At 43.8% G+C, this 115,343-nt stretch carries 118 protein-coding genes and 5 pseudogenes (2 of these 123 running past the window's edge); 118 read left to right on the top strand and 5 right to left on the bottom strand.

Annotated elements, in window-relative coordinates:
* A protein-coding gene (locus tag HNQ34_RS04035; protein ID WP_183251779.1) for a LysE/ArgO family amino acid transporter crosses the window boundary here: on the bottom strand, positions 1 to 147 show its 5' end (the start). The gene continues 471 nt to the left of window position 1, outside the view; only the first 147 of its 618 coding nucleotides appear in the window; the start codon lies at positions 145 to 147; its stop codon lies off the left edge, out of view.
* Positions 148 to 173: 26 nt separating this feature from the next.
* Positions 174 to 731 (bottom strand): annotated as a pseudogene (locus HNQ34_RS04030) (fatty acid desaturase); the annotation flags it as partial.
* Here HNQ34_RS04030 and HNQ34_RS17915 point away from each other — a divergent pair.
* From HNQ34_RS17915 to HNQ34_RS04005, 5 genes and pseudogenes are all read left to right on the top strand, one after another.
* Positions 724 to 1,124 (top strand): annotated as a pseudogene (locus HNQ34_RS17915) (ISL3 family transposase); the annotation flags it as partial. The pseudogenes HNQ34_RS04030 and HNQ34_RS17915 sit on opposite strands and share 8 nt — an antisense overlap.
* A gap of 512 nt (positions 1,125 to 1,636) precedes the next feature.
* A complete protein-coding gene (locus tag HNQ34_RS04020; protein WP_183252215.1) occupies positions 1,637 to 2,539 on the top strand; it encodes a glycine betaine ABC transporter substrate-binding protein in 903 nt (300 codons plus the stop codon).
* A 16-nt stretch (positions 2,540 to 2,555) separates the two neighbouring features.
* Positions 2,556 to 3,683 (top strand): betaine/proline/choline family ABC transporter ATP-binding protein, encoded by a 1,128-nt coding sequence (locus HNQ34_RS04015; protein ID WP_183251774.1) that lies wholly within the window; start codon positions 2,556 to 2,558, stop codon positions 3,681 to 3,683.
* Positions 3,684 to 3,904: 221 nt separating this feature from the next.
* Positions 3,905 to 4,534 (top strand): ABC transporter permease, encoded by a 630-nt coding sequence (locus HNQ34_RS04010; RefSeq protein WP_183251772.1) that lies wholly within the window; start codon positions 3,905 to 3,907, stop codon positions 4,532 to 4,534.
* Positions 4,535 to 4,930: 396 nt separating this feature from the next.
* Positions 4,931 to 5,577, top strand: a pseudogene (locus HNQ34_RS04005) (IS982 family transposase); the annotation flags it as partial.
* On the opposite strand, the gene HNQ34_RS04000 reads toward HNQ34_RS04005, so the two are convergent.
* Together HNQ34_RS04000 and HNQ34_RS03995 are read right to left on the bottom strand one after the other, a co-directional pair.
* On the bottom strand, positions 5,577 to 5,795 hold the full coding sequence (locus HNQ34_RS04000) for a hypothetical protein (protein ID WP_183251770.1): 219 nt from the start codon (positions 5,793 to 5,795) through the stop codon (positions 5,577 to 5,579). The pseudogene HNQ34_RS04005 and the gene HNQ34_RS04000 overlap by 1 nt on opposite strands.
* 199 nt (positions 5,796 to 5,994) lie before the next feature.
* On the bottom strand, positions 5,995 to 7,707 hold the full coding sequence (locus tag HNQ34_RS03995) for an Rqc2 family fibronectin-binding protein (RefSeq protein WP_183251768.1): 1,713 nt from the start codon (positions 7,705 to 7,707) through the stop codon (positions 5,995 to 5,997).
* A gap of 100 nt (positions 7,708 to 7,807) precedes the next feature.
* Here HNQ34_RS03995 and HNQ34_RS03990 point away from each other — a divergent pair, with 100 nt between their 5' ends.
* The 17 genes from HNQ34_RS03990 to spoVM all read left to right on the top strand — a co-directional run bounded on the left by HNQ34_RS03990 (position 7,808) and on the right by spoVM (position 25,322).
* Positions 7,808 to 10,498 (top strand): calcium-translocating P-type ATPase, SERCA-type, encoded by a 2,691-nt coding sequence (locus tag HNQ34_RS03990; RefSeq protein WP_183251766.1) that lies wholly within the window; start codon positions 7,808 to 7,810, stop codon positions 10,496 to 10,498.
* Positions 10,499 to 10,634: 136 nt separating this feature from the next.
* On the top strand, positions 10,635 to 11,510 hold the full coding sequence (locus HNQ34_RS03985) for a YicC/YloC family endoribonuclease (protein ID WP_183251764.1): 876 nt from the start codon (positions 10,635 to 10,637) through the stop codon (positions 11,508 to 11,510).
* Positions 11,511 to 11,566: 56 nt separating this feature from the next.
* Positions 11,567 to 11,830 carry an extracellular matrix/biofilm regulator RemA gene (gene remA / locus HNQ34_RS03980; protein WP_027408190.1) on the top strand — a complete coding sequence of 88 codons (264 nt, stop codon included), beginning with the start codon at positions 11,567 to 11,569 and terminating at the stop codon, positions 11,828 to 11,830.
* A 14-nt stretch (positions 11,831 to 11,844) separates the two neighbouring features.
* Positions 11,845 to 12,459, top strand: coding sequence for a guanylate kinase (gene gmk / locus HNQ34_RS03975; protein WP_183251762.1), 615 nt, complete (start codon positions 11,845 to 11,847; stop codon positions 12,457 to 12,459).
* Between the two features lie 2 nt (positions 12,460 to 12,461).
* Complete coding sequence (gene rpoZ / locus HNQ34_RS03970) at positions 12,462 to 12,668, top strand: DNA-directed RNA polymerase subunit omega (RefSeq protein ID WP_183251760.1); 207 nt, start codon at positions 12,462 to 12,464, stop codon at positions 12,666 to 12,668.
* A gap of 56 nt (positions 12,669 to 12,724) precedes the next feature.
* On the top strand, positions 12,725 to 13,921 hold the full coding sequence (coaBC, locus tag HNQ34_RS03965) for a bifunctional phosphopantothenoylcysteine decarboxylase/phosphopantothenate--cysteine ligase CoaBC (RefSeq protein WP_183251758.1): 1,197 nt from the start codon (positions 12,725 to 12,727) through the stop codon (positions 13,919 to 13,921).
* Positions 13,918 to 16,332 carry a primosomal protein N' gene (gene priA, locus HNQ34_RS03960; protein WP_183251756.1) on the top strand — a complete coding sequence of 805 codons (2,415 nt, stop codon included), beginning with the start codon at positions 13,918 to 13,920 and terminating at the stop codon, positions 16,330 to 16,332. The genes coaBC and priA overlap by 4 nt, the downstream gene beginning before the upstream one ends.
* A gap of 15 nt (positions 16,333 to 16,347) precedes the next feature.
* Positions 16,348 to 16,821 carry a peptide deformylase gene (gene def, locus HNQ34_RS03955; RefSeq protein WP_183251754.1) on the top strand — a complete coding sequence of 158 codons (474 nt, stop codon included), beginning with the start codon at positions 16,348 to 16,350 and terminating at the stop codon, positions 16,819 to 16,821.
* Positions 16,822 to 16,832: 11 nt separating this feature from the next.
* The gene (gene fmt, locus HNQ34_RS03950) at positions 16,833 to 17,783 is read left to right on the top strand and encodes a methionyl-tRNA formyltransferase (protein ID WP_183251752.1); all 951 of its coding nucleotides are present in this window, start codon (positions 16,833 to 16,835) and stop codon (positions 17,781 to 17,783) included.
* Positions 17,773 to 19,116, top strand: a complete 1,344-nt coding sequence (rsmB, locus tag HNQ34_RS03945) for a 16S rRNA (cytosine(967)-C(5))-methyltransferase RsmB (RefSeq protein WP_183251750.1) — start codon at positions 17,773 to 17,775, stop codon at positions 19,114 to 19,116. Before fmt ends, rsmB begins: the two co-directional genes overlap by 11 nt.
* Positions 19,117 to 19,121: 5 nt before the next feature.
* Positions 19,122 to 20,210, top strand: a complete 1,089-nt coding sequence (gene rlmN, locus HNQ34_RS03940; RefSeq protein WP_183251748.1) for a 23S rRNA (adenine(2503)-C(2))-methyltransferase RlmN — start codon at positions 19,122 to 19,124, stop codon at positions 20,208 to 20,210.
* A gap of 4 nt (positions 20,211 to 20,214) precedes the next feature.
* Positions 20,215 to 20,964 carry a Stp1/IreP family PP2C-type Ser/Thr phosphatase gene (locus HNQ34_RS03935; protein ID WP_183251746.1) on the top strand — a complete coding sequence of 250 codons (750 nt, stop codon included), beginning with the start codon at positions 20,215 to 20,217 and terminating at the stop codon, positions 20,962 to 20,964.
* A gap of 6 nt (positions 20,965 to 20,970) precedes the next feature.
* Complete coding sequence (gene pknB / locus HNQ34_RS03930; RefSeq protein WP_183251744.1) at positions 20,971 to 22,944, top strand: Stk1 family PASTA domain-containing Ser/Thr kinase; 1,974 nt, start codon at positions 20,971 to 20,973, stop codon at positions 22,942 to 22,944.
* On the top strand, positions 22,914 to 23,795 hold the full coding sequence (gene rsgA, locus HNQ34_RS03925; protein ID WP_183251742.1) for a ribosome small subunit-dependent GTPase A: 882 nt from the start codon (positions 22,914 to 22,916) through the stop codon (positions 23,793 to 23,795). Before pknB ends, rsgA begins: the two co-directional genes overlap by 31 nt.
* A 1-nt stretch (position 23,796) precedes the next feature.
* Positions 23,797 to 24,447: a ribulose-phosphate 3-epimerase gene (gene rpe, locus HNQ34_RS03920; protein ID WP_183251740.1), complete on the top strand. Its 651-nt coding sequence runs from the start codon at positions 23,797 to 23,799 to the stop codon at positions 24,445 to 24,447.
* 62 nt (positions 24,448 to 24,509) lie between these two features.
* On the top strand, positions 24,510 to 25,166 hold the full coding sequence (locus HNQ34_RS03915) for a thiamine diphosphokinase (RefSeq protein ID WP_183251738.1): 657 nt from the start codon (positions 24,510 to 24,512) through the stop codon (positions 25,164 to 25,166).
* Between the two features lie 75 nt (positions 25,167 to 25,241).
* The gene (gene spoVM, locus HNQ34_RS03910; protein WP_062048621.1) at positions 25,242 to 25,322 is read left to right on the top strand and encodes a stage V sporulation protein SpoVM; all 81 of its coding nucleotides are present in this window, start codon (positions 25,242 to 25,244) and stop codon (positions 25,320 to 25,322) included.
* 43 nt (positions 25,323 to 25,365) lie between these two features.
* On the opposite strand, the gene rpmB is transcribed toward spoVM, so the two are convergent.
* A complete protein-coding gene (gene rpmB / locus HNQ34_RS03905) occupies positions 25,366 to 25,551 on the bottom strand; it encodes a 50S ribosomal protein L28 (protein WP_181554970.1) in 186 nt (61 codons plus the stop codon).
* Positions 25,552 to 25,798: 247 nt separating this feature from the next.
* Between rpmB and HNQ34_RS03900 the strand changes: the two genes are divergently transcribed.
* From HNQ34_RS03900 to HNQ34_RS03425, 96 genes and pseudogenes are all read left to right on the top strand, one after another.
* Positions 25,799 to 26,161 carry an Asp23/Gls24 family envelope stress response protein gene (locus HNQ34_RS03900; protein ID WP_183251736.1) on the top strand — a complete coding sequence of 121 codons (363 nt, stop codon included), beginning with the start codon at positions 25,799 to 25,801 and terminating at the stop codon, positions 26,159 to 26,161.
* A gap of 22 nt (positions 26,162 to 26,183) precedes the next feature.
* Positions 26,184 to 27,854 carry a DAK2 domain-containing protein gene (locus HNQ34_RS03895; RefSeq protein WP_183251734.1) on the top strand — a complete coding sequence of 557 codons (1,671 nt, stop codon included), beginning with the start codon at positions 26,184 to 26,186 and terminating at the stop codon, positions 27,852 to 27,854.
* A 67-nt stretch (positions 27,855 to 27,921) separates the two neighbouring features.
* A pseudogene (locus HNQ34_RS03890) lies at positions 27,922 to 28,083 on the top strand (L-serine ammonia-lyase, iron-sulfur-dependent subunit beta); the annotation flags it as partial.
* A pseudogene (locus HNQ34_RS03885) lies at positions 28,084 to 28,332 on the top strand (L-serine ammonia-lyase, iron-sulfur-dependent, subunit alpha); the annotation flags it as partial.
* Positions 28,325 to 30,373 (top strand): ATP-dependent DNA helicase RecG, encoded by a 2,049-nt coding sequence (gene recG, locus HNQ34_RS03880; protein ID WP_183251731.1) that lies wholly within the window; start codon positions 28,325 to 28,327, stop codon positions 30,371 to 30,373. The pseudogene HNQ34_RS03885 and the gene recG, both read left to right, overlap by 8 nt.
* Before the next feature lie 94 nt (positions 30,374 to 30,467).
* Positions 30,468 to 31,064, top strand: coding sequence for a transcription factor FapR (gene fapR / locus HNQ34_RS03875; protein ID WP_183251729.1), 597 nt, complete (start codon positions 30,468 to 30,470; stop codon positions 31,062 to 31,064).
* Complete coding sequence (plsX, locus tag HNQ34_RS03870; protein WP_183251727.1) at positions 31,048 to 32,037, top strand: phosphate acyltransferase PlsX; 990 nt, start codon at positions 31,048 to 31,050, stop codon at positions 32,035 to 32,037. Before fapR ends, plsX begins: the two co-directional genes overlap by 17 nt.
* Before the next feature lie 13 nt (positions 32,038 to 32,050).
* A complete protein-coding gene (fabD, locus tag HNQ34_RS03865) occupies positions 32,051 to 32,992 on the top strand; it encodes an ACP S-malonyltransferase (RefSeq protein WP_183251726.1) in 942 nt (313 codons plus the stop codon).
* 2 nt (positions 32,993 to 32,994) lie between these two features.
* Complete coding sequence (fabG, locus tag HNQ34_RS03860; protein ID WP_183251724.1) at positions 32,995 to 33,735, top strand: 3-oxoacyl-[acyl-carrier-protein] reductase; 741 nt, start codon at positions 32,995 to 32,997, stop codon at positions 33,733 to 33,735.
* 60 nt (positions 33,736 to 33,795) lie between these two features.
* The gene (acpP, locus tag HNQ34_RS03855) at positions 33,796 to 34,029 is read left to right on the top strand and encodes an acyl carrier protein (protein WP_027408166.1); all 234 of its coding nucleotides are present in this window, start codon (positions 33,796 to 33,798) and stop codon (positions 34,027 to 34,029) included.
* Positions 34,030 to 34,151: 122 nt separating this feature from the next.
* Positions 34,152 to 34,895 carry a ribonuclease III gene (rnc, locus tag HNQ34_RS03850; RefSeq protein ID WP_183251722.1) on the top strand — a complete coding sequence of 248 codons (744 nt, stop codon included), beginning with the start codon at positions 34,152 to 34,154 and terminating at the stop codon, positions 34,893 to 34,895.
* Between the two features lie 136 nt (positions 34,896 to 35,031).
* Positions 35,032 to 38,580, top strand: coding sequence for a chromosome segregation protein SMC (smc, locus tag HNQ34_RS03845; RefSeq protein ID WP_183252213.1), 3,549 nt, complete (start codon positions 35,032 to 35,034; stop codon positions 38,578 to 38,580).
* A 37-nt stretch (positions 38,581 to 38,617) separates the two neighbouring features.
* Entirely contained in the window at positions 38,618 to 39,598 is a 981-nt protein-coding gene (ftsY, locus tag HNQ34_RS03840) for a signal recognition particle-docking protein FtsY (RefSeq protein WP_183251719.1), read from the top strand.
* Between the two features lie 51 nt (positions 39,599 to 39,649).
* On the top strand, positions 39,650 to 39,874 hold the full coding sequence (locus HNQ34_RS03835; RefSeq protein ID WP_183251717.1) for a hypothetical protein: 225 nt from the start codon (positions 39,650 to 39,652) through the stop codon (positions 39,872 to 39,874).
* Positions 39,875 to 40,034: 160 nt separating this feature from the next.
* On the top strand, positions 40,035 to 40,265 hold the full coding sequence (locus tag HNQ34_RS03830) for a hypothetical protein (protein ID WP_183251715.1): 231 nt from the start codon (positions 40,035 to 40,037) through the stop codon (positions 40,263 to 40,265).
* Between the two features lie 622 nt (positions 40,266 to 40,887).
* The gene (locus tag HNQ34_RS03825) at positions 40,888 to 41,220 is read left to right on the top strand and encodes a putative DNA-binding protein (RefSeq protein ID WP_183251713.1); all 333 of its coding nucleotides are present in this window, start codon (positions 40,888 to 40,890) and stop codon (positions 41,218 to 41,220) included.
* A gap of 13 nt (positions 41,221 to 41,233) precedes the next feature.
* On the top strand, positions 41,234 to 42,574 hold the full coding sequence (gene ffh, locus HNQ34_RS03820) for a signal recognition particle protein (protein WP_183251711.1): 1,341 nt from the start codon (positions 41,234 to 41,236) through the stop codon (positions 42,572 to 42,574).
* A gap of 93 nt (positions 42,575 to 42,667) precedes the next feature.
* Positions 42,668 to 42,940 carry a 30S ribosomal protein S16 gene (gene rpsP / locus HNQ34_RS03815; protein WP_183251709.1) on the top strand — a complete coding sequence of 91 codons (273 nt, stop codon included), beginning with the start codon at positions 42,668 to 42,670 and terminating at the stop codon, positions 42,938 to 42,940.
* A gap of 10 nt (positions 42,941 to 42,950) precedes the next feature.
* Entirely contained in the window at positions 42,951 to 43,187 is a 237-nt protein-coding gene (locus HNQ34_RS03810; protein ID WP_183251707.1) for a KH domain-containing protein, read from the top strand.
* Between the two features lie 43 nt (positions 43,188 to 43,230).
* Positions 43,231 to 43,617: a YlqD family protein gene (locus tag HNQ34_RS03805; protein WP_183251705.1), complete on the top strand. Its 387-nt coding sequence runs from the start codon at positions 43,231 to 43,233 to the stop codon at positions 43,615 to 43,617.
* A 16-nt stretch (positions 43,618 to 43,633) separates the two neighbouring features.
* Positions 43,634 to 44,149 carry a ribosome maturation factor RimM gene (gene rimM / locus HNQ34_RS03800; protein WP_183251703.1) on the top strand — a complete coding sequence of 172 codons (516 nt, stop codon included), beginning with the start codon at positions 43,634 to 43,636 and terminating at the stop codon, positions 44,147 to 44,149.
* On the top strand, positions 44,149 to 44,883 hold the full coding sequence (gene trmD / locus HNQ34_RS03795) for a tRNA (guanosine(37)-N1)-methyltransferase TrmD (RefSeq protein WP_183251701.1): 735 nt from the start codon (positions 44,149 to 44,151) through the stop codon (positions 44,881 to 44,883). Before rimM ends, trmD begins: the two co-directional genes overlap by 1 nt.
* A 127-nt stretch (positions 44,884 to 45,010) precedes the next feature.
* Positions 45,011 to 45,355 carry a 50S ribosomal protein L19 gene (rplS, locus tag HNQ34_RS03790; RefSeq protein WP_183251698.1) on the top strand — a complete coding sequence of 115 codons (345 nt, stop codon included), beginning with the start codon at positions 45,011 to 45,013 and terminating at the stop codon, positions 45,353 to 45,355.
* 126 nt (positions 45,356 to 45,481) lie between these two features.
* Positions 45,482 to 46,033 (top strand): signal peptidase I, encoded by a 552-nt coding sequence (gene lepB / locus HNQ34_RS03785; protein WP_183251696.1) that lies wholly within the window; start codon positions 45,482 to 45,484, stop codon positions 46,031 to 46,033.
* A gap of 4 nt (positions 46,034 to 46,037) precedes the next feature.
* The gene (ylqF, locus tag HNQ34_RS03780) at positions 46,038 to 46,892 is read left to right on the top strand and encodes a ribosome biogenesis GTPase YlqF (protein ID WP_183251693.1); all 855 of its coding nucleotides are present in this window, start codon (positions 46,038 to 46,040) and stop codon (positions 46,890 to 46,892) included.
* Between the two features lie 72 nt (positions 46,893 to 46,964).
* A complete protein-coding gene (locus HNQ34_RS03775; protein WP_183251691.1) occupies positions 46,965 to 47,738 on the top strand; it encodes a ribonuclease HII in 774 nt (257 codons plus the stop codon).
* Between the two features lie 40 nt (positions 47,739 to 47,778).
* Positions 47,779 to 49,452: a hypothetical protein gene (locus HNQ34_RS03770; RefSeq protein ID WP_183251690.1), complete on the top strand. Its 1,674-nt coding sequence runs from the start codon at positions 47,779 to 47,781 to the stop codon at positions 49,450 to 49,452.
* On the top strand, positions 49,449 to 49,724 hold the full coding sequence (locus HNQ34_RS03765) for an EscU/YscU/HrcU family type III secretion system export apparatus switch protein (RefSeq protein ID WP_183251688.1): 276 nt from the start codon (positions 49,449 to 49,451) through the stop codon (positions 49,722 to 49,724). The genes HNQ34_RS03770 and HNQ34_RS03765 overlap by 4 nt, the downstream gene beginning before the upstream one ends.
* Before the next feature lie 147 nt (positions 49,725 to 49,871).
* Positions 49,872 to 51,032 (top strand): ADP-forming succinate--CoA ligase subunit beta, encoded by a 1,161-nt coding sequence (gene sucC / locus HNQ34_RS03760; protein ID WP_183251686.1) that lies wholly within the window; start codon positions 49,872 to 49,874, stop codon positions 51,030 to 51,032.
* A 17-nt stretch (positions 51,033 to 51,049) separates the two neighbouring features.
* A complete protein-coding gene (gene sucD / locus HNQ34_RS03755; protein WP_183251684.1) occupies positions 51,050 to 51,952 on the top strand; it encodes a succinate--CoA ligase subunit alpha in 903 nt (300 codons plus the stop codon).
* Between the two features lie 71 nt (positions 51,953 to 52,023).
* Positions 52,024 to 52,917 carry a DNA-processing protein DprA gene (dprA, locus tag HNQ34_RS03750; protein ID WP_183251682.1) on the top strand — a complete coding sequence of 298 codons (894 nt, stop codon included), beginning with the start codon at positions 52,024 to 52,026 and terminating at the stop codon, positions 52,915 to 52,917.
* 88 nt (positions 52,918 to 53,005) lie between these two features.
* Positions 53,006 to 55,081 carry a type I DNA topoisomerase gene (gene topA, locus HNQ34_RS03745; protein ID WP_183251680.1) on the top strand — a complete coding sequence of 692 codons (2,076 nt, stop codon included), beginning with the start codon at positions 53,006 to 53,008 and terminating at the stop codon, positions 55,079 to 55,081.
* Positions 55,082 to 55,129: 48 nt separating this feature from the next.
* Positions 55,130 to 56,431: an FADH(2)-oxidizing methylenetetrahydrofolate--tRNA-(uracil(54)-C(5))-methyltransferase TrmFO gene (trmFO, locus tag HNQ34_RS03740; RefSeq protein WP_183252211.1), complete on the top strand. Its 1,302-nt coding sequence runs from the start codon at positions 55,130 to 55,132 to the stop codon at positions 56,429 to 56,431.
* Between the two features lie 20 nt (positions 56,432 to 56,451).
* Positions 56,452 to 57,390, top strand: coding sequence for a tyrosine recombinase XerC (gene xerC, locus HNQ34_RS03735; RefSeq protein WP_221277267.1), 939 nt, complete (start codon positions 56,452 to 56,454; stop codon positions 57,388 to 57,390).
* Positions 57,391 to 57,413: 23 nt separating this feature from the next.
* Positions 57,414 to 57,956: an ATP-dependent protease subunit HslV gene (gene hslV / locus HNQ34_RS03730; RefSeq protein ID WP_183251676.1), complete on the top strand. Its 543-nt coding sequence runs from the start codon at positions 57,414 to 57,416 to the stop codon at positions 57,954 to 57,956.
* A 14-nt stretch (positions 57,957 to 57,970) separates the two neighbouring features.
* On the top strand, positions 57,971 to 59,362 hold the full coding sequence (gene hslU / locus HNQ34_RS03725; protein WP_183251674.1) for an HslU--HslV peptidase ATPase subunit: 1,392 nt from the start codon (positions 57,971 to 57,973) through the stop codon (positions 59,360 to 59,362).
* Positions 59,363 to 59,389: 27 nt separating this feature from the next.
* On the top strand, positions 59,390 to 60,169 hold the full coding sequence (gene codY, locus HNQ34_RS03720) for a GTP-sensing pleiotropic transcriptional regulator CodY (protein WP_183251672.1): 780 nt from the start codon (positions 59,390 to 59,392) through the stop codon (positions 60,167 to 60,169).
* Between the two features lie 155 nt (positions 60,170 to 60,324).
* Positions 60,325 to 60,717: a flagellar basal body rod protein FlgB gene (flgB, locus tag HNQ34_RS03715; RefSeq protein ID WP_183251670.1), complete on the top strand. Its 393-nt coding sequence runs from the start codon at positions 60,325 to 60,327 to the stop codon at positions 60,715 to 60,717.
* Between the two features lie 3 nt (positions 60,718 to 60,720).
* Positions 60,721 to 61,173, top strand: coding sequence for a flagellar basal body rod protein FlgC (gene flgC / locus HNQ34_RS03710; RefSeq protein ID WP_183251668.1), 453 nt, complete (start codon positions 60,721 to 60,723; stop codon positions 61,171 to 61,173).
* 15 nt (positions 61,174 to 61,188) lie between these two features.
* Positions 61,189 to 61,485: a flagellar hook-basal body complex protein FliE gene (gene fliE / locus HNQ34_RS03705; RefSeq protein WP_183251665.1), complete on the top strand. Its 297-nt coding sequence runs from the start codon at positions 61,189 to 61,191 to the stop codon at positions 61,483 to 61,485.
* 190 nt (positions 61,486 to 61,675) lie between these two features.
* On the top strand, positions 61,676 to 63,259 hold the full coding sequence (gene fliF, locus HNQ34_RS03700; RefSeq protein ID WP_183251663.1) for a flagellar basal-body MS-ring/collar protein FliF: 1,584 nt from the start codon (positions 61,676 to 61,678) through the stop codon (positions 63,257 to 63,259).
* 11 nt (positions 63,260 to 63,270) lie between these two features.
* Positions 63,271 to 64,290, top strand: a complete 1,020-nt coding sequence (gene fliG / locus HNQ34_RS03695; protein ID WP_183251662.1) for a flagellar motor switch protein FliG — start codon at positions 63,271 to 63,273, stop codon at positions 64,288 to 64,290.
* On the top strand, positions 64,274 to 65,044 hold the full coding sequence (gene fliH / locus HNQ34_RS03690) for a flagellar assembly protein FliH (RefSeq protein WP_183251660.1): 771 nt from the start codon (positions 64,274 to 64,276) through the stop codon (positions 65,042 to 65,044). Before fliG ends, fliH begins: the two co-directional genes overlap by 17 nt.
* Before the next feature lie 4 nt (positions 65,045 to 65,048).
* The gene (fliI, locus tag HNQ34_RS03685; protein ID WP_183251658.1) at positions 65,049 to 66,365 is read left to right on the top strand and encodes a flagellar protein export ATPase FliI; all 1,317 of its coding nucleotides are present in this window, start codon (positions 65,049 to 65,051) and stop codon (positions 66,363 to 66,365) included.
* 7 nt (positions 66,366 to 66,372) lie between these two features.
* Positions 66,373 to 66,825, top strand: coding sequence for a flagellar export protein FliJ (fliJ, locus tag HNQ34_RS03680; protein ID WP_183251656.1), 453 nt, complete (start codon positions 66,373 to 66,375; stop codon positions 66,823 to 66,825).
* Positions 66,825 to 67,460 carry a MotE family protein gene (locus tag HNQ34_RS03675; protein ID WP_183251654.1) on the top strand — a complete coding sequence of 212 codons (636 nt, stop codon included), beginning with the start codon at positions 66,825 to 66,827 and terminating at the stop codon, positions 67,458 to 67,460. The genes fliJ and HNQ34_RS03675 overlap by 1 nt, the downstream gene beginning before the upstream one ends.
* A 14-nt stretch (positions 67,461 to 67,474) precedes the next feature.
* A complete protein-coding gene (locus HNQ34_RS17770; RefSeq protein ID WP_183251653.1) occupies positions 67,475 to 68,893 on the top strand; it encodes a flagellar hook-length control protein FliK in 1,419 nt (472 codons plus the stop codon).
* A gap of 11 nt (positions 68,894 to 68,904) precedes the next feature.
* Positions 68,905 to 69,396, top strand: a complete 492-nt coding sequence (locus HNQ34_RS03665; RefSeq protein WP_183251650.1) for a FlgD family protein — start codon at positions 68,905 to 68,907, stop codon at positions 69,394 to 69,396.
* An 11-nt stretch (positions 69,397 to 69,407) separates the two neighbouring features.
* A complete protein-coding gene (locus HNQ34_RS03660; RefSeq protein WP_183251649.1) occupies positions 69,408 to 69,776 on the top strand; it encodes a TIGR02530 family flagellar biosynthesis protein in 369 nt (122 codons plus the stop codon).
* A gap of 82 nt (positions 69,777 to 69,858) precedes the next feature.
* Positions 69,859 to 71,247: a flagellar hook-basal body complex protein gene (locus HNQ34_RS03655; RefSeq protein ID WP_183251647.1), complete on the top strand. Its 1,389-nt coding sequence runs from the start codon at positions 69,859 to 69,861 to the stop codon at positions 71,245 to 71,247.
* 44 nt (positions 71,248 to 71,291) lie between these two features.
* A complete protein-coding gene (locus tag HNQ34_RS03650) occupies positions 71,292 to 71,513 on the top strand; it encodes a flagellar FlbD family protein (RefSeq protein WP_183251645.1) in 222 nt (73 codons plus the stop codon).
* Positions 71,514 to 71,526: 13 nt separating this feature from the next.
* Positions 71,527 to 71,928 (top strand): flagellar basal body-associated protein FliL, encoded by a 402-nt coding sequence (gene fliL / locus HNQ34_RS03645; protein ID WP_246363795.1) that lies wholly within the window; start codon positions 71,527 to 71,529, stop codon positions 71,926 to 71,928.
* 21 nt (positions 71,929 to 71,949) lie between these two features.
* Positions 71,950 to 72,951: a flagellar motor switch protein FliM gene (gene fliM, locus HNQ34_RS03640; RefSeq protein ID WP_183251643.1), complete on the top strand. Its 1,002-nt coding sequence runs from the start codon at positions 71,950 to 71,952 to the stop codon at positions 72,949 to 72,951.
* A complete protein-coding gene (gene fliY / locus HNQ34_RS03635; RefSeq protein WP_183251641.1) occupies positions 72,941 to 74,176 on the top strand; it encodes a flagellar motor switch phosphatase FliY in 1,236 nt (411 codons plus the stop codon). Before fliM ends, fliY begins: the two co-directional genes overlap by 11 nt.
* Positions 74,177 to 74,196: 20 nt before the next feature.
* Entirely contained in the window at positions 74,197 to 74,556 is a 360-nt protein-coding gene (locus HNQ34_RS03630) for a response regulator (protein WP_183251639.1), read from the top strand.
* A gap of 19 nt (positions 74,557 to 74,575) precedes the next feature.
* Complete coding sequence (fliZ, locus tag HNQ34_RS03625) at positions 74,576 to 75,247, top strand: flagella biosynthesis regulatory protein FliZ (protein WP_183251637.1); 672 nt, start codon at positions 74,576 to 74,578, stop codon at positions 75,245 to 75,247.
* Positions 75,240 to 75,905, top strand: a complete 666-nt coding sequence (fliP, locus tag HNQ34_RS03620) for a flagellar type III secretion system pore protein FliP (RefSeq protein ID WP_183251634.1) — start codon at positions 75,240 to 75,242, stop codon at positions 75,903 to 75,905. Before fliZ ends, fliP begins: the two co-directional genes overlap by 8 nt.
* Before the next feature lie 20 nt (positions 75,906 to 75,925).
* Positions 75,926 to 76,195, top strand: coding sequence for a flagellar biosynthesis protein FliQ (gene fliQ / locus HNQ34_RS03615; RefSeq protein ID WP_183251632.1), 270 nt, complete (start codon positions 75,926 to 75,928; stop codon positions 76,193 to 76,195).
* Positions 76,196 to 76,199: 4 nt separating this feature from the next.
* Positions 76,200 to 76,973 carry a flagellar biosynthetic protein FliR gene (gene fliR, locus HNQ34_RS03610; RefSeq protein ID WP_183251630.1) on the top strand — a complete coding sequence of 258 codons (774 nt, stop codon included), beginning with the start codon at positions 76,200 to 76,202 and terminating at the stop codon, positions 76,971 to 76,973.
* Positions 76,974 to 78,056, top strand: coding sequence for a flagellar biosynthesis protein FlhB (gene flhB, locus HNQ34_RS03605; protein ID WP_183251627.1), 1,083 nt, complete (start codon positions 76,974 to 76,976; stop codon positions 78,054 to 78,056).
* A gap of 28 nt (positions 78,057 to 78,084) precedes the next feature.
* Positions 78,085 to 80,124, top strand: coding sequence for a flagellar biosynthesis protein FlhA (gene flhA, locus HNQ34_RS03600; protein ID WP_246363776.1), 2,040 nt, complete (start codon positions 78,085 to 78,087; stop codon positions 80,122 to 80,124).
* A complete protein-coding gene (flhF, locus tag HNQ34_RS03595) occupies positions 80,121 to 81,254 on the top strand; it encodes a flagellar biosynthesis protein FlhF (protein WP_183251623.1) in 1,134 nt (377 codons plus the stop codon). The genes flhA and flhF overlap by 4 nt, the downstream gene beginning before the upstream one ends.
* Before the next feature lie 2 nt (positions 81,255 to 81,256).
* Positions 81,257 to 82,126 (top strand): MinD/ParA family protein, encoded by an 870-nt coding sequence (locus HNQ34_RS03590; RefSeq protein WP_183251621.1) that lies wholly within the window; start codon positions 81,257 to 81,259, stop codon positions 82,124 to 82,126.
* A gap of 7 nt (positions 82,127 to 82,133) precedes the next feature.
* A complete protein-coding gene (locus HNQ34_RS03585; protein WP_183251619.1) occupies positions 82,134 to 83,219 on the top strand; it encodes a protein-glutamate methylesterase/protein-glutamine glutaminase in 1,086 nt (361 codons plus the stop codon).
* Positions 83,220 to 83,223: 4 nt separating this feature from the next.
* Positions 83,224 to 85,239: a chemotaxis protein CheA gene (locus tag HNQ34_RS03580; RefSeq protein WP_183251617.1), complete on the top strand. Its 2,016-nt coding sequence runs from the start codon at positions 83,224 to 83,226 to the stop codon at positions 85,237 to 85,239.
* Between the two features lie 26 nt (positions 85,240 to 85,265).
* Entirely contained in the window at positions 85,266 to 85,718 is a 453-nt protein-coding gene (locus HNQ34_RS03575) for a chemotaxis protein CheW (protein WP_183251615.1), read from the top strand.
* Positions 85,719 to 85,746: 28 nt separating this feature from the next.
* Positions 85,747 to 86,379 carry a chemotaxis protein CheC gene (locus HNQ34_RS03570; protein ID WP_183251613.1) on the top strand — a complete coding sequence of 211 codons (633 nt, stop codon included), beginning with the start codon at positions 85,747 to 85,749 and terminating at the stop codon, positions 86,377 to 86,379.
* Positions 86,376 to 86,876: a chemotaxis protein CheD gene (locus HNQ34_RS03565; RefSeq protein ID WP_183251611.1), complete on the top strand. Its 501-nt coding sequence runs from the start codon at positions 86,376 to 86,378 to the stop codon at positions 86,874 to 86,876. Before HNQ34_RS03570 ends, HNQ34_RS03565 begins: the two co-directional genes overlap by 4 nt.
* Complete coding sequence (locus HNQ34_RS03560; protein ID WP_183251609.1) at positions 86,876 to 87,196, top strand: hypothetical protein; 321 nt, start codon at positions 86,876 to 86,878, stop codon at positions 87,194 to 87,196. The genes HNQ34_RS03565 and HNQ34_RS03560 overlap by 1 nt, the downstream gene beginning before the upstream one ends.
* A gap of 48 nt (positions 87,197 to 87,244) precedes the next feature.
* Positions 87,245 to 88,009: a FliA/WhiG family RNA polymerase sigma factor gene (locus tag HNQ34_RS03555; RefSeq protein ID WP_183251607.1), complete on the top strand. Its 765-nt coding sequence runs from the start codon at positions 87,245 to 87,247 to the stop codon at positions 88,007 to 88,009.
* 98 nt (positions 88,010 to 88,107) lie between these two features.
* Positions 88,108 to 88,368 (top strand): hypothetical protein, encoded by a 261-nt coding sequence (locus HNQ34_RS03550; RefSeq protein ID WP_183251605.1) that lies wholly within the window; start codon positions 88,108 to 88,110, stop codon positions 88,366 to 88,368.
* Positions 88,369 to 88,377: 9 nt separating this feature from the next.
* Positions 88,378 to 88,863 carry a hypothetical protein gene (locus HNQ34_RS03545; protein ID WP_183251603.1) on the top strand — a complete coding sequence of 162 codons (486 nt, stop codon included), beginning with the start codon at positions 88,378 to 88,380 and terminating at the stop codon, positions 88,861 to 88,863.
* A gap of 157 nt (positions 88,864 to 89,020) precedes the next feature.
* The gene (gene rpsB / locus HNQ34_RS03540) at positions 89,021 to 89,728 is read left to right on the top strand and encodes a 30S ribosomal protein S2 (RefSeq protein WP_183251601.1); all 708 of its coding nucleotides are present in this window, start codon (positions 89,021 to 89,023) and stop codon (positions 89,726 to 89,728) included.
* Positions 89,729 to 89,898: 170 nt separating this feature from the next.
* Complete coding sequence (tsf, locus tag HNQ34_RS03535; RefSeq protein ID WP_183251599.1) at positions 89,899 to 90,780, top strand: translation elongation factor Ts; 882 nt, start codon at positions 89,899 to 89,901, stop codon at positions 90,778 to 90,780.
* A gap of 69 nt (positions 90,781 to 90,849) precedes the next feature.
* Complete coding sequence (gene pyrH / locus HNQ34_RS03530) at positions 90,850 to 91,572, top strand: UMP kinase (protein ID WP_183251597.1); 723 nt, start codon at positions 90,850 to 90,852, stop codon at positions 91,570 to 91,572.
* A 2-nt stretch (positions 91,573 to 91,574) separates the two neighbouring features.
* The gene (frr, locus tag HNQ34_RS03525; protein ID WP_183251595.1) at positions 91,575 to 92,132 is read left to right on the top strand and encodes a ribosome recycling factor; all 558 of its coding nucleotides are present in this window, start codon (positions 91,575 to 91,577) and stop codon (positions 92,130 to 92,132) included.
* A gap of 160 nt (positions 92,133 to 92,292) precedes the next feature.
* Entirely contained in the window at positions 92,293 to 93,066 is a 774-nt protein-coding gene (locus tag HNQ34_RS03520) for an isoprenyl transferase (protein ID WP_183251593.1), read from the top strand.
* A gap of 5 nt (positions 93,067 to 93,071) precedes the next feature.
* A complete protein-coding gene (locus tag HNQ34_RS03515) occupies positions 93,072 to 93,857 on the top strand; it encodes a phosphatidate cytidylyltransferase (RefSeq protein WP_183251591.1) in 786 nt (261 codons plus the stop codon).
* 11 nt (positions 93,858 to 93,868) lie between these two features.
* On the top strand, positions 93,869 to 95,026 hold the full coding sequence (gene dxr, locus HNQ34_RS03510; protein WP_183251589.1) for a 1-deoxy-D-xylulose-5-phosphate reductoisomerase: 1,158 nt from the start codon (positions 93,869 to 93,871) through the stop codon (positions 95,024 to 95,026).
* Between the two features lie 15 nt (positions 95,027 to 95,041).
* The gene (gene rseP / locus HNQ34_RS03505; protein ID WP_183251587.1) at positions 95,042 to 96,310 is read left to right on the top strand and encodes an RIP metalloprotease RseP; all 1,269 of its coding nucleotides are present in this window, start codon (positions 95,042 to 95,044) and stop codon (positions 96,308 to 96,310) included.
* Between the two features lie 13 nt (positions 96,311 to 96,323).
* Entirely contained in the window at positions 96,324 to 98,027 is a 1,704-nt protein-coding gene (locus HNQ34_RS03500; RefSeq protein ID WP_183251585.1) for a proline--tRNA ligase, read from the top strand.
* Between the two features lie 79 nt (positions 98,028 to 98,106).
* Positions 98,107 to 102,411: a PolC-type DNA polymerase III gene (locus HNQ34_RS03495; protein WP_183251583.1), complete on the top strand. Its 4,305-nt coding sequence runs from the start codon at positions 98,107 to 98,109 to the stop codon at positions 102,409 to 102,411.
* Between the two features lie 182 nt (positions 102,412 to 102,593).
* On the top strand, positions 102,594 to 103,067 hold the full coding sequence (gene rimP / locus HNQ34_RS03490; RefSeq protein ID WP_183251581.1) for a ribosome maturation factor RimP: 474 nt from the start codon (positions 102,594 to 102,596) through the stop codon (positions 103,065 to 103,067).
* A gap of 34 nt (positions 103,068 to 103,101) precedes the next feature.
* Entirely contained in the window at positions 103,102 to 104,247 is a 1,146-nt protein-coding gene (nusA, locus tag HNQ34_RS03485) for a transcription termination factor NusA (protein ID WP_183251579.1), read from the top strand.
* Positions 104,248 to 104,250: 3 nt separating this feature from the next.
* A complete protein-coding gene (gene rnpM, locus HNQ34_RS03480) occupies positions 104,251 to 104,541 on the top strand; it encodes an RNase P modulator RnpM (RefSeq protein ID WP_183251577.1) in 291 nt (96 codons plus the stop codon).
* Entirely contained in the window at positions 104,531 to 104,848 is a 318-nt protein-coding gene (locus HNQ34_RS03475; protein WP_183251574.1) for a YlxQ family RNA-binding protein, read from the top strand. The genes rnpM and HNQ34_RS03475 overlap by 11 nt, the downstream gene beginning before the upstream one ends.
* 4 nt (positions 104,849 to 104,852) lie before the next feature.
* A complete protein-coding gene (gene infB / locus HNQ34_RS03470) occupies positions 104,853 to 107,015 on the top strand; it encodes a translation initiation factor IF-2 (protein WP_183251572.1) in 2,163 nt (720 codons plus the stop codon).
* On the top strand, positions 107,012 to 107,290 hold the full coding sequence (locus HNQ34_RS03465; protein WP_183251570.1) for a DUF503 domain-containing protein: 279 nt from the start codon (positions 107,012 to 107,014) through the stop codon (positions 107,288 to 107,290). The genes infB and HNQ34_RS03465 overlap by 4 nt, the downstream gene beginning before the upstream one ends.
* Positions 107,291 to 107,304: 14 nt before the next feature.
* Positions 107,305 to 107,661 (top strand): 30S ribosome-binding factor RbfA, encoded by a 357-nt coding sequence (gene rbfA / locus HNQ34_RS03460; RefSeq protein WP_183251568.1) that lies wholly within the window; start codon positions 107,305 to 107,307, stop codon positions 107,659 to 107,661.
* A gap of 399 nt (positions 107,662 to 108,060) precedes the next feature.
* Positions 108,061 to 108,969 (top strand): tRNA pseudouridine(55) synthase TruB, encoded by a 909-nt coding sequence (gene truB / locus HNQ34_RS03455; RefSeq protein WP_183251566.1) that lies wholly within the window; start codon positions 108,061 to 108,063, stop codon positions 108,967 to 108,969.
* A 35-nt stretch (positions 108,970 to 109,004) separates the two neighbouring features.
* Positions 109,005 to 109,988: a bifunctional riboflavin kinase/FAD synthetase gene (ribF, locus tag HNQ34_RS03450; protein WP_183251564.1), complete on the top strand. Its 984-nt coding sequence runs from the start codon at positions 109,005 to 109,007 to the stop codon at positions 109,986 to 109,988.
* 90 nt (positions 109,989 to 110,078) lie between these two features.
* Positions 110,079 to 110,348 (top strand): 30S ribosomal protein S15, encoded by a 270-nt coding sequence (gene rpsO / locus HNQ34_RS03445; RefSeq protein ID WP_183251562.1) that lies wholly within the window; start codon positions 110,079 to 110,081, stop codon positions 110,346 to 110,348.
* Between the two features lie 309 nt (positions 110,349 to 110,657).
* The gene (gene pnp, locus HNQ34_RS03440) at positions 110,658 to 112,769 is read left to right on the top strand and encodes a polyribonucleotide nucleotidyltransferase (RefSeq protein WP_183251559.1); all 2,112 of its coding nucleotides are present in this window, start codon (positions 110,658 to 110,660) and stop codon (positions 112,767 to 112,769) included.
* A 166-nt stretch (positions 112,770 to 112,935) separates the two neighbouring features.
* Complete coding sequence (locus HNQ34_RS03435; protein ID WP_409978353.1) at positions 112,936 to 113,817, top strand: polysaccharide deacetylase family protein; 882 nt, start codon at positions 112,936 to 112,938, stop codon at positions 113,815 to 113,817.
* A gap of 13 nt (positions 113,818 to 113,830) precedes the next feature.
* The gene (locus tag HNQ34_RS03430) at positions 113,831 to 115,069 is read left to right on the top strand and encodes a M16 family metallopeptidase (RefSeq protein ID WP_183251556.1); all 1,239 of its coding nucleotides are present in this window, start codon (positions 113,831 to 113,833) and stop codon (positions 115,067 to 115,069) included.
* Between the two features lie 95 nt (positions 115,070 to 115,164).
* On the top strand, positions 115,165 to 115,343 hold the 5' portion of the coding sequence (locus HNQ34_RS03425) for a YlmC/YmxH family sporulation protein (RefSeq protein WP_183251555.1). It continues 58 nt past the right edge of the window; the window shows 179 of its 237 coding nt (coding positions 1-179); the start codon lies at positions 115,165 to 115,167; its stop codon lies off the right edge, out of view.

The raw sequence follows: 115,343 nt of genomic DNA, 5'->3' as shown, positions 1-115,343 counted from the left end.
ACAAAGCGAAGCCGTAATGATTACTGGAACTGCCCCTCTGAACTTTGGTTGTGAAGCCCCTTGGTTGAAGACAAAGACATTCTGCGCACCAAGGGGTAGAATTAATCCAAAAGCTAATGCAATCCCATGAAGTAATGCTGTCAACATGATGTTCCCACCTTTTCATGAACCCATTAACTAATTTTACCTTTACCTCTATCAAAAGAGATGCCACATATATCCTCAATGATACTATAAAACCCTAGTAAGAATGATTTAAAAAATCCCGTACAATGATGAGCCTCTCTGTATGCAGCGTCCTCCATTAGGATTAAATGTGCCTTCTTTAAGTTATAGTGAGGAATCGCAGGAAACAAATGATGTACAAGATGATAATTGTCATGATGTGGATGTAAAAAGAACCTTCCTATTGGGTTACAAAAAGTATTTCTGCTAGCATATAATTCATTAACGTTTTTTAAGCCGGAATGCTCCGCCATTTCTGCCCAATATCTTATAACTTGAAATGTAGTAAGAAGAGGAACGAACCAAAACAAAATTAACTCTTTCCAAAAGTTAAACTCGATACTTGCTGTGATAATCGATAGCCAAAACAAAATTTTTACCACTCGCTCTGACCAAGGCTCTTCTTTTGAAAAAATATTTACTTTAATTGTCCCGTATATATACTTCGGAACATGTATCAACGTAAGCGGCTTTATAATATGCTGGATTATAAATTGACGTGCATTAGCGCATGTGTCTGATTCTGCTCGGTATGTCGTAAGCGATTTGGCTCCAGCGATGAAAAAAGCCATTCAAGGAGCGTGTCCAGAAGCCATACATGTGGTCGATTATTTTCATGTCATTCAGCTGTTTACGGAAGCTTTAGATCGTTGTCGCAAATAGTTAGACATTGGATTCACCGATATATGTTTTGCACCTGTTCCGTTGTGCGCTCCATCGCAAAAGCACTCGTCAAACGAACAGAAGAAATCATTTCGTGCATTTTGTCGCCTTATTCAAATGGGAAAATGGAGGGAACGAATAACAAGATCAAATTGATCAAGCGCCGAGGATATGGATACAGAAATATCCAACGATTTGCATTGCGAGTACGGCTAGAAACAGCTACCATACTTTAGTGGCAGGTGCACGTACATCTTTTGGTGATGAACCCTTTTTATACAAAAAATGAAAGTTAACGCTATGCGAACACTTTTGGGACATCCTCTGCTTTCCTTTTTCTTTTCTTTTTCTTTTCGATCTGCTCATCCTAGGGACTGGAAATCGTTATCTGAAAGAATGTGAAAATGTTCCGAAATAATTCGCAAAAATTTTGCACATTATTCAGAATCCATCTGAAGTAATTTGAAAAAGGATTGTGAATAATGTGCTAATTTACAACATGGCATCAGCCCGAACATCACGAATTCGGAGTATTCAGGAGGATTCCAAAGTATTCCCGAGCATTTTTCAGCATAGGGGAGGAGAGGGCGTTCATCGACGCGAGAATAGGCGATAGGTGAGGATATCACTGGATACCAAATTTGCCAACAGAAACCAAACCGCGATATCCTATTTTTGCGACGCTTTTTCATCCCCTCTGCGTCCTTTTTGCCCCTTTTTTATGATAGTAGCCAAACAAGGAGGAATGATAGTGCGTAAATGGTTCACTTCATTGATCGCTGTCGGGCTTTTGTTGTCATTGGCGGCCTGCAGTGGAACAAGCGATACAAAAGGGAAAATCGTTATTTCGGGAAAGAAGTTTACCGAGCAAGTCATTTTGACGCATTTGCTGGCGGAGTATGTGAAAGCGAACACCGATTTGGGTGTGGATGTGAAAGATAGCCTCGGCGGCGCGTTTATGCTCCAACAAGCCATTGAAAATGGGGATGTCGACATGTATGTCGAGTACACGGGGACCGGGTATTTGAACATTTTAAAACAGCCATATGATCCAGCGAAAACGCCAGAACAAATCTACAACGAAACGAAAAAATTGTATAAGGAAAAGTACAACATCGCTTGGCTCAAACCACTCGGATTTAATAACACATACGCATTGGCAATGCGAAGAGACCTTGCGGAAAAACTCGGGGTGAAAACGTACTCCGATTTAGTGAAGCATTCGTCCTCCCTCACGTTCGGGTCAGACGCCGAGTTTTTTGAGCGAAGCGACGGCTATGACGGGCTTGTCGATACGTACGGATTCCACTTCAAAAAAACAGTCAACATTGATCCAGACTTACAATACGAAGCGGCGAAAAACGGCGAGATTGACATCATCACCGCCTATACGACCGATGCCCGCATTAAAAAATACGATCTCGTCGTGTTAGAAGATGACAAACATTACTTCCCTCCGTACCACGCCGTGCCGATTATCCGCCAAGAAGTGCTCAATGCCAACCGAGGGCTGGAAGAAAAGCTGAACAAGCTGGCCAGTGTGTTGACCGATGAAAAAATGATGGAATTAAACGGCGAAGTAAACTTGGAAGGAAAACATCCGCGCGAGGTGGCGATTGATTTCTTAAAAGCGGAAGGACTGATCGACTAGAAAGCGAGGAATGCCCATGATTCGGTTTGAAAACGTGACGAAACAGTATGAGGACGGGTTTGTCGCCTTGAAAAATATGAATCTCGAAATTCGCAGAGGGGAGCTCGTCGCCCTCATCGGGCCGAGCGGATGCGGGAAAACGACGACGATGCGGATGATCAATCGCTTGATCGAGCCGACATCAGGAAAAGTATACATCGATGGGCAAGACATTTCCGAGCTCGACCCGGTCGAACTGCGGCGCAACATCGGCTACGTCATCCAGCAAATCGGTTTGTTTCCGCATATGACGATCGCGGAAAACATCGCGCTCGTGCCGAAGTTGAAAAAATGGGAAAAACACGCCTATGAAAAACGGGTTGATGAGCTACTTGAGCTCGTCGGGTTGGACCCTTCGACGTTCAAGCACCGCTATCCGTCGGAGCTCAGCGGCGGGCAGCAGCAGCGTGTCGGCGTCGTCCGCGCCTTGGCCGCCGAGCCGGACATCATTTTAATGGATGAGCCGTTCAGCGCCTTGGACCCGATCAGCCGCGAACAGCTGCAAGATGACATCGTTCGTCTGCAAGAAGAAATCCACAAAACGATCGTCTTTGTCACTCACGATATGGATGAGGCGATTAAAATCGCCGATCGGATCGCGCTCATGAAAGATGGGAAAATTGTCCAGTTTGCCAATCCGGACCAAATGCTCCGGCGGCCTGCGAACACGTTTGTCCGCGAGTTTATCGGTGAAAACCGGCTACTAACCCGTCAGACGGCCGTGCCGACAGCGGAAGACTTAATGTCTGATACCGTCGCGACGATCTCGCCAAGGCGCGGCTTGGCCGAAGCGTTCCGGCTGATGAAAGCGAAAAAAGTCGACAGCCTAGTTGTTGTCGATAAGAAGCAATCGTTTCTTGGCATCGTAACGTTGAAACAAATCGAACAGAGATACAACGAAGAACATTTGTTGATCGCCGACATCGCCGATTACGATGTAACGACATTGGCGAAAGAAGCGGACGTCACGAACGTCGCCGCTTTGTTCCAAGATCCGGACGTGCGCATCATCCCGGTGCTTGACGGCGAACGGCTGATCGGCGGGATTACACGCTCGAGCATGATGCGTGCCCTCGCGGAGTGGACGTTCCAGCAGCAAGCTTAAAGAAACGAACGGAGCACGGACAGATGGCAGCTTGGAAAAGCCATGCTATCCCGTTCGTAGCCAATCCTATCAGCCGCTTGCCTTAGGTTGCCGCTTTGCCTAAATGTACAGAAAAAGGTTGGGCCGCTTGCTCCAAAACGGCGGCGAGAGCCTTACACAAGGGCTCAGTCCATGACCGTGCGGCGACCATCCACTGCGGTTTTCCGTCAAGGAGGGATACAATGAAATTGTTACAGACATTTATCGAACGAAAAGAAGAAATTTGGCTCGCCTTTCAAGAACATGTGCTGTTATCGGCCATTGCCATGGGCATTGCGATCGCCGTCGCCGTGCCGCTCGGCGTCTTCTTAACGCGCTACCGGAAGCTCGCCGAGCCGATCATTGGCGTTGCCGCCATCATTCAAACGATTCCGAGCTTGGCGCTGCTTGGGTTTATGCTGCCGATTTTCGGCATCGGCAAACTGCCGGCGATCATTGCCTTGACGCTGTATGCCCTGTTGCCGATTTTGCGCAATACGTACACCGGTATTCTCGGCGTCGATCCGGCGCTCGTTGACGCTGGGAAAGGGATGGGTATGACGTCGCGGCAAATTTTATGGATGGTCGAGTTGCCGCTTTCGCTTCCGGTTATCATGGCCGGCGTACGCACAGCGACCGTGCTGACGATCGGCGTCGCTGCTTTAGCGACGTTTATCGGCGCCGGCGGGCTTGGCGACTTGATTGACCGTGGCTTGCGCATCGCCGACAAAAACTTGATTTTAGCCGGCGCCATCCCAGCCGCGATTTTAGCGATTTTGTTTGACTGGCTACTGCGGAAGGTGGAAAAGAAAGTGACGCCGAAGGGATTGTAACCTATCCTCGCACCGTTTCCCCGCCCGCAAGTGGGCTGTGCTATGACCTGTTATTTTTCGATGAATGGAATCCCGATTTTCGACAGCGACTAGATAAGCAAAATACCTCTAAATCCTTTTGTATCAAAGGACTAGAGGCATTAGACATACTTCAGGCATGTATCTAGAAGGATGGTGAAATTCAGCTCTGTTCGATCATTATCGCGAATGCCTCATGGGGGAGTTGTGTGAAATAATTTTAACCAGTCTTGAAAATCGCCTTCATAAAGGACCATACCATTGTGTGGAAAAATTAAATGCGAGTCAATAATTAAGATAAACTCAAGCAAGCATAAAAATAACCCTTGCCTGCGGATCTCCTTAAAATGAAAGTGCGACCAAACATTGAGAAGGAGAATCCCTAGGCAAGAGCCTTTCATTTTACTACAGGCGAATATTCAAAAACAATATGCAGCCACTTTCTTCTTTGTTTGTGCCCAACTTTCATAAATTCAGATCTATCTTCAACGTCGCAATCGCCATTTGGTGAAACAAGAAGACGCTGTCATCATTGCCATTCATAATTTTATTTTAGGGAAGTTGTTTGTTTTTTTTCCGAACGTGCATGGCATCGCTTTGTCAGCGGAAACTTGTTTACAAAGGGATAGTTTCTCGAACGTTCCCGATATAACCGCCGTTGTCGAGCGTTGCGTTTTGCGATCAAATAGATTTGTCATGAACTGGCCGCGGCCACGTCATGCCTATGCCGTGGTCGACAGCTTGCCGGTTGGAGTGTGCCATGTCGCGAGAATACACTGTGCAAAACGATTTCAAGGGATCGCACACATCGGGTACTGCGCTTCAAAAAAGCAATGGTACTGCGGGTTGAAACGGCACCTTCAAGTGACCGATTAAGGTTTGCCAATGGATATGTAGTGACGGAAGCATCCTGCCACGATCGAATCGCAGCCGAAACCGTGATGACTCAAATTCCCCATCCCTATAACCTCGAGGACAAAGGGTTCATTAGCCGTGACCTACCAAAAAGGCTGTACGATGAATACTAAGTGGCATTTTGGACTTCGTCTCGAAAAAGCCAGAGACACCGTCCATCCGATTGGGCGATTCGTTTGTTCACGGCAACGATATCGTCTTTCGCTGCCATTGTTTGTTCGATGTGGTTCACGCGGCCTTCTAGAGCTCGGATATCGTCTTTTAGCGCAGCAACATCCTCTTTCGTCGCCATCGTTTGCTCGATATGGATAATGCATTTGTCGAGCACGGCAATATCGTCCTTTGTCGCGATATTTGTGCGTAAAAATGATAATCGAAAATGCGTTGTAATGCCGCTTCCACTTTTTCACCTTCTTTTATACTACGTCAATTATTATAGCGTCTTTCCTAAGTGATTGCCATCGAAAAAACTGGACAAAAATGGGTGTAAACTGACTGAACGATTGATAATGAAAAAAACCGCCTATTCAGACGGATTTTTTCATTTGAACGACCAATTCTTCATCCGGGGTGACGTAAATCGTCTGTTGGTTTTCGTAAATGACAAAGCCTGGTTTGGCGCCGTTCGGTTTTTTGACGTAGCGGATGCGCGTATAGTCCACCGGAACGGAGCTGGAGTGGCGCGCTTTGCTGAAGTAAGCAGCTAAATTCGCAGCTTCGATGATCGTTTGTTCCGATGGATGTTTGCTGCGAATGACGACGTGCGAGCCTGGAATGTCTTTCGTATGGAGCCAAATATCGTCTTTACCTGCCAGCTTGTTTGTTAAATAATCGTTTTGCTTATTGTTTTTGCCGACGAAAATTTCCGTGCCGTCGCTTGATACGTAGCGCTCGAGTTCAATCGAGCGCATCTTTTGTTTTTTCTGTTTTGTCGCTCGCGCCCGCAAATATCCTTGTTCAATTAATTCTTCGCGAATTTCTTCGATATCTTTCGGTGCGGCTGTTTCGAGCTGTTGCAAAAGCGTTTCGAAGTACACGATTTCTTCTTTCGTTCGCTCGATTTGTTGCTGCACGATGGAAAGTGAATTTTTCGCTTTTTGGTATTTTTGAAAATAGCTTTGCGCGTTTTCCGACGGCGATTTTTGTTTATCAAGCGGAATGGTAATTGTTGCGCCATTTTCGTCATAGTAGTTTATCACTTCAATTTCTTTCATTCCCCGCTGAACCGCATAAAGGTTAGCGGTTAACAATTCCCCATATAGCCGATATTGTTCCGCTTGTTTTGCTTCTTCTAACGTTTGTTCCAACTTTAACAGCTTTTTCTCATTTTTTGCTTTTTCATTGGCGACAAATCGTTCTAAATCGTGCGCTTGCTGTTTGACACGGTCGCGTTCGGCCTTGCCGAAATAAAAGCGGTCAAGCATTTCGCTTAGCGTACGAAACGTTTTCGCCTCTGCCTGCAAATGCGTAAGCGGCAGCACGTAAAACCATTCTTTTTGCCCGTTTGTATAAATAGAAGGAGTAAACTGCCCGTTTCGCACTTCTTCGATTAAGGCGATAAAACTTTTCGGCAACGTCGTCCGATTGGCGAGCCCTGCGCGAAAGACGGCTTCCTTTGCAAAGAGCGGTGAAACGCCAGCAAAAGTAGCGACGAGCTGATCGGTCAGTTTTCCTGCATGAAAATCGAGTTTTTTCATCACCGTTTCTTCCGTCGCCAAGAGCGGATTGATTTTTTCATGGGACGGCGGAGCGATGTATTCGTGGCCGGGCAATACTGTTCGGTAACGGTTCACCGCCGGGGAAAGATGTTTAATGCTGTCAATGATTGTATTCGTTTCTTTGTCGATTAAGATCATGTTGCTGTGGCGACCCATGATTTCAATGATTAATTGCTTTGACGATACATCGCCAATTTCATTCCGCCCTTTTGTTTCAATAACGATGATCCGGTCAAAATCGACTTGTTGAATCGATTCAATGATGCTTCCTTCCAAATGTTTGCGCAAAAGCATGCAAAACATCGGCGGCTCGGCTGGATTGTCGTACGCTTCGCTCGTCAAATGAATACGCGCATAGCTCGGGTGCGCCGACAGCAGCAACTTATGATTTTGCCCGTACGAGCGAATATACAGCACAAGTTCGTGCGGAAACGGCTGATAAATTTTCGTAATGCGCCCACCTTCGAGCGCCTCTTTTAGCTCTTTTGCCATTGCATATGTAAATACTCCGTCAAACGACATAAAAAACACCTTTCTACCTTTTTATTTCATTATACCATATCATTTTTTCGGACATGTCTGAATAAGCTTTCATAGAAAAGCGAAGAGGAGGGAGAAACGGATGCAGTGGCATACGCTCGCACCAAACGATGTGGCGAAAGAAACGAACACGAATTTAGTGACGGGGCTGACGACAGAAGAAGCAAAAAAACGGTTGAAGCGATTCGGTGATAATAAGCTAAAAGAAACGAAAAAGCAGTCGGCGCTTTTATTGTTTTTCCATCAATTTCAAGATTTTATGGTGCTTGTATTGCTTGTAGCAACGGTTATTTCTGGCTTTCTTGGCGAATATGTCGATGCGATCGCTATTATCGTCATTGTTATCATGAACGCATGCTTAGGTTTTTTTCAAGAAAGGCGCGCTGAAAAATCGCTTGAAGCACTGAAGCAATTGTCCGCCCCGCAAGCGATCGTGTTGCGCGACGGGGAATGGGTGAAAGTGCGTTCCCAAGAACTCGTCGTCGGCGATGTCATTAAATTTTCAAGCGGCGACCGCATCGGGGCAGACGTCCGGCTCATCGACGCAAAAGGGCTGGAAATCGAAGAATCGGCGCTCACAGGAGAGTCTGTTCCGACCATAAAAATAGCCGCCCCACTTACGAATGAACATGCGACGATTGGCGACTTACATAACATGGCGTTTATGGGGACATTAGTAACACGTGGAAGCGGCGTCGGTATTATCATTGCGACCGGAATGAAAACAGCGATGGGGCAAATCGCCAACCTTCTTCAAGAAGCAGAAACGGTAGCGACACCATTGCAGCGGAAACTAGAGCAGCTCGGAAAAATTTTAATCGTCGTGGCGCTTTTGCTTACCGTTCTTGTCGTTGTCGTCGGCGTGATTCAAGGCCACCAATTGTACGAAATGTTTTTGGCAGGCGTGTCGCTCGCGGTTGCCGCCATTCCGGAAGGATTGCCGGCTATTGTTACGATCGCGTTGGCGCTTGGCGTACAGCGCATGATTAAGAAAAATGCGATCGTCCGTAAACTCCCAGCCGTGGAAACGTTAGGCTGCGCCTCCGTCATTTGTTCCGATAAAACGGGAACGATGACAGAAAATATGATGACCGTGACGCATATATGGGCGAGCGGAAAAACGTGGACGGTCAGCGGAACAGGGCTGGAAACGAATGGACAGTTTTATGAACACGATCGTCCTGTTGATGTCCAAAAAGACGCGTCTTTACAGAAGCTTCTTACATTTGGTGTACTTTGCAACAACGCGCAACTAAAAGAAAAAAACCATCGCCGCTATATCGATGGCGATCCGACCGAGGGAGCGCTGCTTGTCGCGGCGCTGAAAGCCGGTTTAACAAAAGAACGGCTTAATGCGGAATTTGTAATGGAGCACGAATTTCCGTTTGACTCGGAACGAAAAATGATGACCGTCATCGTTAAAGATAGCAGCGGGCGGCGCTGGATTGTAACGAAGGGAGCACCGGATGTACTATTAGAAATAAGCGATCGCATCACATGGAACGGACGCGAACAACAAATGGCGTCCGCTTGGCGAAAAACGGTGCAAGAAGTCATTCAGACGATGGCGAATAAAGCGTTGCGCACAATTGCCATCGCTTATCGTCCGTTAGCAGCTCATGAACGAATCATAACGGAAAAAGACGCAGAAAAAGCGCTTATTTTTGTCGGCATTCAAGGGATGATCGACCCGCCGCGTCCAGAAGTGAAAAAAGCGATTTACCAATGCAAAGAAGCAGGCATTAAAACGGTAATGATTACCGGTGACCATGTGTTAACGGCCAAAGCAATTGCCAAGCAGTTAGGGATTTTGCCGAACAACGGGAAAGTGATGGACGGTCAAACGTTGTCCCGGCTTTCGGTTGATGAATTAGAACAAGTGGTTGATGATATTTATGTATTTGCCCGTGTGTCACCAGAACATAAATTGAAAATTGTCAAAGCGTTGCAAAGAAGAGGACATATTGTCGCGATGACCGGCGACGGCGTTAACGATGCGCCGGCGATTAAAGCAGCAGATATCGGGGTGGCGATGGGGAAATCTGGAACCGATGTCGCGAAAGAAGCGGCGGCGCTCGTATTGTTAGATGATAATTTTGCGACGATTCAAGCAGCGATTCATGAAGGAAGAAACATTTACGAAAACATCCGCAAATTTATCCGCTACTTGCTTGCTTCGAACGTCGGCGAAATTTTAGTGATGTTATTTGCGATGCTGTTAGCGTTACCGCTGCCGCTCGTGCCGATTCAAATTTTATGGGTCAATCTCGTGACCGACGGATTGCCAGCAATGGCGCTCGGACTTGACCAAGCAGAAGAAAACGTCATGAAACGAAAACCGCGCCATCCGAAAGAAGGAGTATTTGCCCGCGGACTTGGCTGGAAAATCGTTAGCCGCGGCTTCATCATCGGTCTAGTAACGCTTGCTGCGTTTATGACCGTTTACGAACGAAGCGAGCAAAACCTTGTATACGCGCAGACGGCGGCGTTTGCGACATTAGTGATGGCCCAGCTCATTCATGTATTTGATTGCCGCTGCGAACGTTCGGTTTTTGATCGCAATCCGTTTGGAAATTTATATCTTGTCGGTGCGGTGCTTTTATCTGTTTTGCTGTTGCTTGTTGTCATTTATTATCCGCCGTTGCAAAGTGTATTCCATACTGTTCCGCTCGCTTTATTCGACTGGTTGTTAATCGTTGGACTCGCCGCATTGCCGACATTTTTATTTGCCGGTTCGTTTTTCACAAGAAAATCGCGGACAAATATGTTATAATATGCAAGGTGATAGGAGATTTCCTATGACCTTTTCTTTTTGATCACGGCTCGTTGCTGCGTTTTGTAGGTAAGAGAGTAACCATTTTGCTGCTTTAGTCATAGGAGTTTTAAGATGACGCAATGGATGTGATAACATGGTATGCAGTATGACCGGCTTCGGCCGAAGCAAACAAACAAATGGACGCATCAGCATGACGGTAGAAATGAAGTCTGTCAACCACCGTTTTCGCGAAATTTCTGTCCGCCTCCCTAGACAACTGTTAATATTTGAGGATAAAATAAAAAAAGTAATTTCGCAATATGTAAAAAGAGGCAGAGTAGAAGTATTTATTACGATTGAAGGAGAAGGATGGACGAAACGAAAGCTGCAAGTTGATTGGCAGCTGATGAGCGATTACTATGAACGTTTACAGGAAGCAACTGCGCATTTTTCGCTTCAAGACCGCATTACATTAGGGCAATTGTTCCAGCTTGAAGGAGTAACAGAGGTTATGGAGGAAGAAGCGGAAAATGAAAAAGTCGAACAGCTTCTCCTATCGGCAACTGAAGAAGCTGCACAACAGTTAAAAGCGATGCGCGAAAAAGAGGGGCAAGCGCTGCTTTACGATATACGGGAGCAGCTGGCGGTCATTACACAATGTGTTCATCATGTTCAACAGCTCGCTCCTGAAGTCGCTAAGCGGTATCATGAGCGGTTGATGAAGCGAATAAATGAGCTTGTGCAAGGAGCGGTCGATGAAACGCGCCTCGCCATGGAAGTAGCAATTTTTGCTGAGAAAGCCGATATTAATGAAGAATTAAAACGGATTCGTAGCCATATTGAACAATTGCAGATTACGTTGTACCAATCGGAGCCGATCGGACGCAAGCTCGATTTTTTAGTACAAGAGTTGAATCGCGAAGTGAACACAATCGGTTCGAAAGCAAATGACAGTCGTATTGCCTTGCAAGTCGTCGAAATGAAAAGTGCGCTTGAAAAGGTGAAAGAGCAAGTGCAAAATATTGAGTAATCGTTTATAACAACGAGATTGCGGCAACAATAATTTTTATGGCAGGTGGAATTTCTGTGGGGATTAAATTAGTCAATATTGGCTACGGAAATATGGTTTCAGCCTCTCGGATTATCTCGATTGTCAATCCGGATTCCGCACCGATTAAACGGATTGTCCAAGATGCGCGAGAAAGTGGCAAACTGATTGATGCAACCCACGGCAGAAGAACGCGTGCGGTCATTATTATGGATAGCGATCATGTCATTTTATCTTCGGTGCAGCCGGAAACGGTGGCGCATCGGCTATATGAACGTGACGATTTATCAGAGGAAGGGTAGGTTTCCAAACGTTTATGAGTGAGAGAGGGCTATTAATTGTATTATCAGGGCCGTCTGGTGTCGGAAAGGGGACGGTACGGAAAGCGTTATTTTCCCAACCAGATATTAACTTGCATTATTCGATTTCTGTGACGACAAGAAAACCGCGCGAAGGAGAAGTAGACGGCGTCGATTACTTCTTTAAAACGCGCGAAGAATTTGAACAAATGATTCGCGAAAACAAGTTGCTTGAATGGGCGGAATATGTCGGCAACTATTATGGTACGCCGATCGACTATGTGGAAAAAACACTTCAAGAAGGAAAAGACGTGTTTTTGGAAATCGAAGTGCAAGGAGCTTTGCAAGTGCGCAAGGCATTTCCAGAAGGGCTGTTTATTTTCCTAGCGCCACCGAGCTTGAGCGAGCTGAAAAACCGCATTGTGACAAGAGGAACCGAATCGGAAGAATTGATTAACGACCGCATGAAAGCGGCAAGAGAAGAACTTGAAATGATGGATGCGTACGATTATGTCGTCGAAAATGACCAAGTCGAGCTAGCGTGCGAGCGCATTAAAGCGATTGTGACAGCCGAACATTGCAAACGCGAGCGCGTGGCACAACGCTATAAAAAAATGTTGGAGGTAGAATAAGCATGTTGTATCCTTCCATCGACTTATTAATGGAAAAACTAGATTCCAAATATACGCTTGTGAGCGTTGCGGCGAAACGAGCGCGCCAGCTGCAAGAAAACGAGAATGATTTGATGATTGAAAAGCCGGTATCGAAAAAATTCGTCGGGAAAGCGTTAGAGGAAATTGCCGCAGGTCATATCGAACTAGTAAGAGAAGAGGAGAAATAACAACCTAGGTTTTAGGTTGTTATTTTTTTACAAAAATGAAAGGGGAGCGTCGCAAAATGATCTATGGAAAAAACATTTTATTATGTGTCACAGGCGGAATTGCCGTATATAAAGCCGCGGCTTTAACGAGCCAATTAACGCAGCGCGGTGCCAATGTGAAAGTCATCATGAGTGAGGCCGCCTGCAAGTTCGTTACGCCGTTAACGTTTCAAACTCTATCGCGAAATGACGTATACATTGATACGTTTGAAGAAAAACAGTCTGCCGTCATCGCTCATATCGATTTGGCTGATTGGGCGGATCTTGTAGTTGTTGCGCCGGCGACAGCCAATACGATTGGGAAACTGGCACACGGAATTGCCGACAATATGGTCACGACAACATTGCTTGCCACAACTGCGCCGGTATGGGTCGCGCCGGCGATGAACGTTCATATGTACGAGCATCCGGCTGTTCGCGAAAATATCGAAAAGCTCGTTCGTTTCGGCTATCGGTTCATCGAGCCTAGTGAAGGACATTTGGCGTGTGGCTATGTTGGAAAAGGAAGATTAGAAGAGCCGGAGAATATTATCGTTGCCATCGAACAATATTTTTCGTCGCCATCGCCGCTTTTAAAAGGAAAAAAAGTGCTCGTGACTGCAGGACCGACGCGCGAAAAAATCGATCCCGTTCGTTTTTTTACGAACCGGTCGACGGGTAAAATGGGCTATGCGATTGCAGAAACAGCGGCTGAATTTGGTGCGGAAGTGACGCTCGTTTCCGGCCCGACGAATTTGCCGTCTCCGCCGAACGTCGAAACGATTCACATTGAATCGGCTCAAGAAATGTACGAAGAAGTGATCAAACGGTTTCCGCACGTCGATATTGTTATTAAATCAGCCGCTGTCGCCGATTATCGTCCAAAGCATGTGTTTCATGAAAAAATGAAAAAACAGCCGGGCGACTTAATCATTGAAATGGAACGAACGATCGATATTTTAAAAACGCTGGGCGAACAAAAAACGACTCAGTTTTTAGTCGGGTTTGCTGCTGAAACCGAACATGTCGAAGAATATGCCCGTAAAAAACTGCAAAGCAAAAACTTAGATATGATTGTTGCGAATAACGTATCCCAAGAAGGAGCAGGATTTGCCGGCGACACGAACATTGTTACCATTTTTAAGCGCAATGGCTCGGTGATGACTCTCCCGCTTTTACCGAAGAAAAAAGTGGCAGAAGAAATTTTAAAAGAGATTGTCGGGGCGATGAAATGAAAGTAGCAGAGGTCATTGTTGATGTTCCAGCACGGCAAACAGACCGGCCGTTTGATTACGAAATACCGGAAAAGTGGGCAGAGGTGTTGCAAGTCGGCATGCGTGTGGCAGTGCCGTTTGGCGCCCGGCGATTGCAAGGTTTTGTCGTTAGCATTAAATCCCATTCTGATTTAAAGACGTTAAAACCGATTGAAGCTATTTTAGATGTCGTGCCGGTATTAAACGAAGAATTATTGCGCTTAGGGCAATATTTAACGGAAACGACGCTTTGCTTTGCGATTTCTGCTTACCAGGCGATGTTGCCGGCCGCACTGAAAGCGAAATATGAAAAAGAAATCCGGCTTGTCAGTGAGACATATCGCATGCATCTGCATCCGAGCGTTCAACCGTTTTTTGCTGAGCGATCGGCCATTTCATGGAAAGAAATCGAGCATACAAACGTGTTATCCCGCTTGCAAAAAGACATTCAAAACGGTTATTTGGAAGTAGTATACCACGTCAAAGAAAAGGGAACGAAAAAGACGGTGAAATATATTGTCTGCTCTTTGCCGGAAGAACGAAGAAAAGAAGCGCTTGAGTCGATTCCGGCGAACGCTACGAAGCAAAAGCATTTGCTTACCCTTCTTTTTTCAGCAGCAGACGGAATGCCGTTAAAAGAAGCGCTCGAACAAAGCGGTGCTTCTTATGCTACCGTAAAAACGCTAATTCAAAAAGGAATGATCTGCGAATACGAAATCGAAACATACCGCGATCCATATGGGCAACGTCACTTCGAAAAGACAGCGCCGCTCTCGCTAACTGATGAACAACAGCAAGCGCTCGCCCCGATTGTCGAAAGCGTGCGCACCAATAAACATCACGTTTTTTTGCTGTATGGCGTCACAGGCAGCGGAAAAACGGAAGTGTATATGCAAGCGATTGAAGAAGTGCTAAAACAAGGGAAAGAGGCGATTGTTCTTGTTCCCGAAATTTCGCTTACTCCGCAAATGGTCGAGCGTTTTAAAGGGAGATTCGGTTCACAAGTGGCCGTGCTTCACAGCGGACTATCAATCGGTGAAAAGTACGATGAGTGGCGAAAAATTCACCGGAAAGAAGTCAAGCTCGTTGTCGGGGCTCGTTCTGCCATTTTTGCTCCGTTTGAAAATCTCGGCATGATCATTATCGATGAAGAACATGAAGCGAGCTATAAACAAGAAGAAACGCCGCGTTATCACGCCCGTGATGTGGCGATTTACCGCGCGCGCTTTCATCAATGTCCGGTCGTGCTTGGCAGCGCCACTCCGTCGCTTGAATCGTTTGCTCGCGCCAAAAAAGGAGTGTACCGGCTGCTTACGCTAAAAAAGCGCATGAACGAAAACGGACTACCGGCCGTCAACATTGTCGACATGCGCGAAGAGTTAAGAAGCGGCAACCGTTCGATGTTTTCGCGAACATTATTTAAAAAATTACAAGACCGCCTTTATAAAGGAGAACAAGCAGTGCTCTTTTTAAACCGGCGCGGCTATTCTACGTTTGTGATGTGCCGCGACTGCGGGTACGTCATTCGCTGTCCGCACTGCGATATTTCGCTTACGTATCATCGGGTGCAACAACGGTTAAAATGCCACTACTGCGGCTATGAAGAACCGGTTGCGCATCGTTGTCCATCGTGTGAGAGCGAACATATCCGCTTTTTTGGCACGGGAACGCAAAAAGTGGAAGAAGAATTAACGAAACTTCTTCCACAAGCGCGGGTTATTCGGATGGATGTTGATACGACGAGCCGAAAAGGGGCGCATGAGCGGTTGCTTTCGGCGTTTGGCGAAGGAAAAGCCGACATTTTGCTCGGCACGCAAATGATTGCAAAAGGATTAGATTTTCCGAAAGTGACGTTAGTAGGCGTCTTAACAGCTGATACGATGCTCCATCTTCCGGATTTCCGTGCCTGTGAAAAAACGTTTCAGCTGTTAACGCAAGTAAGCGGGCGCGCAGGGCGCCATGAACTGCCGGGGGAAGTCGTCATTCAAACATATACGCCGGAACATTACAGCATTGAACTAGCCGCCCAGCACGACTATGAAACGTTTTATCAAAAAGAAATGGCGATTCGCAAGCTTCAAGGTTATCCACCGTTTTATTACTTAACGCTCATTACCGTTTCGCATCCGGAGTTAACAAAAGCGGTTTCGGTAACGGAAAAAATCGCCGCGTATTTGCACGCTCATTTATCGAAAGAAGCGCTTATTCTTGGACCAGTAGCGTCGCCGATTGCGCGTCTCCATGATAGATATCGCTACCAATGCATGATAAAATACAAGCGGGAGGCCAATTTTACTCAAGTGTTAAAAACAGTGGTCGACCGCTATCAACAAGACATGTCCCAAGGGGATTTATTGATTACGATTGATACAAATCCATATATGATGATGTAAATTGGAGGAATCATTTTGGCTAAACTAAACATCGTAACATATCCAGCAGAAGTGTTAGAAACGGTTTGCGAAAAAGTAACCGAATTTGACCGTAAACTTGTTAAACTATTAAATGACATGTACGATACGATGATCGAGGCGGACGGCGTTGGTTTAGCCGCTCCGCAAGTCGGCATCGCCAAACAAATCGCGATTGTCGATATTGGTGATCAACATGGCCGAATTGAACTGATCAATCCGGTTATTTTGGAGTCGCGCGGAGAGCAAATCGGTCCTGAAGGATGTTTAAGCTTTCCGGGATTGTTTGGCGAAGTAAAACGGGCAGAGTACGTGAAAGTGCGGGCGCAAAACCGGCGCGGCCGCTCCTTTATGATCGAAGCGACCGGCTTTTTGGCGCGCGCGTTGCAACATGAGATCGATCATTTAAACGGCATTTTGTTTACAGCGAAAGTCATTCGTTATTATGAAGCAGAAGAGTTAGAAGGGTAGATGATGCATACATGGTAAGAATCGTCTTTATGGGAACGCCTGACTTTTCGGTTCCAGTGCTAAAGCAGCTAATCTGTGACGGATACGAGGTGGTCGGTGTCGTCACGCAGCCAGACAAGCCGAAAGGGCGCAAAAAAGAACTTACGCCTCCTCCGGTCAAAGTCGAGGCTGAAAAACACGGGATTCCTGTATTTCAGCCGGTGAAAATTCGCGAAAAGGAGCAGTATGAACAAGTACTCGCGCTAAAGCCGGACTTAATTGTGACGGCAGCGTTTGGCCAAATTTTGCCGAAAGAATTGTTAGAAGCACCGAAGTATGGCTGCATTAACGTTCATGCCTCTCTTCTTCCGGAGTTGCGCGGCGGTGCTCCGATTCATTATGCAATTTTGCAAGGAAAAACAAAAACAGGCATCACGATTATGTACATGGTAGAGAAGCTTGATGCAGGCGATATTTTAACGCAAGTCGAAGTGCCGATTGCGGAAACAGATACGGTCGGCACGCTCCATGATAAATTAAGCATTGCCGGGGCTAAACTGCTATCAGAAACGATTCCGCTATTGCTGGAAGGAAAAATTACACCGGTGAAGCAAGAGGAAGAAAAAGCGACATTTGCCTATAACATTAAACGCGAGCAAGAAAAAATTGATTGGACGAAAACCGGCGAAGATATCTATAACCATATTCGTGGCTTGAATCCTTGGCCTGTGGCATACACGACATATAAAGGACAAGTGTGGAAAATTTGGTGGGGAGAAAAAGTTCCGGCACAACGACAGGCTGCGCCAAGCACGGTCATTGAAGCGACCCGTGACGGCATTGTTGTAGCGACTGGAAACGAAACAGCGATTAAAATTACGGAATTGCAGCCGGCAGGCAAAAAACGAATGAGCGCTGAGCAATTTTTGCGCGGCGCTGGCGTGACAATCGGAACAAAGCTAGGAGATGACAATGAGAACTAAAAACGCACGAGAAGTAGCATTAGAGACGCTGTTAGCGATCGAAGAAAAAGAAGCTTACAGCAATTTATTGCTCAATCAAATGATTCGCACACACCGCTTATCGGAAAAAGATACCGGGTTATTGACAGAAATCGTCTACGGCACCCTCCAACGCCGTGATACGTTGGACTATTATTTGCGCCCGTTTGTCAAAAAAGCGCATAAACTGCAAACATGGGTAAAAGTATTGCTTCGTTTATCGCTCTATCAAATGCTATATCTTGACCGCATTCCTGATCGCGCCGTTATTTTTGAGGCGGTGGAAATGGCGAAAAAGCGCGGCCATCGCGGCATTGCTTCGATGGTTAACGGAGTTCTGCGCGCTATTCAGCGCGAAGGTGTTCCGTCGTTTGACGCCATCAATGATGAGATCGAACGGCTGGCGGTTGAAACGAGCCATCCGCATTGGCTTGTGAAGCGATGGGTTGCGCAATATGGCATGGAAGAAACGAAAAAAATGTGTTTCGCCAACTTAATTGCCCCAAAGCAAACGGCGCGAGTCAATACAGCAAGAACAACGGTAGACGAAGTGATCGAAAAGCTGTCTGAAGAAGGCGTCGAGGTCATGCATGGAGACATTGCAGACGAAGCCATTAAAGTAAAAAAAGGAAGTTTAGCGCATACGAAAACGTTTCAAGACGGATATATCACAATTCAAGATGAAAGTTCGATGCTTGTCGCGCGGGCGCTTCAACCTTGTGAACATGAACGAGTGCTTGACAGCTGCGCTGCGCCCGGCGGCAAATCGACGCATATCGCAGAGCTGATGAATGGCACGGGACAAGTTGTTTCACTCGATATTCATGAACATAAAGTAAAATTGATTGAGGAACAAGCGAAGCGGCTTCAGCTTTCAAACATCACTGCTAAAGTGCTCGATAGCCGCCAAGCTTCCGCTTATTTTGCCGATGAATCGTTTGATAAAATTTTAGTAGATGCGCCTTGTTCGGGATTTGGAGTGATCCGCCGCAAGCCGGATATTAAATACGCTAAAACCGAAGCTGATCTGCCGGCGTTAGCAGCTTTACAGCTCAACATTTTAATAGAAGCCGCACCGTTGCTAAAAGCAGGCGGCACGCTCGTTTACAGCACGTGTACCGTCGATCGTGACGAAAACGAAGCGGTAGTAGCCGAATTTTTGCGGCAGCATCCGGAATTTGAACTCGACGATACGCTGAAAGAGCGGATGCCGCAAGCGGTGCATCCATATGTGAAAGACGGACAGCTATGTTTATTGCCACACTATTTCGATTCAGACGGATTTTTTATCGCATCATTACGAAAGAAGGTGTAACTTCATTGGAAAAAACAATAGAGCATACTTCACAACAAGCAGAAATCTATTTGCCGTCGATTTATTCGCTCACATTAGAACAATTGCAGGCGTGGATGGCCGAACAAGGGGAAAAGCCGTTTCGCGCGGTGCAAGTATACGAATGGTTATATGAAAAGCGGGTAACTTCATTTGCTGAAATGACTAATCTTCCAAAAAGCTTGCGTGAAAAGCTGGCAACGCAGTTTACGATCACCACGTTAAAAACGCTCGTTCAGCAAACATCGAAAGACGGCACGATGAAATTTTTATTTGAGCTTCATGACGGCTATTCGATCGAAACGGTTTTAATGCGGCATGATTACGGCAATTCCATTTGTGTCACGACGCAAGTAGGCTGCCGCATCGGCTGCACATTTTGCGCTTCTACTCTCGGCGGGTTAAAACGACATTTGGAAGCGGGAGAGATCGTGGCTCAAGTCGTTAAAGTGCAAAAAGTGTTAGACGAACAGGGCGAGCGCGTCGATAGTATCGTCGTGATGGGAATTGGCGAACCGTTTGACAATTACGACGAGCTGATCAAATTTTTAAAAATTGTCAACCATCCAAAAGGATTGCATATCGGGGCGCGCCATATTACCGTATCAACAAGCGGCATCATTCCGAAAATTTATCAATTTGCCGATGAAGGAACGCAAATTAATTTCGCGATTTCATTGCACGCACCGACGACGGAATTGCGCACAAAACTAATGCCGATTAACAAAGCGTACCCGCTGCCAAAATTGATGGAAGCGGTGCGCTATTACGTTGAAAAAACGGGGCGCAGAGTGACGTTTGAGTACGGACTATTCGGCGGAGTGAACGATCAAATCGAGCATGCAGAACAATTGGTGGAACTGTTGAAAGGGTTAAAATGCCACGTTAATTTAATTCCTGTCAACTACGTACCGGAACGAAATTACGTCCGAACACCGCGTGAGCAAATTTTTGCTTTTGAGCGAACACTCAAAAAACATGGAATCAATGTGACGATTCGCCGTGAGCAAGGACACGATATCGATGCAGCATGCGGGCAGCTTCGCGCGAAGGAGCGAAAAGAAGAGACGAGGTGAAAAAATGAAAGCTGTTTTCCAAACAGACATCGGGAAAATCCGATCTCATAACGAAGACTGCGGCGGTATTTTTCAAAATAAAGACGGCGATTATTTGGCGGTTGTCGCTGATGGCATGGGCGGCCATCGCGCGGGGGATGTAGCGAGTGAAATGACGATTACGTATTTAAAAAATGAGTGGGAAGAGACGGAAAACATCTCTTCCCCTGAAAAAGCGGAACAATGGCTGAAAGAGCATATTGCGAACATCAACCGAATCTTATTTGACCATTCGTTACATTATGAGGAATGCCAAGGAATGGGAACAACGATTGTAAGCGCCATTTGTACCGATCAATTTGCGACGATCGGTCATATCGGTGATAGCCGTTGTTATTTGTTTAATCAACATGGATTCCAACAAATTACAGAAGACCATTCCCTTGTCAATGAATTAGTGAAAACGGGGCAAATTTCGAAGGAAGATGCTGAGCATCATCCACGCAAAAACGTGTTATTGCGCGCGCTCGGAACGGAAAAAGACGTGAAGCTAGATATTAAGACGATCAGCGTCGATGAACATGATCAACTGCTTTTATGTTCGGACGGATTATCGAATAAACTATCAGAGCAAGCAATGTTGGATATTTTAACGTCGGATCGGTCGCTGGAAGAAAAAGCGCAAACATTAATCCATTTAGCTAATGAGCATGGCGGCGAAGACAACATTACGTTAGCCATCGTTGAATTTTCATCGGAATGTGAAAGCGGGTGATGACGCATGCTCATAGGCAAACGATTAAGCGGGCGCTATAAAGTAATAAGTTTGCTCGGCGGCGGAGGCATGGCAAACGTCTATTTGGCAAGAGATATGATTTTAGAGCGCGATGTGGCCATTAAAGTGTTGCGCTTTGATTTTGCGAACGATGAACAATTTATTAAGCGATTTCGCCGCGAAGCGCAAGCAGCGACGAGCTTAAACCATGAAAATATCGTCAGCATTTATGATGTCGGTGAAGATGAAGGCATTTATTATATTGTTATGGAGTATGTGCGCGGATCTACGTTAAAACAATATATTCAACAACATGCCCCACTGAGTGTCCATAAAGCATTGGATATTATGGAACAGCTCACATCCGCCATTTCTCATGCGCACGCGAACGGCATCATCCATCGCGATATTAAGCCACAAAACATTTTGATCGATGAACACGGAAAGGTGAAAATTACGGACTTTGGCATCGCTGTCGCATTAAGCTCGACAACGATTACGCAAACGAATTCTGTGCTCGGTTCGGTTCATTATTTATCCCCTGAACAGGCGCGCGGCGGTGTAGCGACCGAAAAATCGGATATTTATTCGCTTGGCATTGTCATGTTCGAATTGTTAACAGGACGTCTTCCTTTTTCTGGGGAATCTGCAGTTTCGATTGTATTGAAGCATTTGCAAACGGAAACTCCTTCTCCGAAAGCGTGGAACCCTACGATCCCACAAAGCGTGGAAAACGTTATTTTAAAGGCGACAGCGAAAGACCCGTTTTATCGGTATCAATCGGCGCGAGAAATGAACGAAGACATTCGCACAGCGCTTCATCCAAACCGGGTGAATGAAAAAAAATTTACGCTCCCTGACGACGATGAACCGACAAAAGCGATCCCGATTATAAAAAACAAGGAATTGGCAGAACAAACGATCATACGTGAAGAAAAGAATGAACAAGCACCTCACGAACCAAAAAGGAAAAGGAAATGGATTGGCTGGCTTATAGCGTTGTTTTTGTTGATGGTTGCTGTTGGCGTGAGCGCCATAACATGGATACCGGCATTTTTCTTTCCGAAAGACGTGACTGTCCCGGATGTAACGAATCAAGATTACGATCAAGCGGTGGCGAAATTATCTTCGCTAGGTTTTGAGATTAAAGATACAATTGAAGTAGAAGATAACGAAATTGCAGAAGGAAATGTTATTCGTACGAAACCGAAAGCAGGAGAAGTCGTTAAACAAGGAACAGCGATTACGATTTATAAAAGCATCGGGAAAAAGAAAGTGGAATTTGGAAATTTTATCGGAGAAGATATTCATTTGGTCGAAGAACAATTGAAAAATGAAAACTATTTAATCGTCAGACGCATCGAACGCTATAGTGAAGAACCGGCTGGAACGATTCTTGAACAATTTCCTTCTCCAGGTGAAAAAGTCGTTCCTGAAGAAACGGAAGTAGAGTTTACGGTGAGTGCTGGAACACCGAAAGTGATGTTAAAAGATTTAACCGGTTATACGGAAAAAAGTGTGCGCGATTATGCAGAAGAACAGCAATTGAACGTCATTGTGAAACAAGAATATTCCGATCAAGTGCCGGAAGGAATTGTCATTTCACAAACACCGAGCGCCAATACCGAATTGCAAAAAGGAGATACGATTACAGTCGTCATTTCACGTGGAAAAGAGCCGCTCCCGAACAAAACGGTTGTGAAAGAAATTGAAATTCCGTACGAACCTGAACAGGAAGGGGAAGTGGTCGAGGCGCAGTTGTATATTCAGGATGCTAACCATGATATGACAAAACCGTATAAAACATATCGACTTACTGCACCAATCAAAGAAACGGTCGAGTTTGTCATTCCATACGAAGGACAAGGGTACTACCGCATTATCGTGAATAACATCGTAAAACAAGAAGGAACGATTCCGTATCCATATTCAAAAAAAGAGGTGAAGCTATGGCAGAAGGGAAAATCATCAAAGCGTTAAGCGGATTTTACTATGTGTTAAGTGAAGGGAAAGTGATTCAATGCCGGGGAAGAGGAGTATTTCGCAAACAAAAAATTACTCCTCTTGTCGGGGACTATGTTTTGTTTGAAGCAAGCAGCCAAACGGACGGATACATTATGGAAGTGCGTGAACGGAAAAATGAACTTGTGCGCCCGCCGATCGCAAATGTCAATCAAGCGATTCTCGTCTTTTCTGCGGTAGAGCCGGATTTTAGTTCCATTCTTCTTGATCGGTTTCTCGTTTTGGTTGAATCTAAAAAAATTCGGCCAATTATTGTCATCAATAAAATGGATTTGCTCAGCGGAAAGACGAAGCCGATCGTCGAGGGATACATTCGTGATTACCGCCATATCGGCTATGACGTCATCGCAACATCGACGGTGACCAAATCGGGAGTGGAGCAGTTGCTTCCATATTTAGAAGGGCGCATTTCGGTGTTTGCTGGCCAATCGGGAGTAGGAAAATCATCGCTTTTAAACGCACTTCGACCAGGTTTGAATTTAAAAACAAACGATATTTCGACGCATTTAGGGCGCGGAAAACATACGACTCGCCACGTCGAACTAATCGAAATCGGCGGCGGACTTGTTGCCGATACGCCAGGTTTTAGCGCCCTAGAATTCAACGACTTAGAAGAAGGACAATTGCCGCTTTGCTTTCCAGAATTTCTCGAGCGCAGCCATGAATGTAAATTTCGTGGATGCACACATATGTCTGAACCGAAATGCGCCGTCAAAAAAGCGCTTGAAGCTGGAGACATTCCTGCTTATCGCTACAATCATTACGTAAGTTTTATGGAAGAAATTAAAGAAAGAAAGACGAGGTATTAATATGGTCAAAGTTGCACCTTCGATTTTATCCGCGAATTTTGCGAAACTTGGCGAAGAAATTCGCGACGTTGAACAAGGGGGAGCAGACTACATTCATATCGATGTCATGGACGGCCATTTCGTGCCGAACATGACGATCGGCCCGCTTGTTATAGAAGCTATTCGACCGATTACGAAATTGCCGCTCGATGTTCATTTAATGATTGAGCATCCAGATCATTATATTTCAGCTTTTGCAAAAGCCGGAGCGGACTATTTGTCTGTTCATGTCGAAGCATGTCCGCATTTACATCGAACCGTTCATTTCATTAAAGAATGCGGCGTGAAAGCGGGGGTTGTTTTAAATCCGCATACACCTATTTCCATGATTGAACATATCATTGACGATGTCGATTTAGTGTTATTAATGACCGTCAATCCGGGTTTTGGGGGTCAAAAGTTTATCCATTCCGTGCTGCCGAAAATTCAGCGCGTCGCACAGCTAGCGAAAGAGCGAAACTTATCGATTGAAATTGAAGTGGACGGAGGCGTTAACGCGGAAACGGCCCGCCTTTGCATTGAGGCCGGCGCGAACGTGCTCGTTGCCGGATCCGCGATTTATGGCGAAATAGATCGGGCGGCGGCGATTCGCGCGATTCGCGGTAAAAAATGAGCGGAAGGTATATGGCCTTCCGTTTTTCTTCGAATACGATAAAAGGGAAGGAGAGAAAAGCGATGATTCTTCATATTGTTGGGGGCGGACCAGACGAGTTCATTCCTTCTCTTCATCATTATCATGGCGACAACGTTCAATGGATTGGTGTTGATCGGGGGGTTATGGCTTTATTGCGAACAGGCATTCGACCGATCAAAGCGTTCGGGGATTTCGATTCGATAAGTGGCCAAGAACTAGAATATGTGCAATCTGTGCTCGATGATTTAGACGTATGGCCATCTGAAAAAGACAAAACCGATATGGAAATTGCATTGGAGTGGGCCGTCGAGCAAGAAGAGGCTGATCTCATTCGCCTTTTTGGTGCAACTGGTGGACGGATCGATCATTTATTTGGAAACGTTCAGCTTTTAGCGAAATATATGAACAAGCGAATCGAAATCATTGATAAGCAAAACGTCGTAACGGTTCATTCACCTAGCACATATAGCGTTTTGAGGGATGAGCATCGTTACATTTCCTTCATTCCGCTTTCCTATGAAGTGAAAGGAATTACTTTAAAAGGATTTAAATATCCGTTAACAAATTGTCATATTCAGCTCGGTTCTACACTATGTATTAGTAATGAACTCATCCAATCTTCCGGTACTTTTTCATTTTCGGAAGGCATATTAATGATGGTAAGAAGCAAAGACAAAGATTTAGGCGGGGACTTCTAGGTACTATTTTTTGTCAGGCGAATATACTTATAAGGAGAGGTAAAGCTCGTCATGATAGCTGGGGGAGGGATTGCAATGAAGTTTTATACAATTAAGTTGCCAAAATTTCTTGGCGGAATTGTACGGGCGGTGTTGAATTCATTTAAAAAAGGATAATCAAGAAAAAAGCACCAATAATTTGGTGCTTTTTTTGGTGATATTACACGCGCTCTACTTTGCCGGATTTAAGCGCACGAGCAGAAACCCATACACGTTTTGGCTTTCCGTCTACTAAAATGCGCACTTTTTGCAGGTTTGCTTTCCATGTACGTTTATTAGCGTTCATTGCGTGTGAACGAGAGTTACCGAAAGATTTCTTCTTTCCAGTTACAAAGCATTTCGCCATTTTTTTCCCTCCTTACTTACAAAACAGATTGGGTCATCGATTGCGCATGCTAAAAACACTTTTATAATTTATCATACAAAATGGCAGATTGCAATAGTACAATCCCAACCTTTCAAGAAAATCTCCTTGACATACCATTTGATTTTAGGATAAATAATACTAGTGGGCGAAGGGATACTTTTAAAAAGGTAGCTGTTATAGTAAAATGGCTGTAGCTATGCGAACATTTCCGAAGGAGGAAACCAATATGTCCATTGAATTGCAAACGAAGTATGGACGAATTGAAATATCAAACGATGTCATTGCCACGATTGCAGGTGGAGCTGCTGTAGATTGTTATGGAATTGTTGGGATGGTGTCAAAAAATCAAATTAAAGATGGAATTTCAGAAATTTTGCGTAGAGAAAACTTTGCAAAAGGCGTGATTGTGCGGGAAGAAAACGGCGAAGTGCAAATCGATATGTACATTATCGTCAGCTACGGAGTGAAAATTTCTGAAGTCGCCCATAACGTACAAACAAAAGTAAAATACACGTTAGATCAGACGTTAGGACTTTCTGTGCAATCGATTAACATCTATGTTCAAGGGGTTCGTGTTACGAACCTATAGTACAGTAAGGAGGAATACATCGGTGACAATTCGGACGTTAGACGGAAGACGTTTTGCAAACATGGTATTAAAAGGGGCGCAGCATTTATCAAACAATGCCAAAGCAGTAGATGCGCTGAACGTCTTTCCGGTCCCAGATGGAGATACAGGAACGAACATGAATTTATCCATGACTTCCGGAGCAAAAGAAGTCAAAAACCATATTTCTGACCATATCGGAAAAGTGGCGAGCGCCCTTGCAAAAGGTTTGCTGATGGGCGCTCGCGGAAACTCGGGTGTCATTTTATCGCAGCTATTCCGCGGATTTGCTAAAGCCGTTGAAGGAAAGCAAACGATTACAAGCGTTGAGTTTGCGGCTGCGTTGGAAGCGGGGGTTGCTACTGCTTATAAAGCGGTAATGAAGCCGGTTGAGGGAACCATTTTAACAGTTGCAAAAGATGCTGCGAAACGTGCTGTTGTTATAGCAAAAAAACAGCCGGATCTTGCGGCTGTGATGGAAGAAGTCGTGAAAGAAGCAAAAGCATCTTTGCAGCGCACGCCGGACCTTCTTCCGGTATTAAAAGAAGTAGGCGTGGTCGATAGCGGTGGACAAGGGTTGGTTTATGTATATGAAGGATTTTTAGCGGAATTAAAAGGCGAAGCGGTTGAAGACTTGAAAAACGCAACCGTTTCCATGCAGGAACTTGTCAATGCAGAACATCATAAAAGCGCCCAAAGCCATATCCATACGGATGAAATCGAGTTTGGCTATTGCACGGAATTTATGGTTCGCTTTGAAGAAGAAAAGCTTCGCGAGCATCCGTTTTCCGAAGAGAAGTTCCGCGAAGATTTAAGTCAATTTGGCGATTCGTTATTAGTGATTGCGGACGAGGAACTTGTGAAAGTGCATATTCATGCGGAACATCCTGGTGAAGTGTTAACATACGGACAACGCTATGGCAGTTTATTCAATATTAAAATTGAAAACATGCGCGAACAGCACGCTAACATCGTGAACGAAACTCCTCAAGCAATGCCTAATGTGCCAAAACAGCAGCAACCGTACGGGATTGTTACAATTGCGATGGGAGACGGAATTGCCAAGTTGTTCGAGAGTATCGGGGCACATGCGGTCATTGAGGGCGGCCAAACGATGAATCCAAGTACGGAAGATATCGTCAAAGCGATTGAAAGCGTTCATGCCGAAACGGTTTTCGTGCTGCCAAATAATAAAAATATTATTATGGCTGCAGAACAAGCGGCTTCGGTAGTAGACAACCGTGTCATTGTCGTTCCATCGAAAACGGTTCCTCAAGGAATGTCTGCGATTTTGGCGTTTAATCCGTCCGTTTCGGTTGAACAAAATGAGAAAGCGATGGTAGCCGCTTTATCGCAAGTGAAAACAGGACAGGTGACATTTGCCGTGCGCGATACGATGATCGATGGAGTAGAGATCGCGAAAGACGACTACATGGGCATTGCCGATGGAAAAATTGTTGTATCAGAAAAAGATAAGCTCAATGTTACGAAAAAGTTGCTCAATGAACTAATTGATGACGAATCTGAAATTGTGACGATTTTATACGGTGCAGAAACAACGGAAGCAGAAGTAAAAACGATTATCAATTATATCGAAGATGCATATCCGGATGTAGAAGTAGAAGCACATAATGGGGCGCAACCGCTATATCCGTTTATCTTTTCTGTTGAATGATATGTTAGAATAGTAGAAGGGGAATTCTCCCTTCTATTTTATTGGGGACTAAAGGAAGAGAGACATCATGAAGTATAAAAGTGCATTCGATATTATCGGACCAATTATGATAGGATTATTGAGCTCTCATACAGCAGGAGCTGCGAGGATTGGCAGAGAGTCGTGCAGCTTATTTGGAAGAAAGCCGAAATGGGCGCACATATCCTTTTACGGTTCTTTTGCGCAAACGGGTTTAGTGGAAGTGCCGTGCGTCAAGCGAAACGTGACGGGTGCGGCCAAATGCGATGGTGACGGCTGATATGGTGCTTGCCGGTATGAAAAGCAGCATTCCATGCGGTGAAGTATCGAAGCGATGTACCGCATCGGCGAAACGATGCCGACAGCTTAAAAAACTGCACAAGGAGGGTTAGCGGCAACGCCGATAAGTCGCGCATTAGCTGCGAAAGTTTCCGGCGTGTCTAACAATAACCGTGGTTAACGTATGGCAACAACCAGTTACACAAATAAAAGGAATCGGAGAAGAAACGAGCGAAGCGTTCCGGGATATGGGCATTGAGACGATCGGGGATTTGCTTACTTATTTCCCGTTTCGCTATGAAGATTATGAGATCCGCGATTTAGCGGACGTGAAGCATGACGAAAAAGTGACGGTGGAAGGGAAAGTTCACAGCGAGCCTTCGCTTACGTATTATGCCCGTAAAAAATCGCGCCTAACGTTTCGCTTGCTTGTCGACCATTATTTAATTACGGTCGTTTGCTTTAATCGGCCGTATTTAAAAAACAAGCTGTCTATCAACGAAACGGTGACGGTAATCGGAAAATGGGATCAGCATCGTCAGACGATTACGGCGATGGAACTGAAGATTGGATCTTTCTCCCAAAGCCACGAATTAGAGCCGGTCTATTCGACAAGAGGCGCATTGACGGTCAAAGGAATGCGGCGGTTTATGAAATTGGCGCTCGAACAATTTAGTGATGCAATCGAGGAGCCGCTTCCTGCTTCGATCATTCAGACATATCGCCTTTGGACGAAAAAGGAAGCGATTCGCGCCATTCATTTTCCGCGCTCTTATGAAGAGTTAAAACAAGCACGGCGACGGCTCGTCTATGAGGAGTTTTTATTGTTTCAATTGAAAATTCATGCGTTACGTAAAATACAACGTGAACATTCACAAGGAATCGCTCACGATTTTTCCGTGGAGAAATTGCAACAGTTCATCCAACAGCTCCCGTTTCCGCTAACAGGGGCACAAAAGCGGGTCGTTCAAGAGATTGTAAAAGACATGCGGTCACCATACCGAATGAACCGGCTTCTGCAAGGGGACGTCGGTTCAGGGAAAACGGTCGTCGCCGCGATCGCTTTATATGCGACCGTCTTGTCCGGCTATCAAGGGGCGCTTATGGTGCCGACGGAGATTTTAGCAGAACAGCATGCCCACTCGCTAAAGCAGCTATTAGCGAGGGCAAACGTATCGGTCGAACTTTTGACAAGCTCGGTCAAAGGCAAGCGGCGAAAAGAGATGCTAGAAAAACTCGCTGTAGGACAGATTGATATCGTCATCGGTACACACGCTCTTATTCAAGAGGAAGTGAATTTTCGCCAGCTCGGCTTAGTCATTACCGATGAACAGCATCGTTTTGGTGTCGAACAACGGCGCATTTTGCGTGAAAAAGGAGAATCGCCGGATGTTTTATTTATGACGGCAACTCCGATTCCGCGAACGCTGGCGATTACGTCATTTGGTGAAATGGACGTTTCGATCATTGATGAAATGCCGGCAGGCCGGAAAAAAATCGAAACATATTGGGTCAAGCACTATATGCTTGAGCGAGTCCTCGATTTTATTGAAAAAGAGGTGCAAAAAGGGAGACAAGCATATGTCATTTGCCCGCTCATTGAGGAATCAGAAAAATTAGATGTACAAAATGCCATCGATGTTCATAGTATGCTTGTGCATCATTATCGGGGTAAATATCGAATCGGGCTCATGCATGGCCGGCTTTCTTCAGAGGAAAAAGATGCGGTGATGAAAGCATTCAGTCAAAATGAAGTGCAAATTTTAGTGTCGACAACGGTCGTCGAAGTAGGCGTCAACGTGCCGAATGCGACGGTGATGGTCATTTACGATGCGGAGCGGTTCGGCTTAGCGCAGCTCCATCAGCTAAGGGGGCGTGTCGGCCGCGGCAGCGAGCAATCGTATTGCATTCTTGTAGCGGACCCGAAATCGGAAACGGGAAAAGAGCGCATGCGTATTATGACAGAAACGAATGACGGCTTTTTATTATCGGAAAAAGATTTACAGCTGCGTGGTCCGGGAGATTTCTTCGGCACGAAACAAAGCGGCATGCCAGACTTTAAATTAGGAGATGTTGTGCACGACTACCGCATTCTTGAAGTGGCGCGAAACGATGCGGCCAAATTGATTAATTCACGCGCGTTTTGGCACGATGATGCATATCAATGGCTGCGCCTTTATTTGCACGAATCAGGTGTGTTAAGCGGAGAAAAATTGGATTAATCAATACGGATTGCAAACTTAGTCTTGCAATCTGTTTTTTGTGATTATATACTACTATTAGTACCTAGTCATAGAAGCGGACGGTGTATACAACATGCGAAGAACGAAGCGAGAACGGCAAAGAATGCTGAAAGCAACGATTGAAGAAAATCCGTTTATTACAGATGAAGAATTGGCCGAAAAATTTTCTGTCAGCATTCAAACGATTCGTCTCGATCGGTTAGAATTATCAATTCCAGAATTGCGCGAACGCATTAAGCACGTAGCGGAAAAATCGTTTGTCGATAAAGTCAAATCGCTACCAATTGAAGAAGTGATCGGTGAAATTATCGATATTGAACCGGATCAAAGCGCGATTTCGATTTTTGATGTGAAAAAAGAGCATGTGTTTAAACGAAACCAAATCGCGCGCGGACACCATTTATTTGCGCAAGCGAATTCGCTCGCCGTTGCCGTCATCAATGATGAACTGGCGCTGACAGCAAAAGCGAACATTCGTTTTACACGACAAGTAAAAGAAAATGAACGTGTCGTGGCCAAAGCGAAGGTAAAAGGTGTCAATGAAAATGGAAGAACGATTGTTGAAGTGAACAGCTACGTGGGGCAAGAGCTCGTGTTTTCCGGAGAATTTGAAATGTATCGATCAAACATCGCAAAAAAGGATGGAGTAGAAAATGAGAATAGCAATTGATGCCATGGGCGGGGATTACGCTCCGAAAGAAATTGTCTTCGGAGCACAGAAAGCGGTTCAACATTTTCAAGATGTCGAAATTACGCTTTTTGGTGATGAGCAACAAATTCGTTCGCATCTTTCCGTTGACGAACGGATCCAAATCGTACATGCAGACGAAACGATCGAAGCAACGGACGAACCGGTGCGCGCAGTCAGAAGAAAAAAGCAGTCCTCGATGGTATTGATGGCGGAAGAAGTCAGACAAGGCCGTGCGGATGCATGCATCTCCGCAGGAAATACGGGCGCCTTAATGGCAGCAGGGCTGTTTATTGTCGGACGGATTGAAGGGATTGAACGTCCGGCTTTGGCACCGACGTTGCCAACAATCGGCGGGGAAGGGTTTGTCTTTTTAGATGTCGGCGCGAACGTCGATGCCCGTCCGGAGCATTTAGTGCAGTATGCATTAATGGGAGCAGTATATGCGAAAAAAGCGCGAGGAATTGCTCATCCGCGCGTCGGATTATTAAACGTTGGAACGGAAGATCAAAAAGGAAACGATTTGGCGAAGCGCGCATTTCAACTCATTCAAGAGGCGAATGTAAATTTTATCGGTAACGTCGAGGCGCGCGATTTGCTGCAGGGGGTCGCCGATGTAGTCGTAACCGACGGTTTTACGGGGAATGTTGCGTTGAAGACGATCGAAGGAACCGCCATTTCGATGTTTTCGATGTTAAAAGAGACGTTGACAAGCAGCTTTTCTAGCAAGCTAGCGGCTGCCGTACTTAAACCAAAGTTGCTCGAAATTAAAAAGAAAATGGACTACTCGGAATACGGGGGCGCGGCTTTGTTCGGATTAAATGCTCCGGTGATTAAAGCGCACGGTTCTTCCGATGCGACCGCCATTTTCCACGCGGTGCGCCAAGCGAGGGAAATGGTAACGAACGATATGGTCGGAACGATTAAGCAAGAGCTTGAACACATTTATTCATAAGGAAGGGAATCGTATGGGGAAAATGGCATTTATTTTTCCAGGTCAAGGTTCGCAAACAGTTGGCATGGGAAAAGAACTGGCAGAAAAAGATGAAAAAGCAGCGGCGATTTTTCAAGCGTCCGACGAGCGGCTCGGCTTTTCGCTTTCTTCGATTATTTTCGAAGGACCGCAACAGACGCTTACACTTACATATAATGCGCAGCCGGCTTTGTTAACGACGAGCGTTGCATTGCTTGAAAAAGTAAAGGAAGCTGGAATCCGTCCGGATTATGTTGCCGGCCACAGCTTAGGCGAATATACAGCGCTTGTAGCCGCGGGTGCGATTTCGTTTGCGGATGCTGTCTATGCGGTTCGCAAACGCGGGGAGTTTATGGAAGAAGCGGTGCCTGCCGGCGAAGGAACGATGGCGGCAGTGCTTGGCATGGCAGCGGAGGAACTTAAAGCGATTGCGGAACAAGTTTCCAACGAAGGTGCTCCTGTTCAGCTTGCCAATTTGAACTGCCCCGGTCAAATCGTCATTTCCGGTTCAAAAGAAGGGGTAGAACGTGCATCGCAGCTTGCAAAAGAAAAAGGAGCGAAGCGCGTCATTCCGCTTGACGTCAGCGGCCCGTTCCATTCCTCGCTCATGAAACCTGCCGCCGCGAAATTGGCGGATGTGTTAAGCACGATAGCGATTGCAAATGCTGAAATTCCGGTGATCGCCAATGTGACGGCGGAACCGATGACGGAAAAAGAAACGATTCAGCAGTTGTTAATTGAGCAGCTTTACTCACCTGTCCGTTGGGAGCAGTCGGTCGAAAAAATGATCGAATTAGGCGTAAATACGTTTGTTGAAATCGGACCTGGAAAAGTGTTATCCGGTCTTGTAAAAAAAATTAACCGCAATGTGCACGTATATGCGGTCAACGACCTTGCTTCCCTCGAAGCAACCATTGCGGCATTGAAAGGGGAATGAACATGTTACAAGGAAAAGTAGCGCTCGTTACAGGAGCGTCGCGCGGAATCGGGCGCGCCATCGCTTTAGAGCTCGCTCGTCAAGGAGCGAAAGTAGCCGTCAACTATGCCGGAAGTGAATTAAAGGCGAAGGAAGTCGTTGAAGAAATTCAACATATGGGCGGCGAAGCGTTTGCCATTCAAGCGGACGTATCGAATGTTGAAGCGGTTGAGCGGATGGTAAAAGAAGTCATAGATCGCTTTGAGCGCATCGATATTTTAGTCAACAATGCCGGCATTACGCGCGATAATTTACTTATGCGTATGAAAGAGGAAGAGTGGGATGAAGTGATCAATATTAACTTAAAAGGTGTGTTCCATTGCACGAAGGCGGTCACTCGCCCGATGATGAAACAGCGGTACGGGCGCATCGTCAATATCACTTCGATTGTTGGCGTGAGCGGAAACCCCGGACAAGCCAACTATGTAGCCGCTAAAGCAGGAGTCATCGGCTTTACGAAAACAGCCGCACGAGAGCTTGCGAGCCGCAATATTACGGTGAATGCGATTGCGCCGGGATTTATTACGACCGATATGACCGATCGTCTCAGCGAAGACATTCGGACGGAAATGTTGAAGCAAATTCCGCTCGCCCGCTTTGGAGAGCCGGAAGATATCGCAAAAGTTGTCGTATTTTTAGTATCGGACGCAGCCAACTACATTACCGGTCAAACGATTCATGTCAATGGCGGAATGGTCATGTAAATTCAAGCTAGTATTTTGGCAAGAAATTGACTATAATCATGAGAGGAGGTGAATGCAATAATGGCAGACGTATTAGAGCGTGTAACGAAAATCATCGTGGATCGTCTAGGTGTAGAGGAATCACAAGTGACGCTAGAAGCTTCTTTCAAAGATGATTTAGGCGCTGATTCATTAGACGTAGTAGAACTTGTAATGGAATTAGAAGATGAGTTTGACATGGAAATTTCCGATGAGGAAGCAGAGAAAATTGTCACAGTCGGAGATGCTGTGAACTACATAAAAAGCCGCATGTAATGATATAATTGAGAAAAGTCCCGTTGTTTTAAACGGGGCTTTCTATGCTTTTTTTATTGATCCAATTGGGCGATCGGTCTTACCGAGTATATTGATGGAATGAAGTCCGGAGGTCCTTATTTATGTCGAAACAGAAAGACAAAGAACAGCGTATGAACGAAAAAAGGAGATTAATGTTTAAGCAGTTGCAACAAAAAATCGGCATATTTTTCACGAATGAGAAGCTTTTGATTCAGGCCTTTACCCATTCATCGTATGTGAATGAGCATCGCAAGCGACCGCATGAAGATAACGAACGGCTCGAATTTTTGGGAGATGCTGTGTTAGAGCTTACCATTTCGCAATATTTATTTCAACATTTCCCTCATATGAGTGAAGGGGAATTAACAAAATTGCGTGCTGCCATTGTATGTGAGCCGTCTCTTGTGAAGTTTGCTAATGATCTTGTATTTGGCCAGCTCGTTTTGCTTGGAAAAGGTGAAGAAATGACGGGCGGACGGATGCGGCCATCGCTTCTAGCAGACGTGTTTGAAGCGTTTATTGGCGCTCTTTATTTAGATCAAGGAATGGATGCGGTCATTCGATTTTTGGAACAAACGATCTTTCCAAAAATCAATGAAGGTGCTTTTTCTCATGTGATGGATTATAAAAGCCAATTGCAGGAACTAGTTCAGCGCGACGGCAACGGCGTTATCGAGTATACAATTTTACAGGAAAAAGGACCTGCGCACAATAAAGAGTTTGTTTCCCGCGTTTCGTTAAACGGAAAAGAGTTTGGCGTTGGCGTCGGGAAATCCAAAAAAGAAGCGGAGCAAAAAGCGGCACAGATGGCACTGCAAAAGTTAAAAAAGTTGGCGAACGAATAAGAAAAACGCATTTTTCGCAAAAAAGGGGCTGGCTCAGCGAAACATAGTCAGCCCTTTTTTCCTCTCTATGTTTGAATTAGTAGTTATGGTACAATATTGAGGATTTTATATGAAAGATAGCGAGGCGGGGGTACGAATGTTCCTCAAACGATTAGATATTATCGGATTTAAATCGTTTGCTGATCGTGTATCGATCGAGTTTGTTCCGGGTGTGACTGCTGTTGTTGGCCCGAATGGTAGCGGAAAAAGCAATATTACCGATGCCATCCGTTGGGTGTTAGGCGAGCAGTCGGCGAAATCACTTCGCGGGGCGAAAATGGAAGACATTATTTTCGCGGGGAGCGATTCACGCAAACCGTTAAACATTGCCGAGGTGACGTTAACGCTTGATAACGAAGATCAATTTTTGCCGCTTGATTATCAAGAAATTAGCGTGACAAGACGTGTTTATCGTTCGGGAGAAAGCGAGTTTTTGATTAACCAGCAACCTTGTCGTTTGAAAGATATCGTTGATTTGTTTATGGACTCCGGCTTAGGAAAAGAAGCGTTTTCAATTATCGGCCAAGGCCGCATCGAAGAAATTTTAAGCAGCAAACCGGAAGAACGGCGCACTATTTTCGAAGAAGCAGCCGGAGTGCTCAAATATAAAATCCGCAAGAAAAAAGCGGAGCATAAACTCATTGAAACACAAGAAAACTTGCAGCGCGTCAACGATATTTTACATGAGTTAGAGAGTCAGCTTGAGCCGTTGAAAATGCAAGCTTCGATTGCCAAAGACTATCTTGAAAAGCGCGACGAACTAGAAAAGTTTGAAGTGGCGCTGATCGCTCATGAAATTGAAACGCTTCACCAGCAATGGACCGCAATGCGCGAACAAGTGACGGCCCATCAGCAAGAAGAAATGTCGTTATCGGCAACGATGCAAAAAGAAGAAGCGTCCGTCGAACAGCTTCGCGATCAAATGACCGCACTTGATGAGTCGATTGACGGCTTGCAACAAGTATTGCTCGTTGTAAGCGAAGAGCTCGAAAAACTGGAAGGGCGAAAAGAAGTATTAAGAGAACGAAAGAAAAATGCTGCTCAATATAAAAAGCAGTTAGAGGAAGCGATCACTGCTTTTTCTGAGAAAAAGGAACGATTAGCAGAAATGTTTGAGAAAGAGCAGGAGCAGCTTGTTCAAGTGCGTCAACAAATTGCGGCCATTCAAGCGGAATTGAAAGAAAAACAGCAAGCTCTTTCACTACACGATGTGAGTGTCGAAGAACAAATGGAGAAATTAAAAAGCGATTACATCGAGCTTGTTCACGAGCAAGCGTCGTTAAAGAACGAGCGTTCGCATTTGCAGACGCAGCTGGAAAAGTTAACAACGAAACAGGCGGCGCTTGCAAAAGAGAACGAAAAATATTTGCTTGAGCGCAATCGTGTGCAAGAGCAACATGCGCGTTTGAAAGCACAATATGAAAAAACGGAGCGGATGATCGCTGAGCGCGAACAAGCGCTGCAAGAAAAGCTCGAGCAGCTGTCGCATATCAAGCAGGAAATTGAGAAAAAAGAAGCGATGCTCTATCAAGCATACCAATATTTGCAGCAAACGAAATCGCGAAAAGAAATGTTAGAAGAAATGCAGCATGATTATGCGGGCTTTTTTCAAGGAGTGAAAGAAATTTTAAAAGCGCGCCATCAGCTTTCCGGCATTCACGGGGCAGTCGTCGAGCTCATTCACGTCCCAAACGAATACGAAACGGCGCTCGAAATTGCGCTTGGCGGAGCGATGCAACATATTGTGGTTGCAAACGAGGAAGCTGCTCGGGCAGCGATCCACTATTTGAAAACAAATGCGTATGGACGGGCGACGTTTTTGCCGCTGAATGTGATTCAAGCAAAGCACATTCCGGCTGAACAGCTTGCGCTTGTGCAACATCATCCGGCGTTTATCGGCATCGCAAGCCAACTTATTTCATATGATCCGATGTATCGTACGGTCATGGCCCATTTGCTTGGCAATGTAATTGTGACAATGGATTTAAAAGGAGCGAACGAACTGGCTCGTCTGCTTCATTACCGCTATCGCCTTGTGACGCTTGATGGGGACGTCGTCAGCCCAGGTGGTGCGATGACAGGCGGCGGAGTGGCGAAAAAGACGAACTCGTTGTTGAGCCGAAACCGCGAACTTGAAACTATTACCGGCAAACTTCGCGAAATGGAAGAAAAAACGGCACAATTGGAGCGGTACGTGCAAGCGAAAAAGAAAGAAGCAGGCGAGCGGGAAGCAGAGATTGCCGAGCTTCGTAAACAAGCAGAACAATGGCGCTTTGCTTTGCAAGAAGTGAAAAGCGAATGGCGCGAGGTCGAATGGCAAGAAAAAAATATGAATGACCGCCTTACTTTATACGATCATGAAAAAATGCACGATGAGCAAGAAATGAAACAAATCAAAGGAAAAATTGCGACCGTTGAGCAAAAGCTGCGTGACATACAACAAGCGCTTGCTGAAATCGATGAACAAATGGAGCGGTTAGCCGTTCAAAAACAAGACGAGCAAAATTCAAAAGAAGCGTTGCAAATAGCGATGACGGAACAAAAAATCGCCCTCGCCGAAAAACAGCAGCTATTAAAGCATCTGCAAGAAAAAATTGAACGGATGAAACTTGAACAAACAGAAACGGAAACGCAGCTGAAAACGGCAAAAGACGATTTGTCGGCGCTGATTGCCGAAATGGAGTCGAACGATTCCGGCGAAGAGCAACTCGAGCGGTTGCGGCAACAAAAACTACAAGATAAAAACGAAACGGTCGAACTCATTGCCAGCCGCCGCGAACAGCGCCTACACTATCAACAAACGCTTGAAAACCTTGAACGCGAATTAAAAGAGAAAAAACGCAAGTATAAACAGCTAACTGATATTATCAAAGACGAAGAAGTGAAATTGAATCGCCTCGATGTTGAGCTCGAAAACTTGTTAGCGCGCTTGCGTGAAGAGTATATGTTAACGTTTGAAGCGGCAAAAGAAAAATATCCGCTCGAAATTGAGGCAAATGAGGCGCGCAAAAAAGTGAAGCTCATCAAGCGGGCGATCGAAGAACTCGGAACGGTGAATTTAGGAGCGATTGACGAATATGAACGCGTATCGGAGCGGTATGAGTTTTTAACAGCGCAAAAAAGCGATTTGCAGCAAGCAAAAGAAACGTTATATCAAGTCATTGACGAGATGGATCAAGAAATGAAAAAACGGTTTCTGTCGACGTTTCAACAAATTCGTTCACATTTTAGCGATGTATTTCAGCAACTGTTTGGCGGAGGCCGCGCCGATTTGCAGCTCACCGATCCGATCGATTTGTTGAATACGGGCATTGACATTGTCGCGCAGCCGCCGGGGAAAAAGCTGCAAAACTTAAGCTTGCTGTCTGGCGGTGAACGGGCGCTGACGGCGATTGCGTTATTGTTTTCCATTTTAAAAGTGCGGCCGGTGCCGTTTTGTATTTTGGACGAAGTGGAAGCGGCGCTTGATGAAGCGAACGTGCATCGCTACGCTCAATATTTAAAGCAGTTTAGCAGCCAAACGCAATTTATCGTCATCACGCATCGGAAAGGAACGATGGAAGAAGCAGACGTGCTGTACGGTGTGACGATGCAAGAGTCAGGGGTGTCGAAGTTAGTATCGGTTCGTTTGGAAGGTTCGAAATAGCTTGTAAAGTCGTAATGTGGAAAGGATGGCATGAACGATGAATTTTTTTAAAAAGTTCAAAGAGAAAATTACACAACAAACGGATGCGGTCACGGAAAAATTTAAACAAGGTCTTGCGAAAACGCGCGATTCGTTTGCAGGGCGGGTAAACGACTTAATCGCCCGTTACCGGAAAGTCGATGAAGAGTTTTTTGAAGAGCTCGAAGAAATTTTAATCGCCGCCGATGTCGGTGTGACAACGGTGATGGATTTAATTGACGAATTAAAGATGGAAGTAAAGCGCCGCAACATTCAAGAGACGAAAGAAATGCAGGCGGTCATTTCGGAGAAGCTTGTCGACATTTATAAAGGCGGCGATGACGCGCCGGCTACGTTAAATATGCAAGAAAACGGCTTGACGGTCATTTTATTTGTCGGCGTCAACGGGGTCGGGAAAACGACAACGATCGGAAAATTAGCACACAAGTTCAAATCGGAAGGGAAAACAGTCATGCTCGCAGCGGGCGATACGTTCCGCGCCGGAGCAATTGAGCAGCTTGAGGTATGGGGCGAGCGCGTCGGGGTGGAAGTGATTAAGCAGTCGGCCGGTTCCGATCCAGCTGCTGTCATGTATGACGCGATCCAAGCAGCGAAAGCGCGCAACGTCGATGTCTTGCTATGCGATACAGCTGGCCGTTTACAAAATAAAGTAAACTTAATGAAAGAGTTAGAGAAAGTTAAGCGTGTCATTGAGCGCGAAATTCCGGGAGCGCCGCACGAAGTGTTGCTCGTACTCGATGCAACGACGGGTCAAAATGCGATGAGCCAAGCGAAAATGTTTAAAGAAGCGACGAACGTGACTGGCATCGTGCTCACGAAACTTGACGGCACTGCCAAAGGCGGCATCGTCTTAGCGATCCGTAATGAACTGAACATTCCGGTCAAATTCGTCGGCCTCGGCGAAAAAATGGACGACTTGCAAGCCTTCGATCCAGAACAATACGTATACGGACTGTTTGCGGATTTATTGGAAGAATAAAGAAACGTTCATTAAAAGACAAAACAACGGGCAAATGGAGATCAAAATGCGATGAGGCCATTTTTGCTTGTTTTAGCGGTTCTATTGGGAGTGTGGTCTGGTATTTCGGGGTGCCAAGCAAAATTGGACACGATTAAAGGTGAAGTCACTAGGGCGACCGAGAAGGAAATATGGGTCGATTGGTCTCAGTTATCTAAATTAGAAAAACAAAAAATAGACGTCGGTTATTTTTACAAACTACAATCGGAGAAAACCTATGCAGGGTGTAGCCTGTAGACATGGGATGAACCGATTGCTTTGACGTAGTCAAAGATGGTATACTATTTTTATAGAGAAGAAAAGTCCAACGTCTTGAATCGGGCGTACAGGGCGCTAAGCACCACAGAGGTGTTTGCCCATGAAAGTCTTGCGGAACAAGGGTGAGTTCTGCACGCAGGTGTACGAGAAGCCCTTTTGTACGCAAGAACCCTGCGACTTTAGTCGTCGGGAGATTCAGAAAATATCGATTGATTCCCATACGGTTATTCGCAGTTCCACTGGCAAACAGCTGAAACCGGAGGAGATTGCGGCGGGCGTTTCGGTGACGGTGAAAACGAGAAAGCCATTGTCGGCGTACAAAAGCGGTGCAGTAGTGGAGGCGGATGAGATTGTAGTGGAACGACAATGAGCGGGAAACATATCTGGACGGCTGGAGCTTTGTTGTTGAGCCTGTCGAATGAATTTCTTAGCGCAATATAAGAAAAATGGCTCAAAAAAATAATGTGGCAGCATCCTAATATAAATACAACTAGGAAGTTTAACTTAATTTTTTCGACTGTCGAGGCAAGCCCATGGCTTGCCTTCGTCACGCCAAAGCGTGACAGGGAACCGAACAACACCGCTCCCAGACAAATTTATTTGTCTGGGAAGCGGCTGGTTGTTCGGTCGCCCGACAGTCGAAAAATAACGACGTAAACAGTAAAAATGTTAAAGCTTCAAAGTGCACCTATATAGAGGGGTGCTGTTTTTCTATTTGGTGAAGATGACGAAGCTTCTGCAAGACGACCGTTACCAATACACATGGGACGGAGAAGGACGGCTGCTTTTAAACGACCACACCATTTTTGTCATTTTTTCCTCGATTCATCGAGAAGGAAATTACGTGCATTCGCCTTTCCGGCCATGCTTGATACGATCAGGATGATGAAGAAAATAAGAAGGATTAAGTCCCAACCCTTGACACTTTGCGGAAAAGACGGTACACTAAATGTTTGTAAAGGTATTTTACTTAACAAGCGGGAGGGAGTTCGATGCTTGAGAAAACAACGCGAATGAACTATTTGTACGATTTTTATCAGTCGTTGTTAACCCCGAAGCAACGAAGCTATATGTCCCTTTATTATTTAGACGATTACTCCCTCGGCGAAATTGCAGAAGAATACGAAGTAAGCCGGCAAGCCGTTTACGATAATATTAAACGAACAGAAGCGATGCTCGAGGAATATGAAGAAAAGTTGTCATTGTTCCAAAAGTTTCAAGAACGGCAAAAGCTGATTAAGCGGCTGAAGGAATTCGCTTTGCAAAAATATGCCGATGACCGGGAATTATGGCAAACGATTGAAGCGTTGGAGAAACTAGAGTAGGAGGCGGTAATAGATGGCATTTGAAGGGTTAGCCGACCGTCTGCAAAGCGTGATGAACAAAATTCGCGGCAAAGGAAAAGTAACGGAAGCCGATGTAAAAGAAATGATGCGCGAAGTCCGGCTTGCGCTTTTAGAAGCGGACGTAAACTTTAAAGTCGTTAAAGACTTTATCAAACGCGTGAGCGAGCGCGCTGTTGGCCAAGAAGTGCTAAAAAGCTTAACGCCAGGCCAACAAGTCATTAAAGTCGTTAAAGAAGAACTAACGGCGCTCATGGGCGGAGAACAAAGCAAAATCGCCGTTGCCACTCGTCCGCCAACCGTCATTATGATGGTCGGTTTGCAAGGAGCCGGAAAAACGACGACGACCGGGAAATTAGCGAACTTATTGCGCAAAAAATATAACCGGAAACCGCTGTTAGTCGCTGCCGACATTTACCGTCCGGCCGCCATCAAACAGCTTGAAACGCTCGGCAAACAGCTGAACATTCCAGTATTTTCCCTCGGCGATCAAGTCAGCCCAGTCGAAATCGCGAAACAAGCGATTGCGAAAGCGAAAGAAGACCATCACGACTACGTCATCATCGACACAGCCGGGCGGCTTCATATTGATGAAGCGTTAATGGATGAATTGAAACAAATTAAACAACTCACCAAACCAGACGAAATTTTCCTCGTCGTCGATGCGATGACCGGACAAGACGCTGTCAACGTGGCGCAAAGCTTTAACGAACAGCTCGGTTTAACCGGCGTCATTTTAACGAAACTTGACGGGGATACGCGCGGCGGGGCAGCGCTATCGATTAAAGCGGTCACGAACACGCCAATTAAATTCGTTGGGATGGGCGAAAAAATGGATGCCCTTGAGCCGTTTCATCCAGAGCGAATGGCTTCGCGCATTTTAGGGATGGGTGATGTACTTACCCTCATCGAAAAGGCACAAGCGGCGGTCGATGAAGAAAAAGCGAAAGAGCTTGAACAAAAAATGCGCACGATGTCGTTTACGTTCGATGACTTCCTCGAACAGCTCGGACAAGTGCGGAAAATGGGACCGTTGGATGAAATTTTAAAAATGCTTCCGGGCGCCAATAAAATTAAAGGCTTAAACAACATCCAAATCGATGAGAAACAAATTGCCCACGTCGAAGCAATCATTCGCTCGATGACAAAAGAGGAAAAGGCGAATCCAGAAATTATTAACGCCAGCCGCAAAAAGCGAATCGCCAAAGGAAGCGGCACATCTGTCCAAGAAGTCAACCGCCTGTTAAAACAATTTGAAGAAATGAAAAAAATGATGAAAATGATGACGACGATGACAAAAGGAAAGAAAAAAGGGTTTAAATTCCCGTTTATGTAGGGGATAATGTGTTAAGAAAAAACACTTTACAAACTACACGATTATTGCTAATATACTATCTTGTGTGAACTATTTACGGAGGTGCTAGAAAAAATGGCAGTAAAAATTCGTTTAAAACGCATGGGTGCGAAAAAATCGCCTTTCTATCGTATTGTTGTAGCGGACTCTCGTTCTCCACGCGATGGCCGCTTTATCGAAACAATCGGTACGTACAACCCGGTTACGGAGCCAGCAGAAGTGAAAATCAACGAAGAATTAGCATTAAAATGGCTGCAAAACGGGGCAAAACCGTCGGATACGGTTCGCAACTTGCTTTCAAAACAAGGAATTTTAGAAAAATTCCACAACTTAAAATACGGCAAATAATGTGATGTAAATGAAGCCGCTAATTGAAACGATTGTACGGGCGCTTGTCGATTATCCGGACGAGGTTGTTGTTACGGAAACTGCGGACGAACAGACGATTACCTATACGTTATCCGTTCATGAAGAAGACATCGGAAAGGTAATCGGAAAGCAAGGGCGCACGATTCACGCGATTCGAACGGTTGTGTACGCAGCGGCATCCGATCAGCCGAAGCGCGTCATCGTGCAAATTAACGACAAAGGGTGAGGAGAATCCTCCCCTTTTTTATTACCGTTTTAGAGGTGTCGCTATGAAAATGATCCAAACCGTTGAAGTGAAGCAAATTTTAACCGAAAAAAGCCGGGCGGAACTGCACGAAAAATTTTCCGCACGCAAACGAAAATTACAACAAGAATGCGACCAACTTCGTTTTGAGCAAAAACGCCTCGAAAAAAACGCCAAATACTCTCCAACCGTATTAAAACAATATTTTACGAAAGAAATCGACGATCGGCTCGAAAAAATCAAACTATTGGATTTTCAGCTCGAACAATTACACATCCTACCGTTAGGCAGCGAATTAAAAGAGCGAGAAGTGCAGGCGTTAATTGAGGTGAATGTCGGCGACCGTTGGGACGACATCACCAAGATGCGTGCAATTGTGATTGAAGATGGCATTGTGAAAGAAATTCGCTGAAAAAGAGGTGAGAACGATGAAATGGTTTCATGTCGGAACGATTGTCAACACGCACGGCATTCGCGGCGAAGTGCGCGTCATTTCAAAAACGGATTTTGCCGACGAACGGTATAAAATTGGTAACAAGCTTTACATTTTTATGGACAACGCGCCACAGCCAATCGAAGTAAAAGTGAAAAGCCATCGCGTTCATAAATCGTTTGATTTATTGGCATTTGAAGGATACGACAACATCAATCTCGTTGAAAAATTTAAAGGAGCGGTTTTGAAAGTGCCGGAAAGCCAGCTTGGCGAACTGGGAGAAGGAGAATATTACTTTCACGAAATTATCGGCTGTACGGTCGTAACCGAAGACGGCGAAACGGTTGGAACCGTCAAAGAAATATTGACACCGGGGGCGAACGATGTGTGGGTAGTGCAGCGGAAAGGCGGAAAAGATGCACTCATTCCATACATTGCCGATGTTGTGATCGATGTCAATGTCAACGACAAACTCATTACGATTCGCCCGATGGAAGGACTGCTCGACTAATGAAAATCGACATTCTCACATTGTTTCCAAATATGTTTACCGGCGTGTTCAGCGAATCGATTTTAAAAAAAGCACAAGAAAAAAAAGCTGTTTCGATCAATGTCATTAATTTTCGCGAATTTGCTGACAACAAACACCAAACGGTAGACGACTATCCGTACGGCGGCGGTGCAGGCATGGTATTAAAACCGCAGCCCATTTTTGACGCGGTTGCACACTTGGCCAAACATGCAAACAATGCGCGCATCATTTTGCTTTGTCCGCAAGGGGAGCGATACACGCAAAAAAAAGCGGAAGAGCTTGCAAAAGAATCGCATTTAATTCTCATTTGCGGACATTATGAGGGATATGATGAACGCATTCGCGAACATTTAGTCACCGATGAAATTTCGATTGGCGATTATGTGTTAACAGGGGGAGAATTAGGGGCGATGGTTATTGTCGATAGCGTCGTCCGCTTATTGCCGGGGGTTCTTGGAAATGAAACTTCTTCAGTGCACGATTCGTTTAGCTCTGGGTTGTTAGAGCATCCGCAGTACACACGTCCTGCGGATTTCCGCGGGCTCAAAGTACCGGATGTTCTTTTGTCCGGCAATCATCGCTTAATTGAAGAATGGCGCCAAAAAGAGTCATTGCGCCGAACGTTTTTGCGCCGCCCGGATCTTCTAGAGCAATACGAATTAACGGAACAGCAAAAAAAATGGCTGGAAGAATTTCAAAAAAACGAACGGTAACTATTGCATCCAATACCCCTTTATGCTAGTATAATCTTTGTGACTTAGGCTTAAGTCGTTAAAACGATGTTCCGCTGCAATGATGAAAAGCATTGGTATGAGCATCTGTTGGAAGGAGTTGAATACGATGCATCATTTAATTCAAGAAATCACAAAAGAACAATTGCGAACAGACTTGCCTGAATTCCGTCCTGGCGATACAGTGCGCGTTCACGTAAAAGTCGTTGAAGGAAACCGCGAACGGATTCAGGTGTTTGAAGGCGTTGTGATTAAGCGTCGTGGAGCGGGTGTAAGCGAAACATTTACAGTTCGTAAAGTTTCTTACGGCGTAGGTGTAGAACGTACATTCCCGGTGCACACGCCAAAAATCGCGAAACTAGAAGTTGTTCGCCGCGGTAAAGTGCGTCGCGCGAAACTTTACTACTTGCGTCAACTTCGCGGTAAAGCTGCACGCATTAAAGAAATTCGCTAATTCATCAACACCATTCGTCTCACAAAACTGCGAATGGAAATGGAAAACATGGAATGGTAAAGTGAAACAAGGAGCTTGGTGTTCAAGCTCCTTTTTTCTAATCAAATACTGCTAGGTGGGAGAAGGATGACAAAGAAAAAAAGCGAAACATGGGAATGGCTGAAAGCGATCGTGATTGCAGTGCTCTTGGCGGGCGGCATCCGCTATTTTGTTTTTGCGCCGATTATTGTTGATGGGCTGTCGATGATGCCGACTCTTCATGACCGTGATCGGATGATTGTCAACAAGCTTTCTTATAAAATCGGTGAACCGCATCGCTTTGATATTATTGTGTTTCATGCGGAAGAAGGGAAAGATTATATTAAGCGGGTCATCGGTTTGCCAGGCGACCATATCGAATATAAAAACGACACATTATACGTCAACGGAAAGCCTTATAAAGAGCCATATTTAGACAAATATAAAAAACAGCTCGTGGACGGACCGTTAACAGAACCGTTTACATTAGAGGAAATAACAGGTGAAAAAACCGTACCTAAAGGTTATCTGTTTGTCATGGGAGATAACCGCCGCTTCAGCAAAGATAGCCGTCATATCGGATTTATTCCGATGGAGAAAGTCGTTGGGAAAGCGAACATCGTATATTGGCCGCTTTCCGATGCTCGCATTATTAAATAAGTAGGTGGAAACAATGACAATCCAATGGTTTCCAGGTCATATGGCGAAAGCAAAACGTGAACTGCAAGAAAAATTAAAACTCATCGATGTCGTATTTGAATTGTTAGACGCACGTATTCCAATGTCTTCGAGAAATCCGATGATCGATGAAATTTTAGCAAACAAGCCGCGTATCGTTTTATTAAATAAAGCGGATATGGCTGATGAAGAAATTACTAAACAATGGATTTCTTTTTTTGCGCAACAACAATTACAGGCATTAGCGATCGATTCACAGGCAGGAGCAGGCGTCAAACAAATCGTAGTTGCAGCTAAAGAAATGTTGAAAGACAAGTTTGCGAAAATGGCGGCAAAGGGAATTAAAAATCCGCGGCCGCTGCGCGCGTTAATTGTTGGGATTCCGAACGTCGGCAAATCAACGTTAATCAACCGTCTCGCCGGCAAACATATCGCAAAAACTGGCGATAAACCGGGTGTGACAAAGGCGCAACAATGGATTAAAGTCGGCAAAGAAATGGAACTGTTAGACACACCGGGGATTTTATGGCCAAAATTTGAAGATGAAGAAGTTGGGTTGAAACTTGCAACAACGGGAGCGATTAAAGATACCATTTTAAACTTGCAAGACGTGGCGGTATATGCGCTCCGGTTTTTAACGCAACAATATCCGGATCGCTTAAAAGAACGATATTCGTTACATGTTATTCCTGATGACATCGCCGAGCTGTTTGATGCGATCGGCAAACGTCGTGGCTGTCTTGCGGGCGGCGGGACGGTCGATTATGATAAAGTAGCAGAACTTGTCCTTCGCGATATCCGCACGGAAAAACTAGGCCGCCTCAGCTTTGAGAAACCGTAAAGCCCGAAAATAAAATGGGCTTTATTTTTTTATGAATGTGCCGATATAAAAAATAGAAAGGAACGATCATCAATGAAACGTACGGTGAAAGAAATTGAACAACTATTACTAACGTTAGACGAGCAGCATCCGCTTTTTCAAGAAATCGCTTGCGATGAGCGAAAAAGTGTACAAACATTGCTCGCGCGCTGGTATAAACAAAAAGAACGGGCGCAAAAAGAGCGACAACAATGGAAACAAATGTCGCGCTATGAGCAGTCACTTTATGCAAAAGGCGTTTCCTGCATTGCTGGCATTGACGAAGCGGGGCGGGGACCGCTTGCTGGTCCAGTTGTGGCTGCTGCTGTTATTTTGCCAAAAGATGCTTATGTTCCAGGTTTAAATGATTCAAAAAAGCTATCAGAAGCAAAACGCGAGGCGTTGTTTGAACAAATTCAAGCGGTGGCGATTTCGATCGGAATCGGCATTGTTTCCGCCAAAGAAATCGATGAACTCAACATTTACCAAGCAACAAAAAAGGCGATGGTGCAAGCGGTCGAACAGCTTTTTCCAAAACCGTCTTATTTGCTCATTGACGCGATGGAACTGCCGATCGACATTCCGCAGCAAAGCTTAATTAAAGGCGATGCCAACAGCATTTCCATTGCCGCGAGTTCAATCGTGGCGAAAGTGACACGCGACCGCATGATGAAACAACTCGGGGCAAAGTATCCGCAATACGGATTTGAAAAACATATGGGTTACGGAACAGAATATCATTTACAGGCCATTCGCACATACGGAATCACCGAACAACATCGCCGTTCGTTTGCGCCTGTGAGAGAGGCACTGCAAGGCATCTTATAATGCCCGTTGACGTTATATTGACGAAAAAAGGGGGAAGAAAATGACATCGATTCGACATGTAGAGGGATGGATGGAACGCCACTTGTCAGCACCGACAAAACCCGTTTCGCTCCGCAATGGCCAAATCGTATATGGAAAAATCGAAAAAGTCGAGACAAACGGGATGGCGTTTGTGAAAATCGGCAATGAAATGATCCAAGCCGAGCTGCAAACGCCACTTCGCGCAGGAAATTATTATTGGTTTCAAGTGGCGAAGGCGGATGATAACATTCGTTTGCAAATCATTGAATCGCCCCAGGCAGATAACACCGAGGCTACCGTTGAACAAACTGCTGCACTGTTAGCGAAGAAATGGGGACTTTCGCGCGAGGTACAGCCGCTTCTTCGTTTTTTGTTACAAAAACAGCTTCCGATTGTCAAAGAGGAAGTCATTCAAGCGGCGAAATGGCTTTTGGCAACACCGGAAAAAGACATCAATTTGCGCGCGCTGCAAATGATGTACACAAACCGATTGCCGTTTACTGAGCCCGTTTTTTTGGCACTGAAAGCTGTGCAGTTGCCTACGCCATTCACTAAGCAGTTGGCCGATTTACAAATGTCCTTATCGTCGCTTCCGGCGGCGCAAACATCGGAAGCAACGCAAATGTTGACCGCTCATTTGCAGCGGATGACAAACGGAATGGTCGATGCACATAAAGCGTTGCTCGTGCTACTGTACGACTGGGTGCAACACGGTGACGAAAACGCCTATCGTCTTTTGCAAAAACTAGGAATATGGCCGGACGAATCTGGTCAACAGCCGTGGGATTGGCTTGCAAAACAAATAATGACTCACCGTGAACTGGCGGCTTCCCTTTTTTCTAGCGAATCTTTAACTGAATCAAACGTAAAACAGCAATTAGGCGACTGGATTGTCCGTATGCAACATGAAATTGGGAATAACCGCGAACAGGCGCTAGAGCAAATTCGCACGTTGCTAACTATGTTAAGCGACGGCAAACCGCCCAATGAGCTCTCTTTCCTTTATGAAGCATATCAAAAAGGGCAGCTTCCCGACGGTGTTCAATCGCTTTTGCTCTCGGATGAAAACATCATTCCCGAAGCGTTAACGCAACATATAAAAGCGCTTGTGCAGGCGCTCGGCCTCGAACATGAAGCGGCGGTTGAGAAGAATTTGAAATCGGACGTTCCTTTTGTTGCCGTTGGTTTAAAATCGCTTCTGTTACGCGCACAGCAAGAAATAAAAGATGAAGCATTAAAAAAACAGATCGAAACGCTTATTCATCGCCTTACCGGTTATCAACTCCTCTCACAAGAACAAGGCCCGATCCAGCCGCTGTTTATGCAATTGCCGCTTTATCTTGGAAATGAGCAAACGGATGTCACGATCCACTGGCAAGGAAGAAAGAAAGAAGACGGGGAGATCGATCCGCATTACTGTCGGATTTTATTTTATTTACAGCTCAAAACTTTAAAAGAAATGGTAGTCGATGTGCGCATTCAAAACAGCATCGTCCACGTTTCATTATTTAATGACACGCCGCAACTCGAGACGATTGTATCGCTCATGCAGCCCATGTTAAAAGAACGGCTTGCTGCATGCGGCTATACGTTGTCGACTGTCAAGGTGGCGACACCGCCAGAACAACAGCAAAGCGATGTATTATTTTTACGAGTTTTGAATAACTATTCGGAGGTAGACTATCGAATATGAAAGAAAAAAGGAAATACGCCGTTGCCTTGGCGTACAACCCGCACGAGCACGCAGCCCCTGTTGTCGTCGCCAAAGGAAAAGGAAAAGTAGCTGAAAACTTAATTGCGATTGCCAAAGAGTACGATATCCCAATTCAAGAAGATCCGTCGCTTGTGGAATTGTTAAGTGAGTTAGAGATTAACGAAGCCATTCCCGAACAATTATATAAAGTTGTTGCAGAGCTGTTCGCTTTTATTTATCGAATGGAACGAAAACTAGCCAATGTGGATTAGGTGTCTGTTTTCGACAAAAAGAAGCGAAACAGCTTTCCTTTTTGCGAGAATTTTTTTGATTTTATGTTGAAATGGTAGACAATATGGAAAGTCACATTATACAATGAAAGCGCTAGTACTTTTATTTTATACATAGGAGGATGGGATATGAATATTCATGAGTATCAAGGTAAAGAGATCCTCAGAAGCTACGGGGTCAGCGTGCCAAATGGGCGCGTGGCGTTTACCGTTGAAGAGGCGGTCGAAGCAGCGAAAGAATTAGGAGGTTCCGTTTGTGTCGTAAAGGCGCAAATTCATGCTGGTGGTCGTGGAAAAGCTGGAGGGGTAAAAGTAGCGAAGAGCTTAGAGGAAGTTCGTACATACGCCAGCGAACTGTTAGGAAAAGTGCTTGTCACTCATCAAACAGGTCCTGAAGGAAAAGAAGTGAAGCGCCTACTTATTGAAGAAGGCTGCGATATTAAAAAAGAATATTACATCGGTCTAGTAGTCGATCGTGCAACTTCTCGCGTCGTCTTGATGGGTTCTGAAGAAGGCGGAACGGAAATTGAAGAAGTAGCGGCGAAAACACCGGAGAAAATTTTCAAAGAATACATTGACCCGGCGGTCGGATTACAAGCGTTCCAAGCGCGCCGTATGGCGTTTAACATCAATATCCCGAAAGAGCTTGTCAACCAAGCGGTCAAATTTATGATGGGCTTATACCAAGTGTTTGTTGACAAAGATTGCTCCATCGCAGAAATCAACCCACTCGTTGTGACAGGCGACGGCAAAGTGATGGCGCTTGATGCGAAATTAAACTTTGATTCCAACGCTTTATATCGTCATAAAGATGTGCTCGAATACCGCGATTTAGACGAAGAAGATCCAAAAGAAGTCGAAGCATCGAAGTACGACTTAAACTACATCGCATTAGACGGAAATATCGGCTGCATGGTCAACGGAGCCGGTCTTGCGATGGCGACGATGGACATTATTAAATATTACGGCGGCGAACCGGCCAACTTCTTAGATGTCGGCGGCGGCGCAACGACAGAAAAAGTAACGGAAGCGTTCAAAATTATTCTTTCTGACCCGAAAGTCAAAGGCATTTTCGTTAACATTTTCGGCGGTATTATGAAATGTGATGTCATTGCGACAGGTATTGTCGAAGCGACGAAACAAGTTGGTCTGGAACTTCCGCTTGTCGTTCGTTTAGAAGGTACGAACGTCGAATTAGGGAAAAAGATTTTAGAAGAATCTGAATTAAACATTGTAGCGGCCGAATCAATGGCGGACGGCGCCCAAAAAATTGTTGAGTTAGTACGTTAAGAAGGCGAGGGAGAAGAATGAGCGTTTTTATTAATAAAGACACAAAAGTCATCGTTCAAGGCATTACGGGATCACAAGGGTTGTTCCATACAAAGCAAATGCTTGAATACGGTACAAAAATCGTCGGCGGTGTCACGCCAGGAAAAGGCGGCACAGAAGTAGAAGGAGTGCCGGTATTTGATACGGTTTCTGAAGCGGTTGAAAAAACGGGCGCGAATGCATCGGTTATTTACGTTCCGCCTGCATTTGCAGCTGATGCGATTATGGAAGCAGTCGATGCAGGATTAGACCTTGTCGTTTGTATTACAGAAGGCATTCCTGTCCTTGATATGGTGAAAGTGAAGCGCTACATGGAAGGTAAGAAAACGCGCCTCATCGGTCCAAACTGCCCAGGTGTCATTACACCAGAAGAATGCAAAATCGGCATCATGCCTGGCTACATTCATAAAAAAGGCCACATCGGGATCGTATCCCGCTCTGGTACATTAACATATGAAGCGGTGCATCAATTAACGCAAGCTGGAATCGGACAATCAACAGCTGTCGGAATTGGTGGCGACCCGGTCAACGGCACAAACTTCATCGATGTATTAAAAGCATTTAACGAGGATGAAGAAACATATGCGGTCATTATGATCGGTGAAATCGGCGGTACAGCAGAAGAAGAAGCGGCTGAATGGGTAAAAGCGAACATGAAAAAACCAGTTGTCGGCTTCATCGGCGGTCAAACAGCACCTCCTGGAAAGCGCATGGGACATGCTGGTGCGATTATTTCAGGCGGCAAAGGAACAGCAGCCGAAAAAATTAAGAAAATGAATGAGTGCGGAATTAAAGTAGCGGAAACACCTGCCGTCATCGGTGAAACGTTAATCGCTGTGCTGAAAGAACGAGGTCTTTACGAAAAATGTAAGACGCATTAATGACGGCTGTCCCGTATAGTGCATTCCGCTCTATGCGGGACGTTTTTAAAACATGAAGAAAGGAAGATTCGATGTATTCTTCAGTTCAAGAGCGCCTCATCCATCTTCATCATTGCCGTAGCGTCGGTTGGAAAACGATTGACCGCCTATTGCGTATTGATCCATCACTTTCCTCGATTTTTTCTCTTCCATATTCAGCTCTTGCTTCGATGCTGTCGATTTCCCGAGAACAATATTCTTTGTTTTTCCAAGATTTACATTCCTTTGCTATTCAAAGTATGATAAAAACATATAAGGATAAAAATATTCACATCATTACCGTTTTTGATGACTATTACCCGAAATGGTTGAAACATATTTTTGAACCGCCATGGGTGCTGTATGCTAAAGGAAACATCGCGTGGCTTTCGTTTCCTAAAATGATCAGCATCGTTGGAACGAGGCAACCGACAAATGAAGGGATTCGTGCGTTGCGCACTTTGTTGCCTCCGCTTATTGAAGAAGGCTGGTTAATCGTGAGCGGCCTTGCTTTAGGGATTGATGCGGCTGCGCATGAAATCGCCATTGAACATAAAGGAAAGACGATCGCGGTCATCGCTGGGGGAATCGGGCATATTTATCCGAAGCAAAACCGGGGGCTTGCGGAGCGATTAATGCGCGACCATCTTATTATCTCTGAATATCCTCCGCACACAAAGCCGCAAAAATGGCAATTTCCGTTAAGAAATCGCATCATTAGCGGCTTGTCGCTTGGGACGGTCGTCATTCAGGCAAAAGAAAAAAGCGGTTCGCTCATTACCGCTTCCCTAGCACTTGAACAGGGAAGGGATGTGTTTGCCGTGCCTGGGTCGATTTTCCTAGAACAGGCGAGTGGAACGAACTATCTCATTCAGCAAGGGGCAAAACTCGTTCGTTCGGCGCAAGATATTATCGATGAATTTACTTATCTTTTTCCAGATGGATAAAAATTTTTTACATCTTGTTTGACAAATGTCATAAGAATCATTAATAATAATGAAGATTTTAAATTTACCTCTTAAGGGAGGATAAGGTATGTCAGATTATCTCGTCATCGTGGAATCACCAGCAAAAGCGAAAACGATTGAACGCTATTTAGGAAAAAAATATAAAGTGAAAGCTTCAATGGGGCATATCCGTGATTTGCCAAAAAGCCAAATGGGCGTTGACATAAAAAACGATTATGAGCCAAAATATATTACGATTCGCGGCAAAGGACCGGTCATTAAAGAGTTAAAAACAGCGGCAAAAAAAGCAAAAAAAGTGTTTTTAGCGGCCGACCCTGACCGCGAAGGGGAAGCGATCGCATGGCATTTAGCGCATATGCTAGAACTTGATATTCATTCTGATTGCCGCGTCGTATTTAATGAGATTACAAAAGATGCGATCCGCGAGTCATTCCAGCATCCGCGGGCAATCAATATGCATTTAGTCGATGCGCAACAAACTCGGCGCGTGCTTGACAGACTGGTAGGTTACAATATTAGCCCACTTCTTTGGAAAAAAGTAAAAAAAGGGTTAAGCGCCGGCCGGGTGCAGTCTGTGGCGTTAAGGCTCATTATCGATCGCGAAAAAGAAATTAAAGAGTTTCAGCCGGAAGAATATTGGTCGATTCAAGCAGAATTCATCAAACAAAATGAAGCATTTACTGCCTATTTTTACGGAATCGATGGGCAAAAGCTCGACTTGAAAAACGAAACGGAAGTAAAGGGCGTTTTAGCGCGCCTAAAGGGACATCATTTTATCGTGAAGTCTGTGACAAGAAAAGAACGAAAGCGAAACCCTGTGCCGCCGTTTACCACTTCTTCGCTACAGCAAGAAGCGGCGCGCAAGCTAAACTTTCGCACGAAAAAGACGATGATGCTTGCGCAGCAGCTATACGAAGGGATCGATCTCGGCAGCGAAGGAACGGTCGGTTTAATTACATATATGCGCACAGACTCAACACGTGTGTCTGAAACAGCGCAGCAAGAAGCACTTTCATATATTGAAGCGGCGTTTGGCAAAGACTATGTGGCACAAGAAAAGCGGAAAGAAAAGAAAAGCACCAATGCTCAAGACGCGCACGAAGCGATCCGCCCAACATCGGTATTTCGTGACCCGAATTCAGTGAAACCGTATTTAAGCCGCGATCAGTATCGCCTTTATAAGCTTATTTGGGAACGTTTCGTCGCCAGCCAAATGGCTCCTGCGCTTCTTGATACGATGAGTGTTGATTTAGAAAATGAAGGCGTCATCTTTCGTGCGAACGGCTCAAAAGTGAAATTTTCGGGATTTATGAAAGTGTACGTAGAAGGAACAGACGACCAAACGGATGAACAAGATCGCTTGCTCCCAGATTTGCAAGAGGGGGAAACGGTCATCGGCAAAGACGTTGAGCCGAGGCAACATTTTACGCAGCCGCCTCCGCGCTATACGGAAGCGCGGTTAGTTAAAACGCTAGAGGAACTTGGAATCGGACGTCCGTCGACTTATGCACCGACGTTAGATATCATTCAAAAGCGAAATTACGTCGTGCTAGAAAATAAACGTTTTGTCCCGACGGAACTTGGAGAAATTGTCACGGAACTAATCCTTGAGTTTTTCCCGGAAATTTTAGATGTCGAATTTACCGCGAAAATGGAAAAAAGTTTAGATGAAATCGAGGAAGGAAAAATTGAATGGGTCAAGGTTGTTGATGAATTTTATCGAGATTTTGAAAAACGTTTACAAATTGCTGAAAAAGAAATGAAAGAAGTGGAAATTAAAGACGAGCTGGCTGGAATCAATTGTGAAGTATGCGGAAGTCCGATGGTTTATAAAATGGGGCGATTCGGAAAATTTGTTGCATGCTCTAACTTCCCAGAATGCCGGCATACGAAACCAATTGTGAAAGCAATTGGCGTAAAATGTCCACAGTGTCATGAAGGAAACATTGTTGAACGAAGCAGCAAGAAAAAACGCATATTTTACGGATGTGATCGCTTCCCAGTTTGCGATTTTATGTCATGGGATAAGCCTCTTTCACGTCCATGCCCGAAATGTGGAGGATTATTAGTAGAGAAAAAGTTAAAGAAAGGAATACAAGTGCAGTGTGTAAAATGTGACTACGAAGAAGAAGCACAATCATAGTCATCGGTGAGCGGCCGTTAGTCCTCACCGTTTTTATGCGAGGGAGGAATCAACATGATTGTAAACGTCATTGGCGCAGGATTAGCTGGAAGCGAAGCAGCATGGCAGTTGGCTAACCGAAACATTCAAGTTCGTCTATATGAAATGCGCCCAATCAAACAAACGCCAGCTCATCATACTGATAAATTTGCAGAGCTTGTTTGTAGCAATTCGTTGCGCGCGAATGCTTTAACGAATGCGGTCGGCGTATTAAAAGAAGAAATGCGGATGCTCGATTCCGTCATTATCAAAGCAGCGGACGAATGTTCGGTACCTGCTGGGGGGGCGTTAGCGGTCGATCGTCATGAATTCGCGGCACGCGTGACGGATTTAGTACAAAACCATCCGAACGTCACCGTCGTTCGTGAAGAAGTAACCGATATTCCTTCAGAACCGACCATCATTGCGACGGGGCCGTTAACGTCGAAAGCGCTGTCCGAAAAGCTGAAAGAACTGACCGGAGAAGAATATTTATACTTTTATGATGCAGCGGCACCGATTGTCGAAAAAGAAAGCATTAATATGGACAAAGTATATGTAAAATCCCGCTATGACAAAGGAGAGGCTGCTTATTTGAACTGCCCGATGACCGAAGAAGAGTTTGACCGGTTTTATGAAGCGCTCATTTCAGCGGAAACGGTACCATTAAAAGAATTTGAAAAGGAAATTTATTTTGAAGGATGCATGCCGATCGAAGTAATGGCAAAGCGCGGGAAGAAAACGTTATTATTCGGTCCGATGAAACCGGTCGGTCTTGAAGATCCGCGCACAGGCAAGCGTCCGTTTGCCGTCGTCCAGCTTCGCCAAGATGATGCGGCCGGCACGCTTTACAATATTGTTGGGTTTCAAACCCATTTAAAATGGGGGGATCAAAAAGAAGTGTTTCGCCTCATTCCGGGACTAGAAAATGCAGAAATTGTACGTTATGGCGTCATGCATCGCAACACGTTTATCAACTCACCAAAATTATTGCGACCAACGTACCAGTACAAAGGGCGCGATGATTTGTTTTTCGCGGGACAAATGACGGGTGTCGAAGGCTACGTAGAATCAGCAGCATCCGGTTTAGTAGCTGGCATTAACGCTGCACGTCTTTTGTTGGGGCAAGATTTGATCGTCTTTCCGAAAGAGACGGCTATTGGCAGCATGGCGCATTATATTACGACGGCAAATTCGAAACATTTTCAGCCGATGAATGCGAATTTCGCTTTGTTTGCCCCGCTTGAAGAAGCGATTAAAGATAAAAAACGCCGTAATGAGCAATACGCCAAGAGAGCGTTAGATACAATTCAGAATTTTATAAAAAAATAATTGCAAGGGCTACTAAATGTATGTTACTATTTAGTAGCCCTTGTGAGGTGTTGAGAGTGGAGAATTTGAAAATTTCATTACAATTATTCATTGAATATTTACAAATTGAAAAAAATTATTCACAATATACTATTGCGTGTTATACACGCGATATTGAACAGTTTTTTGAATTTATGTGTGAGCAGGCGATCCAACGTTTAGATGAAGTCACATATAGTGATGTTCGCTTATATTTAACAAAGCTACATAATGAGCAGCTATTAAGCCGTTCGATCTCTCGAAAAATATCGAGCCTGCGCAGCTTCTATAAATTTTTGTTACGGGAACAAAAGGTGGCTGAAAACCCGTTTTCCCTTGCCTCGCTGCCGAAAAAAGAGCAAAAAATTCCGCGTTTTTTATATGAACAGGAATTAGAAAGCCTATTTCGTGTCAATGATTTAAATACAGCGATCGGCCAGCGAAACCAAGCGCTTATTGAACTGCTTTATGCGACGGGTGTTCGTATTAGTGAATGTTGTCACATTCAACTTTCTCATATCGATTTTTCGCTTTCTACGATATTAATTTATGGGAAAGGAAATAAACAACGTTACGTTCCGTTTGGGAGTTTTGCTAAAGAAGCGCTCGAACGATATGTGCAAAACGGACGAAACGAACTTTTGCAAAAAGGAAAAGTAGCGCATAGCTATTTGTTTGTGAACTTTCGCGGCAATCCTTTAACACCTAGAGGGGCACGTCACATTTTGAATGAAGTGGTTGAAAAAGCGGCAATGACGCAAAAAGTGAGCCCGCACATATTTAGGCATACGTTTGCCACCCATTTGCTTAATGAAGGAGCGGATATGCGTACCGTTCAAGAATTGTTAGGGCATGCGCATCTTTCGTCAACACAAGTGTATACGCATGTGACGAAAGATCGCTTGCGCCATATTTATTTGCATACGCATCCGCGGGCTTAGACTTCCAAAAAAGGAGGATCAACATGGAACAATTCCATGCAACGACGATTTTTGCGATTCGACATAACGGCGCGTGCGCGATGGCTGGCGATGGCCAAGTGACATTCGGCAATGCGGTCGTGATGAAACATACGGCGAAAAAAGTGCGGAAGCTTTTTCATGGGAAAGTGTTGGCAGGTTTTGCTGGGGCCGTTGCGGATGCGTTTACATTGTTCGAAATGTTCGAAGGAAAGCTTGAAGAGTTTAACGGGAACTTGCAGCGCGCCGCCGTTGAATTGGCAAAAGAATGGCGCAGTGATAAAGTGTTGCGTAGATTGGAAGCGATGCTTATTGTCATGGACGAACGCTATTTGCTTTTAATATCAGGAACGGGTGAAGTGATCGAGCCGGATGACGGCATTTTAGCGATCGGTTCAGGAGGAAATTATGCGCTTGCGGCCGGTCGAGCGTTGAAGCAATACGCTGGTGCGCAGATGACCGCTAAAGAAATTGCGAAAGCAGCTTTAGAAATCGCGGCCGATATTTGTGTGTATACGAACGATCACATCATCGTCGAAGAATTGTAGCGGAGGGAAAAACGATGAATTTAACACCTCGGCAAATTGTTGAAAAGTTGGATCAGTTTATCGTTGGTCAAAAAGAAGCAAAAAAGGCGGTAGCGATCGCTTTAAGAAATCGCTATCGCCGCAGCTTGCTTGATGAAAAATTACGCGATGAAGTCGTGCCGAAAAACATATTAATGATCGGCCCGACGGGAGTGGGGAAAACCGAAATCGCGAGAAGGCTTGCAAAACTTGTTGGCGCCCCATTCATCAAAGTGGAAGCAACGAAATTTACAGAGGTTGGCTATGTCGGTCGTGACGTGGAATCGATGGTGCGCGATCTTGTTGAAACGTCTGTTCGGTTAGTAAAAGAGCGGAAAATGAACGAAGTCAAAGATCGAGCAGAGCAGCAAGCCAATAAGCGGCTTGTCGAATTATTAGTGCCAGGAAAACAAAAACAGACGATGAAAAATCCGTTAGAGTTATTATTTGGTGGCGGGCAAACAGCTCAGCAAGATACAACGTACCACCAAGATGACCAATATGTTGAGCAAAAGCGGAAACAAGTAGCTGCTCAACTTGCAAACGGAGAGTTAGAAGACGAATTCGTAACGGTAGAAGTAGAAGAACAGCAAGCCACGCTATTCGATTTTTTGCAAGGAACAGGAATTGAGCAAATGGGAATGAACATGCAAGATGCGCTAAGCAGCTTTATGCCGAAGCGGCGCAAAAAGCGAAAGCTGAAAGTAAGTGAGGCACGCAAAGTATTGACGAATGAAGAAGCGCAAAAATTAATTGACATGGACGAAGTGACGCAAGAAGCCGTTCATCTTGCCGAGCAGTCTGGAATCATTTTCATTGATGAGATTGATAAAATTGCAAGAAGAGGACAAAGTGCTTCTTCTGCTGATGTATCTCGCGAAGGTGTGCAGCGCGACATTTTACCGATTGTGGAAGGCTCAACGGTCATGACGAAATACGGTCCGGTAAAAACTGATTACATTTTGTTTATTGCGGCTGGCGCGTTTCATATGTCAAAACCGTCGGACTTAATCCCGGAGTTACAAGGGCGCTTTCCGATTCGGGTGGAACTGTCGAAATTGACGGTCGACGATTTCGTAAAAATTCTCATCGAACCGAACAATGCGCTCATTAAACAATATACGGCGCTTTTGGCGACAGAAGGTATACAACTTGAATTTTCTGACGATGCTATTCGTAAGATTGCGGAAGTAGCGTTTGAAGTGAATCAGACGACGGATAACATCGGAGCAAGACGCCTTCATACCATTATGGAAAAACTGCTAGAAGACTTATCATTTGAAGCGCCGGATATTACGCTTGAAAAAGTTGTCATTACACCACAATATGTCGAACAGAAACTAGGCAATATCGTGAAAAATAAAGATTTAAGCGAATTTATTTTGTGAGGAACTAAAATTAGGAGGCTATTGAAGATGAATTTGTTACAAAAAACAAGAAAAATTAATGCGATGTTGCAAAAAGCAGCAGGGAAACCTGTTAATTTTAAAGAAATGGCGGAAACGCTTTGCGAAGTGATCGAGGCGAACGTGTTCGTCGTCAGCCGCCGCGGAAAGCTGTTAGGCTTTGCGATTAAACAATCGATCGAAAACGAACGAATGAAAAAAATGTTAGAAGATCGCCAGTTTCCGGAAGAGTATACGAACAATTTGTTCAATATTACGGAAACGTCTCCGAACTTAGATATTAATAGCGAATATACAGCGTTTCCCGTTGAAAATCGCGACTTATTTAAAACAGGATTAACGACGATCGTGCCGATTAACGGCGGTGGTGAACGTCTCGGGACGCTTATTTTATCAAGACTTGACCGTGAATTTGATGATGATGACTTAATTTTAGCGGAATATGGTGCAACCGTTGTCGGCATGGAAATTTTGCGTGAAAAAGCGGAAGAAATTGAAGAAGAAGCGAGAAGTAAAGCGGTTGTGCAAATGGCGATCAGTTCATTATCGTACAGCGAACTAGAAGCAATTGAACATATTTTTGAAGAATTAGATGGCACAGAAGGGTTGCTTGTTGCCAGCAAAATTGCCGATCGTGTCGGTATTACGCGCTCGGTGATTGTCAATGCGCTCAGAAAACTTGAAAGCGCCGGCGTGATTGAATCGCGTTCTCTCGGTATGAAAGGAACATATATTAAAGTATTAAATGATAAATTTTTAACAGAACTAGAAAAATTAAAAGCGAACTAACGGTAAAAAGGGAGCTGATTTTGTCAGCTCTTTTTATTTGCGCATCGAAACGGTAAAAATAGTACAATCTTCCGGCTATACATTATTTACACATTCTTTTAAAATAGAGAGTATCAGATATTGTCGAAAAAAAGAAGATAAAGAGGGGATTTTCCTTGAAACTATTTTCTCGTACATTTACACTTCTCGAACAGGGACTAGATTATGCGGCGACGAAACAAAAAGTGATTGCCAATAATATTGCCAATGCGGATACACCGAATTACAAAGCGAAAGATGTTCGTTTTAAGACGGAACTCGAACAAGCGATGGCACCGCTTGAAGCGTACCGGACCAATCCAAAACATTTTCCATTCAAAAGTCCCGATACTAGCAATTTTTTAGTGACGACAAGAAGTGATGTAATATACAATCATAATGGGAACAGTGTCGATATCGATAAGGAAATGTCGGATTTAGCAGAAAATCAAATTTACTATAATGCGTTGATCGAGCGATTGAACGGTCAGCTGAATACGTTAAAAACGGTCATTAAAGGTGGGAAGTAATCTATGTCCATTTTTCAAAGCTTAAATACAACCGCATCAGCGCTTACGGCTCAGCGGCTAAGAATGGATGTCATTTCCTCAAACATGGCCAATGTGGATACGACACGGGCGAAATTTGTGGACGGACAATGGCAACCGTATCGTCGCAAGTTAGTCGTCATGGAGCCGAACGAAGGAAGTTTTTCGTCGTATTTGCAGGTAGCAATGAACAGCCGTTCAGCTGTTGGAAATGGTGTAAAGGTCACAAAAATTATCGAGGATGAAACGCCGTTTAAACTCGTTTACGATCCGACGCATCCCGATGCTAATCGTGACGGTTATGTGCAGCTCCCTAATGTCGATCCGTTAAAAGAAATGGTGGACTTAATGAGCGCTACTCGTTCATATGAAGCGAACGTAACGGTGTTTAACGCGACAAAAGGAATGTTAATGAAAGCATTAGAAATTGGTAAATAAAAAGGAGAATGAGCGATGATTCATGGAGTAAGTCAAAACTTTTTTTCGACCGCTGCTACAACATCTTCGGCTGTAAAACCGGCAGACGCTCAAAAATCGTTTGCTAATTTTTTGAAAGATGCGATTCATAAAGTGAACGACGACCAGATTCAATCAAGTCAATTAACAGAAAAATTAGTTAAAGGAGAAAATGTTGACTTGCATCAAGTGATGATCGCTGCGCAAAAAGCGAGCATTTCGTTACAGCTTACCCTTGAAATTCGCAACAAAGCACTTGAAGCGTACCAAGAAATGATGAGAATGCAAGTATAAGTAATGTGCTAGAAGAAGACTAACAATACTCATGGTGCTAGATGTCGATGGATGCTAATTGATCATGTATTTTCCACAGGTCGTGATTACGCAGCAAATACGGAAAACGCTTGAAAGTAACAAGATTATGACATTCAACCAGTACCACAGGTTAACAAACTATTTATCTCGCAATAATCGGGGGAATACTATGAATGAAAGAATGAAAGAGTGGCTCACTCGGTTGACATCTTTTTGGAGAGGGAGAACGAAAGCGCAAAAAACAATGGCGGTGAGCGCGTTTTTCCTTTTTCTTGTCATCGTTGGAGCCGCATCATATTTTGCGACGAGAACAAATTTTGTACCGTTATATAGCAATCTTTCGCCGCAAGAATCCGGACAAATTAAAGCCACGCTTGATCAGCGCGGCATTGAATCGGAAGTAGCTGACAACGGGACGACGATCAAAGTTCCAGAAAAGTTGGCCGACACATTAAAAGTCGAATTAGCGGCGCAAGGAATTCCGGATAGTGGAAGTATCGATTATTCGTTTTTTGGAAAAAATGCCAGCTTTGGCATGACAGATAACGAGTTTAACGTTGTGAAATTAAAAGCGATGCAGACAGAGCTGGCGAATTTAATCAAAAACATTGACGGTGTGGAAGACGCGAAAGTAATGATCAATCTCCCACAACCGTCTGTATTCGTATCGGATGATCAGGGGCAAGCGTCCGCTTCTGTCGTCTTAAAAACAAAACCAGGGTATAAGTTCAGCGACGAACAGATTAAAGCACTTTATCATCTCGTATCAAAAAGCGTCCCTAACCTTCCTACTGATAATATCGTCATTATGAATCAATATTTTGAGTACTTTGACTTAAAAAATGATGAAAAATTTTCGACAGCGACAGCGTTCACGACACAAAATGAAATTAAAAAACAAATTGAACGAGATATTCAGCGCCAAATCCAGCAAATGCTTGGCACGATGATGGGACAGGATAAAGTGGTCGTATCTGTTACCGCCGATGTCGATTTTACTCAGGAAAACCGTGAAGAAAACTTAGTTGCTCCTGTCGATGAACAAAATAACCAAGGTATTGCTGTGAGCGTGCAGCGAATTAAAGAAACGTTTTCCGGGCAAGGTGCTCAGCCTGGCGGGGTTCCGGGGACTGGAGCGAATGATGTTCCAAGTTATCAATCATCGATCAATGGCTCTAACGGAGATTATGAAAGAACGGAAGAAACGATTAATAATGAAGTGAACAGAATTAAAAAACATATTGTCGAAAGTCCATATAAAGTGCGGGATTTAGGCATTCAAGTGATGGTAGAGCCGCCAAATCCGCAAGACCCGAATTCTTTGCCGCAACAAACAGTCGATGACATTAAGAAAATTTTAGGTACGGTTGTCCGAACATCGATTGATAAGCAAAACGGGCAAGCTTTAACCGATCAAGATATTCAAAATCGGATTGTTGTTTCTGTGCAAAAGTTCAATGGGAAAACTGATTTTACACAAGCGCAGCCAACGATTCCAACATGGGCTTATATCGCTGGCGGGGCTTTTCTGCTCGTGTTAATCGGCTTAATGATCTTTTTCCTTATGCGCAGACGAAAAAAAGAGGAGGAAAAGATCGACGAATTCGTTGCTCCGTCACCTGTACAAGAGTTGCCTAATATTGAAGAAAGAGAAACAGAAGCAACGTTGCGCCGCAAACAGCTCGAAAAACTGGCGAAAGAAAAACCAAATGAGTTTGCTCAATTGTTAAGAACATGGTTAGCGGAAGACTAGGAGGAATGAAGATGGCAAAAAAAGAGAAAAAAGGTGAACTAACAGGAAAACAAAAAGCAGCCATACTTCTCATTTCTCTTGGACCGGATGTGTCAGCATCTGTCTATAAACATTTATCAGAAGAAGAAATTGAAAAATTAACGCTCGAAATTTCCAACGTTCGCCAAGTTGCTGCGCAAGAAAAAGAAGAAGTGTTAGAAGAATTTCACCAAATTGCCTTGGCGCAAGATTATATTGCCCAAGGGGGGATCGTCTATGCGAAGGAAGTGCTAGAAAAAGCGCTCGGTACAGAAAAAGCGCTAAACATTATTAACCGTTTAACGTCAGCTTTGATGGTGCGGCCATTTGATTTCGCTCGCAAAGCAGACCCAGCACAATTATTGAACTTTATTCAAAACGAGCATCCGCAGACGATTGCACTTGTTCTTTCATATCTAGAACCAACGCAAGCTGGTCAAATTTTATCGTCGCTCCCGCAAGAGATGCAAGCAGATATTGCACGTCGGATTGCGCTCATGGACAGGACATCGCCAGAAGTCATTAACGAAGTGGAACAAATTTTAGAAAGAAAGCTCTCGGCGACTTTCGTACAAGATTATACGCAAACAGGTGGAATCGAAGCGGTGGTGGAAGTATTAAACGGTGTCGACCGAAGCACGGAACGCACTATTTTAGATGCTCTTGAAATTCAAGACCCAGAACTTGCGGAAGAAATTAAGAAGCGAATGTTCGTCTTTGAAGATATTGTGACACTTGATAATCGTGCAATTCAGCGCGTCATTCGTGAAGTGGATAATAATGACTTAATGCTTGCATTGAAAGTGTCGAGCGATGAAGTGAAAGAAGTTGTTTTTCGCAATATGTCGACACGCATGGCAGAAACATTCAAAGAAGAAATGGAGTTTATGGGGCCAGTTCGCCTTCGCGATGTGGAGGAAGCACAATCGCGTATTGTGGCAGTGATTCGCCGCCTTGAAGAAGCGGGTGAAATTGTTATCGCTCGCGGTGGAGGAGATGAGATTATTGTCTAACGTTATTAAAGCTCCTTTTACAAAAACGGATCATAGTAATAAAAAAATCATTGAAGTGAAAAACTACTTTTTAAAACAAACAGATTTTTTAGTACCAAATGATATAGATGAGCAAACAAACGCTCAAATGATGATTGAACAAGCAAAACGAGAAGCCGAACTGATTAAACAAGAAGCGGAACAATATTACCATTCTTTAAAGCAGCACATATCGCAAGAACAAGAGCATTGGAAAATCGAAAAGCAACAGCTTATAGCAACTGTTCAACAAGAAGGATATGAAGTAGGATTTGCGCAAGGAAAAGAAGAGGCGCTTCATCGTTACGATGAGCTGATCAATGAAGCAAAGCGTATCGTTGAAACAGCCAATAGGCAGTTTTATGAACAAATTGAAGAAGCAAGTGAAACGATTCTTCTCATCGGATTAAAAGTAGCGGAACGGATACTAGGCGAGAAGCTTATGGAAAATAGCGAACATTTTCTTTCGCTTGTAAAACGAGCGATAAAAGAAGTGCGTGAACAATCGGAAGTGAAAGTTTACGTTCATCCGTTTTATTACGAAATGCTTGTGCAGCAAAAAGATGAACTGAGAGCAGTGTTTAATCAGCCGACAGACATTTTTATTTATCCGGATGAACAATTGACGGAAAACGGATGTGTGATCGAAACGCCATTTGGCCGAATCGATGCAAGTGTAGATACGCAGTTACAGCAAATCAAACAACAGCTGCTCGAACGGCTTGAGGAGGAATAATCGTTTGAACTGGCAAACGCTTCTTCACGAAATCGAAACGATCGATTCATATAAGCGGTTTGGAAAAGTGACGCGTGTGATCGGCCTAATGATTGAATCAAAAGGCCCGGAAAGTTCTATCGGCGATGTTTGCTATATTCATGTTGGCGGTGGAAGAAAAAAACAGCGAATTGCTGCTGAAGTCGTTGGATTTCGCGAACAGCATGTGCTGTTAATGCCATTTTCAACCGTTCAAGATATTTCACCGGGATGTATTGTTGAAGCGACTGGAAAACCATTGCAGGTAAAGGTAGGGATGGATTTAGTTGGTCAAGTGCTTAACTCGCTTGGTCAGCCGCTCGATGGGAGCCTGCTCCCTAAAGGATTGCGCTCCATTTCTATTGAGCAAGAGCCACCGAACCCGCTATCGCGATCGCCGATTTACGAACCGCTTGAAGTCGGCGTTCGCCTCATCGACAGCTTGCTAACGGTAGGAAAAGGGCAACGCGTCGGCATATTTGCCGGTTCTGGTGTCGGAAAAAGTACATTGCTAGGCATGATCGCTCGCAATACGAATGCGGATTTAAATATCATCGCCCTTATCGGGGAACGTGGACGTGAAGTTCGCGAGTTTATTGAACGAGATCTCGGCCCTGAAGGTCTTGCCCGTTCGATCGTCGTTGTCGCTACTTCCGATCAGCCGGCGCTTATGCGCATTAAAGGTGCGTATACAGCGACCGCCATTGCGGAATATTTTCGCGATAAAGGGATGAATGTGATGCTGATGATGGATTCCGTCACCCGCGTGGCGATGGCACAGCGGGAAGTAGGACTAGCTGTCGGCGAACCGCCGACGACAAAAGGCTACACCCCATCTGTATTTGCAATTTTGCCGAAACTGTTAGAGCGAACAGGAACGAATGAGCATGGTGCGATTACTGCTTTTTATACGGTGTTAGTGGATGGCGATGACATGAACGAACCGATTGCTGATACGGTTCGTGGCATTTTAGACGGGCATTTCGTTTTAGAACGAAACTTAGCGAACAAAGGACAATATCCAGCGATTAATGTGTTAAAAAGCATTAGCCGCGTGATGAATTACATTGTTACGCCAGAACATAGAGAAGCAGCAGAGCGATTTCGCCATCTCCTTTCGACTTATATGCATTCAGAAGATTTAATTAACATCGGCGCATATAAAAGAGGCTCTTCGAAAGAAATTGATGAAGCGATCCGCTATTATCCGAAACTTTTATCTTTTTTGAAACAAGATACGCATGAAAAATTTACGAGAGAAGAAAGCATCGATATGCTATTTCATCTCATGCATTCAGGGTGAATAAATGATGGAGTATTCATTTAAGTTTAGTAAAATATTAACAATCAAAGAAAAAGAAAAAGAGAAAGCGCTTGGAGAATACAATGAAGCGGTAAAGCGATTTGAAAAAGTAGCGGAAAAACTTTATTATTTTTTAAAACAGAAAGAAGACTATGAAGAAATGCATAAGCAGAAGTTGCGGTTAGGTCTACCGATTCAAGATATTCGTTATTTTCAACTGTTTATTACGAATTTAGAACGAACGATTTCCCATTATCAGCAGCTTGTCATCCAAGCTCGGGAGCAAATGTTTTTAAAACAAGCAAAATTAGCAGAAGTAAACATCGAAGTGAAAAAATATGAAAAAATGAAAGAAAACCATGAGAAAGCGGTGCGGGAAGCGATTCAAGCAGCGGAAAATCGATGGATGGACGAAGTTTCGATTCAACAATTTGTCCATCGCAGAAATTGGGTGAGATGATGAAAGAACAAGAAATCGGGAAAGAAATAGAAACGGAAGAAAAAGTCGGTAAATTTCAATGGTTCTTGTTTGTCATCGTAATTCCATTATTATTTACAATTGCATTAACACTTGTCATTACAACGATTGCCGGAGTGAATGTGTTTGATGTCGCCAAAAAATATGGAGCTAATCTTCCATTCATATCAAAGCTAGTAGGCGATACACAAAAATCGACAGAACAAGTTTTAAAAGAAAACATGTTGCAGCAAAAAGCGACGATTGAAGAAAAAACGATGCAAATTAAGAAGCTTGAAAAAGAAGTTAAAAATAAGCAAAGCGAAATTGATGCGCTAAAACAAGAAATTAAGCGATTAAACGATGAATTATCAGCGAAACAACAAGGAAATACGACTTCGCCGCCATTGAACGAAAAAAAACCGACCGTTCAAGACATCGCCAAAATGTATGAAACGATGTCGCCGAAAAACGCAGCGCTGATTATTCCCAAAATGTCGGATCAAGAGGCAGTGAACATTCTTTCGGCGTTAGGAAGCGATACAGTTGCTGCCATTCTCGAAAAAATGACACCAGCCGATGCAGCGAAATATACAGCATTGCTGACGAAAGAAGCGCAAGCAAACGGACAACGATGAAAGGGGGTGAAAATGTGAATATCGGTCCAATTGTTTCTATGTTGGCAAGTGTACCATCACCAACTGCACTAAAGCAAGAAACATTGCTATCGTCGGGGTTTGCTGCTCTATTCGCGACGATGAAACAAGGAAAGCAACTGCAAGCAGCAACGGTCAACGATTCGCCGGTTTTGCCTTTGCTTCCGTTCAATGTATCGGATCTGTATCAAGATTTGCAAAAGCTGTTCGATTCAATTCCAATCGATGAAGGATATGTTCAACAGGACACATTGAACGACCGTGTCGTTCAGCAGTTGTTTCAGCTATTGCCAACATCGCTGAAAGAGCAAGTGACAGAAGCGTTTGCACCAGGCCGTCCCGTTGAACAAATCGTGGAAGACGAAAAAGAGTTGGAAAATGCCGAAACGTTGCTAGCGGTGGCGCTTGTGCTGTTTCAATTCGAGCAGAAACAAATCCCGCTTCCGCCTGACATGATTCAAACCGTTCAGCGCCGGCTATCGTCTGTCTTTTCGATCACCACGAACGACTTTCTAGGTGATACAAATGCCTTTCTAGGTGATACAAATGCCTTTCTAGGTGATACAAATGCCTTTCTAGGCAATACGAACAACGAAGTGATGAACATGCGTGCGTTGCTTGAAACAGTTAGTCGGTCTCTGCAAATGAAAGGTGAAAAAGGCGAAAAAGGTGAAAAAGAAAAAGTTCAAAGGCTCAGCGCTGAGGAATTTTCAAAGTTCCGTGTAACGTTGCTAAACAGCGATAAACCTGCCAGCTTTTTTGATGGCTATATCCGCTCGATGGAGCAACGACAACGAACGCCGTTGAATGGGGAACAGCTGATTCATCAAGAGAGGGGGATTATGTTTGTTCCTCTAGAAGAAGCAAACGATCTTACACCTTCGCGTTCATTATCAAACGATCTAGAAAAGATGACCTCTATGTTGACGGACAACAAAACACCAAATGAACACACCATTTTGTTGCAGCCGAAAGAAACGAAAAGCGACGTTCAGCGCTCGTTTATTCATCAGCTAACAGAGATTATGAAAACGAGCAAGTTTACGAAAGCGAATAACGGCCAATCCCAGCTTGTCATTCGTTTGCATCCCGAGCATTTAGGAACATTGACGATCAAACTTGTTGCGCAAAAAGATGGGGAATTAGCAGCGAAAATCATCACAAATACAACAGCAGTGAAAGAATTAATTGAGGCAAACATTCACCAAATTCGCCATATGATTCCGACGGAAAATATCGTCGTGGAACGATTTGATGTATGGACGCAAAACGAGTTGGGTGGGATGAATCGAAACCAAGGCCAGCAGCAACCGAAACAGCCTTTTGAAAATGAGCAAGGACAGGCTGAAGAGTCAGAGCCTGCTTCCGAAGAGTTTGCCGACGCTTTAAAAGAACAGTTAAATACAACGGTTTAGGAGAGTGTAGTATGGCTACCAACGCAATTGATTCAAGTCTATATTTAAGCAATTATAAGCCTGCTGAACGAAAAACGGGACAGCAAACGTTAGGAAAAGACGATTTTTTAAAAATATTAATCGCACAACTCGAGCACCAAGACCCTTTAAATCCGATGGAAGATAAAGAATTTATTTCGCAAATGGCGAGCTTTTCATCTTTAGAGCAAATGATGAACATGTCGACGCTGATGCAAAAATTTATTGACTCGCAATCATCGACATATGAAAAAATTGCGAGCATGTCTGATGCTTTGCAACAGCTTGTGCAACAACAATCTATGCAGTCGTTAGCGCGATATAGCGAGCTGATTGGCAAGCAAGTTGAATGGCATGGAGAAAATAGCGAAGTGAAATCCGCTCTTGTGAAATCGGTTCTGCAGCAAGGAACAAAATGGATGCTAGAATTAGATAGCGGTGATGTGATTTCCGCTTCTGATGTAACAAAAGTAACACAACTATAGGAGGTGATCGTTTGAATTATCGGGTACAGTTTTTACCGCGTGCGCCGTTGTTGCCAAATACCCAACAAACACAAAAGACAACTTCACAATCGTCGTTTCGCGAGGCGCTTTCAGAAGCGCAGCAAACGTTAAAAATTAGCAAGCATGCGCAGCAACGATTAGAAGAGCGGAACATTTCGATTGATGAACAACAATGGACACTTATTCAACAAAAAGTGTTAGAAGCGAAACAAAAAGGAATACGCGATTCATTAGTATTAACGAATCAAGCGGCGCTCATTGTGAATGCAATGAACCAAACGGTCATTACAGCGATGAACCGTGAAGAAGCACAGACGCAGTTATTTACAAACATTAATGGAGCGATTATTTTAGAGTAAGGCTGGACCATATGGAGGCCAAGAGCTTGCGGAATGACAGAAGCAGCTCAATGAAACGATAAATAAAGGAGAGGATTTCTTTATGCTTCGATCCATGTTTACAGGAATCGGCGGGATTCGTAACTTTCAATACAAATTAGATGTCATTGGCAACAACATTTCTAATGTGAACACTTATGGATACAAAAAGGCACGGGTCACATTTAAAGACCTTGTTTCACAACAAATTTCCGCTTCGACGTCATCAACAGGTACACGCGGAGGGGTGAACGGCAAGCAAATCGGTTTAGGAAGCGGCTTAGGTTCAATTGAAACGATTCATACACAAGGCTCGACACAAACGACATCACGCCCGCTTGACTTAGCGCTTGGCGGTGACGGATTTTTTGTCGTCGGTTCGATTAACGACGTGACGTTGATTAGTATGGACGGGCCGGCCGGGCAGCTCGGAACGAATAAAGTCAATACTGGCGTGCCAATTGATCGTGTGTTTAATTTAAGCTTTACGCGCGCCGGCAACTTTTATTTAGATGAGTACGGTTATATCGTCAACTCTGAAGGCCAATATTTAATCGGCGAAGCGGCGATCAAAGATGTTGATACAGTAAAAACGAATGCACCGCATGTTGCAACTGCGCGACAAGATTTAGAGAGCTTTATTAATGGGACAAACGGGTTAGTTGAATTTATCCAAAAATGGAAAGCTGAGTTTTCCAAAAACCCTGACAACAATCCAGCAACAAAAACGGATTTTATTAATCTTGTGAAAAATTTTAATATACAATTAAAAAACCTTAATGAAAAAATTACAGGGAAAACCGATCCTACTGACACTACATTGGCGCCTGCCGGTTCGTATTTCAACGATAAAGTATCGCCTAAAGCTAGTATTAACCCTGTTCCGCTTCTTCCGGAAAATGACAGCGATTGGCCGGATACGTTAGCAGAATCCGAAAAAATGATGGGTCCATATTTAGAAGGGATTAGCGGCTTTATTGAGAGTGTACAGCAAATATTAAACGACTACAGTGAACCGAAATATAGCAATACGACAAGCTTTGAGCCGGGATTAATCCAAATTCCAAAAACGGCGAAAAGCTTTGGGATTACGGCGGATGGAAAAGTGACGTTCATCGACAGCAACGGTCAATTGAAAATTGCTGGGCAAATTTTGTTAGCGCAATTTCCGAACCCAAGCGGTCTAGAGAAAACGGGTGGTAACACATTTAAAGAAACAAATAACTCTGGTAAACTTGACCGAAATGCAAACGGCTTAACGATTAACGAGTTATCAAGACCAGGGTTAAACGGTGCAGCATCCATTATTTCCGGAGCTCTCGAAATGTCGAACGTTGACCTTTCTGAAGAATTTACAGAAATGATCGTTGCGCAGCGCGGTTTCCAAGCAAATACGCGAATCATTACAACATCGGATGAAATTTTACAAGAACTTGTCAACTTAAAGAAATAATAAGGGAGGGAGGGCACTAGACTCCGTCTAGTGCCTATATACATATGATCACATTAACGCGATTGAATGGAAAAACATTCACATTGAACGCGATATACATAGAACAAGTCGAAGCTTTCCCAGATACAACGATTACGTTGACAAACGGAAAAAAAATTGTTGTACGCGAATCAGTAAAGGATGTGGTGGAGCTCGTCCAAAATTTTTACCGGCAAATTTCGATTTTAGGATTTCCTCGAGATGTGGAGGGATTAGATCGTGAGTAAACTGTGGAAAGTGATGCTGATTACATTAGTAACGATTACGTTGATAGCGCTCGTTGCTTTAGTGGTTATCTTGAAGTTTACAGGGAATGGAGAGAAAAAAGCGCCGACGGCAGATGAGATTGTTGCCAGTTCTGTCGATGTTCCAGAAATCACAACGAATTTAGCGGATGGAAGTTTTATTAAAATTTCTTTTAAAATTCAAATGGATAGCGAAGATGCAAAATCTGAGGCGGAAAAACGGGATTTCCAAATTAAAGATATCATTATAGAACAATTATCTCAGATGAAACCAGCAGATTTTAACGGGGAGCAAGGAAAGATGAACCTTAAAACCCGCCTGAAAGAAAAAATTAACCAAATCATGCAAGATGGGAAAGTGGAGCAAGTGTACATTACTTCCTTCATCCTCCAATAACTGTGCTAGGAGGTGAGAACGGTGTCTGGCGAAGTATTATCACAAAGTGAAATTGACGCGCTCTTGGCGGCGTTATCAACCGGTGAAATGAATGCGGAGGAGCTGAAAAAAGAAGAAGCGGACAAAAAAGTAAAAGTGTATGATTTCAAACGTGCTCTCCGCTTTTCAAAAGACCAGATTCGCAGCCTTACGCGCATTCATGAAAATTTTGCAAGGTTATTAACAACGTTTTTCTCGGCTCAATTGCGAACATATGTGCAAATTTCGGTAGCGTCAGCAGATCAAATTCCGTATGAGGAATTTATCCGGTCGATTCCGACAATGACGATTTTAAACGTATTTGAAGTACCACCGTTAGATGGACATATCGTCATGGAAGTCAATCCGAACGTCGCTTATGCAATGCTCGATCGCGTGATGGGAGGAAGAGGCACAAGCATTAATAAAGTCGATAATTTAACCGAAATTGAAATGAGGATCATGTCCAATTTGTTTGAAAAAGCGTTTAGCAATTTGCGGGATGCATGGGAATCAGTCACTGAAATTGATCCGATTTTAGCGGAATTTGAAGTGAATCCGCAATTTTTGCAAATGGTGTCGCCGAACGAAACAGTTGTGGTGATTTCCTTAAATACGCAAATTGCGGAAACGAGCGGAATGATTAATATTTGTATTCCTCACGTTGTGCTGGAGCCGATCATCCCGCGTCTTTCCGTCCATTACTGGATGCAGACGCAAAAAAAAGAACGGGCACCTGAAGAAGAGGAAGTTCTTAAAAAAAGAATTAAAGTCGCAAAACTTCCGGTTATTGCCGAACTTGGAACAGCCACGATTACGATTCAAGAATTTTTGCAGCTGGACGTGGGCGATGTCATTCAATTAGATCAATCGATTCAACAGCCGCTAGTCATTAAAATTGGCGACGTTCCGAAGTTTATTGGTCAGCCAGGAAAAATGAATAAACGATTGGCTGTACAAGTGTTAGATACGCTGAAAGGGGGAGGAGACAACGATGATGAGTGATGATATGTTATCCCAAGATGAAATTGATGCGCTCTTGCGCGGTACGGGCGGGTTTGATGACACTCCGTCTGTCGATGATGTGTTGTCGACGATCGAACAAGATGCACTAGGAGAAATCGGAAATATTTCGTTCGGAAGTTCTGCGACCGCACTGTCGATGCTGTTGAACCAAAAAGTCGAAATTACGACACCGAGCGTATCGGTCATTCGCCGACAAGATGTGCCGGATGAATTTCCGTTTCCTTATGTAGCGGTCCAAGTCAATTATACAGATGGATTTTTAGGGACGAATTTGCTTGTTATTAAACAGTCCGATGCGGCGATTATTGCCGACTTAATGTTAGGTGGAGACGGACAAAACCCGACGGATTTGTTAGGTGAAATTCAGTTGAGTGCTGTACAAGAAGCAATGAACCAAATGATGGGTTCTGCTGCGACATCGATGTCGACGATTTTTGGGAAAAAGGTAGATATTTCTCCTCCAAGCCTTCATTTGTTAGATGTGAAAGAAGGAGAAGGGATTGAATATTTACCTCCAGAGGATATATTAGTGAAAGTTTCCTTTCGTTTGAAAATTGGAAATCTTATTGATTCAAATATTATGCAGCTATTGCCGATTGATTTTGCGAAAGAGCTAGTGCAAAATTTACTGCAAATGTCTAGTCCAAGTGAGTCTTTATCCGATAAAATGGATGTGAAGAATAGCAGGGCAAACAATGATATACCATCTTCTGCTCCAAATTCTCAAGCATCTATGGTCAGCTCTTCGAACGATATGGCTTATGCTTATGGGCAACCAGCAGCTCCGCATATTCAGCAAGAGCAGCCATATCAACCTTATCCGCATGCGTATCAGCAGCCGCATACACCGAATCATTTTGGTGGGCATGCAGGAATAGGGCAACAGCACGTACAGCCGGTTGATTTCGCAAGTTTTGAGCCTGCTCCTTTTGTAGAAACGGAGACGCGCAATTTAAACATGCTTCTCGACATACCGTTGCAAGTGACGGTAGAATTAGGAAGGACGAAGCGATCGGTGCAAGATATTTTAAACCTTTCTTCAGGATCGATCATCGAACTTGATAAACTGGCAGGTGAACCGGTCGATATATTAGTCAATAACAAATTGATTGCCAAAGGAGAAGTCGTTGTCATTGACGAGAATTTCGGTGTGCGCGTGACGGATATCATTAGCCAGAGCGATCGCTTAAAAAAATTAAAATAGCGTAGGGGGTTTTTTTGGAAATGGCAAGAATATTAGTTGTGGATGATGCAGCATTTATGAGAATGATGATTAAAGACATTTTGACGAAAAATGGACATGAAGTCGTAGCAGAAGCAGCGGATGGACTTCAAGCGGTGGAAATGTACAAGGAAGTGCGCCCGGATTTAGTCACAATGGACATTACGATGCCGGAAATGGATGGAATTACGGCGTTGAAAGAGATTCGAAAGTTTGATAGCAATGCTAAAGTGATCATGTGCTCCGCGATGGGACAGCAGGCGATGGTGATCGATGCGATTCAAGCAGGTGCGAAAGATTTTGTCGTCAAACCGTTCCAAGCCGATCGCGTCATTGAAGCGATTAATAAAACACTTGGCTAACATAAGAGGTGGAACGAGCTTGTTTCAGTTTCGAATCATTCTATTAGCACTCATATGTTTCGTAGCGATAGTTGCTTCGCAAACAGGAACACCTGTTTTTGCGGAGCAATCTCCTACTGTAAAGCAATGTTTAGAGCATCCGGAAGCATGTGAAGATTCGTCTTCTATTGATCAAAAAAAGACAAGCAATCAGCAGCCGGCTCAAGTAGCTTCCGCTTTTACTGTTTGGGATGTGATAAAACTGATTCTCGCTACGTTGTTTGTCCTGTTCCTCATTTATGCGCTATTGCGATTTATGAATCAACGTGGGCGTTTTTTATCAGGTAAACGCGGATTGATTGAACATCTTGGTGGCAGCAATGTTGGCACTAATCGCTCTGTACAGCTTGTGAAAGTAGGAAAGCGCATTTTAATCGTTGGTGTTGGGGAGTCCGTTCAACTATTGCGGGAAATTGATGATGATGATGAAGTAAAGGAACTGTTATCGATGCATAATGAATCACTGCAACAAATGTTAGAGCCAAACAAGTGGCTTTCTCAATTATTTAATCGTTTCATAAAGAAAAAAGAAATGGAAAACGAAGCAACACCGTTTCGCGATCTATTTGCGAGACAAATGGAGGAGTTAGCGAAAGAGCGTCAAAAGCTGCTGAAGCAGATTGAAGAGAAGGGAACAACGTCCGATGAATGAGTTTATGCAATTTTTTAACCAAGTTGCTCCTGAAAATGTTTCGATGTCTGTGAAGTTGTTGCTTTTATTAACAGTATTGTCGATTGCGCCAGGCATTTTAATTATGATGACTTGTTTTACTCGCATTATCATTGTTTTATCGTTTGTTCGCACATCGCTTGGGACGCAACAGATGCCGCCGAACCAAGTGCTTATTGGATTAGCGCTATTTTTAACATTTTTTATTATGGCACCGACATTTAAACAAATTAACGACCAAGCCCTTCAGCCACTGTTTTCGGAAAAAATCAATTTGGAGCAAGCGTATGAACGCGCTTCTGTACCGCTCAAAGAGTTTATGAGCAAACATACGAGACAAAAAGATTTGGCGCTATTTTTAACATACAGCGGTGCGAAAAAACCAAAAAATGTTCAAGACATCCCGTTAACGACCCTTGTGCCTGCTTTTGCGATTAGCGAAATCAAAACGGCATTTCAAATGGGATTTATGATTTTCATCCCGTTTTTAGTAATTGATATGGTCGTAGCAAGCGTTCTTATGTCGATGGGAATGATGATGCTCCCGCCGGTCATGATTTCGCTGCCGTTCAAAATTTTATTATTTGTCCTTGTGGATGGCTGGTATTTAGTTGTGAAGTCGTTATTGGAAAGTTTTTAAATTAAAGTAGGTGAACGGTTGTGAACGCAAATGTAGTTATTCAACTCGCTGAACAAGGCGTGTATATGATTTTAATCGTTTGTGGCCCGCTGTTGTTGCTAGCGCTTGCCGTTGGACTTTTCATCAGCATTTTCCAAGCAACGACGCAAATTCAAGAGCAAACCCTTGCGTTTGTACCCAAAATTGTTGCTGTGCTAGTCGGTCTTGTTTTTTTCGGTCCGTGGATGCTTTCGAGAATGGTTTCCTATGCATATGAAATTTTCAATAATTTAACGAGATTTGTAGGCTGATCGTATGGAACAATTATTGTCGTATTTGCCAGCATTTTTATTAGTATTCGCACGAGTCGCTTCTTTTTTTACAACGTTGCCATTATTTTCTTATCGAACGATTCCGCATACGCATAAAATCGGGCTATCGTTTTTTGTAAGTTGGCTGATGTTTCTTGGGATGAAAAAAGAACCGATTGCATTGGATGGCATGTATATATTGCTTGTTATAAAAGAAGTATTGATCGGCCTTTGTATCGGTTTGTTGGCGTACATCATTATGGCAGCGATCCAAATTGTCGGCGGGTTAATTGATTTTCAAATGGGGTTTGCTATTGCCAACGTCATTGACCCGCAAACAGGGGCACAAAGCCCGCTGATGGGACAATATTTGTATACGTTTGCTCTGCTATTGCTGTTAGCCGTGAACGGACACCACATTTTATTAGACGGTGTTTTTTATAGTTATCAGCTCATCCCTTTGAACTCTTTTTTTCCGTTTGGTCATGAAAACGTCGTGCAATATGTTGTGAAGGCGTTTAGCAAAATGTTTGTCATCGCTTTTCAAATGTCTGCTCCGATTGTCGGCAGCTTATTTTTAGTAGATATTGCGTTAGGAATTGTGGCAAGAACAGTGCCACAACTCAATATTTTTGTCGTCGGACTACCTGTCAAAGTCATCGTTAGTTTTCTTCTTCTAATGTTGACGATGGCCACGCTGTTTATGGCTGCCCAACATTTGTTTGAAACGATGTTTGTTTCGATGCGCGATTTGATGAATATAATAGGGGGCAGGTAAATGAAATTGTTGCGTCTAGATTTGCAGTTTTTCGCAGGAGAAAAAACGGAAAAAGCAACTCCGCGAAAACGCCAAGAAGTACGCGAAAAAGGACAAGTTGCGAAAAGCGCTGATTTGAACACAGCCGTTGTGCTATTACTTGTATTTGCCGTCCTTTTGTTTTCAGGTAGTCTATATCAAGAAACATTTTTTCAGCTTTTGCGCGAGTCATTTCAGCAATATACAAGGACAGACATTACAGTCGATTCCGTGCATCTTTTATTTCTGAGAATATTAGAGCAAATAGCGTGGGTCGTTGCGCCGATTTTTTTAGTAGCTATTTTCGGAGCATTTATCGCCAATTTTTTGCAAGTTGGATTTTTATTTACGACAGAGCCTTTGCAAATGAAGTTGAGCAAGCTCGATCCGATTCAAGGATTTAAGCGGATGCTGTCATTGCGTTCGCTTGTGGAATTGTTAAAATCCATTTTAAAAATTGCAATTGTCGGTTTCGTGACGTTTTTTGTATTATGGACGAAACTCGGTCAAATTTTGACGTTGACGACCAAATCGCTGAGTACGACATTAAGCTCGTTAGCTAGTTTGGCTGTGCAAATGGGGCTTTACGCGTCCGCTGCGCTATTGTTTCTTGCGTTTTTAGATTATTTGTATCAACGGTTTGACTTTGAAAAAAATATCCGCATGTCGAAACAAGAAATTAAAGAAGAGTATAAGAAAACGGAAGGGGATCCGTTGATCAAATCAAAAATTAAACAAAAACAACGCGAAATGGCGATGAAACGAATGATGCAAGAAGTGCCTAAAGCTGATGTTGTTATCACGAATCCGACGCATTATGCTGTGGCGTTAAAATATGAGGATGGAAAAATGGATGCGCCCATTGTCATTGCGAAAGGCGTTGATTATATCGCGCTGAAAATGAAACAACTAGCAAAAGAGCATGATGTTGTGACGGTGGAAAATCGCCCGCTTGCTCGGGCGTTATATAGTCAAACAGAAATTGGCGATGCGATTCCAGAGCAATTTTTTAAGGCGGTTGCGGAAATTTTAGCATATGTATACCGTTTAAAGCGGAAAATTTGACGAGATGTTGTTCAAGGAGCGAAAGATTATGCAAGCAAGAGATTTATCAGTATTACTCATGGTTGTGCTTATTGTAGCGATGCTAATTATCCCGCTTCCAACATGGCTTCTTAGCGTTCTTATCATTGTGAATATTTCTCTTGCGCTACTAGTTCTCCTTACTTCGATGAATATGAGTGAACCGCTGCAATTTTCGATTTTCCCTTCTTTATTATTACTGCTTACCCTTTTCCGTTTAGGATTGAACGTGTCGACGACCCGTTCGATTTTAAGCAAGGGGGATGCTGGGGGCGTTGTCGAAACGTTCGGTACGTTCGTCGTGGGAGGAAATGTTGTTGTCGGCTTTGTCGTGTTCTTAATTTTAATTATTATTCAATTTGTCGTGATTACGAAGGGAGCGGAGCGCGTTTCCGAAGTTGCAGCTCGCTTTACGCTCGATGCAATGCCAGGGAAACAAATGAGCATTGATGCCGATTTAAACGCAGGAATGATTTCGGAACAAGAGGCGCGCCAACGCCGCGAAAAAGTGGCACAAGAAGCGGACTTTTACGGAGCAATGGATGGAGCAAGCAAGTTCGTAAAAGGAGATGCGATAGCCGGCATTATTATCGTGATCATCAATATGTTATTTGGAATGGTCATCGGTGTCGTACAGCAAGGACTTGACGTATCTGAAGCGGCGAAGCGATATACGTTATTGACGGTCGGTGATGGCATTGTCAGCCAAATTCCAGCCCTTCTCATCTCCACAGCGACAGGAATTGTTGTTACAAGAGCAGCGTCCGATAGCAATCTCGGCGGCGATATTATGCGGCAGTTGTTCGCTTTTCCGAAAATGCTTTATGTGACAGCAGGAACGATTTTCTTATTAGGATTGTTTACGCCGATTAACGATGTGTTAACGATCCCGATTGCCGGGCTGCTGGCGCTTGGTGGGTATCATTTCTCGACAAAAACGCCAAAAGAAGAAGAAACGGCTGTGGAAGAGCAAGGAGAAGCCGTTGAAATGGATCAAATGAAAAGTCCGGAAAGCGTTGTTCATTTACTGAGTGTAGACCCGATTGAATTTGAGTTTGGCTATGCGCTCATTCCGTTAGCTGATGCAAATCAAGGCGGCGATCTGCTTGACCGCATTGTCATGATTCGCCGGCAATTGGCGCTAGAGCTTGGACTTGTCATTCCGGTTGTACGCATCCGTGATAACATTCAATTGCAACCGAATGAATATCGCTTAAAAATTAAAGGAGACGAAGTAGCTAGAGGAGAATTGCTGCTTGATCATTATTTAGCGATGAGTCCCGGAATCGAAGATGATTCGATTGAAGGAATTGATACGCTTGAGCCTGCTTTCGGTTTGCCGGCAAAATGGATTTCTGAAGAAATGAAAGAGCAGGCCGAAATGTTCGGTTACACGGTGGTCGACCCGCCGTCTGTCGTTTCCACACATATTACGGAAGTATTAAAGGCGCATGCCCACGAATTGCTTGGAAGACAAGAAACAAAGCAACTGGTTGACCATTTAAAAGAATCGTATCCGATTTTAGTGGAAGAAGTAACGCCAAATCCGCTTTCGATTGGGGATGTGCAAAAAGTGTTAGCAAAATTGTTGCGGGAAAAAGTATCGATCCGCAATTTGCCGATCATTTTTGAAACATTAGCGGATTTCGGACGAATGACAAGCGATACTGACTTGTTAACGGAATATGTACGTCAAGCGCTGGCACGGCAAATTACAAGCCAATATGCAGTGCCAGGGGAGCCGCTAAGAGTTATTACTATGTCTGGAAAAGTGGAAAAAGCAATTGCTGAAGGGGTTCAGCAAACGGAACACGGAAACTATTTGTCGCTTGATCCAACCGTATCGCAATCGATTATCGAAGCGGTAGCATTTCAGCTTGAGCAGCATTCTTTTCCGAATCAACAGCCGATTTTGCTTTGCTCTCCTGCGGTTCGAATGTACGTGCGCCAATTGACAGAACGGTATTTTCCAAACGTTCCTGTATTGTCTTATAATGAGCTAGAGGCGAATGTAGAAGTTCAAAGTGTCGGGGTGGTGGAGATTGAATGAAGGTAAAAAAATTTGTCGCTCCGTCGATGCCAGAAGCGATGAAAATGATTCGAGCGGAGCTAGGAAATGATGCGGTCATTTTAAATTCGAAAGTAGTCCATAAAGGCGGCTTTTTCGGACTGTTTACAAAGAAAAACATCGAAGTCATTGCGGCGGTCGATTCAAAACCGGTACGTTCAACAACCAACGAAAATAAAGGAAAATTTGTAAACCCAACGCCTGTACAACGACCATCATCCGAGCAAAAACCAGCTTCAGATGCAGCGTTATTGAATGAGTTGAACGAATTAAAAACGATGCTAAAACAGTTGTCTACAAACGTAGTAACCAATTTTGCATCATATCCCCGACCGTTGAATGAACTCAATGAACTGCTCATTGAACAAGAACTGTCGAATACGTTGCGGCAAGAGATTATGGCAGAAGCGGTTGAACGATGGTATTTGCATCGGGGAACGGCAACAAAAAAACAAGTGATGAGCTGGGTGAAGGAGATACTATTGAAAAAAATCGAGGGGCTATCATTCGGCGGCCTTTCGTTTCAAAAGAAATATGTCAACGTTGTTGGACCGACGGGTGTCGGAAAAACAACGACATTAGCAAAAATGGCAGCAGATTGTGCATTGAAACATCGCAAAAAAGTGGCTTTTATTACGACAGATACGTATCGAATTGCAGCCATTGATCAATTAAAAACGTATGCGAAAATTTTAGATGTGCCGCTTGAAGTTTGTTACAATATGGAAGATTTCCGTGAAGCAAAGAAAAAGTTTTCTACTTACGATGTTGTATTTATTGATACAGCGGGGCGCAATTTTCGCAATCCACAATATGTCAAAGACTTGCGTGAAATTATTGATTTTAATGAAGAGATGGAAACGTTTCTCGTCCTCGCATTAACAGCTAAATGGGTTGATATGAAAACGATTTATGAACAGTTTTCATTTATTCATATCGATCGTTTTATCTTTACAAAATTAGATGAAACAAGCCAGTATGGAGCGATGTTCAATTTAATGACGGATTACCAGGCTGGCGTGGCCTATTTGACGAACGGTCAAAGTGTTCCAGACGACATTATAGAGGCATCGCCGGAAAAAATCGTAAATACGTTGCTTGGGGTCGAGTGAAGATGAGAGATCAAGCAGAAAGCTTACGTCTACGGTTGAGTCGAATGAACAAAGGAACAGAAACAAAAGCGATTGCCGTTATTAGCGGAAAAGGTGGCGTGGGAAAATCGAATTTTTCATTAAATTTCGCTCTTACGTTATCAAAACGCGGGTTTCACGTGCTATTGTTTGATATGGATATCGGTATGGGGAATATTGACATTTTACTCGGTCAATCATCTCATACGACGATCATTGATTTGTTTCATCGCCATATTTCGATTCACGAACTGATCAAAAAAGGACCTAGCAATTTATCGTTCATTGCTGGTGGAACCGGATTAACAAACATTTTTACGATGGACCACAAGAAAGTCGATTATTTTTTAGAGCAACTGCAATCGATATCTGAACAGTACGATTATTTGATTTTTGATATGGGAGCCGGTATTTCAGAAGATCGTCTGCAGCTGTTGATGGCTGTGCATGAAATTTTTGTGATTACGACGCCTGAACCAACCTCGATTACGGATGCCTATGCGACGATGAAGTACATTCACATGCAAGAAAAAGGGATACCGTTTTATTTAATCGTCAACCGTGCACAAACGGATCAAGAAGGCCGTGAAACGCTGCACCGTTTAAAAAATGCAATGAAACAATTTCTCGGCAAAGAAGTGACGAAGTTAGGCGTGTTGCCAGAAGATCGTACCGTTTCCAAAGCGGTAACAAGACAAACACCGTTTTTGCTCTTTGATCCGACGACCAAAATAAGCCGTGCGATGGTAGAGCTTACAGATCGATATTTAGCCAATCGGACGATCGATGAATCGAGCACTTCTCGCCCGGTCAACTTTTTTGCTAAATTGCGACAATTTCTTTTAGAAAGGTAGGGAGTTTATGAGTAAAATCAAAGTGTTAGTTGTTGATGACTCCGCCTTTATGAGAAAAGTCATTACTGATTTTTTGTCGGAACATCCGCAAATAGAAGTGATTGGAACGGCTCGAAATGGTAAAGATGCGCTTGAAAAAATTCAGTCATTAAAGCCGGATGTCGTGACAATGGATGTGGAAATGCCGATCATGAACGGGCTTGAGGCGTTAAAACAAATTATGGAGGACCATCCACTTCCGGTTGTCATGCTGTCAAGTACGACGAAGGAGGGAGCAGAAAATACGATTTTGGCGATGCACTATGGTGCCGTCGATTTTGTCCCGAAACCATCCGGAAATATTTCTCTAGATCTCTATAAAGTAAAAGAACAAATCATTGATAAAATCATTCTTGCTAGCCGCGCCAATTTGCGCGGAATCAAGCAGAGAGAGAAAAGTGAAACAATCGCTAGTTCTCAGCAAAGGCCATATAGTAAAATAGAAGTACGATTATTGCCAAAAGATCATAAGAAAAAAATTGTTTGTATCGGCACATCGACAGGGGGTCCAAGAGCACTGCAACAAGTGTTGACGCAATTGCCGAAACATATTGCAGCGCCGATTGTGATCGTACAACATATGCCAAAAGGATTTACGAAATCACTAGCCCAACGGCTCGATTCGCTTTGCGATATTTCTGTAAAAGAAGTAGAGCACCAAGAAGAGCTAAAGCAAGGCGTAGCGTACATTGCTCCCGGTGATGCGCATTTTATCGTCGAATCATCCGGTAAGTCGCTTATTGCACACCTTGACTACTCTCCTCCGCGAAACGGACATCGTCCTTCCGTGGATGTATTGTTTGAATCGGTGAGTAAGTTAAGTGATTACGAAAAAATTGCGGTTATTATGACTGGAATGGGATCTGACGGAACGATTGGATTAAAACAATTGAAAGAAAAAGGGGATACAAAAGCGATTGCCGAGTCAGAGGATACAGCAGTTGTGTTCGGAATGCCTAAATCGGCCATTGCGACAAATTTAGTCGATGATATTGTGCCTCTAGAAGGAATTGCGGAAGCGATTATAAAATACACAGGCGGGCAAGGGGTGTAGAGCTATGGATATGAGTCAATATTTAGAAATTTTTATCGATGAAAGCAAAGAACATTTACAAACGATTAATGAACAACTTTTAGAGTTAGAAAAAAGTCCTGCTGATCTTTCCATCGTCAATGAAATTTTTCGTTCGGCACATACGTTAAAAGGAATGTCGGCGACGATGGGATTTGAAGATTTAGCTAACTTAACCCATCAAATGGAAAACGTGCTCGACGGCATTCGCAACCATAAAATTACCGTTACTCCTGAATTGTTGGATATCGTGTTTCGTGCTGTCGATGATTTAGAAGCGATGGTAAATTCGATCGCGGAAGGAGGGGACGGAAAGCGGGATGTTCGCGAAGTTGTTCAGCAACTTAAACAAATAGAACAAGGGGAACCCCCGGTTGTCAAAACGAAACAAGAACCGATTTCCGCTGTGCCGTCACTTATACAGACATACGGTGAATTTGAATACAACGTTTTACAGCAATCAAAAGAACAAGGATTTCATACGTATGAAATTTTTGTGAAGCTGCGTGCGGACTGTTTGTTAAAAGCAGCGCGCGTATTTATGGTGTTCGAAGCATTAAATCAAGCGGGAGAAGTGATTAAGTCCAATCCTTCCGTCGAGCTATTAGAAGAGGAAAAATTTGATCAGGAGTTTATCGTTACGGTTGTTTCAAAAGAAACGTCAGAGCAACTATATCAACGAATCATCAAAGTTTCTGAAATAGAAGAAGTAACGGTGACAGCCATTGATGTTGATCAACTACGGGCAGGACAGGGGACTCAATCTCAATCAACACAATCGGAAACAGAAGCAGCAGTGACAGTGGAAAATGAAGAACAAAAAGAGAAGGAAGCAACTCATAAGCAAACTGCAGCCAATAAAACGATTCGCGTTAATATTGAACGCCTAGATATTTTAATGAATTTGTTTGAAGAGTTGGTCATTGACCGCGGACGTTTGGAGCAAATTTCGCGTGAATTAAATCATCCAGAACTTCATGAAACGGTCGAGCGGATGTCTCGTATCTCAAGCGATTTACAAAATATTATTTTAAATATGCGAATGATTCCGGTTGAAACGGTCTTTAATCGCTTTCCACGCATGGTTCGCCAGCTTGCGCGTGATTTAGGCAAGAAAATCAATTTAGAAATTATTGGAGCGGAAACGGAGTTGGATCGCACGGTGATTGATGAAATTGGCGACCCGCTCGTTCATTTGCTTCGCAACGCGATTGACCATGGCATTGAAACGCCGGAGGTGCGCCGTGCGAAAGGAAAACCGGAAGAAGGTACGGTCAAGTTAAAAGCTTACCATAGCGGAAACCATGTGTTTATTGAAATTGAAGATGACGGAGCTGGCATTAACCGTGAAAAAGTGATACAAAAAGCCATCAGCAAAGGAATTATTTCGAAACAAAATGCCGTAAACTTAACGGATAAACAAGTGTATGAATTGATTTTTGCATCCGGTTTTTCCACAGCGGACAAAATCTCTGACGTTTCAGGGCGCGGAGTTGGCCTTGATGTAGTCAAAAGTACGATTGAGTCGCTTGGCGGGTCGGTGACGATCGATTCTCAAGAAGGAGTAGGCTCGGTTTTTTCGATTCAATTACCGCTCACATTATCGATCATTTCTGTTATGCTTGTAGAAATTCAAAATGAAAAATATGCAATTCCGCTTTCTTCAATTATTGAGACAGCCATTATTAAGAAAGAAGATATTTTGCATGCTCATCATCAAAAAGTGATCGATTTCCGTGGAAAAGTTGTTCCGCTTTTATTTTTAAAAGATGTGTTTGAAGTGCCGGTTGTGAAAGAAGAAGAAGAGTTCTTCTCTGTTGTGATTGTACGCAAAGGTGAAAAAATGGCTGGGCTTGTCGTCGATTCGTTTATCGGGCAACAAGAAGTTGTTCTAAAATCGCTTGGAAACTACTTAACATCTGTATTTGCGATCTCTGGCGCTACGATATTAGGAGATGGTCAAGTTGCATTAATTATTGACTGTAACGTATTAATTAAATAAGCTTCAATTAAGGGAGGGATGGAGGAATGATGGGAGTTCAAGAAACGGAATTAAAGGTGATTGTCTTTCAATTACAAGATGAAGAATATGCTATTCCGGTTCAGCAAGTTCGTTCGATTGAAAAAGTACAGCACATTACTCGTGTTCCACGTACTCCTAAATTTGTAAAAGGAGTTATTAATTTACGTGGTGTCGTGACGCCGATTATTGATTTACGGGAACGGTTTGGGATTGAGGCGCTCCCTTTCAATGAACAAACACGTGTTATTATTGTTGCTCTTGATGAAATCGAGGTTGGGCTCATTGTCGATGCGGCAAATGATGTGCTTGATATTCCGGTTAAAAGCATTGAACCGCCTCCTGAAGTCATTGAAGCGCTCGAGGCTGATTATATTAACGGTGTAGCAAAAGTAGGAAAGCGATTATTAATTTTGTTGAATTTAGAAAAAGTATTGGATAACAAAAAATCTGTTTTTTAGTGTAAACATAAGAGGGGGCGTTCAATCAATGTCAAAAGTAAACCACTTGAACGCGGATCATATGGATATTTTAAAAGAAATTGGTAATATCGGTGCGGGGAATGCAGCTACTGCTCTTTCCCAATTATTAAATAAAAAAATCGAAATGAATGTGCCAAACGTACAAATTGTTTCATTTGATGAGATGATGGATTTAGTGGGCGGTGCGGAGCAAGTTGTTGCTGCTGTTTTTTTAAGGATTGAGGGAGATGCACCTGGAAATATGTTTTTCGTTTTATCGTTGCCGCAAGCAGAACGGTTTATTAAGCAAATGACAGGAGATCATCAATTTTCATTTGCTTCGCAGCAGACGGAACTCGGTTTATCTGCTTTACAAGAATTAGGGAATATATTAGCAGGATCTTATCTTTCAGCGCTTGCTGATTTCACCCGTTTAAAGCTGTATCCATCGGTTCCAGCATTAACGATTGATATGATAGGAGCTATTTTGCAATACGGTTTGCTAGAGCTGTCGCGCGTCGGTGATTATGCGATTGTCATCGATACAGCGGTTCACGAAGAACAACAACCGCAAGATAGCGTGAACGGCCACTTCTTTCTACTCCCTGATCCAGATTCATTCGTACCGATTTTCCGTTCGTTAGGTGTCGAACTATCATGAACGGAATTGGGAACGTAGTAAAAGTCGGTATTGCTGATATGAACGTCGTTCAAGCACCTCATATCATTCGTACATCTGGATTAGGGTCATGCGTTGGAGTGGTCATTTTCGATCAGATAAAAGAAGTAGCAGGATTAGCTCATGTGATGTTGCCTGACTCATCGCTAGCTAGGTCAGAAAATATGAATGTGGCAAAATACGCTGATACAGCGATAGAAGCGTTAGTGGCGCTAGTTATGAAGGAGGGCGGACGAAAAAATGCGTTAAAAGCGAAACTGGCAGGCGGAGCGCAAATGTTTCAATTTCAACCCGCGAATACAGATATGATGAGAATTGGACCGAGAAATGTAGAAGCGGTGAAGCAGCAGTTACAGCGATTCCATATTCCAATTGTAGCGGAAGACGTAGGAGGAAATAGTGGACGGACGATTGAATTTAATCCGAGAACAAGTCTTTTATCCATTCGCACAGTCAATCAAGGAGTTAAAGAAATATAATGGCAGGTACCGTCATCGTAAACATACTGCTAGGTATATTTGGATTTACGATTGTGTTCCTCCTATCATTTTCCGCTAATAGTATTACAACGACGCTTGTACGTAGCACGATTACTTTCGTTTTATTCTTTTTAAGCGGTTATGTGTTCCGATGGATGTTTGCGTATATTCGAAAAGATCCGGTCAAAATAACAGCAAATCTTTCGAATAATATGGGAGAGGAAGAGTTACAACAATTGATGAAGGGGCTTACGGAAGAAGAAGCGCAAAAAGTGGCAGCCTACATTCGGCATATGTTGCATAGAGAGGGAGATTCGTAAGGAACGTTTGTAGCGACGACAGTTTCGTGATGAACGAGGAGGAGTATCATGACAAACGTCTCAGCGCGCGAAGAGCAAAAATATTGGAAAAATTGGATAAACAATCGTGATCCACAGGCGGGAGATGAGCTTGTACAAAAATACATGCCGCTTGTTCATTACCAAGTGCAGCGAATTTCTGTATCTCTTCCAAAAAATATTAACAAACAAGAGTTAGTTAGCTTTGGGTTAATGGGACTTTACGACGCGCTCGAAAAATTTGATCCTTCTCGCGATTTGAAATTTGACACGTACGCTTCGTTTCGGATTCGCGGTGCCATTCTTGACGGATTGCGAAAAGAAGACTGGCTTCCACGCAGCACAAGGGAAAAAGCAAAAAAAATCGAAGCAACGATTGCTAAAATGGAACAGCAGTACATGCGGACGGTTACTGCTAAAGAAGTAGCCGCTTCATTAGGAATGCTAGAAGAAGAAGTATATGCGGTGCTAAACGAAGGATTTTTTGCAAATGTTTTATCTCTTGATGATTGGCCAAAAGAGAATGAAGATGAGGAAAATAGCCCTCTGGCGCTTCGTGATGAAAAAACATCTTCTCCCGAAGAAACTGTTTTAAAGCAGGAAATACAGGAAAAACTTGCTGAAGTCATTCAACAGTTAAATGAGAAAGAACAGCTCGTGATCAGTTTGTTTTACAAAGAAGAGCTAACGTTCACGGAAATCGGGCAAATTATGGGATTATCTACATCAAGAATTTCCCAAATTCATTCGAAAGCCATTTTTAAACTTAGGAAAATATTAGATCAAATGTTATGAATGCTAAAGATGAATATTTCGCGCGGAAAGTGCTGGTCGATTTGATGAAGTGAGAAATTGGTCAAAACCGGTCATATAAATATAAGGAAGTGAGAAACATGAGTTTAAAATTAGTGGAATTACAAATCGCACTTCCAAGAATGTACGACATCGGGAAAATTCAAGAGCAACTTCAGCACCACCCTGAATTGGTGCAGGCGCAACTAACTACCGCGATGCAAAAACAAAATGAACGTACGAAACGGCAAGTCACGAGCAAACGGACAACTCAAAACATCCATTGGGAAAAAGAAAAGCACGAGCCACCGCAACGATACGAGCACCCTTACAAAGGAAATAATATTGATTTAATGGGATAGAGGGATTCGATGACAGCATTTTTATTCATAATTAGCTTTGCGCTACACGCACTTTCGCTTTTTATCATCATTTTATTATATTTACAGCTTTCAAGGATCAAAGAAGTTGAAAAACGGCAATCACAATTCATCAAAGAGATGGAACAAACTGTTTCTGCCTATTTAGTGGAGTGGAAGGAAGAGAATGAACGGTTTCTCAACGTGCTATCGAAAAAAATGAATCGTCGCAACGATGATGGCGAGGCGAAACGACCATCGGAAATGCGACCGCAAAAAGGTGAATGGACACTTTCGTTAGATCACGTTGAAAAGATGAAAGATAAAGTCGAAATCAGTACCGTCTACGCGAAGAAAAACGAACAGCCTTCCGCTTCTTCTCTCGTCGAGCAAGTGTTGCAGCTGCAAAAAGAAGGAAAGACGATCGAAGAAATTGCTAAACTGCTAAAGAAAGGGAAAACGGAAATTGAGTTGTTATTGAAATTTAGGCAAATGTAGTGAAATACAACTTGATTGTCATTTCTAGTTGTGATATATTTTTACATGGTGTGAATACACACGCTTATGGATTTAAGCAATGGTGCTGATTCGTCAGTTTTGCTTAAAGATGAAATAGGCGGAGGAATCAAAACCAAACTATAGGAGGAAGAAACGAATGTCAGTTATTTCAATGAAACAATTGCTTGAAGCAGGTGTTCATTTCGGACATCAAACTCGCCGTTGGAACCCTAAAATGAAAAAATACATTTTCACAGAGCGCAACGGCATTTATATTATCGATTTACAAAAAACAGTAAAAAAAGTTGAGGAAGCATACAATTTCGTAAGAGACTTAGCAGCAAACGGTGGAAAAATTCTTTTCGTAGGTACGAAAAAACAAGCGCAAGATTCTGTCAAAGAAGAAGCAGAACGTTCTGGTATGTTCTACGTGAACCAGCGTTGGTTAGGTGGAACGCTAACAAACTTTGAAACGATCCAAAAGCGGATTAAACGTTTAAAAGAAATTGAAAAAATGGCAGAAGATGGAACGTTTGATGTGTTGCCAAAAAAAGAAGTAATCAAATTGAAAAAAGAATTAGAACGTCTAGAGAAATTTTTAGGCGGCATTAAGGAAATGAAACAATTACCAGATGCGTTGTTTGTGATCGATCCTCGTAAAGAACGCATTGCTGTAGCGGAAGCGCGTAAATTAAATATTCCAATCGTCGGTATTGTTGATACAAACTGCGATCCAGATGAAATCGACTACGTCATCCCAGCAAACGATGACGCGATCCGTGCAGTAAAACTTCTTACATCTAAAATTGCCGATGCTATTTTAGAAGCCAAACAAGGCGAAGAAGCGGTTGTTGCAGCGGAATAAGCGTGCACCTGAAGAAATGGCGGAAAGGTGATAAGAGGGGCAAGCCTTTTATCACCTTTTTTTGAGACAGAAAATAGCGCAAATGGGCTATACTAAGTGAAGAGCAAACAAAATTTGCGCTGCGAATTTTATTCACATACATACGCATACATTAAAGGAGGACACGATTTATGGCAATTACAGCTCAAATGGTAAAAGAGTTACGTGAAAAAACAGGCGCAGGAATGATGGATTGCAAAAAAGCGCTCACAGAAACAAACGGCGATATGGAAAAAGCGATCGACTGGCTTCGTGAGAAAGGAATTGCGAAAGCAGCGAAAAAAGCGGATCGCATTGCGGCTGAAGGTACAACATTAATCGAAGTAGAAGGAAACACAGCCGTTATTTTGGAAGTAAACTCGGAAACAGACTTCGTCGCGAAAAATGAAGGGTTCAAAACGCTTGTTAAAGAGCTTGCCGCTCATTTATTGAAAAATAAACCAACTACAGCGGAAGAAGCACTTCAACAAAAAATGGATAACGGTGCAACGGTAGAAGAGCATATTAATGCAGCGATTGCCAAAATTGGTGAAAAGCTTACATTGCGCCGTTTTGAAATTGTGGAAAAAGGTGACAATGCTGCATTCGGTGCTTATTTACACATGGGTGGACGCATCGGTGTATTAGCGCTATTAGAAGGCACGACAGATGAAAATGTAGCGAAAGATGTAGCGATGCATATCGCAGCGCTCAATCCGAAATACGTATCCCGCGATCAAGTTTCGCAAGCCGAAATTGACCGTGAGCGCGAAGTATTAAAACAACAAGCGTTAAACGAAGGAAAGCCGGAAAATATTGTTGCAAAAATGGTGGAAGGTCGCTTAAATAAATTTTATGAAGACATTTGCTTATTAGAGCAAGCATTCGTCAAAAATCCAGATATGAAAGTTCGTCAATTTGTTGAAGCAAATGGTGCGACTGTGAAAAGCTTCGTTCGTTACGAAGTAGGCGAAGGAATTGAAAAACGTCAAGACAACTTCGCTGAAGAAGTGATGAATCAAGTCAGAAAGTAATGACCGGAGCGAATAGGGAACACAACGGGTGTTCCCTATTTTTAAAGATTAGCTACACGGAGGAATAGCATGAGTAACCCAAAATATAAACGTGTTGTGCTCAAATTAAGCGGTGAAGCGTTAGCAGGCGAACAAGGATTCGGCATTAATCCTGCCATTATTCAATCGATCGCCAAACAAGTAAAAGAAGTAGCGGAATTAGGAGTTGAAGTAGCGGTCGTTGTCGGTGGCGGCAATATTTGGCGCGGAAAAATCGGTAGCGAAATGGGGATGGACCGTGCAACGGCAGATTATATGGGGATGCTGGCAACGGTGATGAACTCGCTCGCTCTGCAAGATAGCTTAGAACATCTCGGGGTCGAAACGCGCGTACAAACCTCGATTGAGATGCGCCAAGTTGCTGAACCGTACATAAGAAGGAAAGCGATTCGCCACCTTGAGAAAAAGCGGGTTGTTATTTTCGCAGCAGGTACAGGGAATCCATATTTCTCTACTGATACGACTGCTGCGTTACGAGCTGCGGAAATTGAAGCAGATGTCATTTTAATGGCGAAAAATAACGTGGATGGCGTGTATAGCGCCGATCCGAAACTCGACCAAAACGCCGTGAAATATGATGAGCTTTCGTATCTTGATGTCATTAAACAAGGACTGGGCGTGATGGATTCAACCGCTTCTTCTTTATGTATGGACAACGACATTCCGCTGATCGTCTTTTCGATTATGGAAGAAGGAAATATTAAACGTGCTGTTCTTGGTGAAAATATTGGAACAATTGTAAGGGGGAAATAATGATGGCAAAACAAGTACTTGCAACAGCAAAAGAAAAAATGGATAAAGCCATTCAAGCGTTTGCCCGTGAATTAGCAAGCGTTCGCGCAGGAAGAGCGAATCCGGGCTTGCTTGAAAAAATTACCGTTGACTATTACGGAGTATCTACGCCAATTAACCAATTAGCAGGGATTCACGTACCAGAAGCGCGCTTACTTGTGATTCAGCCTTATGACAAGTCGATTTTAAAAGATATCGAAAAAGCGATTTTAGCATCTGATTTAGGGTTAACGCCTTCAAACGACGGTTCTGTTATCCGCATTACGATTCCACCGTTAACAGAAGAGCGCCGTCGCGAGCTTGTGAAACTTGTGAAAAAATATTCGGAAGAAGCAAAAGTAGCGGTTCGCAACATTCGCCGTGATGCGAACGATGAATTGAAAAAATTAGAGAAGAACGGCGAAATTACAGAAGACGAACTGCGTAGCTATACAGACGATATTCAAAAAATTACGGATGAACATATCGTAAAAATCGATGCGATTACAAAAGAAAAAGAAAAAGAAGTGATGGAAGTATAGTCATTTACCTCGCGTTTCAATACAAAAACCCTCTATGTGTACAGAGGGTTTTTTTGCTATAATGGAAAAGCAAAATGAGGTGCATGTTTGACGAAATGTTTACTTCTTGATTACACTAGCCTCATAGTATATTGAAAACATAGAAAAACGGAGGACTAGTATGTTAGGTAAAATTTGGAAAAATTATGGACAATTACCTTCTTCGGTTGAATATACAAAAGAAGATGTATTGCAGCATCCTGTGCCGGAACATGTGGCGATCATTATGGATGGAAACGGACGATGGGCTAAAAAACGAGCGTTGCCGCGTGTAGCCGGTCATTATGAAGGCATGCAAGTCGTACGAAAAATTACGCGGTTTGCGAATGAATTAGGCATTAAAGTATTAACGCTTTATGCTTTTTCAACTGAAAATTGGAAACGTCCGAAACAAGAGGTTGAATATTTAATGAAACTTCCCGAGCAATTTTTGGCCACTTTTCTTCCGGAACTGATTGAAGAAAATGTGAACGTCCGCGTCATCGGAAATCGCAGTCAGCTTCCCGAACATACGCGCCGGGCGGTGGAAAAAGCGATTGAAGAAACGAAGCATAATACAGGTCTTGTTTTAAATTTTGCATTAAATTACGGGAGCCGAGCTGAAATTACGTACGCCATGCAGGAAATGGCGAAACAAGTTCAACAAGGTGATCTATCGCCTGAGCAAATAAATGAGGAAGTGGTATCTTCTTACTTAATGACAAAAGATTTGAAAGATCCTGATTTGCTTATTCGTACAAGCGGAGAAATTCGTTTAAGCAATTTTATGCTTTGGCAGCTTGCTTACACGGAGTTTTGGTTTACGGACGTGCTTTGGCCAGATTTTACAGAACAGCACTTACTACAGGCGATTGCAGAGTTTCAAAAGCGCGGTCGTCGATTTGGAGGAGTTTAAACCAAATGAAACAACGAATCATTACAGGGGTACTAGCCGCCGCTCTTTTTTTACCGATCGTTATTTTTGGCGGAATTCCGTTTATAATCGTAACATATGTATTAGCAACGATTGGATTGTTTGAACTGCTGCGCATGCAACATATTCGAATGCTTTCAACAGAGGGAATCACAAGCGTTTTTTTATTATGGGCGCTGCTTACTCGAGAGTCATGGTTAGCTGAAACTCATGTAACAAAAGCTGAGGTGCTGTTGATCGCTGTTCTTATATTGCTAGCCTATACAGTCACGACGAAAAATCGATTTACATTTGATAAGGCGGGATTTGCGTTACTATCCACGTTATATGTTGGATTTGGCTTTCACTATTTCATGGAAACGCGTTTAACTGGACTTAATCTCATGTTTTATGCACTATTTATTATATGGGCAACGGATACAGGGGCTTATTTTACGGGACGAGCGTTTGGAAAACGGAAGCTGTGGCCGGACATCAGCCCGAATAAAACGATCGAAGGTTTTGTTGGCGGTGTCGGTTGTGCGCTCGTTGTTGCGGTTATCTATCAGCTATATACCGGTTTTTTTGCCAGCATTCCTCTCCTACTGCTGATGACGGTCATTCTTTCGATTGTCGGGCAAATGGGTGATTTAGTGGAATCAGCGTTTAAGCGGCATTATGGTGTGAAAGATTCGGGGAACATTTTGCCGGGACATGGCGGCATTTTAGACCGATTTGACAGTTTGTTGTTTATGTTACCGATTTTGCATCTTTTCATGAATATGGTGTTGTAATGGAGTTAGGAGTGAACACGTTGAAATCTATTAGTTTATTAGGAGCGAGCGGATCGATCGGAACGCAAACGTTACATGTCATTCGTTCGCATCCGGATGAATTTCGTCTTGTGGCGATGTCGATCGGAAGAAACATCAAAGTCGCTAGAGCGATTATCGAAGAATTTCGCCCTGAACTTGTTGCCGTTGCGGATGCCACCGCTTATGCCATCCTCCGTAGCGAGTATAACGGAAAAGTGAAAATCGTCTATGGAGAAGAAGGGCTAATCGAAGCTGCGACGCATCCGAAAGCGACGATCGTTGTGAACGCTGTTGTTGGCAGTGTTGGACTTGTTCCGACATTGAAGGCGATTGAGGCAAGAAAAACGATTGCCTTAGCAAATAAGGAAACGCTCGTGACAGCAGGACATATCGTAACAGAAGCGGCCAAAAACTACAACGTCGCCTTACTTCCGGTCGACAGTGAACATTCTGCCATTTTCCAATGTTTGCAAGGAGAACAACGAAAAAATGTCGAAAAAATTATTTTAACCGCTTCGGGCGGAAGTTTTCGCGACCGTACGCGCGAGCAATTGCGCAACGTTACAGTAGAGGAAGCGCTGCGTCATCCGAACTGGTCGATGGGGGCAAAAATTACGATTGATTCGGCCACGATGATGAACAAAGGGCTTGAAGTCATTGAAGCGCATTGGTTATTTCATTTGCCATATGAGCAAATCGATGTTTTACTACATAGGGAAAGCATTATTCATTCGCTCGTTCAATTTCACGATAGCAGTATCATCGCCCAGCTTGGGACACCGGATATGCGCGTGCCAATTCAATACGCTCTCACATATCCGGATCGCTTGAAGCTTGTTCATGCGAAAAAGTTAAATTTAGCGGAAATTGGTGCACTTCATTTTCAATCGGTTGATTTTGACCGCTATCGTTGTTTACAATTTGCTTATGAGGCGGGCAAAACGGGCGGTTCTTTGCCGACGGTGTTGAACGCTGCTAACGAAGAGGCGGTCGCTGCATTTTTAAGCGGGCGCATTGCGTTCTTAACGATTGAAGACTTGATTGAGCGGGCGCTTGAACGGCATAATGTGATCAAGCAACCGACGCTTGAAGAGATCCGTGAAGTGGACCGCGAAACTCGTCGTTATATCCAGTCACTATTAATATAAAAGGTGGTTGAAAATTTGAATACTTTAAATACGGTTATTGCTTTTGTTGCGATTTTTGGTGCGTTAGTTTTTTTCCATGAGCTTGGGCATTTAATTTTTGCTAAGCGCGCGGGAATTTTATGTCGTGAATTTGCGATTGGTTTTGGCCCGAAAGTATTTTCGTTCAAACGAAACGAAACGGTTTATACGATCCGTCTGCTTCCATTAGGCGGTTTTGTGCGCATGGCTGGGGAAGACCCGGAAATGATCGAAGTCAAGCCGGGACAAATAGTTGGACTTGAATTGGACCGTGACGGAAAGGTCAAGAAAATCATTATCAACCATAAAGACGAACATCCGAATGCGAAAATCATTGAAGTTGAGCAAGCAGATTTAGAGCATGATATGTATATTACTGGTTATGAAGACGAGAACGGAGAGCGGTTAGTTCGTTTTTCGGTAAGTGAACCAGCCTTTTTTGTCATCGATCATCAAGAAATTCAAATCGCTCCTTACCATCGCCAATTCGTTTCCAAAACGCTAGGGCAGCGGGCGTTGGCGATTTTTGCAGGGCCGATGGCGAATTTTGTGTTGGCGTTCGTCGTGTTTGTGCTGATCGGTCTGTTGCAAGGATACCCGGTCGATAAACCGATTATCGGAGAGTTAACAAAAGAAGGAGCGGCACGCGAGGCGGGGTTGCAACAAGGGGATGTCGTTCTTTCGATCGATAATGAGCCTGTGATGACGTGGACGCAGGTCGTTGAGATTATCCGCGCTCACCCGGAAGAAAAATTGATGTTTAAAATTCAGCGTGACGGCAAAGTGTTTGACATTCCGGTAACGCCGGAAGCGAAAAACGTTCAAGGTGAAACGATCGGTTTGATCGGCGTCTATGGGCCGATGGAAAAATCCGTTTTCGGTTCTTTTAAGCAAGGTGCTTTAGAGACGTATTATTGGACAAAGCAAATTGTCGTAGGCCTCGGTCATTTAATTACCGGTCAGTTCTCGCTTGATATGTTGTCTGGTCCGGTTGGAATTGCGGTATCGACCAACAAAGTGGCACAGTCAGGCATTTACTATGTGATGAAATGGGGCGCGATTTTAAGCATTAACCTTGGGATTGTAAACTTGTTGCCGCTTCCTGCTCTTGATGGCGGACGCCTTCTGTTTTTTGCGATTGAAGCGTTGCGCGGCAAGCCGATTGACCGGCAAAAAGAAGGGATGGTCCATTTTATCGGCTTTGCGCTTTTAATGCTTTTAATGTTAGTGGTAACATGGAATGATATTCAAAAATTTTTCTTGTAAGAGGTGCAATAAGATGAAACAAAGTCAGTCGTTTATTCCAACGCTACGCGAAGTGCCAGCAGACGCGGAAGTGAAAAGCCACCAGCTTTTATTGCGGGCTGGATTTATCCGCCAAAGCGCGAGCGGCGTCTATACCTTTTTGCCGCTCGGTCTACGCGTACTGCAAAAAGTGGAGGCAATTATTCGTGAAGAAATGAACCGCGCTGGTGCGATCGAGCTGCTAATGCCGGCGCTTCAGCAAGCCGAACTTTGGCAAGAATCCGGTCGCTGGTATTCGTATGGGCCAGAGCTTATGCGGTTAAAAGATCGCCACGACCGCGACTTTGCGCTTGGTCCGACGCATGAAGAGGTGATTACAGCGTTAGTGCGCGATGAAGTGAAAACATATAAGAAGTTGCCGTTAACCTTGTACCAAATTCAAACAAAGTTTCGCGATGAAAAGCGCCCCCGTTTCGGATTGTTGCGCGGCCGCGAGTTTATTATGAAAGACGCGTATTCGTTCCATACATCAAAAGAAAGTTTAGATGAAGTGTACAACAAAATGTACGAAGCTTATTCCAATATCTTTCGCCGCTGCGGCTTAAATTTCCGTGCGGTCATCGCCGATTCGGGAGCGATCGGCGGAAAAGATACGCACGAATTTATGGTGCTGTCTGAGATTGGCGAAGATACGATCGCTTATTCGGACTCGTCTGATTATGCAGCGAACATCGAAATGGCTCCTGTCGTGACGACATATAAAAAAAGCGATGAACCGCTTCGTCCGTTAGAAAAGGTGTATACGCCGGAGCAAAAAACAATCGAAGAAGTGGCGTCATTTTTGCAAGTTGCGCCAGAAAAATGCATTAAATCACTGCTCTTTAAAGTAGACGATCGTTATGTGTTAGTGCTTGTTCGCGGGGATCACGAAGCGAATGATGTAAAAGTGAAAAATGTGTTAGATGCTTCCATTGTTGAACTTGCCTCACCAGAAGAAACGAAAGAAGTGATGAATTGTCCAGTCGGCTCGCTCGGTCCGATCGGAGTGACTGAATCGGTAACGGTTATTGCTGATTATGCGGTTCAAGCGATTGTCAACGGCGTATGCGGTGCTAATGAAGAGGGATATCATTACATAGGGGTAAATGCTGACCGCGACTTTACCGTTTCGCAATATGCGGATTTACGCTTTATTCAGGAAGGAGATCCGTCACCGGACGGAAATGGAACGATTCGTTTTGCGCGCGGCATTGAAGTTGGACACGTCTTTAAATTAGGCACTCGTTACAGCGAAGCGATGAATGCGACCTATCTTGATGAAAACGGCCGCATGCAAACGATGATTATGGGCTGCTACGGCATCGGCGTTTCCCGCTTGCTTGCTGCGATCGCAGAGCAGTTTGGCGATGAAAACGGGCTTGTATGGCCAGCAACAGTTGCGCCGTTCCATGTTCATCTCATTTCGATCAATTCGAAAAATGACGAACAGCGCGAGCTTGCGGATGAATGGTACGAAAAATTGAGACAAGCAGGATTGGAGGTACTTTATGACGACCGTCCGGAGCGTCCGGGTGTGAAATTTGCCGACAGCGATTTAATCGGAATTCCTGTCCGTGTGACCGTCGGAAAGCGTGCCGGCGAAGGAATCGTGGAAGTAAAAGTGCGCCAAACGGGAGAATCGATGGAAGTCCATGTGAACGAATTAGTCGAAACTGTAAAACGTCTATTACAATCGTAATCAACGCATCAGGGGCTGATTCCTTTTTAGGGGCAGCCCTTCTGCTTATTCATTTATAGAGGGGGGGAAGATCAACGTTATGTTAACTAGCGAGCAAAAAGAACGTTTTCAAGTGTTGTTGCAGCAACTTGAATTGACGTCTGACGAGATCGTTCCGTATTTTTCAGAAGCTGGCATCCAAAAGCTTGTGATTGAAAAGGAACACCGGTGTTGGCATTTTTACTTTTTATTGCCGAACATTTTGCCATATAACGTATACGAGCTCTTCACGCAAAAGCTAGTTCAAGCGTTTCAGCATATCGCCCATGTCAAACATACGATTCAGACGACGAATCCTGTTTTTACGCCATCGGATGTCCATGATTATTGGTCGCTTTGTTTGCATGAGCTGCAAGGGATTGCTTCTCCACTTCTTACGTTGCTTCATGAACAGCTTCCGCTTGTAAAAGGGCATAAGCTATATATCACGGCGCGCAACGATACAGAGGCGATCGCTTTGAAACGGCGGTTTGCCGCGAAAATGGCCGAAGTGTACCAATCGTTTGGGTTTCCGTTTTTGCAGTTAGAAACGGAAGTGAAACCATCTGAGCAAGAATACGAACAATTTTTAGCGCAAAAGCAGCAAGAAGACGAAGCGCGCGCGTTAGCGGCTTTAGCGGAAATGGTGACGAAGAAGGAGCCGCCGGCAGAGGCAGTACTAGAACAAGCGGGGCCGCTTGTTATCGGTTATCCAATTAGGGAAGAAGAAGAGGTACGGACGCTTGATAGCATCGTAGAAGAAGAGAAGCGCGTCGTTGTGCAAGGATATATATTTGAGGCGGAAGTGAAAGAGTTAAAAAGCGGCCGTTCGTTGTTAACATTTAAAATGACCGACTATACCAATTCCATTTTAGTTAAAATGTTCTCCCGCGATAAAGAAGATGCGGCGCTGATGGAAAAGGTTAGAAAAGGTATGTGGGTGAAAGTAAGAGGAAGCGTGCAAAATGATACGTTCGTACGCGACCTTGTACTATTAGCGAACGATGTGAATGAAATCAAGCCGAACGAGCGGGAAGATACGGCGAGCGAAAAACGGGTCGAACTTCATCTGCACACGCCGATGAGTCAAATGGATGCGGTGACATCGGTGACGAAGCTGATCGAACAAGCGAAAAAATGGGGACATCCTGCGATTGCTGTAACCGATCATGCCGTCGTTCAGTCATTTCCGGAGGCGTATGGCGCAGCGAAAAAATACGGCATGAAAGTATTGTATGGCGTCGAAGCAAACATCGTTGATGACGGTGTACCGATCGCTTACAACGAAGCGCACCGCTTATTAGCCGAAGACACGTTTGTTGTCTTTGACGTGGAAACGACCGGGTTATCGGCTGTTTATAATACGATCATTGAGCTGGCAGCCGTGAAAGTAAAAGACGGGGAAATTATCGACAGGTTTACGTCGTTTGCGAATCCGCATCATCCGCTATCGATTACGACAATCGAATTAACAGGAATTACGGATGACATGGTGAAAGATGCTCCTGATGTGGAAGAAGTGTTACGCGAGTTTCACGAATGGATTGGCGACAGCGTTCTCGTTGCCCATAACGCGAGCTTTGATATCGGCTTTTTAAATGCTGGGTTAAAAAAAATCGGCATTCCGCGGGTAACGAACCCAGTGATCGATACGCTTGAGTTAGCAAGATTTTTATATCCAGAATTAAAAAATCATCGCTTAAATACACTTTGTAAAAAATTTGACATTGAACTAACGCAACATCACCGTGCGATTTATGATGCGGAAGCGACCGGGCATTTGCTCATGCGGATGCTGAAAGATGCGCAAGAAAAAGGAATGTTGTATCACGACGAATTGAATGAACGCTCCCGCCAAGAAACGGCTTACCAGCGTTCCCGCCCGTTCCATGTGACGTTGCTTGCGCAAAACAACGTCGGCTTGAAAAACTTATTTAAGCTCGTTTCGCTTGCACATGTTCAATATTTTTACCGCGTGCCGCGCATTCCGCGTTCCGTTTTACAGCAACACCGTGAGGGGATTTTAGTCGGTTCCGGCTGCGATAAAGGCGAAGTATTTGACAATATGATTCAAAAAGCGCCCGAAGAAATGGAAGAGATTGCTAAGTTTTACGACTTTCTTGAAGTGCATCCGCCGGAAGTATACAAGCCGTTAATTGAGATGGATTATGTAAAAGATGAAGCGATGCTGAAAGAGGTTATTCGCAATATCGTATTGTTAGGGGAGAAGTTAAATATTCCTGTCGTGGCGACTGGAAACGTCCATTATTTGAATCCGGAAGATAAAATTTACCGAAAAATACTTATTCATTCGCAATCGGGTGCTAATCCGCTCAATCGCCATGAACTGCCGGATGTATATTTCCGGACGACAGATGAAATGCTTGAATGTTTTGCCTTTTTAGGGGAAGAGAAAGCGAAAGAAATTGTTGTGACAAACACGCAAAAAATTGCGGATTTGATTGAAGACGTGAAACCAATTAAAGATGAGTTGTACACGCCGCGCATTGAAGGCGCGGATGAAGAGATTCGCGAAATGAGTTACCGGCGTGCGAAAGAAATATACGGCGATCCGCTGCCGGAGATTGTCGAGAAGCGTTTGGAAAAAGAGTTAAAAAGCATTATCGGCCATGGTTTTGCCGTCATTTATTTAATTTCCCACAAACTCGTTAAAAAATCGCTCGACGACGGCTATCTCGTCGGCTCGCGCGGATCGGTCGGTTCATCGTTTGTCGCAACGATGACAGAGATTACGGAAGTCAATCCGCTTCCGCCGCATTACGTGTGCCCGAACTGCAAACACTCTGAATTTTTCAATGACGGTTCGGTCGGTTCAGGTTTTGACTTGCCGGACAAAGATTGTCCGAAATGTGGGACGAAGTATAAAAAAGACGGGCATGACATTCCGTTTGAAACATTCCTTGGATTTAAAGGAGATAAAGTGCCGGATATTGACTTGAATTTCTCTGGCGAATATCAGCCACGCGCCCATAACTATACGAAAGTGTTGTTCGGGGAAGACAATGTGTATCGGGCGGGAACGATCGGCACGGTGGCCGATAAAACGGCGTACGGATTTGTCAAAGGGTATGCAAGCGACCACAATTTAGAACTTCGCGGGGCGGAAATTGACCGGCTTGCGGCGGGATGCACCGGTGTGAAACGGACGACCGGACAACATCCAGGCGGCATTATCGTTGTTCCAGATTACATGGACATTTATGATTTTACGCCGATTCAATATCCGGCTGATGCGACGAACTCGGAATGGCGGACGACGCATTTTGATTTCCATTCCATCCATGATAATTTATTAAAGCTCGATATTCTCGGCCACGACGATCCGACAGTCATCCGCATGCTGCAAGATTTAAGCGGTATCGATCCAAAAACGATTCCGACGGATGATCCGGAAGTAATGAAAATTTTCAGTGGGACGGAATCGCTCGGCGTCACTCCAGAACAAATTATGTGTAACGTCGGGACGCTTGGCATTCCAGAGTTCGGTACGCGCTTTGTCCGGCAAATGTTAGAAGATACAAAACCAAAAACATTTTCTGAACTCGTACAAATATCGGGACTTTCGCACGGAACGGACGTATGGCTTGGCAATGCACAAGAATTAATTCAAAACGGAATTTGCACGCTGTCGGAAGTAATCGGGTGCCGCGACGATATTATGGTGTATTTAATTTACCGCGGCCTTGAGCCATCTTTAGCATTTAAGATTATGGAATCCGTCCGCAAAGGAAAAGGACTAACGCCGGAATTCGAAGAAGAAATGCGCAAACACGACGTGCCGGAATGGTACATCGAATCATGCAAAAAAATTAAGTATATGTTCCCTAAGGCGCACGCAGCTGCGTATGTTTTAATGGCGGTGCGCATTGCGTATTTCAAAGTCCATCATCCATTGCTATATTATGCATCATATTTTACAGTGCGTGCGGAAGATTTTGATTTAGACGCGATGGTGAAAGGATCAGCTGCGATTCGCAAACGCATCGAAGAAATTAACGCCAAAGGATTAGATGCATCGGCTAAGGAGAAAAACTTGCTGACTGTATTAGAAATTGCGCTTGAGATGTGCGAGCGGGGATTCTCGTTTAAAAACATCGACTTGTATCGTTCACAAGCAACACAATTTGTCATCGATGGCAATTCGCTCATTCCGCCGTTTAATGCGATTCCGGGACTCGGGGAGAACGTGGCGTTGAGCATCGTTCGCGCCCGCGAAGAAGGCGAATTTTTATCAAAAGAAGACTTGCAACAGCGCGGAAAAGTATCGAAAACGATTCTTGAATATTTAGAGAGTCGCGGTTGTCTTGATTCTTTACCAGATCAAAATCAACTTTCTTTATTCTAGAGCGATTGGTTGCAAAACATTTTCCAATATGTTATAGTTTTAGGGGAAAAGGTGAAGATAATGTGTAAGAAAAGAGTGGGGAAACCCACTCTTTCGCATTGATTGGATGTGTTATCGCGCCCGATAAGCAAAAGGAGAACACATGTGAGTGACGGATTTCTCGAATTTTTAGGAGGGAAAAAATGAGTAAAAAAGTTACAGAAGTGGTGGAAGAATTAGTGGCACCAATTCTTAACGACATGAACCTCGAATTAGTGGACATTGAGTATGTGAAAGAAGGTAAAAATTGGTTTCTTCGCGTGTTTATTGATTCGGAACAAGGAATTGACATTGAACAATGTGGTGTCGTAAGCGAAAAATTAAGCGAAAAATTAGACGCTGTTGACCCGATTCCATATAACTATTTCTTAGAAGTGTCTTCACCGGGAGCGGAACGTCCGCTGAAAAAGGCAGCTGATTTTGAGCGGGCCGTTGGAAAAAATGTATATATTAAAACATACGAACCGATTGAAGGAGAAAAAGAGTTCGAAGGTGAATTGGCAGACTTTGACGGCCAAACGGTAACCGTTGCGGTAAAACAAAAAACGCGCAAAAAGTTGATTCAAATTCCATACGAAAAAATTGCAAGCGCAAGGCTTGCCGTGATCTTTTTCTAATGGGTAGCTAAACATAAAGGGGGATTTTCGTTTCATGAATACGCAATTATTAGATGCCTTAGCTGCGCTTGTGAAAGAAAAAGGCATTAGCCAAGAAGTGTTGGTCGAAGCGATTGAAGCGGCGATTATTTCTGCTTATAAACGCAACTTTGGCCAAGCGCAAAATGTGCGCGTAGACTTTAACATGGAAACAGGTTTGATTCGCGTGTTTGCGCGCAAAGAAGTTGTCGAAGAAGTATATGATTCTCGTTTAGAAATTTCTCTTGATGAAGCGCGTCTCCTCAATCCGAATTACCAAGTGGGCGATGTAGTGGAACTGGAAGTGACGCCAAAAGATTTTGGCCGTATCGCTGCACAAACAGCCAAACAAGTCGTGACCCAACGAGTACGCGAAGCAGAGCGCGGAGTTATTTACGCTGAATTTATCGATCGTGAAGAAGATATTATGACAGGAATTGTCCAACGTGTTGATTCGCGTTTTGCATATGTGAGCCTTGGAAAAGTCGAAGCATTGCTTCCAGTTAGCGAGCAAATGCCAAATGAAACGTACAAACCGCACGATCGCCTGAAAGTGTATATTACAAAAGTGGAAAAAACGACAAAGGGTCCACAAATTTTTGTGTCTCGTACGCATCCAGGACTATTAAAACGCCTTTTTGAACTGGAAGTACCAGAAATTTATGACGGAACGGTCGAAATTAAGTCGATTGCCCGTGAAGCGGGAGATCGTTCGAAAATTTCGGTACACTCTGACAACTCAGAAGTCGACCCTGTCGGCGCATGCGTCGGACCAAAAGGTCAACGCGTTCAAGCAGTTGTTGATGAATTAAAAGGCGAAAAAATTGACATCGTCCGTTGGTCGGATGATCCGGTTGAATTTGTCGCAAACGCTTTAAGCCCAGCGAAGGTATTGCACGTCATCGTGAACGAGGAAGAGCGGGCGACAACAGTCATTGTTCCAGATTATCAGTTATCTCTTGCGATCGGCAAGCGTGGGCAAAACGCTCGTTTAGCGGCGAAGCTAACAAACTGGAAAATCGATATTAAAAGTGAATCCGAAGCAAAAGAACTAGGAATCGTATATGTTCCATCCGCTTCGCTTGATTCTTTCGACACACCGATAAATAATGAAGATGAAAGCAACCAAACATTCGATTTAACGGAAGAAGAAATCGAGTGAGGGGTGAGCGGGATGAAGAAAATTCCAATGCGAAAATGCGTTGTAACCGGAGAAATGAAGCCGAAAAAAGAAATGATTCGCATCGTCCGGTCGAAAGAAGGAGAAGTTTCGATTGACCCGACTGGAAAAAAAGCCGGACGTGGTGCATATATCACTCTAGATAAAGAATGCATTTTGCTTGCGAAAAAGAAAAACGTCTTGGCCTATCATTTGAAAGCAGAAATTAACGATTCATTGTATGAGCAACTGCTTCAGCTGGCGGAGAAGGGGACTAAAGCGGAGAATGGACAATAAACAATGGACATCTTTGTTAGGGTTAGCGAATCGTGCACGCAAAATCGTTTCCGGTGAAGAACTAGTTATTAAAGAAATTCGTAGTGGAAGAGCAAAACTAGTGGTTTTGTCCGCAGATGCGTCCATGAATACGAAAAAAAAAATTCAAGATAAATGCACGTCATACAACGTTCCGTTGCGCCAAGCAACCGATCGCTATACACTTGGGCAGGCGATCGGCAAGGACGCTCGAGTAGTCGTCGCCGTCATCGACGAAGGTTTTGCAAACAAGTTAATGACGATGTTCGACGTATCATTGTGGGGGTGAATCTATGTCTAAAATACGTGTATATGAGTACGCGAAAAAAAATAACGTTTCTAGTAAAGACATCATTCATAAACTAAAAGAAATGAATATCGAGGTTTCGAATCATATGGCTACACTTGAACCAGAAGTGGTTGAAAAACTAGATCATACGTATAAGAAAAAAGAACAAAAACAAAAGCCGGCAAACGTTGCTGTTAAACCAAAAGGATTTATCACGGATTTTGAAGACGAAGAAGAAGTCATTACAACGAAAGTGCCGATTAAAAAAGGTGCAAGCAAAAACAAAGAAGGAAAAAAACACGACTTGCAAATCCAACAAAAAGAAAAGAAAATTTTTACGAACAAAAAGAATAAAAAGCAAAGAGGACACGAAGCGCCTCAACAAGAAACACAAAAGAAAAAAGAAAAAGAACTTCCGAAAAAAATCACATTTGAAGGCTCATTAACGGTTGCCGAATTAGCAAAAAAACTAGGGAAAGAACCGTCAGAAATCATTAAAAAACTGTTCATGCTCGGCATTATGGCAACCATTAACCAAGACTTAGATAAAGATGCGATTGAATTAATTTGCTCGGACTATGGCGTGGAAGTCGAAGAGAAAGTTGTGATTGATGAAACGGATTTTGAGTCGTTAGAAATTGTGGACGATCCAGCTGATTTAGTGGAACGTCCGCCGGTAGTCACGATCATGGGACACGTTGACCACGGAAAAACAACGCTTCTTGACTCGATTCGCAACTCAAAAGTAACGGAGCAAGAAGCAGGAGGAATTACACAACATATTGGCGCTTACCAAGTAGTGGTGAACAACAAAAAGATCACGTTTTTAGATACCCCTGGCCACGAAGCGTTTACAACGATGCGGGCAAGGGGAGCACAAGTAACAGATATTGTTATTCTTGTTGTTGCCGCCGATGACGGTGTCATGCCGCAAACGGTTGAAGCCATCAACCATGCAAAAGCAGCGAATGTTCCAATTGTTGTAGCGGTGAACAAAATCGATAAGCCAACCGCGAACCCAGACCGCGTCATGCAAGAGCTGGTGGAATATAATCTCGTTCCAGAAGAATGGGGCGGCGATACGATTTATTGCAAACTTTCTGCTTTAACGGGAGAAGGAATCGACAATTTATTAGAAATGATTCTTCTTGTTAGCGAAATGGAAGAGTTAAAAGCGAATCCAAATCGTCGCGCGACCGGGACGGTCATCGAAGCAAAACTGGACAAAGGCCGTGGGCCTGTAGCAACATTGCTCGTTCAGTCGGGAACGTTGCGCGTTGGTGACCCGATTGTCGTTGGAAGCACATACGGCCGCGTGCGGGCGATGACAAACGATATAGGCCGCCGCGTGAAAGAAGCAGGACCATCGATGCCTGTTGAAATTACAGGTCTCAACGACGTACCGCAAGCTGGCGATCGCTTTATGGTATTTGAAGATGAGAAAAAAGCGCGTCAAATTGGCGAAGCGCGGGCGCAAAAACAACTGCTTGAACAACGCAGCGTGAAAACGCGAGTCAGCCTTGACGATTTGTTTGAGAAAATTAAACAAGGCGAAATGAAAGAGCTAAATATTATCGTAAAAGCTGATGTTCAAGGATCAGTGGAAGCGCTAGTCGCTGCATTGCAAAAAATTGATATCGAAGGGGTTCGTGTGAAAATTATCCATTCCGGCGTCGGTGCGATTACGGAATATGATATTATGCTGGCATCCGCCTCAAATGCCATTGTCATCGGCTTTAACGTTCGTCCAGACGCGAATGCTAAGCGAGTAGCAGAATCCGAAAAAGTCGACATTCGCTTGCACCGCATCATCTATAAAGTGATTGAAGAAATTGAAGCGGCGATGAAAGGAATGCTTGATCCTGAATATGAAGAACAAGTGATCGGTCAAGCCGAAGTCCGTCAAACATTTAAAGTATCGAAAGTTGGAACAATTGCAGGATGCTACGTCACAGACGGAAAAATTACGCGCGACAGCAGCGTTCGCCTCATTCGCCAAGGTGTTGTCATTTACGAAGGACAAATCGATACATTGAAACGTTTCAAAGACGATGTAAAAGAAGTTGCGCAAGGTTACGAATGCGGAATGACGATTAAAAACTTTAATGACATTAAAGAAGGAGACGTCATTGAAGCATATGTGATGCGGGAAGTCGAACGTAAATGATCGGTTACGTACAATGTGAATGCCTCATTTACGATGCGCAATCATTGAAAGAAAAAAGAGCGGTGTTACAACGTATAATCACACGGCTCAAACAAAAATATAATATATCAGTAGCCGAAATCGACTACCAAAATCTATGGCAGCGCACAAAGCTTGGAATCGTAGCTATTACGTCCGATCGTGCTACGACAGAAAAAGAACTGCGCCGTGCGTTAGAGATGGTCGATTCCTTTCCGGAAATCGAACGGACGGTTACAACATTTGAGTGGTTTTAATCGAGGTGATGATAATGAGTTTGCGAGCTACACGCGTTGGTGAACAAATGAAAAAAGAATTGAGCGATATTATTGGACGCAAACTTAAAGACCCGCGCATCGGTTTTGTGACCGTAACCGATGTGCGAGTTACCGGTGATTTACAGCAAGCAAAAGTATATATTAGCGTGCTCGGCGATGAAGAACAGCGGCAAAACACATTAAAAGGATTAGCGAAAGCAAAAGGCTTTATCCGCTCTGAAATCGGACAGCGCATCCGTTTGCGAAAAACGCCGGAAATTTATTTTGAAATTGACGAATCAATCGATTATGGAAACCGCATTGAATCGTTAATTCGACAAATTTCTCAAGAACATAACAAAGAGGAATAATGGATAGACGTGCGGTCTATCCATTTTCATTATGCATAGAAAAATGGCATGGCTGTTGCTCCTCTCGCCATTCTAATGATGCAAAATGTAATGTCATAATTACAATCAGGCGTGTTGATTAACCAATAAAAACGAGTTGACATCGCTCTATTCCTAGCTTTTCTGCCGGAGTCGGCTAAGCTCAGCTTGCCGACTGGGAGTATTAGCATGCCCTCCTCGAACAATGAACGCTTTGCGGGCAAATGACATTTGCCCGCAGGCGTTCTTGTTCAAGGAAAGAGGCAGAAAAGCTTGTGTTAAGCCATATGATTCTATGTTTTTTAGTAAAATAATGGATAATCAACACCCGTGAATCACAATAAAAGTAGCCTTATTCTTTATACAAAAAGGGGTGTGACAATGGACGGGGTGTTATTGCTACATAAACCAGCAGGAATGACATCACATGACTGTGTGTTTCGAATTCGCCGCCTATTACATATAAAAAAAGTGGGACATACTGGAACGCTTGATCCAGATGTTTCAGGGGTATTGCCTATTTGTATTGGGAAAGCAACGAGAATTGCTGAATTTTTAACAGGAACAACGAAAACATATGAAGGAGAAGTAACGTTAGGAATTGCTACAACAACGGAAGATGCTTCTGGAGAAGTAATAGAAACGAAAAAAGTCGACCACACCATTCATCGAGAGGAAATCGAACGGGTATTTCAGCAGCTGACGGGCGATATTACGCAGACGCCACCGATGTATTCTGCGGTCAAAGTAAACGGAAAAAAGCTGTACGAATATGCTCGCGCTGGAATCGAAGTGGAAAGGCCGTCGCGCACTGTTACAATTCACGAACTCACTTTATTAGATGAACGAGAAACATTTTCAGGCGAAACGATCTCGTTTCGTTTTCGCGTTATATGCAGCAAAGGGACGTATGTTCGTACATTGGCGGTCATGATCGGAGAACGATTAGGTTACCCTGCTCATATGTCCTATTTAATTCGGACGGCAGCTGGACCATTCTCACTAGAGCAATGTGTCACCTTTGAAGAAATTGAAAAACAAATGGCTTTTGGCGACATAAAAAAATTATTATTGCCCATCGAAAAAGCGCTTTTTCATTTGCCGAAATATCAAATGAATGATAAAGTAGCAGAGAAAGTAAAAAACGGCGCGGTTTTACCACTTCCTCATTTATTGCAATCGCTAGAAGGGCCGATTGTAATGGTGGATGAACAAAATGAAGCGATCGCTCTTTACAGCAAACATCCGGCAAAACCGCACCTCATCAAACCTCTGAAAGTGTTTCGTTGAGGAAAAGAGCGAAAGGCAGAAGGTGAAGAACGAAAATGAAAACACGATTCATCACACACCCTCATTATATGAAAAAAGAAGACTTTCCACCAACCGTGATGGCGTTAGGTTATTTTGATGGCGTCCATGTTGGACATCAACGAGTGATTTGCAGCGCTGTCCAGATTGCGACCGAAAAAGGATATAAAAGCGCAGTCATGACATTTCATCCGCATCCTTCCGTTGTGTTAGGAAAAAAAGAGCAACATGTTCAATTGATTACGCCGTTAAAGGAAAAAGAGCGGCTCATCGCTCAATTAGGAGTCGACTATTTATACATTGTAGAATTTACGGCTGAATTTGCAGAATTGCTTCCACAACAATTTGTCGATCAATATATTATCGGTTTTCATGTGAAGCATGTTGTCGCAGGATTCGATTTTACGTATGGCCGGCTCGGAAAAGGGACAATGGAGACGCTTCCTTTTCATTCGCGAGAACAATTTACGCATACGACCGTTCCAAAATTAACGCGAAACGGTGAAAAAATTAGTTCAACCTATATTCGGCAACTGCTTAAAAACGGCGAAGTTTGCCAGCTCCCTGAACTGCTCGGCCGCTTTTATACAGTCGAAGGCACGGTGATTAGCGGTGAAAAACGCGGGCGTACAATCGGATTCCCTACGGCCAACATCGAGTTAGCGGATGATTACCTTTTACCAGCGCTTGGAGTTTATGCGGTGAAAGTTAAAATTGGTGGCGAAACGTTTGAAGGAGTATGTAACGTCGGATACAAGCCAACCTTCCATGACAAACGAGAAGGTCAACCGGATATTGAAGTTCATATTTTTAATTTTTCAAAGGATGTTTATGGAGAAGCAGTCACAATTGAATGGCATAAACGGTTGCGCAGCGAGCAAAAATTTTCAAGCATTGAACAACTAGTAGCTCAAATTGAGCGCGATAAAGAACAAGCAAAAGCATATTTTCGAAATTTAAGCGAAAATACTTGCGTTTTGCCGCAAAAAGATGTATTCTAATAAATGTATGTAAAATAACCATTGCTTGGCAACGCGAGTCACCGGCGCTTGCTCGGTAATTGGTGTTTCATGATGAGGAGGTGAACAAGGATGGCATTAACGCAAGAACGCAAAAACGAAATTATCAACCAGTTTAAAATTCATGAGACAGATACTGGTTCGCCAGAAGTACAAATTGCTATCCTTACAGAGCAAATTAACAACTTAAATGAACATTTGCGCGTTCATAAAAAAGATCATCATTCACGTCGTGGATTGTTAAAAATGGTCGGTAAACGCCGTAACTTACTTACGTACTTACGTAAGAAAGATATCACACGTTATCGTGAATTGATTAACAAACTTGGATTACGTCGATAAGGAAAAAGCGGGAGCATTCCCGCTTTTTTGCTAGTTACGGAATCATTTGTTGCAACCAACCCCTTGCTTAAGTCGTGATAGTGATAATCCAAGACGATAAGAAAATAAGCACTATAGAGGTGTTTACGATAGTAGATCAAGAGTGTTCGTATACAAACGTCGAAGAAATTTTTTGTACACAAAAAGCGAATCGCCTTCTATTAATAAGTTCAACTATATGTTGTTGATAGTTGAATAGGGATTCGTTCATACTATATTAAGTGGTAATTAGCATTTTCGATTTGTACATAGAGAGGAGTACTCATCTGTATGGAGCAAGAAAAACATGTATTTTCCATAGATTGGGCAGGACGTCCGCTCGTTGTGGAAATTGGCCAGTTAGCAAAACAAGCAAACGGAGCGGTGCTCGTTCGTTACGGCGATACGGTTGTATTAAGCACAGCGACCGCATCAAAAGAAGCGAAAAGCGTCGACTTTTTTCCGTTAACCGTCAACTATGAAGAGCGTCTATATGCCGTCGGTAAAATTCCTGGAGGATTTATTAAACGTGAAGGTCGCCCGAGCGAAAAGGCGATTTTAGCAAGCCGGCTCATTGATCGACCGATTCGTCCGTTGTTTGCAGAAGGATTTCGCAACGAAGTACAAATCGTGTCGATGGTTATGAGTGTCGATCAAGACTGTTCACCAGAAATGGCGGCTATGTTTGGCTCATCGTTAGCGTTAACCATTTCGGACATTCCGTTTGAAGGACCGATTGCTGGGGTAACAGTAGGGCGAGTGGGGGGAAGATTTGTAATTAACCCATCTGTTGAACAAACAGAAAAGAGCGACATTCACCTTGTTGTGGCTGGAACGAAAGACGCCATTAACATGGTCGAAGCGGGAGCTGATGAAGTTCCTGAAGAGGTCATGCTTGAAGCGATTATGTTTGGCCATGAAGAAATTAAGCGGTTGATTGCGTTTCAAGAAGAAATTGCCGCACAAATCGGCAAAGAAAAAATGGAAGTCGTTCTATATGAGCTCGATCCTCATTTAGAAGCGGAAATTCGCGCGTTTGCGGAAACCGATATTAAGAAGGCGGTTCAAGTTCCGGAGAAATTGGCTCGCGAAGCGGCGATTGACGAAGTAAAAGCAAGCGTCATCGCCAAATATGAAGAGCAAGAGGCGGATGAAGAAACGTTAAAACAAGTGAATGAAATTTTGTACAAGCTTGTAAAAGAAGAAGTGCGCCGCCTCATCACCGAAGAAAAAATTCGTCCAGACGGCCGAAAAATTGATGAGATTCGCCCGCTTTCTTCAGCGGTTGGACTTTTGCCGCGCACGCACGGGTCAGGGCTATTTACGCGCGGACAGACGCAGGCGCTTAGCGTTTGTACGTTAGGAGCGCTTGGCGATGTGCAAATTTTAGACGGACTTGGCATTGAAGAAACGAAACGGTTTATGCATCATTATAACTTCCCGCCGTTTTCTGTCGGTGAAACAGGAGCGATGCGCGGGCCTGGACGCCGCGAAATTGGGCACGGTGCGCTAGGAGAACGCGCGTTAGAGCCGGTGATTCCGTCTGAAAAAGAATTCCCGTATACGATTCGCCTCGTTTCAGAAGTGTTAGAATCAAACGGTTCCACTTCCCAAGCGAGCATTTGTGCAAGCACGCTCGCAATGATGGATGCAGGTGTGCCGATTAAAGCGCCGGTTGCCGGAATTGCAATGGGGCTTGTGAAAAGCGGTGACCATTACACGATTTTAACGGACATTCAAGGCATGGAAGACCATCTTGGCGATATGGACTTCAAAGTGGCTGGAACGGAAAAAGGCGTCACCGCCCTACAAATGGATATTAAAATTAAAGGATTGTCGCGCGAAATTTTAGAAGAAGCGCTGCAACAAGCGAAAAAAGGGCGCATGGAAATTTTGAAGCATATGATGCAAACGATTAGCGAGCCGCGAAAAGAGCTTTCGAAATATGCGCCGAAAATTTTAACGATGCAAATTAATCCAGAGAAAATTCGCGATGTCATCGGACCGAGCGGAAAGCAAATTAACAAAATTATCGAAGAAACGGGCGTTAAAATTGACATCGAACAAGATGGTACGATTTTTATCTCTTCTGTCAACGAAGAAATGAACCAAAAAGCAAAAAAGATCATCGAAGATATTGTTCGCGAAGTCGAAGTCGGACAAATTTATTTAGGAAAAGTGAAACGGATCGAAAAATTTGGTGCGTTCGTCGAACTGTTTAGCGGCAAAGACGGTCTTGTTCACATTTCCGAACTTGCCGAAGAGCGCATCGGAAAAGTGGAAGACGTCGTGGCGATCGGTGATGAAATTTTAGTGAAAGTTACAGAAATTGACAAACAAGGACGCGTCAACTTGTCGCGAAAAGCGGTATTGCGCGAACAAAAAGAAAAGCAAAACGAGTAAGGAGCCTCAGGACGATCCTAGGCTTCTTTGTTATTATATGATAGGTTCTATCTTGTCCTCCCTCTACATATTTGTAATAAAAAAGGGGGGATGAGATATTTATACACGCTACATATTGTTTATTGTGATCTTTTTATTTTCGTGGGGCATTGTCAACCAATCATTTATCAATGAATATATCACCGCATTGAGGGAAAAAAGCATAGAAGCATCGAAAGCAAGCGACAAACTTTATATGGAAATTCAAACAAAAGCGAAACAATATGAAATTCCTCCGCAAAACGCCGTCGTCGATCGAGTATGGAAAGCTATCCCTGGATACAATGGATTGAAAGTAAATGTTGAAGCTTCTTACAAAAATATGAAAAAAGACGGAATATTTGACGAACGAAAGCTTGTTTATCAACAAGTTCCTCCTGCGGTTCACCTAGAGGATTTGCCGCCAGCAGCGATTTACCGTGGGAATCCGGAAAAGCCGATGGTTGCGTTTCTCATCAATGTCGCCTGGGGAAATGAATATATTCCGAAAATGTTAGAAATCTTGAAAAAATACCACGTTCAAGCTACATTTTTCCTTGAAGGTCGCTGGGTAAAAAATTATCCGGATATGGCAAAAATGATTGTAGACGCAGGACAAGAAATCGGAAATCATTCGTATAGCCATCCGGATTTAAAAACAATGAGCAATGAAGCCATTCGCCGCGAGCTTGAAAAAACAAATGAAGTCATCGAAGCAACGACAGGGGTTAAGTGTAAATGGTTCGCTCCTCCAAGCGGAAGCTATCGCGATGATGTTGTGAAAATCGCATATGACTTGCGTATGAGAACGATAATGTGGAGTGTCGATACAATTGATTGGCAAAAACCATCGCCATCTGTTATAGTGGAACGGGTAACATCAAAACTTCACCCAGGCGCCATGATTTTAATGCACCCTACGTTATCGACGGCTGAAGCGCTAGAACCACTTATTATCGCCATTCAACAAAAATATGAAATCGGCAATGTATCAATGTTATTAGATGAAAAAAGAATTGTAAAAAAATAGGAGGAACGTAAATTTGATTAACAAGTATACGTGTCAAAATGGGGTACGAATTGTTCTAGAACAAATTCCAACGGTGCGTTCCGTGGCGATCGGGATATGGATCGGAACCGGTTCGCGCAATGAACATGAACAAAACAATGGAATTTCCCACTTTTTAGAACATATGTTTTTTAAAGGAACGAAAACGCGTACCGCACGAGAAATTGCGGAAGCGTTTGACAGCATTGGCGGACAAGTAAACGCCTTTACCTCGAAAGAGTATACGTGTTATTATGCAAAAGTGTTAGATGAGCATGCAAAATTTGCTCTTGATATGTTGGCAGACATGTTTTTTAACTCGACGTTTGTAGAGGAAGAACTACAAAAAGAACGAAACGTCGTGCTTGAAGAAATTAAAATGTATGAAGACACTCCAGATGATATTGTCCACGATTTATTAAGCAAAGCTTGTTACGCTACACATCCGCTTGGCTATCCGATTTTAGGAACGGAAGAAACGTTGTGTACGTTTACAGGGGATTCGTTACGTGAATATATGGCCAATTACTATACGCCTGATCGTGTGGTTATTTCTGTTGCAGGAAATGTGAAAGACAGCTTTATCAAAGAAATTGAAGCATATTTCGGGTCATTTACAGCGAAACAACGAACTGAAAACGGGGTAGCCCCAGTTTTTCACCTGCAAAAATTAGCGCGTCAAAAAGATACGGAACAGGCGCATTTATGCATTGGCTTTAACGGGTTGCCTGTCGGTCATCCGGATATTTACAGCTTGATTATTCTCAACAACATTTTAGGAGGGAGCATGAGCAGCCGCCTTTTCCAAGAAGTGCGTGAACAGCGCGGTTTAGCGTATTCGGTTTTTTCGTATCATTCTTCTTATCAAGATGGAGGCTTGCTTGCTATTTACGGAGGAACAGGCAGCAATCAATTAGACCTTTTATTTGAAACGATTCAAGAGACGATTTGTAAATTAAAAGAAAACGGAATTACAGCAAAAGAACTGCAAAACAGCAAAGAACAAATGAAAGGAAGCTTAATGTTAAGCCTTGAAAGCACGAATAGCCGCATGAGCCGCAACGGCAAAAACGAGTTGCTGTTAGGCCGCCACCGCTCCCTTGATGAAATTATTGAGGAAATTAATAACGTCAAAGTGGAAAAAGTGAATGAGCTGGCGCAACAAATTTTTAGCACCGATTATGCGCTTGCGCTCATTAGCCCGAGCGGACAGCTACCAAGCAAGCTAAGCTAAAATGTCGTGAAAAATGCCTGCACTGATAACTTGCAGGCATTTTTTTATTTGTTTTTTCTTACAATGATAAAAAGAGACAAAGGAGTGCATGTACGGTGAGATTAAGTGAATTAAGCGGAAAAGAAATTGTCGATGTGAGACGAGCAGAACGATTAGGAATATTAGGGCAAACCGATCTAGAAATTAACGAACAAACCGGTCAAATTCAAGCACTATTAATTCCGACGGGAAAATGGTTTGGCTTTCGAAAAGAAGGAAACGAAATTCGTGTTCC

Source organism: Anoxybacteroides tepidamans (assembly GCF_014201465.1).
Classification (GTDB): domain Bacteria; phylum Bacillota; class Bacilli; order Bacillales; family Anoxybacillaceae; genus Anoxybacteroides; species Anoxybacteroides tepidamans.
Note: the sequence above shows the minus strand (reverse complement) of the source record. Positions and strands in the feature narration are given on the sequence as shown.

Excerpts from the sequence above, each read along its gene's own strand:
- fliY (WP_183251641.1), top strand. The coding sequence starts at position 72,941 with ATGATGAGTGATGATATGTTATCCCAAGATGAAATTGATGCGCTCTTG.
- nusA (WP_183251579.1), top strand. The coding sequence starts at position 103,102 with ATGAATACGCAATTATTAGATGCCTTAGCTGCGCTTGTGAAAGAAAAA.
- HNQ34_RS03630 (WP_183251639.1), top strand. The coding sequence starts at position 74,197 with ATGGCAAGAATATTAGTTGTGGATGATGCAGCATTTATGAGAATGATG.
- HNQ34_RS03580 (WP_183251617.1), top strand. The coding sequence starts at position 83,224 with ATGGATATGAGTCAATATTTAGAAATTTTTATCGATGAAAGCAAAGAA.
- HNQ34_RS03555 (WP_183251607.1), top strand. The coding sequence starts at position 87,245 with ATGACAAACGTCTCAGCGCGCGAAGAGCAAAAATATTGGAAAAATTGG.
- rplS (WP_183251698.1), top strand. The coding sequence starts at position 45,011 with ATGCATCATTTAATTCAAGAAATCACAAAAGAACAATTGCGAACAGAC.
- HNQ34_RS03665 (WP_183251650.1), top strand. The coding sequence starts at position 68,905 with ATGGCTACCAACGCAATTGATTCAAGTCTATATTTAAGCAATTATAAG.
- coaBC (WP_183251758.1), top strand. The coding sequence starts at position 12,725 with ATGATCTATGGAAAAAACATTTTATTATGTGTCACAGGCGGAATTGCC.
- sucC (WP_183251686.1), top strand. The coding sequence starts at position 49,872 with ATGAATATTCATGAGTATCAAGGTAAAGAGATCCTCAGAAGCTACGGG.
- HNQ34_RS03765 (WP_183251688.1), top strand. The coding sequence starts at position 49,449 with ATGAAAGAAAAAAGGAAATACGCCGTTGCCTTGGCGTACAACCCGCAC.
- flhB (WP_183251627.1), top strand. The coding sequence starts at position 76,974 with ATGAAATTGTTGCGTCTAGATTTGCAGTTTTTCGCAGGAGAAAAAACG.
- rpoZ (WP_183251760.1), top strand. The coding sequence starts at position 12,462 with ATGTTGTATCCTTCCATCGACTTATTAATGGAAAAACTAGATTCCAAA.
- HNQ34_RS03520 (WP_183251593.1), top strand. The coding sequence starts at position 92,293 with ATGTTAGGTAAAATTTGGAAAAATTATGGACAATTACCTTCTTCGGTT.
- HNQ34_RS03565 (WP_183251611.1), top strand. The coding sequence starts at position 86,376 with ATGAACGGAATTGGGAACGTAGTAAAAGTCGGTATTGCTGATATGAAC.
- HNQ34_RS03935 (WP_183251746.1), top strand. The coding sequence starts at position 20,215 with ATGAAAGCTGTTTTCCAAACAGACATCGGGAAAATCCGATCTCATAAC.
- HNQ34_RS03915 (WP_183251738.1), top strand. The coding sequence starts at position 24,510 with ATGATTCTTCATATTGTTGGGGGCGGACCAGACGAGTTCATTCCTTCT.
- tsf (WP_183251599.1), top strand. The coding sequence starts at position 89,899 with ATGGCAATTACAGCTCAAATGGTAAAAGAGTTACGTGAAAAAACAGGC.
- fliG (WP_183251662.1), top strand. The coding sequence starts at position 63,271 with ATGGCAAAAAAAGAGAAAAAAGGTGAACTAACAGGAAAACAAAAAGCA.
- fabG (WP_183251724.1), top strand. The coding sequence starts at position 32,995 with ATGTTACAAGGAAAAGTAGCGCTCGTTACAGGAGCGTCGCGCGGAATC.
- frr (WP_183251595.1), top strand. The coding sequence starts at position 91,575 with ATGGCAAAACAAGTACTTGCAACAGCAAAAGAAAAAATGGATAAAGCC.
- codY (WP_183251672.1), top strand. The coding sequence starts at position 59,390 with ATGAATTTGTTACAAAAAACAAGAAAAATTAATGCGATGTTGCAAAAA.
- rpmB (WP_181554970.1), bottom strand. The coding sequence starts at position 25,551 with ATGGCGAAATGCTTTGTAACTGGAAAGAAGAAATCTTTCGGTAACTCT.
- pyrH (WP_183251597.1), top strand. The coding sequence starts at position 90,850 with ATGAGTAACCCAAAATATAAACGTGTTGTGCTCAAATTAAGCGGTGAA.
- infB (WP_183251572.1), top strand. The coding sequence starts at position 104,853 with ATGTCTAAAATACGTGTATATGAGTACGCGAAAAAAAATAACGTTTCT.
- fliE (WP_183251665.1), top strand. The coding sequence starts at position 61,189 with ATGATTCATGGAGTAAGTCAAAACTTTTTTTCGACCGCTGCTACAACA.
- fmt (WP_183251752.1), top strand. The coding sequence starts at position 16,833 with ATGGTAAGAATCGTCTTTATGGGAACGCCTGACTTTTCGGTTCCAGTG.
- flhF (WP_183251623.1), top strand. The coding sequence starts at position 80,121 with ATGAAGGTAAAAAAATTTGTCGCTCCGTCGATGCCAGAAGCGATGAAA.
- flgC (WP_183251668.1), top strand. The coding sequence starts at position 60,721 with ATGTCCATTTTTCAAAGCTTAAATACAACCGCATCAGCGCTTACGGCT.
- topA (WP_183251680.1), top strand. The coding sequence starts at position 53,006 with ATGTCAGATTATCTCGTCATCGTGGAATCACCAGCAAAAGCGAAAACG.
- rpsB (WP_183251601.1), top strand. The coding sequence starts at position 89,021 with ATGTCAGTTATTTCAATGAAACAATTGCTTGAAGCAGGTGTTCATTTC.
- fliF (WP_183251663.1), top strand. The coding sequence starts at position 61,676 with ATGAATGAAAGAATGAAAGAGTGGCTCACTCGGTTGACATCTTTTTGG.
- lepB (WP_183251696.1), top strand. The coding sequence starts at position 45,482 with ATGACAAAGAAAAAAAGCGAAACATGGGAATGGCTGAAAGCGATCGTG.
- rpe (WP_183251740.1), top strand. The coding sequence starts at position 23,797 with ATGGTCAAAGTTGCACCTTCGATTTTATCCGCGAATTTTGCGAAACTT.
- HNQ34_RS03805 (WP_183251705.1), top strand. The coding sequence starts at position 43,231 with ATGAAAATGATCCAAACCGTTGAAGTGAAGCAAATTTTAACCGAAAAA.
- HNQ34_RS03990 (WP_183251766.1), top strand. The coding sequence starts at position 7,808 with ATGCAGTGGCATACGCTCGCACCAAACGATGTGGCGAAAGAAACGAAC.
- hslV (WP_183251676.1), top strand. The coding sequence starts at position 57,414 with ATGGAACAATTCCATGCAACGACGATTTTTGCGATTCGACATAACGGC.
- rpsP (WP_183251709.1), top strand. The coding sequence starts at position 42,668 with ATGGCAGTAAAAATTCGTTTAAAACGCATGGGTGCGAAAAAATCGCCT.
- HNQ34_RS03675 (WP_183251654.1), top strand. The coding sequence starts at position 66,825 with ATGAAAGAACAAGAAATCGGGAAAGAAATAGAAACGGAAGAAAAAGTC.
- HNQ34_RS03810 (WP_183251707.1), top strand. The coding sequence starts at position 42,951 with ATGAAGCCGCTAATTGAAACGATTGTACGGGCGCTTGTCGATTATCCG.
- sucD (WP_183251684.1), top strand. The coding sequence starts at position 51,050 with ATGAGCGTTTTTATTAATAAAGACACAAAAGTCATCGTTCAAGGCATT.
- fliL (WP_246363795.1), top strand. The coding sequence starts at position 71,527 with ATGCTGATTACATTAGTAACGATTACGTTGATAGCGCTCGTTGCTTTA.
- HNQ34_RS03655 (WP_183251647.1), top strand. The coding sequence starts at position 69,859 with ATGCTTCGATCCATGTTTACAGGAATCGGCGGGATTCGTAACTTTCAA.
- smc (WP_183252213.1), top strand. The coding sequence starts at position 35,032 with ATGTTCCTCAAACGATTAGATATTATCGGATTTAAATCGTTTGCTGAT.
- HNQ34_RS03475 (WP_183251574.1), top strand. The coding sequence starts at position 104,531 with ATGGACAATAAACAATGGACATCTTTGTTAGGGTTAGCGAATCGTGCA.
- acpP (WP_027408166.1), top strand. The coding sequence starts at position 33,796 with ATGGCAGACGTATTAGAGCGTGTAACGAAAATCATCGTGGATCGTCTA.
- fliJ (WP_183251656.1), top strand. The coding sequence starts at position 66,373 with ATGGAGTATTCATTTAAGTTTAGTAAAATATTAACAATCAAAGAAAAA.
- fapR (WP_183251729.1), top strand. The coding sequence starts at position 30,468 with ATGCGAAGAACGAAGCGAGAACGGCAAAGAATGCTGAAAGCAACGATT.
- fliH (WP_183251660.1), top strand. The coding sequence starts at position 64,274 with ATGAGATTATTGTCTAACGTTATTAAAGCTCCTTTTACAAAAACGGAT.
- HNQ34_RS03770 (WP_183251690.1), top strand. The coding sequence starts at position 47,779 with ATGACATCGATTCGACATGTAGAGGGATGGATGGAACGCCACTTGTCA.
- pknB (WP_183251744.1), top strand. The coding sequence starts at position 20,971 with ATGCTCATAGGCAAACGATTAAGCGGGCGCTATAAAGTAATAAGTTTG.
- truB (WP_183251566.1), top strand. The coding sequence starts at position 108,061 with ATGGACGGGGTGTTATTGCTACATAAACCAGCAGGAATGACATCACAT.
- HNQ34_RS03775 (WP_183251691.1), top strand. The coding sequence starts at position 46,965 with ATGAAACGTACGGTGAAAGAAATTGAACAACTATTACTAACGTTAGAC.
- HNQ34_RS03985 (WP_183251764.1), top strand. The coding sequence starts at position 10,635 with ATGGTATGCAGTATGACCGGCTTCGGCCGAAGCAAACAAACAAATGGA.
- rsmB (WP_183251750.1), top strand. The coding sequence starts at position 17,773 with ATGAGAACTAAAAACGCACGAGAAGTAGCATTAGAGACGCTGTTAGCG.
- flhA (WP_246363776.1), top strand. The coding sequence starts at position 78,085 with ATGCAAGCAAGAGATTTATCAGTATTACTCATGGTTGTGCTTATTGTA.
- HNQ34_RS03575 (WP_183251615.1), top strand. The coding sequence starts at position 85,266 with ATGATGGGAGTTCAAGAAACGGAATTAAAGGTGATTGTCTTTCAATTA.
- HNQ34_RS03515 (WP_183251591.1), top strand. The coding sequence starts at position 93,072 with ATGAAACAACGAATCATTACAGGGGTACTAGCCGCCGCTCTTTTTTTA.
- HNQ34_RS03500 (WP_183251585.1), top strand. The coding sequence starts at position 96,324 with ATGAAACAAAGTCAGTCGTTTATTCCAACGCTACGCGAAGTGCCAGCA.
- fabD (WP_183251726.1), top strand. The coding sequence starts at position 32,051 with ATGGGGAAAATGGCATTTATTTTTCCAGGTCAAGGTTCGCAAACAGTT.
- HNQ34_RS03900 (WP_183251736.1), top strand. The coding sequence starts at position 25,799 with ATGTCCATTGAATTGCAAACGAAGTATGGACGAATTGAAATATCAAAC.
- HNQ34_RS03650 (WP_183251645.1), top strand. The coding sequence starts at position 71,292 with ATGATCACATTAACGCGATTGAATGGAAAAACATTCACATTGAACGCG.
- trmD (WP_183251701.1), top strand. The coding sequence starts at position 44,149 with ATGAAAATCGACATTCTCACATTGTTTCCAAATATGTTTACCGGCGTG.
- HNQ34_RS04010 (WP_183251772.1), top strand. The coding sequence starts at position 3,905 with ATGAAATTGTTACAGACATTTATCGAACGAAAAGAAGAAATTTGGCTC.
- HNQ34_RS04015 (WP_183251774.1), top strand. The coding sequence starts at position 2,556 with ATGATTCGGTTTGAAAACGTGACGAAACAGTATGAGGACGGGTTTGTC.
- fliR (WP_183251630.1), top strand. The coding sequence starts at position 76,200 with ATGGAACAATTATTGTCGTATTTGCCAGCATTTTTATTAGTATTCGCA.
- xerC (WP_221277267.1), top strand. The coding sequence starts at position 56,452 with ATGTTACTATTTAGTAGCCCTTGTGAGGTGTTGAGAGTGGAGAATTTG.
- HNQ34_RS03825 (WP_183251713.1), top strand. The coding sequence starts at position 40,888 with ATGCTTGAGAAAACAACGCGAATGAACTATTTGTACGATTTTTATCAG.
- rimP (WP_183251581.1), top strand. The coding sequence starts at position 102,594 with ATGAGTAAAAAAGTTACAGAAGTGGTGGAAGAATTAGTGGCACCAATT.
- rnc (WP_183251722.1), top strand. The coding sequence starts at position 34,152 with ATGTCGAAACAGAAAGACAAAGAACAGCGTATGAACGAAAAAAGGAGA.
- HNQ34_RS03545 (WP_183251603.1), top strand. The coding sequence starts at position 88,378 with ATGACAGCATTTTTATTCATAATTAGCTTTGCGCTACACGCACTTTCG.
- HNQ34_RS03465 (WP_183251570.1), top strand. The coding sequence starts at position 107,012 with ATGATCGGTTACGTACAATGTGAATGCCTCATTTACGATGCGCAATCA.
- rbfA (WP_183251568.1), top strand. The coding sequence starts at position 107,305 with ATGAGTTTGCGAGCTACACGCGTTGGTGAACAAATGAAAAAAGAATTG.
- plsX (WP_183251727.1), top strand. The coding sequence starts at position 31,048 with ATGAGAATAGCAATTGATGCCATGGGCGGGGATTACGCTCCGAAAGAA.
- ftsY (WP_183251719.1), top strand. The coding sequence starts at position 38,618 with ATGAATTTTTTTAAAAAGTTCAAAGAGAAAATTACACAACAAACGGAT.
- HNQ34_RS03495 (WP_183251583.1), top strand. The coding sequence starts at position 98,107 with ATGTTAACTAGCGAGCAAAAAGAACGTTTTCAAGTGTTGTTGCAGCAA.
- HNQ34_RS03560 (WP_183251609.1), top strand. The coding sequence starts at position 86,876 with ATGGCAGGTACCGTCATCGTAAACATACTGCTAGGTATATTTGGATTT.
- ribF (WP_183251564.1), top strand. The coding sequence starts at position 109,005 with ATGAAAACACGATTCATCACACACCCTCATTATATGAAAAAAGAAGAC.
- HNQ34_RS03835 (WP_183251717.1), top strand. The coding sequence starts at position 39,650 with ATGAGGCCATTTTTGCTTGTTTTAGCGGTTCTATTGGGAGTGTGGTCT.
- rsgA (WP_183251742.1), top strand. The coding sequence starts at position 22,914 with ATGGCAGAAGGGAAAATCATCAAAGCGTTAAGCGGATTTTACTATGTG.
- rimM (WP_183251703.1), top strand. The coding sequence starts at position 43,634 with ATGAAATGGTTTCATGTCGGAACGATTGTCAACACGCACGGCATTCGC.
- priA (WP_183251756.1), top strand. The coding sequence starts at position 13,918 with ATGAAAGTAGCAGAGGTCATTGTTGATGTTCCAGCACGGCAAACAGAC.
- rpsO (WP_183251562.1), top strand. The coding sequence starts at position 110,079 with ATGGCATTAACGCAAGAACGCAAAAACGAAATTATCAACCAGTTTAAA.
- gmk (WP_183251762.1), top strand. The coding sequence starts at position 11,845 with ATGAGTGAGAGAGGGCTATTAATTGTATTATCAGGGCCGTCTGGTGTC.
- ffh (WP_183251711.1), top strand. The coding sequence starts at position 41,234 with ATGGCATTTGAAGGGTTAGCCGACCGTCTGCAAAGCGTGATGAACAAA.
- hslU (WP_183251674.1), top strand. The coding sequence starts at position 57,971 with ATGAATTTAACACCTCGGCAAATTGTTGAAAAGTTGGATCAGTTTATC.
- fliP (WP_183251634.1), top strand. The coding sequence starts at position 75,240 with ATGAATGAGTTTATGCAATTTTTTAACCAAGTTGCTCCTGAAAATGTT.
- pnp (WP_183251559.1), top strand. The coding sequence starts at position 110,658 with ATGGAGCAAGAAAAACATGTATTTTCCATAGATTGGGCAGGACGTCCG.
- HNQ34_RS03590 (WP_183251621.1), top strand. The coding sequence starts at position 81,257 with ATGAGAGATCAAGCAGAAAGCTTACGTCTACGGTTGAGTCGAATGAAC.
- HNQ34_RS03550 (WP_183251605.1), top strand. The coding sequence starts at position 88,108 with ATGAGTTTAAAATTAGTGGAATTACAAATCGCACTTCCAAGAATGTAC.
- spoVM (WP_062048621.1), top strand. The coding sequence starts at position 25,242 with ATGAAGTTTTATACAATTAAGTTGCCAAAATTTCTTGGCGGAATTGTA.
- dprA (WP_183251682.1), top strand. The coding sequence starts at position 52,024 with ATGTATTCTTCAGTTCAAGAGCGCCTCATCCATCTTCATCATTGCCGT.
- HNQ34_RS03585 (WP_183251619.1), top strand. The coding sequence starts at position 82,134 with ATGAGTAAAATCAAAGTGTTAGTTGTTGATGACTCCGCCTTTATGAGA.
- HNQ34_RS03570 (WP_183251613.1), top strand. The coding sequence starts at position 85,747 with ATGTCAAAAGTAAACCACTTGAACGCGGATCATATGGATATTTTAAAA.
- HNQ34_RS03995 (WP_183251768.1), bottom strand. The coding sequence starts at position 7,707 with ATGTCGTTTGACGGAGTATTTACATATGCAATGGCAAAAGAGCTAAAA.